The sequence below is a fragment of the Amycolatopsis vancoresmycina genome (genome assembly GCF_000716785.1).
GTDB lineage: Bacteria > Actinomycetota > Actinomycetes > Mycobacteriales > Pseudonocardiaceae > Amycolatopsis > Amycolatopsis vancoresmycina.
Genome location: NZ_JNYY01000008.1, coordinates 396,062 through 511,404 on the forward strand (window position 1 = coordinate 396,062; position 115,343 = coordinate 511,404).

Annotated in this window: 93 protein-coding genes (2 of these 93 running past the window's edge); 43 read left to right on the top strand and 50 right to left on the bottom strand. The window is 70.8% G+C overall.

The window, feature by feature from the left end:
• From OO60_RS21645 to OO60_RS21655, 3 genes are all read right to left on the bottom strand, one after another.
• Positions 1 to 248, bottom strand: partial view of a hypothetical protein gene (locus OO60_RS21645; RefSeq protein ID WP_003054410.1) — the 5' portion only. Its footprint begins 175 nt before the window's first position; 248 of the gene's 423 nt are visible here — the first part of the coding sequence; it begins with the start codon at positions 246 to 248; the stop codon falls past the left edge of the window.
• Between the two features lie 112 nt (positions 249 to 360).
• A complete protein-coding gene (locus tag OO60_RS21650; RefSeq protein WP_003054411.1) occupies positions 361 to 2,112 on the bottom strand; it encodes a cellulase family glycosylhydrolase in 1,752 nt (583 codons plus the stop codon).
• Positions 2,113 to 2,191: 79 nt separating this feature from the next.
• On the bottom strand, positions 2,192 to 3,628 hold the full coding sequence (locus tag OO60_RS21655; RefSeq protein WP_240490553.1) for an RICIN domain-containing protein: 1,437 nt from the start codon (positions 3,626 to 3,628) through the stop codon (positions 2,192 to 2,194).
• 440 nt (positions 3,629 to 4,068) lie between these two features.
• Here OO60_RS21655 and OO60_RS21660 point away from each other — a divergent pair, with 440 nt between their 5' ends.
• Positions 4,069 to 4,788 carry a protein kinase domain-containing protein gene (locus tag OO60_RS21660; protein ID WP_003054416.1) on the top strand — a complete coding sequence of 240 codons (720 nt, stop codon included), beginning with the start codon at positions 4,069 to 4,071 and terminating at the stop codon, positions 4,786 to 4,788.
• Here the strand turns inward: OO60_RS21660 and OO60_RS21665 are convergent.
• Complete coding sequence (locus OO60_RS21665) at positions 4,773 to 6,098, bottom strand: jacalin-like lectin (RefSeq protein WP_003054422.1); 1,326 nt, start codon at positions 6,096 to 6,098, stop codon at positions 4,773 to 4,775. The genes OO60_RS21660 and OO60_RS21665 overlap by 16 nt on opposite strands.
• Complete coding sequence (locus tag OO60_RS21670) at positions 6,095 to 7,933, bottom strand: phosphatase PAP2 family protein (protein ID WP_276204559.1); 1,839 nt, start codon at positions 7,931 to 7,933, stop codon at positions 6,095 to 6,097. The genes OO60_RS21665 and OO60_RS21670 overlap by 4 nt, the downstream gene beginning before the upstream one ends.
• Before the next feature lie 265 nt (positions 7,934 to 8,198).
• Here OO60_RS21670 and OO60_RS21675 point away from each other — a divergent pair, with 265 nt between their 5' ends.
• A complete protein-coding gene (locus tag OO60_RS21675) occupies positions 8,199 to 9,125 on the top strand; it encodes a TAXI family TRAP transporter solute-binding subunit (RefSeq protein ID WP_033261950.1) in 927 nt (308 codons plus the stop codon).
• A gap of 15 nt (positions 9,126 to 9,140) precedes the next feature.
• On the opposite strand, the gene OO60_RS21680 is transcribed toward OO60_RS21675, so the two are convergent.
• From OO60_RS21680 to OO60_RS21700, 5 genes are all read right to left on the bottom strand, one after another.
• Complete coding sequence (locus tag OO60_RS21680) at positions 9,141 to 9,362, bottom strand: hypothetical protein (RefSeq protein ID WP_003054429.1); 222 nt, start codon at positions 9,360 to 9,362, stop codon at positions 9,141 to 9,143.
• 82 nt (positions 9,363 to 9,444) lie between these two features.
• The gene (gene shbA, locus OO60_RS21685) at positions 9,445 to 10,245 is read right to left on the bottom strand and encodes an RNA polymerase sigma factor ShbA (RefSeq protein WP_003054431.1); all 801 of its coding nucleotides are present in this window, start codon (positions 10,243 to 10,245) and stop codon (positions 9,445 to 9,447) included.
• Complete coding sequence (locus OO60_RS21690; RefSeq protein ID WP_003054433.1) at positions 10,238 to 11,128, bottom strand: hypothetical protein; 891 nt, start codon at positions 11,126 to 11,128, stop codon at positions 10,238 to 10,240. The genes shbA and OO60_RS21690 overlap by 8 nt, the downstream gene beginning before the upstream one ends.
• Positions 11,129 to 11,382: 254 nt before the next feature.
• Positions 11,383 to 12,780: a sensor histidine kinase gene (locus tag OO60_RS21695; protein ID WP_003054436.1), complete on the bottom strand. Its 1,398-nt coding sequence runs from the start codon at positions 12,778 to 12,780 to the stop codon at positions 11,383 to 11,385.
• 2 nt (positions 12,781 to 12,782) lie between these two features.
• A complete protein-coding gene (locus OO60_RS21700; RefSeq protein WP_003054439.1) occupies positions 12,783 to 13,454 on the bottom strand; it encodes a response regulator transcription factor in 672 nt (223 codons plus the stop codon).
• A 278-nt stretch (positions 13,455 to 13,732) separates the two neighbouring features.
• Here OO60_RS21700 and OO60_RS21705 point away from each other — a divergent pair, with 278 nt between their 5' ends.
• The 6 genes from OO60_RS21705 to OO60_RS21730 all read left to right on the top strand — a co-directional run bounded on the left by OO60_RS21705 (position 13,733) and on the right by OO60_RS21730 (position 18,308).
• Entirely contained in the window at positions 13,733 to 14,461 is a 729-nt protein-coding gene (locus tag OO60_RS21705; protein WP_003054447.1) for an amino acid ABC transporter ATP-binding protein, read from the top strand.
• A 57-nt stretch (positions 14,462 to 14,518) separates the two neighbouring features.
• Positions 14,519 to 15,445, top strand: coding sequence for a glutamate ABC transporter substrate-binding protein (locus OO60_RS21710; RefSeq protein ID WP_003054450.1), 927 nt, complete (start codon positions 14,519 to 14,521; stop codon positions 15,443 to 15,445).
• 83 nt (positions 15,446 to 15,528) lie between these two features.
• Positions 15,529 to 16,176, top strand: a complete 648-nt coding sequence (locus OO60_RS21715) for an amino acid ABC transporter permease (RefSeq protein ID WP_003054453.1) — start codon at positions 15,529 to 15,531, stop codon at positions 16,174 to 16,176.
• 73 nt (positions 16,177 to 16,249) lie between these two features.
• Entirely contained in the window at positions 16,250 to 17,116 is an 867-nt protein-coding gene (locus tag OO60_RS21720) for an amino acid ABC transporter permease (RefSeq protein WP_003054456.1), read from the top strand.
• A gap of 75 nt (positions 17,117 to 17,191) precedes the next feature.
• Positions 17,192 to 17,929: an SDR family NAD(P)-dependent oxidoreductase gene (locus OO60_RS21725; protein ID WP_003054459.1), complete on the top strand. Its 738-nt coding sequence runs from the start codon at positions 17,192 to 17,194 to the stop codon at positions 17,927 to 17,929.
• A 52-nt stretch (positions 17,930 to 17,981) separates the two neighbouring features.
• Positions 17,982 to 18,308: a DUF6204 family protein gene (locus OO60_RS21730; protein ID WP_003054464.1), complete on the top strand. Its 327-nt coding sequence runs from the start codon at positions 17,982 to 17,984 to the stop codon at positions 18,306 to 18,308.
• On the opposite strand, the gene OO60_RS21735 is transcribed toward OO60_RS21730, so the two are convergent.
• Complete coding sequence (locus OO60_RS21735; RefSeq protein ID WP_003054467.1) at positions 18,295 to 18,960, bottom strand: YoaK family protein; 666 nt, start codon at positions 18,958 to 18,960, stop codon at positions 18,295 to 18,297. The two genes, OO60_RS21730 and OO60_RS21735, sit on opposite strands and share 14 nt — an antisense overlap.
• Positions 18,953 to 19,996 carry a DUF4037 domain-containing protein gene (locus OO60_RS21740; RefSeq protein WP_003054470.1) on the bottom strand — a complete coding sequence of 348 codons (1,044 nt, stop codon included), beginning with the start codon at positions 19,994 to 19,996 and terminating at the stop codon, positions 18,953 to 18,955. The genes OO60_RS21735 and OO60_RS21740 overlap by 8 nt, the downstream gene beginning before the upstream one ends.
• Before the next feature lie 170 nt (positions 19,997 to 20,166).
• Between OO60_RS21740 and OO60_RS21745 the strand changes: the two genes are divergently transcribed.
• Together OO60_RS21745 and OO60_RS21750 are read left to right on the top strand one after the other, a co-directional pair.
• Positions 20,167 to 21,018 (top strand): helix-turn-helix domain-containing protein, encoded by an 852-nt coding sequence (locus tag OO60_RS21745; RefSeq protein WP_003054473.1) that lies wholly within the window; start codon positions 20,167 to 20,169, stop codon positions 21,016 to 21,018.
• Between the two features lie 5 nt (positions 21,019 to 21,023).
• Positions 21,024 to 21,203, top strand: coding sequence for a DUF397 domain-containing protein (locus OO60_RS21750; protein ID WP_205624079.1), 180 nt, complete (start codon positions 21,024 to 21,026; stop codon positions 21,201 to 21,203).
• Between the two features lie 216 nt (positions 21,204 to 21,419).
• On the opposite strand, the gene OO60_RS21755 is transcribed toward OO60_RS21750, so the two are convergent.
• From OO60_RS21755 to OO60_RS21775, 5 genes are all read right to left on the bottom strand, one after another.
• Complete coding sequence (locus tag OO60_RS21755; protein ID WP_003054479.1) at positions 21,420 to 21,944, bottom strand: GNAT family N-acetyltransferase; 525 nt, start codon at positions 21,942 to 21,944, stop codon at positions 21,420 to 21,422.
• Positions 21,945 to 22,022: 78 nt separating this feature from the next.
• The gene (locus OO60_RS21760) at positions 22,023 to 22,775 is read right to left on the bottom strand and encodes a succinate dehydrogenase/fumarate reductase iron-sulfur subunit (RefSeq protein WP_003054483.1); all 753 of its coding nucleotides are present in this window, start codon (positions 22,773 to 22,775) and stop codon (positions 22,023 to 22,025) included.
• Positions 22,772 to 24,688: a fumarate reductase/succinate dehydrogenase flavoprotein subunit gene (locus OO60_RS21765; protein ID WP_003054484.1), complete on the bottom strand. Its 1,917-nt coding sequence runs from the start codon at positions 24,686 to 24,688 to the stop codon at positions 22,772 to 22,774. The genes OO60_RS21760 and OO60_RS21765 overlap by 4 nt, the downstream gene beginning before the upstream one ends.
• A gap of 51 nt (positions 24,689 to 24,739) precedes the next feature.
• A complete protein-coding gene (locus OO60_RS21770) occupies positions 24,740 to 25,564 on the bottom strand; it encodes a hypothetical protein (RefSeq protein WP_003054486.1) in 825 nt (274 codons plus the stop codon).
• A complete protein-coding gene (locus OO60_RS21775) occupies positions 25,561 to 25,848 on the bottom strand; it encodes a hypothetical protein (protein ID WP_003054488.1) in 288 nt (95 codons plus the stop codon). The genes OO60_RS21770 and OO60_RS21775 overlap by 4 nt, the downstream gene beginning before the upstream one ends.
• A gap of 235 nt (positions 25,849 to 26,083) precedes the next feature.
• Here OO60_RS21775 and edd point away from each other — a divergent pair, with 235 nt between their 5' ends.
• The 4 genes from edd (at position 26,084) to OO60_RS21795 (ending at position 32,098) form a co-directional block, all read left to right on the top strand.
• A complete protein-coding gene (gene edd / locus OO60_RS21780; protein WP_003054490.1) occupies positions 26,084 to 28,042 on the top strand; it encodes a phosphogluconate dehydratase in 1,959 nt (652 codons plus the stop codon).
• Positions 28,039 to 28,644, top strand: a complete 606-nt coding sequence (eda, locus tag OO60_RS21785) for a bifunctional 4-hydroxy-2-oxoglutarate aldolase/2-dehydro-3-deoxy-phosphogluconate aldolase (RefSeq protein ID WP_003054491.1) — start codon at positions 28,039 to 28,041, stop codon at positions 28,642 to 28,644. The genes edd and eda overlap by 4 nt, the downstream gene beginning before the upstream one ends.
• Positions 28,645 to 28,848: 204 nt before the next feature.
• Positions 28,849 to 30,816: a PEP/pyruvate-binding domain-containing protein gene (locus OO60_RS21790; protein ID WP_003054493.1), complete on the top strand. Its 1,968-nt coding sequence runs from the start codon at positions 28,849 to 28,851 to the stop codon at positions 30,814 to 30,816.
• A gap of 19 nt (positions 30,817 to 30,835) precedes the next feature.
• Positions 30,836 to 32,098 carry an MFS transporter gene (locus OO60_RS21795; protein ID WP_003054497.1) on the top strand — a complete coding sequence of 421 codons (1,263 nt, stop codon included), beginning with the start codon at positions 30,836 to 30,838 and terminating at the stop codon, positions 32,096 to 32,098.
• A 9-nt stretch (positions 32,099 to 32,107) separates the two neighbouring features.
• On the opposite strand, the gene OO60_RS21800 is transcribed toward OO60_RS21795, so the two are convergent.
• From OO60_RS21800 to OO60_RS21820, 5 genes are all read right to left on the bottom strand, one after another.
• Positions 32,108 to 32,323 carry a hypothetical protein gene (locus OO60_RS21800; RefSeq protein WP_003054501.1) on the bottom strand — a complete coding sequence of 72 codons (216 nt, stop codon included), beginning with the start codon at positions 32,321 to 32,323 and terminating at the stop codon, positions 32,108 to 32,110.
• On the bottom strand, positions 32,323 to 32,850 hold the full coding sequence (locus tag OO60_RS21805) for a regulatory protein RecX (RefSeq protein ID WP_081655672.1): 528 nt from the start codon (positions 32,848 to 32,850) through the stop codon (positions 32,323 to 32,325). The genes OO60_RS21800 and OO60_RS21805 overlap by 1 nt, the downstream gene beginning before the upstream one ends.
• A gap of 233 nt (positions 32,851 to 33,083) precedes the next feature.
• Positions 33,084 to 34,130: a recombinase RecA gene (gene recA, locus OO60_RS21810; RefSeq protein ID WP_003054505.1), complete on the bottom strand. Its 1,047-nt coding sequence runs from the start codon at positions 34,128 to 34,130 to the stop codon at positions 33,084 to 33,086.
• Positions 34,131 to 34,368: 238 nt separating this feature from the next.
• On the bottom strand, positions 34,369 to 34,563 hold the full coding sequence (locus tag OO60_RS21815) for a DUF3046 domain-containing protein (RefSeq protein ID WP_033261952.1): 195 nt from the start codon (positions 34,561 to 34,563) through the stop codon (positions 34,369 to 34,371).
• 45 nt (positions 34,564 to 34,608) lie between these two features.
• The gene (locus OO60_RS21820; protein ID WP_033261953.1) at positions 34,609 to 36,447 is read right to left on the bottom strand and encodes an Hsp70 family protein; all 1,839 of its coding nucleotides are present in this window, start codon (positions 36,445 to 36,447) and stop codon (positions 34,609 to 34,611) included.
• 183 nt (positions 36,448 to 36,630) lie between these two features.
• Here OO60_RS21820 and OO60_RS21825 point away from each other — a divergent pair, with 183 nt between their 5' ends.
• From OO60_RS21825 to def, 6 genes are all read left to right on the top strand, one after another.
• Positions 36,631 to 37,872 carry a four-carbon acid sugar kinase family protein gene (locus OO60_RS21825; RefSeq protein WP_004561343.1) on the top strand — a complete coding sequence of 414 codons (1,242 nt, stop codon included), beginning with the start codon at positions 36,631 to 36,633 and terminating at the stop codon, positions 37,870 to 37,872.
• On the top strand, positions 37,869 to 38,897 hold the full coding sequence (gene pdxA, locus OO60_RS21830; protein ID WP_004561344.1) for a 4-hydroxythreonine-4-phosphate dehydrogenase PdxA: 1,029 nt from the start codon (positions 37,869 to 37,871) through the stop codon (positions 38,895 to 38,897). Before OO60_RS21825 ends, pdxA begins: the two co-directional genes overlap by 4 nt.
• Positions 38,894 to 40,171, top strand: a complete 1,278-nt coding sequence (locus tag OO60_RS21835; protein ID WP_004561345.1) for an MFS transporter — start codon at positions 38,894 to 38,896, stop codon at positions 40,169 to 40,171. Before pdxA ends, OO60_RS21835 begins: the two co-directional genes overlap by 4 nt.
• Positions 40,143 to 40,931, top strand: a complete 789-nt coding sequence (locus OO60_RS21840) for a DeoR/GlpR family DNA-binding transcription regulator (protein WP_033262033.1) — start codon at positions 40,143 to 40,145, stop codon at positions 40,929 to 40,931. Before OO60_RS21835 ends, OO60_RS21840 begins: the two co-directional genes overlap by 29 nt.
• The gene (locus OO60_RS21845; RefSeq protein WP_209441391.1) at positions 40,921 to 45,603 is read left to right on the top strand and encodes a DEAD/DEAH box helicase; all 4,683 of its coding nucleotides are present in this window, start codon (positions 40,921 to 40,923) and stop codon (positions 45,601 to 45,603) included. The genes OO60_RS21840 and OO60_RS21845 overlap by 11 nt, the downstream gene beginning before the upstream one ends.
• A 165-nt stretch (positions 45,604 to 45,768) precedes the next feature.
• Positions 45,769 to 46,269, top strand: coding sequence for a peptide deformylase (gene def, locus OO60_RS21850; protein ID WP_004559908.1), 501 nt, complete (start codon positions 45,769 to 45,771; stop codon positions 46,267 to 46,269).
• A gap of 7 nt (positions 46,270 to 46,276) precedes the next feature.
• Here def and OO60_RS21855 read toward each other — a convergent pair whose 3' ends face one another.
• Genes OO60_RS21855 through OO60_RS48435 form a run of 5 tightly spaced genes read right to left on the bottom strand, consistent with a single transcriptional unit; the run spans position 46,277 to position 50,879 of the window.
• Positions 46,277 to 47,359: a GNAT family N-acetyltransferase gene (locus OO60_RS21855; RefSeq protein WP_420835587.1), complete on the bottom strand. Its 1,083-nt coding sequence runs from the start codon at positions 47,357 to 47,359 to the stop codon at positions 46,277 to 46,279.
• A 56-nt stretch (positions 47,360 to 47,415) separates the two neighbouring features.
• Entirely contained in the window at positions 47,416 to 48,249 is an 834-nt protein-coding gene (locus OO60_RS21860) for an alpha/beta fold hydrolase (protein WP_004559906.1), read from the bottom strand.
• 15 nt (positions 48,250 to 48,264) lie between these two features.
• Positions 48,265 to 48,996 (bottom strand): VOC family protein, encoded by a 732-nt coding sequence (locus OO60_RS21865; protein ID WP_033261955.1) that lies wholly within the window; start codon positions 48,994 to 48,996, stop codon positions 48,265 to 48,267.
• A 58-nt stretch (positions 48,997 to 49,054) separates the two neighbouring features.
• The gene (locus tag OO60_RS21870) at positions 49,055 to 49,822 is read right to left on the bottom strand and encodes a maleylpyruvate isomerase family mycothiol-dependent enzyme (RefSeq protein WP_033261956.1); all 768 of its coding nucleotides are present in this window, start codon (positions 49,820 to 49,822) and stop codon (positions 49,055 to 49,057) included.
• Entirely contained in the window at positions 49,812 to 50,879 is a 1,068-nt protein-coding gene (locus OO60_RS48435) for an SAV_6107 family HEPN domain-containing protein (protein ID WP_033261957.1), read from the bottom strand. Before OO60_RS48435 ends, OO60_RS21870 begins: the two co-directional genes overlap by 11 nt.
• Before the next feature lie 212 nt (positions 50,880 to 51,091).
• Between OO60_RS48435 and OO60_RS21880 the strand changes: the two genes are divergently transcribed.
• Entirely contained in the window at positions 51,092 to 51,604 is a 513-nt protein-coding gene (locus OO60_RS21880; RefSeq protein WP_003064523.1) for a YbaK/EbsC family protein, read from the top strand.
• Positions 51,601 to 52,173, top strand: coding sequence for a GNAT family N-acetyltransferase (locus tag OO60_RS21885; RefSeq protein WP_003064527.1), 573 nt, complete (start codon positions 51,601 to 51,603; stop codon positions 52,171 to 52,173). The genes OO60_RS21880 and OO60_RS21885 overlap by 4 nt, the downstream gene beginning before the upstream one ends.
• Positions 52,174 to 52,192: 19 nt before the next feature.
• Here OO60_RS21885 and OO60_RS21890 read toward each other — a convergent pair whose 3' ends face one another.
• The 3 genes from OO60_RS21890 to OO60_RS21900 form a co-directional block, all read right to left on the bottom strand.
• The gene (locus OO60_RS21890) at positions 52,193 to 53,056 is read right to left on the bottom strand and encodes a DMT family transporter (protein WP_033261958.1); all 864 of its coding nucleotides are present in this window, start codon (positions 53,054 to 53,056) and stop codon (positions 52,193 to 52,195) included.
• A gap of 213 nt (positions 53,057 to 53,269) precedes the next feature.
• Complete coding sequence (locus OO60_RS21895) at positions 53,270 to 54,958, bottom strand: DUF885 domain-containing protein (protein WP_033261959.1); 1,689 nt, start codon at positions 54,956 to 54,958, stop codon at positions 53,270 to 53,272.
• Positions 54,959 to 55,000: 42 nt separating this feature from the next.
• Entirely contained in the window at positions 55,001 to 55,885 is an 885-nt protein-coding gene (locus OO60_RS21900) for a methylenetetrahydrofolate reductase (protein WP_003064535.1), read from the bottom strand.
• Positions 55,886 to 55,991: 106 nt separating this feature from the next.
• Between OO60_RS21900 and merB the strand changes: the two genes are divergently transcribed.
• The 4 genes from merB (at position 55,992) to OO60_RS21920 (ending at position 60,146) form a co-directional block, all read left to right on the top strand.
• Positions 55,992 to 56,681 carry an organomercurial lyase gene (gene merB / locus OO60_RS21905; RefSeq protein WP_003064538.1) on the top strand — a complete coding sequence of 230 codons (690 nt, stop codon included), beginning with the start codon at positions 55,992 to 55,994 and terminating at the stop codon, positions 56,679 to 56,681.
• Between the two features lie 73 nt (positions 56,682 to 56,754).
• Positions 56,755 to 57,846: a polyprenyl synthetase family protein gene (locus tag OO60_RS21910; protein ID WP_003064541.1), complete on the top strand. Its 1,092-nt coding sequence runs from the start codon at positions 56,755 to 56,757 to the stop codon at positions 57,844 to 57,846.
• 1 nt (position 57,847) lies between these two features.
• Positions 57,848 to 59,317: a phytoene desaturase family protein gene (gene crtI, locus OO60_RS21915; RefSeq protein ID WP_003064544.1), complete on the top strand. Its 1,470-nt coding sequence runs from the start codon at positions 57,848 to 57,850 to the stop codon at positions 59,315 to 59,317.
• A gap of 49 nt (positions 59,318 to 59,366) precedes the next feature.
• Positions 59,367 to 60,146 carry an LLM class F420-dependent oxidoreductase gene (locus OO60_RS21920; protein ID WP_003064546.1) on the top strand — a complete coding sequence of 260 codons (780 nt, stop codon included), beginning with the start codon at positions 59,367 to 59,369 and terminating at the stop codon, positions 60,144 to 60,146.
• A gap of 4 nt (positions 60,147 to 60,150) precedes the next feature.
• Here OO60_RS21920 and OO60_RS21925 read toward each other — a convergent pair whose 3' ends face one another.
• From OO60_RS21925 to OO60_RS46940, 3 genes are all read right to left on the bottom strand, one after another.
• Positions 60,151 to 60,672, bottom strand: a complete 522-nt coding sequence (locus OO60_RS21925; RefSeq protein WP_003064549.1) for a CGNR zinc finger domain-containing protein — start codon at positions 60,670 to 60,672, stop codon at positions 60,151 to 60,153.
• Positions 60,673 to 60,912: 240 nt separating this feature from the next.
• Complete coding sequence (locus OO60_RS47495; RefSeq protein ID WP_209441392.1) at positions 60,913 to 61,332, bottom strand: hypothetical protein; 420 nt, start codon at positions 61,330 to 61,332, stop codon at positions 60,913 to 60,915.
• Positions 61,333 to 61,777: 445 nt separating this feature from the next.
• A complete protein-coding gene (locus OO60_RS46940) occupies positions 61,778 to 62,146 on the bottom strand; it encodes an Rv2175c family DNA-binding protein (RefSeq protein WP_039911581.1) in 369 nt (122 codons plus the stop codon).
• A 103-nt stretch (positions 62,147 to 62,249) separates the two neighbouring features.
• Here OO60_RS46940 and pknB point away from each other — a divergent pair, with 103 nt between their 5' ends.
• From pknB to OO60_RS21955, 5 genes are all read left to right on the top strand, one after another.
• Positions 62,250 to 64,250 (top strand): Stk1 family PASTA domain-containing Ser/Thr kinase, encoded by a 2,001-nt coding sequence (gene pknB, locus OO60_RS21935; protein ID WP_003100785.1) that lies wholly within the window; start codon positions 62,250 to 62,252, stop codon positions 64,248 to 64,250.
• The gene (locus tag OO60_RS21940; protein ID WP_003100783.1) at positions 64,247 to 64,456 is read left to right on the top strand and encodes a hypothetical protein; all 210 of its coding nucleotides are present in this window, start codon (positions 64,247 to 64,249) and stop codon (positions 64,454 to 64,456) included. Before pknB ends, OO60_RS21940 begins: the two co-directional genes overlap by 4 nt.
• Before the next feature lie 200 nt (positions 64,457 to 64,656).
• Positions 64,657 to 66,162: an SPFH domain-containing protein gene (locus OO60_RS21945; RefSeq protein ID WP_003100781.1), complete on the top strand. Its 1,506-nt coding sequence runs from the start codon at positions 64,657 to 64,659 to the stop codon at positions 66,160 to 66,162.
• Positions 66,163 to 66,300: 138 nt separating this feature from the next.
• Positions 66,301 to 67,002, top strand: coding sequence for a hypothetical protein (locus tag OO60_RS21950; RefSeq protein WP_003100778.1), 702 nt, complete (start codon positions 66,301 to 66,303; stop codon positions 67,000 to 67,002).
• Between the two features lie 187 nt (positions 67,003 to 67,189).
• Entirely contained in the window at positions 67,190 to 68,503 is a 1,314-nt protein-coding gene (locus tag OO60_RS21955) for a wax ester/triacylglycerol synthase family O-acyltransferase (protein ID WP_081911240.1), read from the top strand.
• Here OO60_RS21955 and OO60_RS21960 read toward each other — a convergent pair.
• Positions 68,416 to 69,093 carry a TetR/AcrR family transcriptional regulator gene (locus OO60_RS21960; protein ID WP_156081315.1) on the bottom strand — a complete coding sequence of 226 codons (678 nt, stop codon included), beginning with the start codon at positions 69,091 to 69,093 and terminating at the stop codon, positions 68,416 to 68,418. The two genes, OO60_RS21955 and OO60_RS21960, sit on opposite strands and share 88 nt — an antisense overlap.
• Positions 69,094 to 69,163: 70 nt before the next feature.
• Between OO60_RS21960 and OO60_RS21965 the strand changes: the two genes are divergently transcribed.
• Positions 69,164 to 69,562 (top strand): nuclear transport factor 2 family protein, encoded by a 399-nt coding sequence (locus OO60_RS21965; protein WP_033261962.1) that lies wholly within the window; start codon positions 69,164 to 69,166, stop codon positions 69,560 to 69,562.
• The gene (locus OO60_RS21970) at positions 69,559 to 70,125 is read left to right on the top strand and encodes a response regulator transcription factor (RefSeq protein WP_033261963.1); all 567 of its coding nucleotides are present in this window, start codon (positions 69,559 to 69,561) and stop codon (positions 70,123 to 70,125) included. The genes OO60_RS21965 and OO60_RS21970 overlap by 4 nt, the downstream gene beginning before the upstream one ends.
• Here OO60_RS21970 and OO60_RS21975 read toward each other — a convergent pair.
• Positions 70,122 to 71,513: a class II 3-deoxy-7-phosphoheptulonate synthase gene (locus OO60_RS21975; RefSeq protein WP_003081049.1), complete on the bottom strand. Its 1,392-nt coding sequence runs from the start codon at positions 71,511 to 71,513 to the stop codon at positions 70,122 to 70,124. The two genes, OO60_RS21970 and OO60_RS21975, sit on opposite strands and share 4 nt — an antisense overlap.
• Before the next feature lie 24 nt (positions 71,514 to 71,537).
• On the opposite strand from OO60_RS21975, the gene OO60_RS21980 reads away from it, so the two are divergent.
• Positions 71,538 to 72,134, top strand: coding sequence for a phosphatase PAP2 family protein (locus OO60_RS21980; protein WP_003081046.1), 597 nt, complete (start codon positions 71,538 to 71,540; stop codon positions 72,132 to 72,134).
• On the opposite strand, the gene OO60_RS21985 is transcribed toward OO60_RS21980, so the two are convergent.
• The 5 genes from OO60_RS21985 to gltB form a co-directional block, all read right to left on the bottom strand.
• The gene (locus tag OO60_RS21985; protein WP_033261964.1) at positions 72,118 to 73,530 is read right to left on the bottom strand and encodes an alpha/beta hydrolase; all 1,413 of its coding nucleotides are present in this window, start codon (positions 73,528 to 73,530) and stop codon (positions 72,118 to 72,120) included. The genes OO60_RS21980 and OO60_RS21985 overlap by 17 nt on opposite strands.
• A gap of 83 nt (positions 73,531 to 73,613) precedes the next feature.
• Positions 73,614 to 74,495: a trypsin-like serine peptidase gene (locus tag OO60_RS21990; protein WP_003081040.1), complete on the bottom strand. Its 882-nt coding sequence runs from the start codon at positions 74,493 to 74,495 to the stop codon at positions 73,614 to 73,616.
• A 113-nt stretch (positions 74,496 to 74,608) separates the two neighbouring features.
• Entirely contained in the window at positions 74,609 to 77,854 is a 3,246-nt protein-coding gene (locus OO60_RS21995) for a hypothetical protein (RefSeq protein ID WP_003081037.1), read from the bottom strand.
• 74 nt (positions 77,855 to 77,928) lie between these two features.
• The gene (locus OO60_RS22000) at positions 77,929 to 79,437 is read right to left on the bottom strand and encodes a glutamate synthase subunit beta (RefSeq protein ID WP_003081033.1); all 1,509 of its coding nucleotides are present in this window, start codon (positions 79,435 to 79,437) and stop codon (positions 77,929 to 77,931) included.
• Complete coding sequence (gltB, locus tag OO60_RS22005; RefSeq protein WP_003081027.1) at positions 79,430 to 83,983, bottom strand: glutamate synthase large subunit; 4,554 nt, start codon at positions 83,981 to 83,983, stop codon at positions 79,430 to 79,432. The genes OO60_RS22000 and gltB overlap by 8 nt, the downstream gene beginning before the upstream one ends.
• A 301-nt stretch (positions 83,984 to 84,284) precedes the next feature.
• On the opposite strand from gltB, the gene OO60_RS22010 reads away from it, so the two are divergent.
• From OO60_RS22010 to OO60_RS22040, 7 genes are all read left to right on the top strand, one after another.
• Positions 84,285 to 85,070: an SDR family oxidoreductase gene (locus tag OO60_RS22010; RefSeq protein ID WP_003081025.1), complete on the top strand. Its 786-nt coding sequence runs from the start codon at positions 84,285 to 84,287 to the stop codon at positions 85,068 to 85,070.
• A 558-nt stretch (positions 85,071 to 85,628) separates the two neighbouring features.
• Complete coding sequence (locus tag OO60_RS22015; RefSeq protein ID WP_003081022.1) at positions 85,629 to 90,836, top strand: DEAD/DEAH box helicase; 5,208 nt, start codon at positions 85,629 to 85,631, stop codon at positions 90,834 to 90,836.
• The gene (locus OO60_RS22020; protein ID WP_003081019.1) at positions 90,833 to 93,661 is read left to right on the top strand and encodes a helicase-related protein; all 2,829 of its coding nucleotides are present in this window, start codon (positions 90,833 to 90,835) and stop codon (positions 93,659 to 93,661) included. The genes OO60_RS22015 and OO60_RS22020 overlap by 4 nt, the downstream gene beginning before the upstream one ends.
• On the top strand, positions 93,658 to 97,701 hold the full coding sequence (locus OO60_RS22025; protein WP_003081016.1) for an Eco57I restriction-modification methylase domain-containing protein: 4,044 nt from the start codon (positions 93,658 to 93,660) through the stop codon (positions 97,699 to 97,701). The genes OO60_RS22020 and OO60_RS22025 overlap by 4 nt, the downstream gene beginning before the upstream one ends.
• The gene (locus OO60_RS22030) at positions 97,694 to 99,811 is read left to right on the top strand and encodes an AAA family ATPase (protein WP_081655830.1); all 2,118 of its coding nucleotides are present in this window, start codon (positions 97,694 to 97,696) and stop codon (positions 99,809 to 99,811) included. Before OO60_RS22025 ends, OO60_RS22030 begins: the two co-directional genes overlap by 8 nt.
• Entirely contained in the window at positions 99,811 to 100,986 is a 1,176-nt protein-coding gene (locus OO60_RS22035) for an McrC family protein (protein WP_003081010.1), read from the top strand. The genes OO60_RS22030 and OO60_RS22035 overlap by 1 nt, the downstream gene beginning before the upstream one ends.
• A 23-nt stretch (positions 100,987 to 101,009) precedes the next feature.
• Positions 101,010 to 103,109 (top strand): UvrD-helicase domain-containing protein, encoded by a 2,100-nt coding sequence (locus OO60_RS22040; RefSeq protein ID WP_003081007.1) that lies wholly within the window; start codon positions 101,010 to 101,012, stop codon positions 103,107 to 103,109.
• Between the two features lie 354 nt (positions 103,110 to 103,463).
• Here OO60_RS22040 and lgt read toward each other — a convergent pair whose 3' ends face one another.
• From lgt to OO60_RS22060, 4 genes are read right to left on the bottom strand one after another with little or no spacing between them, the layout of a single operon-like run.
• A complete protein-coding gene (gene lgt, locus OO60_RS22045; protein ID WP_003081004.1) occupies positions 103,464 to 104,522 on the bottom strand; it encodes a prolipoprotein diacylglyceryl transferase in 1,059 nt (352 codons plus the stop codon).
• Positions 104,523 to 104,540: 18 nt separating this feature from the next.
• On the bottom strand, positions 104,541 to 105,710 hold the full coding sequence (locus OO60_RS22050) for a M20 metallopeptidase family protein (protein ID WP_003081001.1): 1,170 nt from the start codon (positions 105,708 to 105,710) through the stop codon (positions 104,541 to 104,543).
• On the bottom strand, positions 105,707 to 106,831 hold the full coding sequence (locus OO60_RS22055) for an amidohydrolase family protein (RefSeq protein WP_003080997.1): 1,125 nt from the start codon (positions 106,829 to 106,831) through the stop codon (positions 105,707 to 105,709). The genes OO60_RS22050 and OO60_RS22055 overlap by 4 nt, the downstream gene beginning before the upstream one ends.
• Positions 106,828 to 108,255: an APC family permease gene (locus tag OO60_RS22060; protein ID WP_240490685.1), complete on the bottom strand. Its 1,428-nt coding sequence runs from the start codon at positions 108,253 to 108,255 to the stop codon at positions 106,828 to 106,830. Before OO60_RS22060 ends, OO60_RS22055 begins: the two co-directional genes overlap by 4 nt.
• Before the next feature lie 57 nt (positions 108,256 to 108,312).
• On the opposite strand from OO60_RS22060, the gene OO60_RS22065 reads away from it, so the two are divergent.
• Both OO60_RS22065 and OO60_RS22070 read left to right on the top strand, forming a co-directional pair.
• Positions 108,313 to 109,671: a type I glutamate--ammonia ligase gene (locus OO60_RS22065; RefSeq protein WP_033262036.1), complete on the top strand. Its 1,359-nt coding sequence runs from the start codon at positions 108,313 to 108,315 to the stop codon at positions 109,669 to 109,671.
• 128 nt (positions 109,672 to 109,799) lie between these two features.
• Positions 109,800 to 111,086, top strand: a complete 1,287-nt coding sequence (locus OO60_RS22070) for a hypothetical protein (protein ID WP_244885556.1) — start codon at positions 109,800 to 109,802, stop codon at positions 111,084 to 111,086.
• A 4-nt stretch (positions 111,087 to 111,090) separates the two neighbouring features.
• On the opposite strand, the gene OO60_RS22075 is transcribed toward OO60_RS22070, so the two are convergent.
• The 6 genes in view from OO60_RS22075 to OO60_RS22100 are tightly spaced (at most 52 nt apart) and all read right to left on the bottom strand, a layout consistent with a single transcriptional unit that may run on beyond the window.
• Positions 111,091 to 111,750 carry a peptidoglycan recognition protein family protein gene (locus OO60_RS22075; protein ID WP_004561839.1) on the bottom strand — a complete coding sequence of 220 codons (660 nt, stop codon included), beginning with the start codon at positions 111,748 to 111,750 and terminating at the stop codon, positions 111,091 to 111,093.
• A 45-nt stretch (positions 111,751 to 111,795) separates the two neighbouring features.
• A complete protein-coding gene (locus OO60_RS22080; RefSeq protein ID WP_004561840.1) occupies positions 111,796 to 113,004 on the bottom strand; it encodes a cytochrome P450 in 1,209 nt (402 codons plus the stop codon).
• Positions 113,001 to 113,534: a GTP-binding protein gene (locus OO60_RS22085; protein ID WP_004561841.1), complete on the bottom strand. Its 534-nt coding sequence runs from the start codon at positions 113,532 to 113,534 to the stop codon at positions 113,001 to 113,003. The genes OO60_RS22080 and OO60_RS22085 overlap by 4 nt, the downstream gene beginning before the upstream one ends.
• A gap of 52 nt (positions 113,535 to 113,586) precedes the next feature.
• Complete coding sequence (locus OO60_RS22090; RefSeq protein WP_004561842.1) at positions 113,587 to 113,946, bottom strand: DUF742 domain-containing protein; 360 nt, start codon at positions 113,944 to 113,946, stop codon at positions 113,587 to 113,589.
• 1 nt (position 113,947) lies between these two features.
• Entirely contained in the window at positions 113,948 to 114,361 is a 414-nt protein-coding gene (locus OO60_RS22095; RefSeq protein ID WP_004561843.1) for a roadblock/LC7 domain-containing protein, read from the bottom strand.
• Positions 114,358 to 115,343 carry the 3' portion of a sensor histidine kinase gene (locus OO60_RS22100; protein WP_033261967.1) on the bottom strand. 334 nt of this gene lie beyond the right edge of the window, so only the last 986 of its 1,320 coding nucleotides appear in the window; its start codon lies beyond the right edge, outside the window; the stop codon is at positions 114,358 to 114,360. Before OO60_RS22100 ends, OO60_RS22095 begins: the two co-directional genes overlap by 4 nt.

The window sequence follows — 115,343 nt, forward strand, 5'->3', positions numbered from 1 at the left end:
GATTCCACGGCTTCGCCGATGGCCAGCGTGACCCTGGCTTTCGTTCGCGGCCGGAGTTCCATCGTTTCCGCGACCTCGTCACGCATTCGCACGAGGGCACTTTCGCGACCGATCCTGGACCCGACGAGATCCGACAGCTGCTGAAGAGCGGCGTCGACCGCACCATCGGATTCGGCCGCCGAACCGCCGAAGCCGGGGCGCGACTCCCGGATGATCCGGGTCACCAGGAATCCGACCACGACTTCCACGTCAACCACGTCGTCACCGACCTCGGCACCGAAGGAACGGACAACCGGTAGTCGCCGAGGCCGGGTGGTCCGTTACGACGACAGGACATCCGGAATGCCATGTCCGGGAAAGTCACTGCACGGCGGTGGCCGCCCACGCCGCCAGTTCCGCCCGCACCGCCGCCAGCTGGGCCGGCGTCGGCGCCGCGGCCGGTTCCGCGACCAGCGCGAAATGCAACCCCGGTGTCGCCGCCAGCTGCAGCCGGTCCCCCGCCCGCGTCACGGATGCCACGTCCGTCACCACCGTCGGGTTCATCCCCGCCGGGACGTGCAGTTCCGTCGGCGCACCCAGAGCCGTCCCCTGCCACACCAACACTCCGTAGCGTCCCGGGCCGACCAACGCCGAGGTGGCCGGCAAGGTGGACGGCACGGCGTTCCACGTCAGCGTCCGGGTGCCGTCGCGGGAGCGGTCCTCGTACGTGAACGCCAGCGTGTGGCCCGCCACCGCCGCCGGATACAGGCGGTCCAGGAGGCGGGCGTCCTGGCGCAGCTGGACGCTTCCGTCGTCCGCCGTGCGGGCCGACGAGAAGTCTTCGCCGTTCCACGCGTCGCCGTCCGTTTTCACCTTGTCCGGGTTGTCGTTCATCAGCTCGTGGTGGCGGCCGCTGTAGATGTCCCACTGCCACTGCGTCGCCGACAGCACCGGGCCCGACTGCGCCGGGCGGCGCCACCAGTCCGCGCCGGGCACCCGTGAATCCAGGGCCTGGTACATCGCCTTGTCCACGGTCGGGGTCTTGTCCGAGGTGTAGCCCGTCATCGGGTGGCCGAACTCGGTGACGATCGCCGTCGTGCCCAGTGCCGCCGCGCGGTCGCGGACCGTCGCGAAGTCCGCGCTGTACTGGCCGTCGCCCGCCTTGCCCGGCATGAACACGCCGGACTGGGCGAGCTGGTCGTAGAAGTGCGTGTTGAACACGTACCGCGGCCCCATGACGCCGGTGTCCTGGAAACCGCCGGGGTGCAGCTGGAAGGAGATGTTGGCGTTCCAGAACATGTTCGGCTCGACGAAGGCCGGCTTGTCCTGCCAGCCGGCCGCATCCATCGCGTCGCGGAACCGCTCGAAGAACGGCCACAGCACGTTCTGCTCCCACGCCTTGCTGTCCTGACCGGAGTCGTAGCGCCCGGCGAACGGCTCGTTGTACGGGTCCATCCCGGCGATGCCGGCGAACTGGGCGGCACTCAGGTTCGTCCGCAGGTAGGTCATCGTCTGCACGGCCTGGCCGACGAACTCGTCCTGGACGCCGCGGGCGTTGTGCCAGAAGTCCTTCGTGGCGTCCTGGACCGCGCCGTTCTGGGTGATGTTCTGCCCCCAGTGGGCGCAGATGCCGCAGCTCTCCGCCGGATAGCCGCCGAGGTCCACGACCCACTTCGGCGCGCCGTCGCCGGTGTACCAGCTGCCGCGGTTGAACAGGTAGCGGGAGAACAGGTCCTGGTGGAAGTCGGGCAGGACCGTGAAGCCCGCGTCCAGGAACGCCTTCAGCTGTTCGGTCAGCGCGGCCAGGTACGGCGTGTTCACCGGCCCGCGGACCGGCTGCGTCCCGGCCCACGCGATCGGGAACCGCACGGCGTTCGCGCCGGTGAGCGCCCGCATCGACTGCGCGGAGCGGCGTGCGTCAGCCGCGTTCGCGAACGGCAGGAAACCGTTTTCCGCCAGCTTCGTCTCCCCCGACACGTTGAACCCGCGCAACACCACTTCGCGGCCGTACTCGTCGACGAAGGCCGAGCCGCGCACGGTGAGCCGGTGCTGCGGGACATCCTCGGCGGCAGCGGAGGCGACGACGCCGGAGGTCATCGCCACGGCGGTGAGCAAAGCCACGAGCGTGCGCATGATGGCGGCCCCAAACATGAAGGAGTTTCGCAAAAGTTAGCGACCCGGTCCCGGGCCGTCAAGGGCCGGACGGCGCAGATCAGGCCGCCTTCCGCAGCCACTGCTGGTTCGCCACCGCGGTGCACGGGTACTGCTTGACGGCCGCGCCGTCGGCCGTCGACCCGGAAACGACGTCCAGGCACTTGCCGCTGTGCCGGGCCACCCACCGGACGTACCCACCGCCGACGGCCTGCGCCTGCCACTGCTGGTTAGTGCCGCCGTTGCACGCCCACTGTGCCACCGCAGCGCCGTCCGCCGTCGAGGCGTCCGCGACGTCGAGACACTTGCCGCTGTGGCGGGCGATCAGGGTGGCGTAGCCGTTGCCGAGGTCGAGCACGCTCCAGTGCTGGTTCCAGCCGTTGTTGCACGAGTACTGCGTCAGCTGCACGCCGTCGCCGCGCGAAGAACCCGGGATGTCCGCGCACTTGCCGCTGTGCCGCGCCACCAGCGTTTCGTACGCGCTGCCGGTGCCCGAACCGGTCACCACGCCGGTCGCCGGGTCGATGGTCACCTGGGGGTACCAGCTCAGCGAAACCGTGGTGGCGCTGGGGAACGACAGCGGCAGCCACACGTACCGGGACTCGACGACCGGCCGGTTCCACGCGCCCGCCCAGCGATCGCCCATGAACAGGTACGAGGTCGCCGAGCTTCCCTGCAGGGGCAGCACGTACGCCGCCTGGCTGCCGTACCCCGTCGAGTCCCCGAGGTTCGCCAGCCCGCTCCACGTCCCGGCGACACTGGTGGCCGTGGCGTACTTCTGCTGGTTCGGCTGCCAGCCGGTGGCGGCCGAGGTGACCATGAAGTAGACGCCGTTCCGCTTGAACATCGCCGGCGCCTCGCGGTAGGAGCCGGGCCACAGCGTCTGCACCAGCGCCCCGATGCCGGTGTAGTCGGCGGTGAGCCGGTACACGTTGAGATCGGCGTTCTCCCGGGCCGCGGAGGCCATGTACGCAGTGCCGTCGTCGTCCTGGAACAACGTCAGGTCACGCGACATGTGGACGCCGAGTGGGCGGAAGCTGCCGCGGTAGGTGTAGTTCCCGTCCACTGTGGACGAAGTGGCCACGGCCGCGCGCGCTTCGGCGTAGTCGTCGCCGTTCTCCTTGTGCATCCACATCACGTACTGGCCGGTCGAGCTGTTGTAGATCACCTTCGGCCGTTCGATCTTGGCCCGGCCCAGCTCGGCCGCCGACGACTGCGTCAGGACGTCGTTGCGGTGTTCCCACGTCTTCAGGTCGGCCGAGCGGTAGACCGAGACCGCCTTGAAGGTGTCGTCGGCGTTGCGGTTCTCGCCGAACCAGTAGTAGTACGCGCCCACCTTGAGCACCCCGCCACCGTGGGCGTGCACGAGGGCGCCGGAGGTGTCGGTGAACTGGCTCCCGTTGGTCACCGTCACCGGCGCGGCGGACGCCGCGGGCGCCCCGAGCAGACCGGCCGCGAGCACGAGCAGGGACAGCACCACGCCACGTCGTCGTAGCACGATGGCTCCTTCCGCACGCTTGTTAGCGCTAACAGAACCACCGGAAGTCTAGGCGCCGCGGACCACGCACCGTCAAGGGCCGAAGGTCGGGCGGCCCGGGCGGACGGCCGATTGACCGCGACCGGGCGGGCCGATATGTTAGCGCTCACTTCGCGCTCGGCGGCCGCGCTCCGGGGCCGCACCCCGCCTTCCCCGCGCCCGTCGGCACCCCGTTGGAGAGCCGGTATGCCCGTTCGACTCTCGGCGACGACGCCGTCGTCGCACCTCGCCCGGCGGCACCGGCCGCTGACCGCGATCGTCACCGCCCTCGCCAGGGCGAGGGCGCGCCTCGTCAAGTAAACGGCGTTCGGGTGGGTGAATTGAGCCGGTCGGCCGAACCGGATCCCCGTTCCCGCCGTATCCCCGCAGACGAGGAGCCGACGACACGGAGGGACGACGACGTGGCGCGCGAAGGAACACTCATCGGTGAGCGGTACCGCCTGCTCGGGCCCGCGGGACACGGCACGGCGGCCGGCGTCTGGCGGGCCCGGGACGAACGGCTCGACCGGCTGGTCGCGCTCCGGCCGCTGTTCGACGAGCCGGCGATTCCCTCGCCCCGCACCCCGGTCTGCGACGTCGTCGACGAGGACAGCACGACCTACCTGGTGCTCGAATACCCGGCCTCACGCACCCTCGCCGAGCTGCTCGAGGAGTACGGCGTGCTGCCGCCCGAGCTCGTCGCCCGGCTCGGCGCCCGGCTGGCGTCGGTGCTGGCGGCGGCGCACGACGACGGCGTGCTGCACCCCGCCGTCGACCCGGATCGCGTGCTGATCGCCCCCGACGGCCACGCCCAGCTCGCGGCGCACACCCCGACGTCAGGCGGCGAGGCGTACCTCGCCCCCGAAGTGGCCGACGGCGGGTTCCCCGACTTCCCGGCCGAGGTGTTCTCCCTCGGTGCCACCCTGTACGCCGCGCTCGAAGGACATCCCCCGGGCGCTTCGGCGTTCGCCCGCAGCGGGAGCACCGGCAGCCCGGTCACCGAGGCCGTGCTGCGGCTGCTCCACCCCGACCCGGCGGCCCGGCCCACCATGGCCGCGGCCGAACACCTGCTCCGCAGCGTGGCGCCCCGCCGTCCGGTGGCGCGGCCGGACGACGGGGCGGGCGACTACCGCTGCGTGTAGACGAAGCCGAGCTTGTCGACCTCGTCGCCGGCCCGCCCGTGGAAGCCGGCGATCTGCCAGCCGGCCGGGGCCGTCCGGGTCACGCAGTCCGGCGTCGTCGCACCGCCGGCGAGCGCGCGCCCGAGGTTGGTGGCGAACCGGGCCGAGAAGATCCGCGTGGTGTTGTTGTACTTGCCCTGGCACAGGGTCGCCGTCGTGACGTACTCGCCGCTGCCGAGCGTGAGTGACGCCGCCGTTCCGCCGGTGCCGCCGTGGGTCAGCGCGGTGCCGTCCTCCAGGGTCACCCCGACCTGGTCGACGCGGGACCCGCTGCGCAGCGAGAACGTCCGCACCCGGGCGGCGGCGGGCACGGCGGCGACGTCGGTGAAGTAGTCGCCGTGCGGGCCGCCGAACTGCTCGGACAGCTGCAGCGCCGGGTTGCGGGTCCAGCTGAAGCGCACGGTGATCGGGTCGTGGTCGGACAGCATCTTGCCCGCGCTGTCGAGGAACTTGGCGTGCTCGTTGTTGTAGAGCGTCGCGTCGAGCGACACGAGCTTGCTGCCGCGGTAGAGGACCTTGTCGACGACCTCGCAGTCGTTGGTGACCGCCTGCTCGTCGCACACCAGCGCCGGGCTGCCCGGAGCCGGCGCGACGCCGCCGCGCACGAGCTTCACCCACGCGTCGGTCAGGCCGTTGTCCGCGGCGAACCCGGCGATCGTGTCGGCGGCGCGGGTGTAGCGCGTGTTGGTGTCGCCCATGACGACGACGGCGTTGCCCGCCGAGTGCGCTTTGATGAAGGCGGTCAGCTGCGCCAGGTTCGACGCGCGCGAAGCCTCGTCGCCGTCGTTCGTCCCGGCGTTGGTGTGGGCGTTGTAGAAGTCGACGTACACGCCTTCGGCCAGCCGCACCCGCATGAAGGTGAAGCCCTTCGGGGTCAGGCAGTCCCCGGAGTCGAGCTGGCAGGACGTCCAGCGGACGCGCTCGAAGTCGTCGGCGTCGTAGGGCAGCGACGACAGCGTGTTCAGCCCGCTGCCGATCCCGGCGCCGCCGCTGGTCGGCGTGCGGTACGGGTGCTGGTCGGCGGCGTAGAGCTTGGCGTGGTAGTTGAAGTCCTCCTCGACGTGCACGACGTCGTACGGGCCGAGCCGCTGCCCGATCGCCGTCGTCGCGGGGTCACGCGGGGTCGGCGCGCTCGAAATCCCTTCGGGCAGGCCGGCGACGTTGTAGCTCAGCACCGAAAAGCTGCCGCCGTCGGCGGCGTGCGCGGCCGTGGGGCTGACCACTGTGGACACCGCCGCGGCGAGCAGCAGTGCGGCCAGGCGTTTCTTCACGAGAACTCCCGCTGGATTCGGACGGACAGACCGGTGGGCGTGTACCGCGGAACCACCCGGTGGCCCGGGCGGTCGACCTGGATGGCGGCGAACCGGCCGCGCAGCCGCCGCGCGCACAGCACCTCGACCTCGTGGGCCGGGCCGGAGCCGGGCACCCGGACCTCGAGGACGCTGCCGCGCTCGATCGTGGCCTCGCCGCGGACGAGGAGCGGGGAACCGGCGGCGACGGACAGCGTGCCCCCGGTCTGGTGGTAGCCGGTCACGCGGAGGCCGGACACGCGCAGCTCGCCACCGGCCAGTGCGACGTCGCCGCAGCCGAGCGCGTCCGGCGCCGCCGCGACCAGCGTGCCCGCCTCGACGCGGGTGCCTCCGCGGTAGCTGTTCGCGCCGGTGAGCGTCAGGGTCCCGGTGCCCGCCTTGACGAGCCCGCCGTCGCCGCCGATGTCGTTGCGCCAGCTGTCGGCCGCGCTGAACCCGCCGCGCGTCGCGTCCATCACCACCCGCACGCCGGTGTCGAACGCGCCGAAGCCGTCCGCCGCGGCGAAGAGGTTCAGCCGTCCCCACAGCTCCGGGCCGTCGAGCAGCGGGTTCCCGGCCGGGAACGCCGTCGTGCGCAGGACTTCCCGCCGCTGCGCCGCGTCCAGGTACGGCAGGCGCGTCTCGAGCAGCACCTCGGCGCCCTTCGGGACGCGCATCGCGGTGTGCGCGGCCCGGCCCGGCAGGCCGTAGGTGGCCCGGTGGGCGACCAGCGCGGCGTTGGCCCGGCGGTCGCCGTATTCGTCGGCGCCGGTGTGCGCCCGGGCGAACAGCGTGCCGGGGGTCGTGCCGGTCTGCGCGGTGAAGTACTGCAGCGCCTGCTCGCGCGCGCCCGCCTTGAGCGCGGCGTTCTCCGGGTCGGCGAGCGTGGCGGCGGCGAGGGCGGTGGCCATGACGCGGCCGCCGATGACGTCCACCGGCGAGTGCATCCCGGCGACGATCCGCGTGTCGGACAGGTCGTAGGCCCGCGCCACCAGTTCCTGGAACCGCTCCGGGACCGCGTAGGCCAGCGCGAGGCAGGCGAGGTGGAAGGCGTTGGTGTGCCCGCTGGGGAAGCCCGCGTCGTCGACCGGGCTGGTGCTGCGCTGCCGCAGCAGCTGCGGGGCGACGACCACGTCCGATCGGTACACCGGGTAGCCGAGCGCGTCGGTCCGGCCGGTGTCCTCGACCCGGCTGTCGGCGGTCAGCCGCCACGGCCGCGGGTACTGGTAGGCGTACTTGCTCGGGTTGCCCGAGGCGAAGGTGCCCCGGACGGTGTCCACGAGCTGCGCCACCAGGCCGAGCGCGGAGTCGTGCGAACCGGCACCGAGCGCCGCCCCCGCCGGCGCGTCCACCGGGACGGCGTCGTCGACCTTCGCCGGCGGCGTGCCATCGGGGGCGGCGGTGATGCTGGTGACGGCGAGGGCACCGCGGCGGTAGAGGTCGGCGAGCGGGCCCAGGCCCCCGATGGCGGCGTAGGACTGGTGCTGGCGGTCGAAGACGAACGCGCGCTTGGCTTCGGCGGCGGTCCGGGCGCGGGTGACGGCGACGCAGTGCCGGACGTTCGCGCGCAGCACCACGGCGTCGAGCACGACCCCACTGTCCCAAGTGGACCCGGTGCGCCACAGCCGCTGCATCCCGGTCAGGATCCGCACGACCGCGTTGGTTTCCGGGGTCCGGTTGGCCGGGAGGTTGGTGCGGTAGGCGTCGACGAACGCCGGTTCCGCCGCCCAGGCGGGCACGCCCAGCACGGTCGGCACGGCGGCAACGGCGGGGACGAGCGCGGACCAGCGCAGGAAGGTCCGCCGGTCCAAGGGCACAGGGGTCAACTCGGTCTCCTGAGGAGGCGCAACGGCCGGAAAAGCGCGCGGGGGAATTCGCTGCGGGAATGATCAGTGCCCGCCCGGACGGGGTCAAGGAGCGTCCGGAGTAATTCGCCGGGCAGTAACCTGATCTTTCGCGGGGGTATCGTGAATTCGACGAATTCACCCACCGGAAACGGGAAAACCCCGAACCGGGCGACGATCAGGGGTTCCTCGTGACCGCAGCCTGCCCGGACGGCGCGGAGTCTGGCACGATCGGCCCATGACCAGCAGCAGGCGGATGCGCGGACTCGCGGTGGCGGCCGCCCTCCTGCTGGTGCTCACCGCCTGCACCGACGGCTTCAGCGGCCTGACGCTGCGGATCGCCGCCGGCAACCCCGGCGGCGTCTACGACAGCCTGGCCCAGACGCTGGCCACCGCGTGGCAGGGCGACCTGGACATCGACCGGCCGCAGGTGCTGCAGACCCAGGGGTCGCCCGACAACGTCGCGAAGGTGCTCGCCGGCCAGGCCGACGTCGCCTTCGTCGCGGCCGACGTCGCCGCGGACCGGTACCGGGACAACAACGGCCTGGCCGCGCTCGCCCGGATCCACGACGACTACCTGCACCTCGTGGTCCGCCGCGACTCCGACATCCAGTCGGTGGGCCAGCTGACCGGCCGCCGGATCGCCATCGGCTCGCCGGCCTCCGGCGTCGAGTACATCGCCGACCGCCTGCTGGACGTGGCCAACCTGACCGGCTCGGTCACCAAGGTCCGCTACGGCCTCGACGAGTCCGTCACCGCGCTGCTGAACGGCACCGTCGACGCGTTCCTGTGGTCCGGCGGCCTGCCGACGCCGAAGCTGGCGGGCTACAACAGCCGCAGCGCGCTGCGCCTGCTCGACATCGGCGGCCTGATGCCGAAGATGCAGGCGATCAGCCCGGTCTACGGCACGGCGACGATCCCGGCGAGCACGTACAACCAGCTCCTGCCGGTGACCACGCTGGTGGTGCCGAACTTCCTGGTGGTCCGGCCGTCGATGGCCGACGACGTGGCCGAAGCGCTGGTCCGCGGCCTGTTCGACGCCCGCCCCGAGCTGGCGGAGGCCAACCCGGCGGCCCTGTCGATCGACGTCCACCCGGGCATCGAGACCCAGCCGATCCCCCTGCACCCGGGCGCACTGCGGTACTACCGGGCCCAGAAGACGTAGCGCCCGTTCGGCGGTTCACGCGGGGACGCTCCCGCCCGGGGAACGCAGGTGCGGCAGCGGGATGCCGCGGACCAGAGCCAGCAGCGTGATCACCACACCGGCGGCGACCAGCAGGTCGCTGCCGAGCCGTTCGAGCACGATCACGCCGATCAGCGCGGCGGTGAAGGTCAACGCCTCCAGCGCGCCGAGCGCACCGCAAGACCGCTTGGGCCGCCTGGGCGGCACGAGGTAGACCACGACGGGTCCTTCCTTTTCGTTGCTGTGATCGGGGCGGCAGGACGGCACCGCACCCGCCGTTTTCTGTCCGTGCGAGGCAGGATCAGAATTCTTCGTCGCGGATCATGCCGCGCAGCCGGGTCAGGGCCCGGTGCTGCGTCACGCGGACGTTGCCCGCCGAGATCCCGAGCGCTTCGGCGGTTTCGACCGCTGAGAATCCGACAGCGATGCGCAGGGTCAGGATCTCCTGCTGCATCCGCGGCAGCGACGCGAGCAACCGGCCGAGCCGGGCGCCGAGGTCAAGGTGCAGTGCGTGCGTCTCCGGCTCGTTGCCGACGGCCAGCGGGCGCTCCGGGAGCTCGGGGACGGGCTCGGAGCGGTCGCGGGCGACGGCGCGGTAGGCATCGGCGACCTTGTTGGCGGCGATCGCGTGGACGAGGTAGAGGAAGGAGCCGCCGCGGTCCTGGTAGTCCGGCAACGCCTTGAGCACAGCGAGGCAGACCTCCTGGGCGACGTCGTCGGCTGCCAGGTAGGAGAGGTCGCGACCGCCCATGCGCGCGCGGCAGTAGCGGACCACCACCGGCTCGATCATCTGCAGCAGCGAGTGGATCGCGGCCGGGTTGCCCCCGCCCGCCTCCCGCACGAGGGGGTCGAGGTCCTCCTTGGTGAGCCGCCCGCCGGGCCGCGGCAACGACTCCGCCGTGATGTACCGCTCGCTGAATTCCGTTGTCCTGGCCAGGCCGGGGGCCGGTTCGGTCCGGTGCGCGCGGTCCAGCACGGCCGCCACGGCATCGGGTGAGACCGTCGCGGCCAGCCGGCGTGCGCCGCGCGTCCCCACCGAGGACCGGTTCACCAACGCCCGCGCGTGCTCCCGGGACACCACCGCCGCGCTCGATTCAGGCATGCCGGCCTCCTTCGCGCCGCTGTTCCTTGATGTAGGCGCGGTACGCGGTGCGGATGCCGCGCACGGCCTTGAGCGTGTAGGTAGCCGTCTCGCTGTTGATCAGCTCGACGATGGTGGTGGCGTCGTAGCCCAGCACCAGGTAGTTCAGGACCACCCGGGCCACGTCCGGCGGCACCCCCGGCTTGGCCGCCTTCCCGAGCTTGCCGGTGAGGGCGGCCTCGACGTCCATCCTGGCCAGCGCAACTCGTTCGGCCGAGGGCACGCTGGCTTCGTGCCAGTCGAACTCGGCGACGAACACGTCATGTTCGGCCCGGCGGCGCGCGCTCAACTGCTTGCGGCAGGCGTTGGCGAAACACAGCACGCACGAGCCGAGGAAGTAGGTGGACAGCCGGGCGCCGCGATCCGGGCGCCAGCCGTCATCCTGCAAACCCTGTTCCTGGAACAGCCTGATTCCCGCGCCGACGGTTTCGTAGGCGAGCTCGATCTGCTCGTCGCGGCTGAACGGCGGCCGCGGCGGCCGGACGGGCCGGCCCTTCTCGGTGGCCCGGCGGTAGATCTCCCCGGTGCCGACCCAGGCGCCGATGACCCCGACCCCGTAGCCGGCGAGCCGGTTCTCCAGCTCCGACCACACCAGCCCGTCGAAGCCGTCAGCTTCCAGCGCGCACAGCAGTTCCAGGTCGGGGATCGACATCGGCCGGGCGGGGCCGTGCCCCATCCACAGTTCGTCTTCCGGTGCGGGCTTGCCCGGCAGCACCAGGTCGAACAGCTCCTGCAGCTCCGAGCGACGACGAGTCTCCGCAACGGGTGCCACGACCTGCCGCAGCAGGGGCAGGCCTCGCCCCCGGGGCGGCCTGTCGAGCGCGTGGTCCTTCTCGAACGTCATCGAAGTGTTCTCCGGTGGGTGAGCCGTTGCGCGATGGCTGCGGAAGGCGTGAGGGCCTCGGCAACCCGGACGTCAGCCTTATAGGTGCGCCCTGACGGACCACAATCCCGCCCGTTATGCTTTCGTTATATTCTACGTTCCGCGACGAATCAGACGATCCGACGTGGAAGTTTTGGCACCGAAAGCAATTACCGCCACCCGCATGATCCATTCTTCCGATCACGAGGCCCCCGAGCGCAAGCGCCGAAAAGCCGTCAGGCCACCGGGAACACCATCGAGATCCGCAGCCCGCCGCCCTCGGGCAAGTCCAGCTCCAGCTCCCCGTCCGAATGCGCGACGATCTCGCTCACGATCGCCAGCCCCAGTCCCGAACCCGGCACGTTCTGGTGCGCCGGGCTCCGCCAGAACCGGTCGCGGGCGCGGTCCAGCTCGTCGGGCCGCAGCCCCGGCCCGTGGTCTCGGACCGACAGCCGGACCCGGTCCGCCTCGCGGGACACCGCGATCCGGATCTCCGTGCCCGCCGCCGTGAACTTGAGCGCGTTGTCCAGCAGCGCGTCCAAGATCGTCTCGGCGCCGCGCGGGGGCATGCGGACCGTCAGCCCGGCGCCGGACGTCTCCACCACCAGGCGTACGTCGCGGGCCTCGCCGACCACCGACCAGTCCGCCACGCGCTCGGCGACGGCTTCGTCCAGCGTCACCGGGTCCAGCCCGCCGCCGGAAGCCTCCGCGCGGGCCATCGACAGCAGGCCGTCCAGGATCTGGTGCAGCCGGCCCGCGTCGACCCGCGCCGCCTCCAGGTCGGCCGCCGCCGGTTCGTCGTCGACGTGGCCCTCGAGGTTGCCGAGGCGGATCTTCAGCGCCGTCAGCGGGTTGCGCAGCTGGTGGGACGCGTCGGCGACGAACGCGCGTTGCGCCGCCAGGGCGCCCGACACGCTCTCGGCCATCCGGTCGAACGAGCGGCCGAGCTGCCGCAGCTCCGGCGGGCCGCCGCTCTCCCCCACCGGCTCGGCCTCGCGCCCGCTGACCACCGACGCCACCAGCGCCCCGGTCGCGTCGTCGAGCCGGTGCACCGGCCGCAGGATCCACCGGACCACCGGGATCGCCACGGCCAGCGCCAGCGTGAACGCGAGGATCCCGCCCGCGGCCAGCAGCAGCCACCACCACAGGACGTCGGCGCGCTCGGCGCCGGTGCCGGACACGGTGAGCACCGCGCCGTGCACCTCGCCGTCGGCGAGCACCGGCTCGGCGAGCACCAGCGGCGTCGAATCCCACGGCATCAGCACGCCCGCCGGCTGGGACCGGCGGCCGGCGAGCGCTTCGTGCATCGGCCCGCTCATCCGGTCGGCCTTCAGGTCGATCCGGGCGGCCGACGGCCCGAGCGAGCTGGCGAACAGCTTGCCGTCCTGGTCGACGACCAGCACCTGGACGCCGTACACCTCGTTGTAGCGGGTCAGGTCGGGGTCGATCAGCGACGGCTTGTTGTCCAGCAGCGGGCGTTGCGCCAGCGACGCGAACCGGGCGGTGTCGGTCAGCCGGTCGAGGAACAGGTCCTGCTGCGCGCCCGCGGCGATGCTGCGGGCCAGCGGGATGCCGAGGCCGAACACCAGCAACGCGACCAGCGTCAGCACGATGCCCTGCAGCCGGACGCGCACGCTCAGCTCCGGGCGACCTGGCCGCCGAGCCGGTACCCGACCCCGCGGACGGTTTCGATCAGCGCCGGCCGGCCCAGCTTGGTCCGCAGCGTCGCGACGTGGACGTCCAGCGAACGGCTCTCCGCCGGACCGCGGTGCCCCCACACCTCGGTGAGCACCTGCTCGCGCGAGCACACCGCGCCGCGGGCGTTCGCGACCAGCGCCAGCACCTGGAACTCCTTGCGGGACAACGCGACGGCCTTCCCGCCGACCAGCACCTCGTGCCGGGACAGGTCGACGCTGACGTCACCCACGCGGATGACCACCGGTTCAGCGACATGTTCTCCCCGGCGGCGGCGCACGGCCTCCACCCGGGCGAGCAGCTCCTCGACGTCGTAGGGCTTGACGAGGTAGTCGTCGGCGCCCGCGCGCAGGCCCTGGATCCGGTCGTCGACCTCGCCGCGCGCCGACACGACGATGATCGCGACGTCGCTGACCGCGCGGATCTGGCGGCACAGCGTCACGCCGTCGATGTCGGGCAGGCCCAGGTCCAGCAGGATGACGTCGACCTCGTGCACCCGGTCGAGCACGCCGGCGCCGGTGGCGAGCCGGGCGATCGCCAGGCCGCGGCGGGTCAGCGCCGGGATGAGCGCACCCGCGACCCGGTCGTCGTCCTCCACCAGCAGCACCCGCACCCGTCCGCCTCCCATGGTGACCTGCTTCACCGGCCGGTAGGGCGAACTCTAGGACGTCCGGGCGGCACCCGCACCGGCCACCCGGACGGTCACCGCGCGTGACCCCGGGTGGACACCTCCCAAAATGGACATCGATACTCAGTTGAAACCCTAAGTATTGCTCAAGCGGCCTTGCCAGCCGGTAAAGCAACGGTAGGTTCTCGCCATCGCGTGGTGACCCATGCCCGATTTGCACGAACGACCCGGGAGGCCAGATGACCGCGGAGGTGGCGGCGCCGATGATCAAGGCGTCCGCCGTGAACAAGTACTTCGGCGACCTGCACGTGCTCAGGGAGATCACGCTGGAGGTGCCTCGCGGCCAGGTCGTCGTGGTGCTCGGGCCGTCGGGCTCCGGCAAGTCGACCCTGTGCCGGGCGATCAACCGGCTGGAGCCGATCAACTCGGGCGAGATCGCCGTCGACGGCGTCCCGCTGCCCGCCGAGGGCAAGGCACTGGCCGCGCTGCGGGCCGACGTCGGCATGGTGTTCCAGTCGTTCAACCTGTTCGCGCACAAGACCATCGTCGAGAACGTCATGCTCGCGCCGGTGAAGGTCCGCAAGACCTCGCAGGCCGAAGCGCGCAAGACGGCGATGGAGCTGCTGGAGCGCGTCGGCATCGCCAACCAGGCCGACAAGTACCCGGCGCAGCTTTCGGGTGGCCAGCAGCAGCGCGTCGCCATCGCGCGGGCGCTGGCGATGCGGCCCAAGGTCATGCTGTTCGACGAGCCGACCTCGGCGCTGGACCCGGAGATGGTCCAGGAGGTCCTCGACGTGATGACGGGCCTCGCCAAGGACGGCATGACGATGCTCGTCGTCACCCACGAGATGGGGTTCGCCCGGCGGGCAGCCGATCGGGTGATCTTCATGGCCGACGGCGAGATCGTCGAGGACACGACGCCGGAAGAGTTCTTCACCGCGCCGAAGAGCGAGCGCGCGAAGGACTTCCTCGGCAAGATCCTGACCCACTGAGAACAAACGTTCCGCGGCGCGTCGGCGTCCGGGTGACGACACACAGGAGAGATTCACATGAGGATCCGCACCCTCGCGGTGGGACTGCTCGCCGGCGGGCTGGCGCTGACCACGCTGACCGCCTGTGGCAAGGAAGGCACGCCGTCCTCGCCGGGCTCCGGCGACCAGAGCGGCACGAACGCCCCGGCGGCGCTGAGCTACCCGGTCGCGCAGGGCGTCGACCTGGCCGGCTCCCCGGTGTTCGCCAAGATGAAGGCCGCGGGCGCGCTGACCGTCGGCGCCAAGGACGACCAGCCGAACCTCGGCCTGAAGGACCCGACGACCGGCAAGTTCGGCGGCTTCGACATCGAGATCGCCAAGCTCGTCTCGGCCGGCCTGGGCTTCGACCCGGAGAAGATCACCTTCCGCACGGTCGACTCCGGTGCCCGTGAGCAGACGATCGCGAACGGCGACGTGAACTACTACGTCGGCACCTACTCGATCACCGACAAGCGCAAGGCGCTGGTCTCCTTCGCCGGCCCGTACTTCGTCGCCGGCCAGGACCTGCTCGTCCGCAAGGACGACAACTCGATCACCGGCCCGGAGACCCTCAAGGGCAAGAAGGTCTGCTCGGTCACCGGCTCGACCCCGATCCAGAAGGTCCGGCAGCAGAACCTGACCGAGCCGAACAACATCGTCGAGTTCCAGAAGTACTCGCAGTGCGTCGAGAAGCTGCAGTCGAAGGACGTCGACGCGGTCACCACCGACGACGCGATCCTGAAGGGCTACGCCGCCCAGGAGCCGGACACCCTGAAGGTCGTCGGCAAGACGTTCTCGACCGAGAAGTACGGCATCGGCCTGAACAAGGACGACAAGGTGCTGCGCGACAAGGTCAACGAGATCCTGCAGAAGGCGCTGGACGACGGCACCTGGCAGAAGATCTACGACGCCACCCTCGGCAAGTCCGGCTCGACCGCGACCAAGCCGACCCTCGAGAAGTACTGATCTGACACCGGGGCCGGTGGATCGGGAGTTCCCGGTCCACCGGCCCCTTTCATCCACCTGACCACGGACGCGGGGAAGGCTCCATGGACGTCCTGTTCAACAACCTGGACCTGTTCGGTCCGTTCTTCCTCACCACGATCGAGCTGTTCCTGCTCTCGGCCGTCGGCAGCCTGATCTGGGGCACGATCCTGGCGATGCTGCGGGTGAGCCCGGTCCCCGTCTTCCGCGCCGTCGGCACGGCGTACGTGACGATCGCCCGGAACACGCCGCTCACGCTGGTGTTCGCGTTCTTCGTGTTCGCGTACCCGCTGCTGGACATCGTCAAGCTCGACTACTTCCCGGCCGCCGTGACCGCCCTGACCGTGTACACCTCGGCGTTCATCTGCGAGGTCGTGCGCTCGGGCATCAACACGGTGCCGGTCGGGCAGGCCGAGGCGGGCCGGGCGCTGGGGCTGACCTTCGGCCAGATCCTCGGCCAGGTCGTGCTGCCGCAGGCGCTGCGCTCGGTCGTCCCGCCGCTGATCAGCACCCTGATCGCGCTGCTGAAGAACACCACCATCGCCGCCGGTTTCTCCGTCGCGGAGGCCGGCGCGATCCGCTCGTACCTGTCCGAACGCGGCGAGAACCAGCTGATCGGCCTGCTGTGGGTCGCGCTCGGGTTCATCATCCTGGTCACCGTGCTGTCGTTCGTCCAACGCAGCCTGGAGAAGCGCTGGAGCGTGGCCCGATGAGGGAGCTTGCGACCGAATCATTCAACACTGCGCCTTCGGCTCAGGCCGCACCGAGCGTCAGCGAGGTGGGCGCATGAGCAACGTACTGTTCGACGTCCCGGGGCCGAAGGCGCGGCTGCGGTACCGCACGTACGCGGTGGTCGGCACCCTCGTCGTCCTCGCCTTCGTCGGCTACGTCGGGTGGCGCTTCTACGACAGCGGCCAGTTCACCGCCCGCAAGTGGGAGTGGCTGCAGTACGCGCAGGTGCAGCGCGACCTGGGCAACGCGGTGCTGTCGACGGTCGAGGCGTTCGCCGCCGCGGCGGTGCTCGCGCTGGTCTTCGGCGCGATCTTCGCGGCGGGCCGGCTGTCCGACCACGTGTGGATCCGCCGGATCGCCGGGTTCGTCGTCGAGTTCTTCCGCGCCATCCCCGCGCTGATCCTGATGTTCCTGTTCTACTTCGGCCTGCCGACCGTGGGCGTGCCGACGACGCCGTTCCTCGGTGTGGTCCTCGGCCTGACGCTCTACAACGGCTCGGTGCTCGCGGAGGTGTTCCGGGCGGGCATCCAGTCGCTGCCGAAGGGACAGAGCGAAGCCGCGTACGCGCTGGGCATGCGCAAGACGCAGGTGATGTTCCTGGTCCTGCTGCCGCAGGCGATCCGGGCGATGCTGCCGACGATCATCAGCCAGCTCGTCGTGCTGCTGAAGGACACCGCGCTCGGGTTCATCATCACCTACCAGGAGCTGCTGTACTACGCGCGCTACATCGGGTCGCAGGGCACGTTCGGGCGGCCGATCGTGCCGTCGACGATCGTGGCCACCGCGATCTACGTCGTGATGTGCCTGCTGCTCACGGCGCTGGCGACGTACCTGGAGCGGCGCAACCGCCGCAACAAGAAGGTCGTCGGCACGCCCGCACCCCCCGCCACGGGCGAGGCAGCCCTCGTCTCCGCCGCCTGAGTCACCCGTTCGAGGCCCCCGGGACATGTCCCGGGGGCCTTGTCGTGTCCCGGGGTCTCCCCTAGCGTCGGGCGCATGGGTGTCGCACTGGTGACCGGCAGTTCCCGTGGCCTCGGCCGGGTGATCGCGCGCCGGCTGGCCAGAGACGGGTTCGCCGTCGCGGTCAACGGCCTGCACGACGACGCCGACCTCAAGACCGCAGCGGAAGGCATCCTCGGCGAGGGCGGCCGCGCGGCGGCGTTCGCCGCGGACGTGACCGACCGGCGCCAGGTCGGCGAGCTGGTGGACGCGGTCACGGCAGTGCTCGGCCCGATCGGGGTGCTGGTGCTCAACGCGACGGGCCCGCAGCCGGAGGCGCCGCTGGCGGCCGTGGACTGGCCGGAGCACCTGGCCCAGCTGGACTTCTTCGTGCGGTCACCGGTGCTGCTCGGGCACGCGGTCCTGCCGGGGATGCGGGCCCGCGGCCACGGCCGCATCGTGCACGTCGACTCGGAGGTCGCGGACCGGCCGCCGCCCGGGCGGTCGGCGTACGCGACGGCCAAGAGCGCGCAGATCGGCCTGGTGCGGGCGTGGGCGCGCGAGCTGGCGCCGGACGGCATCACGGTCAACACGGTGGCGCCGGGGTTCATCCCGGTGGAGCGGCACGCTTCGGTGCCGGACGGCGAGCGCGAGGAGTACCGGGCGTCGGTCCCGGCGGGCCGCCTGGGCACCCCGGAGGACGTGGCGGCGGCGGTGAGCTTCTTCGCGTCGGAGGAGGCGGGCTTCGTGACGGGCCAGCGGCTGCTGGTCGACGGCGGCCGGGCCCTCGGCTGAGCCGGGGAAAATCGGTTTCCCGGTCGGCGGCGGCCTCGCTAACCTCGCGCTCATGCCGACCTACCGCGTCCTCGTCCGGGGCAAGTTCGACCGGCCCACGGAGGCCGTCCGCGAAAAGCTGCGAGCCGACTCCGGCGGGGAGGGCGGCCTCACCGGCATGTCGTTCAGCGAAGGCGGGACGCTGAGTTACAGCAACCACCTCAGTGGTTTCAGCTTCCGCATCGCCGTCGAGGTCCCGGTAGGCTCCGACGCCACGGCGCGGGCGCACGACCACGCCGAGCTGATGGCGATGGAGCTGCTGGAGCGCGAGGGGTACCCGTACCGCGACCTCACGGTCAGCTCGACCTGCATGGACGACGTCAAGATCAACCGCCGCTGACGGCCGCCCGGTACAGCGCGGCCAGCACGCCCAAGACCAGCACCAGCGCCAGGCCGAGGGCGGCCCACATCGCGACGTGCAGCTGAAGCAGCCCGCCCGCGAGCGCACCCACCAGCATCGCGGCGACGGCGGCGGCCTTCCGCAGCGGATGCGATCCCGGCCCGCCCGCCGCCTTCGAATCCGCCGCGAACCCGGTCAGCGTCATGGTCAGGACGGTCGTCGTCAGATCGGGCGCGCCGATCCGGCGGACCGCCGCGTTCTGCAGGCCCATCGCCAGCCCGAGCGCGACGATCAGCAGCTCGGCGCCCAGCCGTGTGCCGCCACCGAGGGTCACGGACAGCACGACGGCCACCGCGATCAGCGCGGCCTGGGCCGCGGTCGCCTGCCGGAGGGCGTCGCGGTCGTCGTCACGGCGGGCGAGCCGGCCACCGGCGAGCGCCCCGGCCAGGAAGGCCAGCACGGCGGTCAGCGACGCGAGCACCGACAGCGTCGTCTCCCCCGCCGCCGCGAACCCGAGGAAGACGACGTTCCCGGTCATGTTGGCCACGAACACCCGCCCCAGGCCGAGGAAGCTGACGGCGTCGACCGCCCCGGTGACGACGGTCAGCGTCAGCAGCAGGGCGGCCAGGTCCCGCGGTTCCGGTTCAGCCATGCGGGCAGTCAACCACCCCGCGGGTGAACGCGCGGTCCCCGAGCGCGTCGGTGCTGTCGACGAACTGGTCGATCGCCCCGGTCAGCGGTGCCGGCGGCCACCCCGCGAGCAGGGGCGTCACGAAGCGGCCCGCGTGGATCACCTGGAACGGCCGGTCGTGGTAGCCGCTGGTCCGAGGCACTACGGGTTCGGTGAGGCCGAGGTCGTTGTGCAGCCCGGCGACGCATTCGTACGCGGCCACGAGGTGCCGTTCGCGCAGCTGCCAGGTGGTCGCGGCCAGCGCGCCGGTGAGGTGCGGCGCCAACCGCGTGGCGACGGGCAGCCGGGCGAAGGCGCTGCCGAGCCATTTGCTGTACGGCGGGTACCGGCGCGCCATGAGCAGGCACAGCCGCATCAGGTCCCGGACGAGCCGCGCGGCGACGACCGCGGACCCCAGTTCGTCCCCGGCCTCACCGCACCGGCCGACGAACGCCTCCTCCTGGCCGATCCGCTGCCACTGGCACGCCAGGACGTACCGCCAGACGTCGCCCGGGTACCAGGCGAGGTTCCGCCGCAGGGTTTCGAGCCCGAGGTCGTCGTGGAAGACCGCGCCGCCGGTGAACTCGGCGAAGATCTGGGTGGGGGTCGCGAGCCAGTCGGCCCTGACGGGTCGCCGCGGGTCGAACCCGAGCGTTCCGCGAACCCAGTCGCCGAGCCCGGCGACGACGACGCCGTGGTCGGTCCGGCCGGTCGCCTGTGCGAGGTGCCGGGTGCCGTTCTCGCTGGTCACGAAGTGCGTCGAGTACCCGAGGAAGGTGCGCGGGAGGTGGTCGGCGAGCAGGTCGCGGAGCCCGGCGCCGTCGCCGTCGGGGAACAGCAGCAGCCGCGGTCCCCAGTCGTGGTCGGTGGAGCGGGGCGAGTCGAAGCCCAGCACCTCGGAGCCAGGGCCGAGGAGCGCGGCGGTGTAGCGGAGCCGCGGACGGGCGCGGCGCAGGATCGGCCGGACCGCCTCGGCGTGGAAACGCCGGGACAGTTCGATTCCGGGAGTGAATTCCATGGGCGCATTGTGTCGCGCGAAGGCGCGAAGCGCGCTTCATTATGCGAAGCGGCTTCGCAGCGCTTCGCGACCGATTTTTGTTGTCACACAGGCGAAACACCGAACTCCTTGCGGTGAATCCGCGCGCGGCGCACCCCGTTTTGTCGGAGGTCCCCTCTACCGTCCGTGGCATGACCGAAAAGAGCACGGTGCGCACGCGGGAAATGGCCCACGAACTCAAGGGCCAGCGTGAGCTGAAACGGATCACCCTGCGCGAACTGGCCCGCCGCGCGGACTGGTCGGCGTCGAAGGTGTCGGCCTGGGAGAACGGCCGCCGCATCTCCCCGATCGACGCGGCGATCTACCTCGCCCACTGCGGGACGAAGGCCGCCGAACGGGCCCGGCTCCTCGAGCTGGTCAAGCCGCCCGGCGACCTGTACTGGGTGCGGCCCTACTTCGACAAGCTCGTCGACCCGATGAAGTCCCTCATCATCCAGGAGAACCTCGCCGACTCGATGGTCAACTACAGCCCGGCGGCCATCCCCGGGATGCTGCAGACGGAGGAGTACGTCCGCACCTGTTTCGAACTCACCGGGCGCTACACCGCCGACCGGCTCGGCGTGCTGACGCGGGCACGCGTGGACCGGCAGCAGCTGCTGCAAGGCCACACCCCACCCCGCTGCACCTTTTTCGTGCACGAACGCGCGTTGCGCTCGGTGGTGGGAAACCAGGCGCTCATGCACGAACAGGTGCAGAACCTGGTATTGACCACCAACCTGCCGCACTGCGTCATCCGGGTGGTGCCGGAGTCGGATCCCGCGTTCCGTGTGCTGAGCACGACCTTCACGGTCATGGAATTCCCCGAGCACCCACCGGTGGCCTACGAGGAGACTTACACCGCGGGGTTGTTCGTGGATGACCGCATCGCGGTGGAGGCGTTCTACCTCCTCGTCACACGCCTGGAACAGGTGGCCCTTTCCGAGGCACAATCGCGGGAGTGGCTCGTCCGATTCGCGGACGAGTACGAACGCTTGAGGGAGTGATCGAGGTGGCCCGGGAACAGACCTGGTTCAAAAGCAGCTACAGCGAAGGCCAGGAACACCAAACCTGCGTGGAGGTGGCAGTGAGCTCGAAGGTCACCGCGGTCCGCGACTCGAAGGCGCCCACCGCCGGGCACCTGACGGTCCCCCACCGCGCCTGGACCGCGATGCTCAGCACTCTGCGCTGACGACTTCCCCGTCCCGTCGCGCAGCACCAAAGTCGGCGCGCATACCCACTTCGATGCGGCCTCGGTCGTCGTCGAGCCGGAGCAGCCGCGCGGCCTCGGAGGTGGCCGCCTTCAGGGCGGCCGCCTCGCCGAGCACCCGCGGCCGACAGCCGGAGCTCGGTCGTCAAGTCGACATGGGGACGCAAGGCCCGGACGTCCGCGCCCCGGCGAGCACCGTCACCCGAGATCCTTGCGCCAGACGAGGAAATCGCACGGCGTGGCCAGCAACGGCGCAAGGTGCGGGTAGTCCTCGCCGAAGTCGGCCCGGTGCGTCACCCGATACCCGAGCCGCCCGTACCACTCGGCCAGGAACTGCTTCGCCGGATGCGTCCAGTCCCGCGGCATCAGCAGTTCAAGCTGCATAGCCCGGCACCCGGCGTCCCGGCTCGTCGCCTCCGCGAACCGCACGAGTTCCCGCCCGACCCCCAGCCCCCGCCGCGCCGGATCGGCGGCGAGCATGCCGAATTCCCCGGTCACGTCATCGAGCCGCCGGATCCGCACGGCCCCGCCAAGATCACCATCGACAAAGGCAGCGGCGATCTCCCCATTCCGCACGAACCCGCCCACCTCCTCGGAGGACGTCCGGTCGGCGCTCCCCCGCCAAAGCCCCTTCTCGGACTCGGCGTAGACCTGGTTCACCAACCCGGCGACCCGTTCGACCACCGCGACCCCGGTCGACGGCGGCAGCAGTTCGATCTCCATGCCGCCACCTTGCCACGGCCCAAAAAGACGCTCGCGAACCGGCTCGAGGCGCGGTTCGCGAGCGTCGGGGTGAAAACCCTACTTGTCCCGCCGGAACAGCTTGTTCCCCAGCCACACGATCGGATCGTACTTCCGGTCCGCGACCCGCTCCTTCATCGGAATCAACGCGTTGTCCGTGATGTGGATCCCCTCCGGGCACACCTCGGAACAGCACTTCGTGATGTTGCAGTACCCGAGCCCGTGCTCGTCCTGCGCCGCATCACGACGGTCCGCGACGTCCAGCGGGTGCATCTCCAGCTCCGCGATGCGCATCAAATACCGCGGCCCGGCGAAGGCTTCCTTGTTCTCCTCGTGGTCGCGCACCACGTGGCAGGTGTTCTGGCACAGGAAGCACTCGATGCACTTGCGGAACTCCTGCGACCGCTCGACGTCGACCTGCTGCATCCGGTACTCGCCCGGCTTCAGGTCCGCCGGCGGCGTGAACGACGGGATCTCGCGCGCCTTCGTGTAGTTGAACGACACGTCGGTGACGAGGTCGCGGATCACCGGGAACGTCCGCATCGGCGTCACCGTGATCACCTCGTCCTCGGTGAACGTCGACATCCGCGTCATGCACAGCAGGCGCGGGCGGCCGTTGATCTCCGCCGAGCACGAGCCGCACTTGCCCGCCTTGCAGTTCCAGCGGACCGCGAGGTCCGACGCCTGGGTGGCCTGCAGCCGGTGGATGATGTCGAGGACGACCTCGCCCTCGTTCACCTCCACCGTGAAGTCCTGCAGCTCGCCGCCCGTGTCGTCGCCGCGCCAGACCCGGAAACTCGCCTTGTAGCTCATGCTTTGCTCCCGGGGTGCGCCTCGAGCTCGTCGTCGGTGTAGTACTTCCCGAGTTCGCCGAATTCGAACAGCTCCAGCAGGTCCTGCCGCAGCGGCACCTGCTCCTTCACCTCGACGCCGATGTCCGGGACGACCGGGTTTTCCCCGTCCGAAGCCGAGCACACCAGCAGCTTGTGGCGCCATTCGGCGTCCATGCCCGGGAAGTCGTCGCGCGTGTGCCCGCCACGGCTTTCCGTACGTGTCAAAGCGGCCTTCGCGACGCACTCGCTGACCATCAGCATGTTGCGCAGGTCGATCGCGAGGTGCCAGCCGGGGTTGAACTGCCGGTGCCCTTCCACCGTGACGCGCAGGATCCGCTGCCGCAGCTCGGCCAGCTTCACCAGCGCCTGCTCGATCTCGCCGGCCTTGCGGATGATGCCGACCAGGTCGTTCATCGACTGCTGCAGTTCGGTGTGCAGGGTGTAGGGGTTCTCCGCCGACGCGCCCGCGGGCGGGTCGAACGGCGCCAGCGCCATCTTCGCCGCGGCGTCCACATCGGACTCACTGACGGCCGGCCTGCCGTCGAGGCCGAGCACGTACTCGGCCGCGCCGAGACCCGCGCGCCGGCCGAACACCAGCAGGTCCGACAGCGAGTTGCCGCCGAGCCGGTTGGACCCGTGCATGCCGCCCGAGCACTCGCCGGCCGCGAACAGGCCGGGCACGCTCGCCGCCGCCGTGTCCGGGTCGACCTCGATGCCGCCCATCACGTAGTGGCAGGTCGGGCCGACCTCCATCGGCTCCGCGGTGATGTCGACGTCGGCCAGCTCCTTGAACTGGTGGTACATCGACGGCAGCCGCTTCTTGATCTCCTCGGCCGGCAGGCGGCTGGCGATGTCGAGGAAGACGCCGCCGTGCGGGGACCCGCGGCCCTCCTTGACCTCGGAGTTGATCGCGCGGGCCACCTCGTCGCGCGGCAGCAGGTCCGGCGTGCGCCGGTTGTTGTCCGCGTCGGTGTACCAGCGGTCGGCTTCGTCTTCGCTTTCCGCGTATTGCCCCTTGAAGACGTCGGGCACGTACTCGAACATGAACCGCTTGCCGTCGGAGTTCTTCAGCACGCCGCCGTCACCGCGCACGCCCTCGGTGACGAGGATGCCCTTGACGCTCGGCGGCCAGACCATCCCGGTCGGGTGGAACTGGACGAACTCCATGTTGATCAGCTTCGCGCCCGCCCGCAGGGCCAGCGCGTGGCCGTCACCGGTGTACTCCCACGAGTTCGACGTCACCTTGAACGACTTGCCGATGCCGCCGGTGGCGAGCACGACCGCGGGCGCCTCGAAGAGGATGAACCGCCCGCTCTCGCGCCAGTAGCCGAACGCGCCCGCGATGCGGCCGTCGGTGGTGAGCAGCTCGGTGACCGTGCACTCGGCGAAGACCTTGATCTTCGCCTCGTAGTCACCGGTCTCGGCGAAGTCCTCCTGCTGCAGCGAGACGATCTTCTGCTGCATCGTGCGGATGAGCTCGAGCCCGGTGCGGTCGCCGACGTGCGCCAGCCGCGGGTACGTGTGCCCGCCGAAGTTGCGCTGGCTGATCCGCCCGTCGGCGGTGCGGTCGAACAGCGCGCCGTAGGTCTCCAGCTCCCAGACGCGGTCCGGCGCCTCCTTGGCGTGCAGCTCCGCCATCCGCCAGTTGTTGAGGAACTTCCCGCCGCGCATGGTGTCGCGGAAGTGGACCTGCCAGTTGTCGTTCGAGTTCGCGTTGCCCATCGAGGCGGCGCACCCGCCTTCGGCCATCACCGTGTGCGCCTTGCCGAACAGGGACTTGCACACGACGGCGACGCGGAAGCCGCGTTCGCGGGCTTCGATCACGGCGCGCAGACCGGCGCCACCGGCACCGATCACCACCACGTCGTAGCTGTGCCGTTCGACCTCGGTCATGAAGAGATTCCACCTCGGAACTGGGGACGTCTTTGTCGGGGACGGGAAGAACTAGTTCACGAACCTCAGGTCCGCGATCGCGCCACTGGCCACGAGCATGACGTAGAAGTCGGTCAGCACCAGCGTGCCGAGCGTCGTCCAGGCCAGCGTCATGTGGCGGGTGTTGAGCTTCGTGACCTGCGTCCAGATCCAGTAGCGCACCGGGTGCTTGGAGAAGTGCTTCAGCCGGCCGCCGGTCACGTGCCGGCACGAGTGGCAGGACAGCGTGTACGCCCAGAGCAGGACCACGTTGGCGAGCAGGATGACGTTGCCCAGCCCGAAGCCGAACCCGCCGGTCTTCCCGTGGAACGCGGTGATCGCGTCGTAGGTGTTGATCAGCGAGACGACCAGCGCGACGTAGAAGAAGTAGCGGTGGACGTTCTGGATGATCAGCGGCAGCCGCGTCTCGCCGGTGTACTTGGCGTGCGGTTCCGCGACGGCGCACGCCGGCGGGGAGAACCACACCGACCGGTAGTACGCCTTGCGGTAGTAGTAGCAGGTCAGCCGGAAGCCGAGCAGGAACGGCAGCACGACGAACCCGAGCGGGATGAACCCGGGCAGGTCGCCGAACCAGTGGCCGAAGTGGCTCGAGCCCTCGACGCAGGACGTGGACAGGCAGGGCGAGTAGAACGGGGTCAGGTAGTGGTAGTCGGGCACCCAGTACGCGGTGCGCACGAACGACCGGACCGTCGCGTAGATGATGAACGCCGACAGTCCGAGCACGGTCAGCAGCGGCTGCAGCCACCACCGGTCCGTGCGGAGGGTGCGCTCGGCGATCCGGGCCCGCTTCGGGGCCCGGACGCCGGTGCCGACGCCGTTGTCAGCGGGTGCGCTCACCGCTGGTCGCGCTTGTAGCCGCCGACGCCTTCGTCATCGGCGCCGTGCCACAGCGCCGGGTCGTAGGGCGTGTCGGGGACGGGAACGCGTTCGGCGGCCTTCGCCTGCGCGGGCACCGCGAGGGGCACGCCGTCGAGGTCCGCGGTGTCGATGTCGAGGCGCTCGACGTCGTTGGCGAGCCGGCGCACCGCCGACGCGTCGCCGTAGCGAGAGCGCAGTGCGCCGACGCACTGCCGGAGCTGGCCGATGGTTCGCCGCAGCTCGGCGATCTCGGAGGTGGACATCATGCCTCCCGTGGTGGTGGGGCTGGCAGGGAACCGGCTAAGGCTTTGCCACGCGTCGTGCAGTGTGACAACTAGCACACTAACGGTTCCAGAGGTGATCGGGGTCACGCGGGTCGATCTTCTGAATCGATTTTGATTCGGCGTTTTCCCGAGGTAGTGTGGCCAGTGTCACGACCCAGAGGCGCCAGCGTTGCCGTCCCGCGGACCACCCCACACCAGTGATCCGGAGCCGGACATGAGCCCCACCCCCACCCCGAAGCTGCACCGCGTCGTCGCCGACGTCACCGAGCGCATCGCGGCCCGCAGCGCCGCGACCCGCGCCGCCTACCTCGACCGCACGACCGCAGCGTATGCCGAAGGCCCGGTGCGCCGCGGTCTCGCCTGCAGCAACCTCGCCCACGGCTTCGCCGCGATGGACGGCGTCGACAAGGAAGCGCTGCGGGCCGCGCGCGCTCCGGGCGTCGCGATCGTGTCGTCCTACAACGACCTGCTTTCGGCGCACCAGCCGATGCAGGAGTACCCGGCATGGCTGAAGAAGTCCGTGCGCTCGGCCGGGGGTGTCGCGCAGTTCGCCGGCGGCGTGCCCGCGATGTGCGACGGCATCACGCAGGGCCGCGCGGGCATGGAGCTGTCGCTGTTCAGCCGCGAGGTCATCGCGATGTCGACGGCGATCGCGCTGTCGCACGACATGTTCGACGCGGCGCTGCTACTGGGCGTCTGCGACAAGATCGTCCCCGGCCTGCTGATCGGCGCCCTGTCGTTCGGGCACCTGCCCGCCCTGCTCGTCCCGGCTGGCCCGATGAACTCCGGGCTGCCGAACAAGGAGAAGGCGCGCGTCCGGCAGCTGTACGCCGAAGGTCTCGCGACCCGCGAAGACCTCCTGGACGCCGAAGCGGCGTCGTACCACTCGGCCGGCACCTGCACCTTCTACGGCACGGCCAACTCGAACCAGATGGTCGTCGAGGTGATGGGCCTGCACCTGCCGGGCGCCAGCTTCGTGCAGCCGGGTTCTTCGCTGCGGCAGGCGCTGACCGAAGAGGCCGGGCGGCGGGTCGTGGCGATCTCGCGCGGCGAGGAGTACACGCCGGTTTCGCGGATCCTCGACGAGAAGGCGTTCGTCAACGGCGTCATCGCGCTGCTCGCCACCGGCGGCTCGACCAACCACACGATGCACCTCGTCGCGATCGCCGCGGCCGCGGGCATCCAGCTGACCTGGGACGACTTCTCCGACCTCTCGGCCGTCGTGCCGCTGCTCGCGCGGGTCTACCCGAACGGCAGCGCCGACATCAACCACTTCCACGCCGCGGGCGGCATCCAGTTCCTGGTCGGCACGCTGCTCGACGCGGGCCTGCTGCACGAAGACGTGCACACCGTGGCCGGGTTCGGGCTGCACCGCTACCGCGCCGAGCCGATCCTGTCCGACGGCGAGCTGGTCTGGCGGGACGTGCCCACCCGCAGCCTCGACGAAGAGGTGCTGCGCCCGGTGTGGCGCCCCTTCGCCGCGGACGGCGGGCTGCGGATGGTCGAGGGCAACCTCGGCCGTGGGGTGGTCAAGGTGTCCGCGGTGGCGCCGGAGCACCGCGTGGTCCAGGCGCCGGCGCGGGTGTTCACCACGCAGGAGGACTTCAAGGCGGCCTTCGACGCCGGCGAGCTGGACCGGGACGTCGTCGTGGTGCTCCGGCACCAGGGCCCGCGGGCCAACGGCATGCCGGAGCTGCACGGCCTGACACCGGCGCTGGGCGTGCTGATGGACCGCGGGTACGCGGTGGCGTTGCTCACCGACGGTCGCATGTCGGGTGCGTCGGGCAAGATCCCGGCGGCCATCCAGGTGACACCGGAAGCCGCGTCGGGCGGCCCGATCGCACGCATCGCCGACGGCGACGTCATCCGGCTCGACGCCACCTCGGGCTCGCTCGACGTGCTCGTCGGTGACGAAGAACTCGCCCGCCGTGAGCTTGTGGACGCGCCGCCGTCCGAAGCATCCTGGACCGGCACCGGCCGAGAGCTGTTCGCCGCGTTGCGCCGCGCGGTCGGCCCCGCTGACCAGGGCGCTTCCGTCTTCGGCGGCTTGACTCCGGAGCACCTTGGCGTCCTTTCGGGGGTCCAGGGAGGCTTGCCCCCCGGCCGGGGTCTGGGGCTCGGCCCCAGGAAACACGGAACGCCCGCTTTCACAACCCAGGAGGTCGGTCAGTGACCACCGGTCAGGACCTGCTCGAGCTGTCCCCCGTGATGCCCGTGGTGGTGATCGACGACGCCGACGACGCGGTGCCCACGGCCCGGGCCCTGCTCGCCGGCGGGATCGGGGTCATCGAGCTGACCCTGCGCACCCCGGCGGCTCTCTCCGCGATCGAGCGCGTCGCCGCCGAGGTGCCGGACATCGTCATCGGCGCCGGCACCGTGACCTCGCCGGACCAGGCGAAGCAGGCGGCCGACGCGGGCGCGAAGTTCCTCGTGACGCCGGGCTGCACGGACGCCGTCGTCGACGCGTGCTTCGAGACCGGGCTGCCGTTCCTCCCCGGCGCGAGCACGGTGTCGGAGGCGATGCGGCTGGCCGAGCGCGGGCTGACGGCGCTGAAGTTCTTCCCGGCCGAGGCGTCCGGCGGCGTCGCGTACCTGAAGTCGATCGCGGGCCCGTTGCCGTCGTTGCGCTTCTGCCCGACCGGCGGGATCACCGTGGCGTCGGCGCCGTCCTACCTGGCGCTGCCGAACGTCGGCTGCATCGGCGGATCGTGGCTGACGGCCTCGCTCGACCCCGCCACGATCGAGAAGCTGGCCGCGGAAGCCGCCGCGCTGTAGCAGAAATCACTGCGCGTTATCGCCGCACTCGAACGGCGGAATGCGCGTCCGCATCCCGGGAGCACCGTTCCAGCCCGCTGGAACGGTGCTCCGAGCGGGTGTGGCGCCGGTCATGCATCCCACTGAATGGCGCATTCACCGCACTGGTGGGGTATTTACCTGCCTGTTATCGTTTCTTCTCGCTGTTTCCAGCGAGGAGAATCCGTGTCCCTGACCAGCGTGGTCGCGCCCAGTCCTGCCCCCGAGACCGTCGCCGCTCTCGTCGGCGAACGCCTTTCGGTGTCCGCACTTCACCAGCTCGGCGGCACTCTCGGCGGCTATTCCTTCGTCAAGGTCGTGGTCGACCGCGAGCAGGCGAAGATCCACTTCCTGAACAACGCACGCCATTCCTTTCACGCGATCTATATCGGCGAAGAGATCCTCGGCGTCCCCGGAGAACGCGTGCGCGCCGAGATCGACTCGTACAACGAAACCTTCTACCACGCGGCGGACCGCCGGTTCCTGCTCGGCATTCTCGCCCTGCACCCGCAGATGCTTTCGCTGGAGACGGTCGAGGTCGACACCATGCCGGCCGAGCTGATCCGCGAATTCCACGCCTTCGTCGCCCAGTACGTGGACCCGTCCTTGCCGCTGTTGTTCAAGCCGGCCAACCAGCTGCAGGAGCGGATCGTCCGCGAGATCCCGGCGGGTGAGCTGCCGCGCGTCTTCGCGCACGAGCTGTTCTCCACGGCGCCGTTCGTGCCGCTGAACCCGGGCACGGCGGTCGGGCGGCTGCGCGCGTTCCGCACCGAAGCCGAGTACCGCGCGGCGAAGCTGGACTGGACCGACATCATCGTGATGGACCGGGTGCCCGACGACATCCCGCGGCTGGCGGGGATCGTCAACGCCCGGCACACGACACCGTTGTCGCACACCAACGTCCTCGCCACCGGCTGGCAGGTCCCGAACGCCGTCCAGCTCGGCGCGCTGGCCGAGATCGAGCGCCGCGGGCTCGACGGCAAATGGGTCGAGTACACAGTGGACGCCCAGGCGCTGACCCTGCGTGAGGTCGACGAACCGGCCGACGCGGCGCCACCGTCCTGGTACGCCCAGCGCGTCACCCTGGAGCAGCCGGAGGCCGATCACAGCCCGATCGTGAACCTCGCCCGGCTGCGTGCGGCCGACCGCCACCGCTACGGCACGAAGGCGGCCAACCTCGGCGAGCTGCACCACGTGCTGGCCCACGGCTCGCAGCGGCTGCTCGGCTTCTACCAGGTGCCGCGGCCGCCGCGGGACAACCTGCTGCCCTACCTGGCCCGGCTGCTGGACGTTCCCCTCGACGCCGACCTCGGTGCGGCGGCCCGCCGGCTGCTCGACGAGCACGTCCGCGTCCCGCGCGGCATCGCGCTGCCGTTCTCGCTGCAACGGCGGTTCCTGGAGTCGTCGCCGCGGATCCAGCAGGCCATCGGCAAGCTGAAGATGGCCTTGGAGCTGGACGCGCGGGAGATCGAGCCGCTGTGCGTCGAGCTGCAGGGTCTGATCCGGTCGGCGCGCCTGCCGGGCGCGCTCGCCGGCGAGATCGACTCGGCGCTGGTGTCGCAGCTGGCCGGGGTGCGGGCGTTCGTCGTGCGCAGTTCGTCCAACGCCGAGGACCTCGCCGGCTTCTCGGCCGCCGGGATCTACGAGTCGCACAACCACGTCACGACGGCCGAGCGGATCTTCGCGAGCGTCAAGGAGGTCTGGGCGTCGCTGGTGTCGGTGCGCAGCGTCCGGCTGCGGCAGCAGGCCGGGATCTCCCTCGACGAGTGCTACATGGGCGTGGTGATCCAGGAGCAGGTCGCCGCGGACTTCGGCGGGGTGCTGGTGACGACGAACCCGATGAACCGCGCGGACTTCCGCACGGTGTACGTCAACGTGTCACCGCGGGTCACCGACGTCGTCGACGGGTCGGCCTTGCCGATGCAGTACCTGTATTCGACGGTCGAGGGCGGCGGCCGCACGCTGTCCCTGGGCGACGCGCCCGCGGACCTCGACCCGCGGGCCCACGACCAGCTGCAGCGGCTGGCGATCGCCGGCCGTCTGCTGCAGGGCCACTTCTCGCCCGACTACACGTTCGGCTCACCGGTGGACATCGAGTGGCTCGCCGACGGCGACCACCTCCACCTCGTGCAGCTGCGCCCCTATTCGGCCTGACCTTCCGGGAGAAACGACCATGCTGGGCCTTCGCCTGCCCGCGAACCCCGCCGTTCAGCGCGCCGTCCGGCTGAGCTACGGATTCCAGTTCTTCTTCGGCCTGCTGCTGTGGGTGCCGATCTTCTACCAGTATCAGAAGCTCGCGGGGCTGTCCGACGGCGAGATCTTCGGCATCCAGAGCATCTACTACATCGTGTTCTGCCTGCTGGAGATCCCGACCGGGATGATCGCCGACCGCTTCGACTACCGCACCTCGCTGGCGGCGGGCGCGGGCGTGCTCGTGACGGCGAACCTGGTGCCGGTGCTTTCGGGCTCGTACACCGGGTTCCTGGTGCACTTCGTCCTGATCGCCCTGGCCCGCTCGCTGGTGTCGGGTGCGCAGAGCGCGTACCTGTACGAGTACCTGCACGCCTCCGGCGCGGGCGAGCACTACCTGCGTGTGGAAGGCGTCGGCCGCGCGTACAGCCTGGTCGGCAAGATCGTGTTCTGGCCGGTGATCGGCCTGCTGATGTCCTGGAGCCTCCCTTCCCCGTACTGGCTGACGGCGGTCAACGCGGGCATCGCGCTGGTCTTCGCGCTCAAGCTCCCGCCGATCCCCGGCGGCCGCCGCGTGACCGGCAAGACGGCGTCCCTGGTGGCGGGAGTCGGCGGCGCGCTGACGGCGCTGCGGTCGTCCCGCTGGCTGGTGCTGCTGATGGTGCAGGGCATCGCGATGTTCACCCTGGTGCGCATCTGCCAGGTGAACTTGTTCCAGCCGATCCTGGAGTCGAAGACGGTGCCGGTCGGCTGGTACGGCCCGGTCCTGGCCGCGATGACGGTCTTCGAGGCCCTGGGCGCGGCCCGCCCCCACCGCCTCCGCCGCGCGATCGGCCCGGTGGGTTCGGTGTTCACCCTGACGATCGTGATGGCCCTGTGCCTCGGAGCGATGGTGTTCGTGGGCGCGTTCCCGGCGGTGGTGCTGCTGTGCGTGTTCGCGGTGGCGACGGGCATCGCGTTCCCGGTCCAGAAGCAGCTGCTGAACGACTCCATCCCGGACTCCCGCTACCGCGCGACCCTCCTGTCCATGGAGTCCATTGTGGACAGGGCGGTGTGCGCCCTGGTGGCGGTGGCGCTGGGCGCGTACCTGGCCGCCGGGCAGCTGGACGAGTTCCTGCTCCTGACGGCCGCGGTGACGTGCGTGGCGATGGGCCTGCTCGCGGTGCTGCTGCTGGCGGTCCGCAAGCACCGCTCGGACCGGCGCCGGCCGGTCCGCCGCGAGCCGGTGACCGCCACCGCCCCGTGACGGCGTCCGTCACCGCCGTCGCGGTTCGCGGTGGAAGTAGACCGTCACGTGCAGGTCGTCTTCGCCGGCGGTGACGGCGCTGCCGAAGACGACGTCCTGCACCTGGACGTCACCGAGTTCGTCGAGGCTGTCGGCGACGCGGCGCAGCAGAGCCGCCACGTCACCCTGCCCCGGGCCCGCCGGGTTGCTCTGCGAGAAGTGCTCGACGGTCGGGCTGTCCGCCATCAGTCGATGACGGCGTCGTCGAGCAGGGTGGACTCCGCGCCGTACTCGCGGAGTTCGTCCCTGATCACGGTGTACGCCAGGCCCTGCGGGTATCCCTTGCGCGCCAGGAAGCCGAGCAGCCGCCGCAGGGCGGTCTGTTCGTCGACGTTGCCGAGCGAGCCGAGGCGCTTGCGGACCAGTTCCCTGGCCATCTGCTCCTCGGACTCGCGGTCGACCTCTTCCGCGGCCTGCGCGGCGACTTCGCCGTCGACGCCCTTGCGCCGCAGTTCGGCCACCAGCGCGGTCCGGGACAGGCCCTGGTTCGCGTGCCGGGACTTCACCCAGAGCTGGGCGAACTCCTCGTCGTTGACCAGCCCGGCCCGGTCGAGCTTGCCGAGCAGGGTTTCGCAGGTCTGTTCGTCGAACCCCTTGCGCTGCAACGCCTGCCGCAGCTCTTCCTGAGTCCGCGGCCGAGCGGCCAGGAGATCGAAGCAGATCTCCTTGGCCTTCTTGTACCGCTCCTCAGGAGGAAGCTCAGCCGGCACCACCTTCGGCGCCCTGGCCACCTCAATCACTCCTCGTCTTCACAACCGAACCACGCACCCTTGCCGCAGGTCACCACCCGACGCAACCCCGGCGGGGGTCCAGGGGGCTCGCCCCCTGGCGGGGGTCCGGGAGTTCGACCCCCGGAAGACACGGCGAAGGGAGAAAGGCGAGCGCACTCCGCGAGCACACCTCACCCGCTCCCGCAGCACACCTCACCCAATCCCGCAGCCCCCCGTCAGAAGTCGACCGGCGCCGGAACCGCCTCGACGGCGGCCGCGTCGAGCTGCGGGCCGATGCCGAGCTTCTCCTTGATGCGCTTCTCGATCTCGTTGGCGATGTCCGGGTTGTCGCGCAGGAACCGGCGCGCGTTCTCCTTGCCCTGGCCGAGCTGGTCGCCTTCGTAGGTGTACCAGGCTCCCGACTTGCGCAGGATGGCCTGGTCGACGCCCATGTCGATCAGGGAGCCCTCGCGGGAGATGCCCTGGCCGTACAGGATGTCGAACTCGGCCTGCTTGAAGGGCGGGGCCACCTTGTTCTTGACGACCTTGACGCGGGTGCGGTTACCGACCGCCTCGCCGCCGTCCTTCATCGTCTCGATGCGGCGCACGTCGAGGCGGACCGACGCGTAGAACTTCAGCGCCTTACCACCGGTGGTCGTCTCCGGGGAGCCGAACATGACGCCGACCTTCTCGCGGAGCTGGTTGATGAAGATCGCCGTGGTGCCCGAGTTGGACAGCGCACCGGTGATCTTCCGCAGCGCCTGGCTCATCAGGCGGGCCTGGAGGCCGACGTGCGAGTCACCCATCTCGCCCTCGATTTCCGCGCGCGGCACGAGCGCGGCCACGGAGTCGATGACCAGGATGTCGAGCGCGCCGGAGCGGATCAGCATGTCCGCGATCTCGAGGGCCTGCTCACCGGTGTCCGGCTGGGAGACGAGCAGCGCGTCGGTGTCGACGCCGAGGGCCTTGGCGTACTCCGGGTCGAGCGCGTGCTCCGCGTCGATGAACGCCGCGATGCCGCCGGCGCGCTGCGCGTTCGCCACCGCGTGCAGGGCGACCGTCGTCTTACCGGAGGATTCCGGGCCGTAGATCTCGACGACGCGGCCGCGGGGCAGCCCGCCGATGCCGAGGGCGACGTCGAGGGCGATCGAGCCGGTGGGGATCACGGCGATGGGCGGCCGGGTGTCCTCGCCGAGGCGCATGACGGAGCCCTTGCCGTACTGCTTGTCGATCTGCGCGAGCGCGAGCTCGAGCGCCTTGTCCTTGTCGGGTGCTGCAGGCATGGAAGTCCCACCTCGCTGGTCGGAGCCCCGTCGAGGGCTCGCTGTGTCGGTTCTTCAGCTGTCCGGTCCGACGCTAGCGGCGGGGACCGACAATTCCAGGCGCGGCGCCCAATCTGTGGATCGCTGGACCCGATGTGGACAACACCATAGACGAACACCTGTTCGAGGTCGGCAGCGACACACCCTTGCGGTAGGATTTTCGCCCGCCCGGGTCAGCAGCCGTGCGTGTTCGCCCAGGTCAGCGCCGTTCGGCCGGGACGTCGAAGGCGTCGCAGACCTCGCGCCAGATCTCCTTCGCCGGGATTCCCGCGGTCAGCGCCTGGTCGACGGTGCGCCCGCCGAGGCCGCTGAGCACGTGGTCCCTGGCCAGCACCTGGGCCCGCCCGGGACCGAATTCGTCGGCCATCAGCCGCCGGAAAACCGTGATCCGCATCGGACCCACTCTAACCGGCGGGCCGGAAAGCTCCGTTCGCGCCGTCTACTCCCCCGGCTGGACGCTCGCCTCGAAGTAGTCGGCCAGCGTGCCCGGCGTCGTCACCTGCGCCTGGTCGCTCGTGTTCAGCTGGTAGATGAACCCGGCCAGCGGCCGGTCCGCCACGGTGAACACGAGCACCGCCGACGTCTTGCCGGCGGCCGACGAGTAGTGCCCCTTGAGCCCGTTGCCGCCCCAGTCGGCCTCGGTGCGGTCGCCGCCCGCCGAGGCCAGCAGGCCGTCGGTGTACTGCTTGAGCGTGTCGGCGCTGTCGCCGTGGACGTAGGTCACCTGGGTGCCCGCCCGGCCCGGCGCGGAGCAGGTCGACGAGGCCCCGAGGCGCTGCGCCGGCGCCGCCGGGCCGTTGCCCATGCCGGGTTTGCAGTCGCCGGTGTCGGCGATCTTCCCGGCGAGCTGGCGCAGGCACCCGGTGAAGCCCCGGTCGTCGGCCTGCCCGGGCGTCTTGCACTGGTCGGCGGTGTAGGTGGTGACCGAGGAGGACGACGTGAGGAAGACGGTCAGCCCCGCGGCGAGCACCACGACGACCGCGGCCGCGATCCCGATCAGCAGTTTCTTCTTCCCGCGCGGCTCGGCCTTCTCCGGTGCGGGCGGGTAGGCCGGGAAGTTCGACGGCACCGGCTGCGGGCCGCTGGGCGGGAAGTTCGGCGGCGCGTAGGCCGGGTACTGCGGCGGCGGGGGCGGCGCGTACTGCGGCCGGTGCGGCGGCGCGCCCGCGGCCACCGCGCCCTCGACGTTCTGCGTCCGCACGGAGAGCCCGTCGCGGGCCACGTGCTGGGCGCCGAGCGCGACCGCCGTCTCCGGCTGGTCGAGACTGCCCGGCACGACACCGAGCTTCTCCGCGATCATGGTGCCGACCAGCGGCAGCCGGCTCGACCCGCCGACGAGGTAGATGCCGGCCAGCCGGTCCGGGGCCAGCCCGGACGAGCGCAGCGTCCGCGACAGCAGCTCGACGCTGCGCAGCATCGCCGGCCGCACCAGGCCTTCCAGCTCGCCGCGGGTGACGAGGACGTCCTTGAACGGCTCGGGCATCGGCACCTCGGTCTGCGGGTGCCGCGACAGTGCCTCCTTGGCCGCCTTGACGTCCTCCTGCAGCGCGCGCCGGGTGCGCCGGTCGGCGGTGGACTCGGGGCGCAGCAGCCGCTGCCAGCGCTGCGGGTCGGAGTGCGAGACCTCGCGCCCCACGTGCACCATCAGCGCCTGGTCGACGTCGAGGCCGCCGAGGTCGGGCAGGCCGTCCTCGGCGAGCACGGTGAACCCGTTCTGCGTGGCGCCGACGACGGCGACGTCGAACGTGCCGGCACCGAGGTCGTAGACCGCGAGCGCCTGGCCGGGGGCGAGCGCCTTGCCGGGGAACGACGCGAAGTGCGCCGCCGCGGCGACCGGCTCGGGCACCAGCAGGATGTTCGGGCCCATCCCGGCGAGCCGGGCGGCCGACAGCAGGACGTTGCGGCGGGTCTGGCCCCACTGCGCGGGGTGGGTCAGCCGGACCTCGTCGGGCTGGTCTCCGCCGAGCTGGCGGGACGTCTCCTCGAGCACCCGGCGCAGGATGGCGGCGAGCGCCTCGGTCACCGGGACGACGTCGGTGCCGAGCAGCAGGGTCTGCTCGTCGATGCGGCGCTTGGGGTTCGGCTCGAAGCGCGTGGGGTCGAGCCGGGCGCGGCGCTCGGCGTCGCGGCCGACCATGATCGTGCCCTCTTCGGTGGCGAACACCGCCGACGGCATGTTGGCCGAGCCGTCCACCTCGACGACCCTCGGCGGCCTGCCGTGCGCCGAAAGCACGGCGACGGTGTTGGACGTCCCGAGGTCCACCGACAGGATCCGCACAGCACTCCCCTTCGCGAAACGACGCCTCGGCGGCGCCCGCGGTGATGCTGCCATGTGCGCGGTCACCGTGCGTGCGGACCCGCGAAAGTCACTGCTCCTTGACGCGGACGTCGATCAAGGTGCACGATAGTTGCACAGTTCGGTCAATCGAGTTGCACGGATTGCGCAGGAAGGGAGGGTCCGGTGCCGAAGCTGCTCGTCCTCGGGGACGACCTGACCGGGAGCAACGCGACCGGAGCGCTGTACGCCCGCTTCGGGCTGCGTGCGGTTTCCGTCAACGCGCCACTGGCTCCGAACGCGCCCTGCCTGCGCCCGGAAAGCGGAATCGACGCGCTGGTGGTGAACCTGGGTACCCGGCACGCTTCGCCACCACACGCCGCGCAGGCGGTGCGGGAGGTCATCGAGCTCGCCGACCTCACGGTCAAGCGCGTGGACACGACGTTGCGCGGCAACGTCGGCGCGGAAACCGAAGCGGTACTGGCCTCGGCGCCGGAAGCCCGGGCGCTGGTCGTGCCGGCGTTCCCGGACGCCGGCCGGGTCACCCTCGGCGGCCTGCACCTGGTCGACGGCGTGCCGCTGGCCGAGAGCCCCGCGGCCCGCGACCCCCTCGCCCCGGTCAGGTCCTCGCGGGTCCGCACGCTCCTGCAGCCGACGCGCCGCGAGATCGCCGAACTGCCGCTGGACGTCGTCGAGGAGGGCGTGGACGCGGTCGAAGCCGCCCTGCGCCCGCCCGCCGGGATCGTCGTCTGCGACGCCACGACGAACCGGCACCTCACCACCGTCGCCAAGGCCGCCGCCCGGCTCGCGGCCGAGGGCACGCGGTGGATCTCGGTGGACTCCGGCCCGTTCGGCGTCCGGCTGGCCGCGGCGCTGGGCCTGGCACCCGGGCACGGCACCGTCCCGCCGGTGCTCGCGGTGGTCGGCAGCATCACCGGGCAGACCCACGACCAGCTGCTGGAAACCGAGCTGGTGCTGGACGCACGGTACGTCGACGTCGACCCGGAGCGGCCCGACCCCGCCGCGGCCGCCGCGGCGGCGGGCCAACTTCTCGTGGCCGGGCACCGCGTGGTGGGCATGCGAGCACGCGCACCCGCGCCCGGGACACCGATCGATCCGGAGGTCGCAGCCCGGCTCCCGCCCGCCCTCGGGGAAGCAGCCCGGCTGGTGCTCGGCACGCACCGGATCGGTGGGCTCTACGCCACCGGCGGCGACATCGCCGTCGGGGTCACCAGGGCACTGGGGGCCGAAGGTTTCGAGATCGACGCCGAAGTGCTGCCCCTGGCGGTCGCGGGGCGGCTGTCCGGCGGCCCGCACGCCGGGCTGCCCTTCGCCACCAAGGGCGGGCTGATCGGCGGCCGGGATGCCGCCGTCGCCTGCCTGGAACACCTGAACCACGTCCTGGCCACCGGAAGGAAGAACCTGTGAGCGACCTCCCCATCCTCGCCGTCACGCTCGGCGACCCCGTCGGTATCGGCCCCGAGATCACCCTGAAGACCCTGGCCGAGCCGGAGGCGCTGCAACTGGCGCGCGGGGTCGCGGTCGGTGACGCGCCGGTGCTCGACCGCGTCGCCCGGCACCTGGGCCTGTCCGTGGAGATCAACCCGATCGCCACGGTCGCCGACGCGCGGTTCACCACTGGCGTGATCGACGTGCTCAACCTCGGCGTGGTCACCGAAGACCTGCCGTGGGGCGAGGTGAACGCGACCGCGGGCGCCGCGGCGGTCGGGGCGATCGAGGTCGCCACCCGGCTCGCGCTGGCCGGCGAGGTCGACGCGGTCGTGACCGCGCCGATCAACAAGGAAGCCATCTGGGCGGCCGGTTCGCAGCACCTCGGGCACACCGAGATGCTCGGCGAACTGACCGGGTCGACCCGGTTCAACACGATGTTCTGGGTGTCCGGGCTGAAGATCTTCTTCGCCACCCGGCACCTCTCCCTTCGCGAGGCGATCAACCGGATCACCCGCGAGAACATCGAACACGCGATTCGGGAGGCGTACACCGCGCTGGAGGTGTTCGGCACCGAAAAACCGAAACTGGCCGTGGCGGCGCTGAACCCGCACGGCGGCGAAAACGGCAAGTTCGGCGACGAAGAGATCGTCGCGATCGCCCCGGCGGTGGCCGCCGCACGGGCGGCCGGGCTCGACGTGGTCGGCCCGATCCCCGCGGATTCCGTGTTCCACCAAGGGATCCAGGGCCGGTTCGACGGCGTGCTCTCGCTCTACCACGACCAGGGCCACATCGCGTCGAAGACCTACGACTTCGACGGCACGGTGTCGGTGACGGTCGGCCTGCCCATCCTGCGCACGTCGGTCGACCACGGCACCGCGTTCGACATCGCCGGCACCGGCCGGGCGTCGCACGGCACCATGCGGGCGGCGTTCAAGGCCGCGGCCACCCTGGCGCCGTACGCGCGGAAGCTGCCCGCCATCTACCCGCCGAGCCTCCGGTGATCCCCCGCAAGCGCTGGGCGTACGTCATCCCGGTCGCGGTGGTGATGTACATGCTGGCCTACCTCGACCGCACGAACGTCGCGGTGATCCTGCCCTACATCGGCGACGACTTCCCGTTGTCCGCCAGCGCGAAGGGGCTGGCGAGCGGCATCTTCTTCGTCGGCTACCTCGTGCTGCAGATCCCGGCGGCGGTGCTGGCGGCGAAGTGGAGCGCCCGCAAGACCGTGCTGCTGCTGATGATCGCGTGGGCGGTCGCGGCGGTGCTGTGCGGGCTGGTGCGGAACGAAACGCAGCTGTACCTGGCCCGCCTGCTGCTCGGGCTGTTCGAGGGCGGCGTGTGGCCCGCGGTGCTGATCCTGCTGGCGTCCTGGTTCCCGCAGGCGGAGCGGGCGCGGGCGAACGCGCTGTGGATGACGTGCCTGCCGATTTCGGCGATCCTCATGTCGCCGCTGTCCGGGTTCATGCTCGACCACATGTCGTGGCGCTGGGTGTTCGTCCTGCAGGGGCTGCCGCCGCTGCTGTGGGCGGTCGTCTGGTGGTTCGCGGTGGCCGACCGGCCGGCCCGGGCCCGGTGGATCTCCCCGGCCGAGCGCGAGTACCTCGAAAGCACGTTGAAGGCCGAAGAGGACGCGAAGCCGGCGTTCGCGAAGCAGGGCTACCGCCAGGCACTGGCGAACCGCCAGGTGCTGCTGCTGGTCGGCGTCTACTTCTTCTGGATCACCGGCTTCTACGGCTTCAGCTTGTGGTTGCCGAGCGTCGTGAAGACGATGACCGGCGGCTCGGCCACCGCCGTCGGCTTCCTGTCGGCCGTGCCGTACGTGCTGGCGCTGGCCGGGATGGTCGCGTGCGCGCACTGGTCCGACCGCACCGGCAACCGGCGGCTGGCGGTCACCGTGCCGCTGCTCGTCGCCATCGCCGGGCTGCTGCTCGGCACCCTCGTGCACTGGCCGGCGGCCGGGCAGCTGGTGCTGCTCTGCGTCGTGGCGACCGGCGTCTACATGCCGTACGGGCCGTTCTGGGCGATCCCCAGCCGGGTCCTCGGCATCGAGGTGGTCGCCGTGGCGATGGGCCTGATCAACGCACTGGGCAACCTCGGCGGGTTCGCCGGGCCGTACCTGGTCGGCTGGCTCACCGACGTCACCGGCACCGCGACCACCGGGTTCGCCGTCCTGGCCGCGTTCCTCGCCGTGGCCGCCGGGCTGGCGTTCTTCGGGCTGAAACCCGCGACTGTGGAAGAGTCGGCGCATGTCCCAGCCGCGACCAGGCACCCGTGACCGGCGCGCGATGCTCCTGGAGGCCGTCCGCGACGGCTCCGGCGGTATCGCGGAGCTGGCCGAGGAGTTCGGCGTCTCCGAATCGACGATCCGCCGCGACCTCGCCTCGCTCGCCGGGGCGGGGCACGTCGTCCGCACCTACGGCGGCGCGCTCGACACCGAACGCAGTCCCCGCGAAAAGGACCGGGAGCACGCGGCGGCCAAGGACGCCATCGCCCGGGAAGCCGCCGCGCTGGTCCAGGACGGCGAGGTGGTGCTGCTGGACGCCGGCACGACCACCGGCAGGCTCGCCCGCCACCTCGCCCACCGCGAGGGGCTGACCGTGGTCACCAACGGCGTGAACGCGATCCGCGAGCTCGCCGGCTTCTCCGGGATCGACCTGATCGTCCTCGGCGGCCGGCTGCGGCACCCCAACGAAGCGATCCTCGGCGAGAGCGTGCTGGCCCAGCTGCGGCACATCTCACCCGATCGGGTGTTCCTGGGTGCGGACGGCGTGGTCGCCGGCCGGGGGCTGTGCTGCCCGTCACTGGAGCAGTCGGTCGTCAAGCACGCGATGCTCCACGCCGCCGGCGAGGCCTACGTGCTGGCCGACCGCTCCAAGCTGGACCAGGCCCCCTTTTCCTACTGGGCACCCCTGGACCGCGACTACCGACTGATCACCGACGAACCGCGGGTCGACGTCGTGTTCCCGCAGTTCGCCCAGAGCGTGATCCTGGTGAGCGAGCCGGAAACTGTCGGTGGTGCCGCGCATGATGGATGACGTGGCAACCGACGTGCTCGACCTCTTCTCCCCCGCGACCCGTGACTGGTTCGCGGGTGCCTTCGCCGCGCCCACCGCGGCGCAGGAAGGGGCCTGGCGGGCCGCGCACGCGGGTGAGCACGCCCTCGTCGTCGCGCCCACCGGGTCCGGCAAGACGCTGTCGGCGTTCCTCTGGGCGCTGGACCGGCTTTCGGTGGAGCCGCCGCCGGCGGAGACCACCCATCGCTGCCGGATCCTCTACGTCTCGCCGCTGAAGGCGCTGGCGGTCGACGTCCAGCGGAACCTGCGGGCGCCGCTCGCCGGCATCTCGCAGGCCAGCCGCCGGCTCGGGCTGCCGGTGCCCGGGATCGAGGTCGGCATGCGCACCGGCGACACCACCGCGGCCGAGCGGCGCACGTTCGCCAAGACCCCGCCGGACGTGCTGGTGACCACACCGGAGTCGCTGTTCCTGATCCTCACGTCGTCGGCGCGGGAGTCGCTGCGCGGCGTCGAGACGGTGATCGTCGACGAGGTGCACGCGGTCGCCGGCGGCAAGCGCGGTGCGCACCTCGCGCTCTCGCTGGAACGGCTGGACTCACTGCTGCCGAAGCCGGCGCAGCGGATCGGTCTCTCGGCGACGGTCCGCCCGATCGACGAGGTGAGCGCGTTCCTGGCCGGCGGCCGCCCGGTGCGCGTGGTCCAGCCGAAGCTGGCGAAGACCATCGAGGTCCGCGTCGAGGTCCCGGTCGAGGACATGGGCAACCTCGACGCGCCGCGCAGCGGCCCGGCGCCGAGCCCGCTCGACGCGCTGGAATCACTGGAGTCGCTGGACTCCCTGACCGAGGCGTTCCCGCCGGGGGACATCGCGCCGGGCGGCCTGGGCACGATGGAGGAGATGGCCGGCAACCCCGTGCAGCGGCCGTCGATCTGGCCGGCGGTCGAGGAGCGGGTGCTGAGCCTGATCCGCGCGCACCGCTCGACCATCGTCTTCGCCAACTCGCGCCGGCTCACCGAGCGGCTCACCGCCCGGCTGAACGAGCTGGCCGCCGAGCAGACCGAGCTCACGGCCGCCGACGCGTTCCCGGCGGAGGCCGTCGGGCAGTCCGGGGTGACCACCGGCGCGCCACCGGTGATCGCCCGGGCCCACCACGGGTCGATGTCGCGGGAGCAGCGCACGCACGTCGAAGAGGCGCTGAAGTCCGGGCAGCTGCCGTGCGTGGTGGCGACGTCGTCGCTGGAGCTGGGCATCGACATGGGCGCGGTCGACCTGGTGGTGCAGATCGAGGCGCCGCCGACGGTGGCATCCGGCCTGCAGCGGGTCGGCCGGGCCGGGCACCAGGTCGGCGCCGTGTCGTCCGGGGTGATGTTCCCCAAGTTCCGCGGTGACCTCGTCTCCTGCGCGGTCGTCGCGGAGCGGATGGCGAGCGGCGCGATCGAGGCGGTCCGCTACCCGCGCAACCCGCTGGACGTCCTGGCGCAGCACGTCGTCGCCATGGTGGCGCTGGAACCGTGGACGGTGCCGGACCTGGCGTCGCTGGTCCGGCGGGCGGCCCCCTTCGCCGCGTTGCCGGACGACGCCCTGCACGCGGTGCTCGACATGCTCGCGGGCCGCTACCCGAGCGAGGAGTTCGGCGAGCTGCGGGCGCGGATCACCTGGGACCGCATCACCGGCGAGCTGCGCGGCCGGCCGGGTGCGCAGCGGCTGGCGGTGACCTCGGGCGGCACCATCCCGGACCGCGGCCTGTTCACCGTCATGACACCGGGCTCGGACGACAAGGCGGGTTCGCGCGTCGGCGAGTTCGACGAAGAGATGGTCTACGAGTCGCGCGTCGGCGACACCATCCTGCTGGGCACGTCGTCGTGGCGGATCACCGACATCACCCACGACCGGGTCATCGTGGTGCCCGCGCCGGGCGAGCCGGCGCGGATGCCGTTCTGGAAGGGTGACGCGCCGGGCCGCCCGCTGGAACTCGGCCGGGCGCTGGGGAAGTTCGTCCGCGAACTGTCCACTTCGGACGACGTGAAGGCGCGCGAACGGGCCGAGGCGGCGGGGCTGGACGAGCGGGCGTGCGACAACCTGCTCGCCTACCTGGCCGAGCAGAAGGCCGCCACCCGGCACGTCCCGAACGACCGCACGATCCTGCTGGAGCGCTACCGCGACGAACTCGGCGACTGGCGGATCGTCGTGCACTCGCCGTTCGGCGCGCAGGTGAACGCGCCGTGGGCGCTGGCCATCGCCGCGCGGCTGCGGGAAAACCGCGGGGTCGACGCGCAGGTGGCGCACTCCGACGACGGCATCGTCCTGCGGCTGCCGGACGCGCTGGACGCCGAGGGCGGCGAGGTCACCATCGGCGCCGACGACGTGCTGCTCGATCCCGAGGAGGTCGAGCAGCTGATCGTCGCGGAGGTCGGCGGCTCGGCCGTGTTCGCCGCCCGGTTCCGGGAGTGCGCGGCGCGGTCGCTGCTGTTGCCCCGCCGGGACCCGCGGCGCCGCACCCCGCTGTGGCAGCAGCGGCAGCGCGCATCGCAGCTGCTGTCGGTCGCGGCGAAGTACGAGCGGTTCCCGGTCGTGCTGGAGGCGATGCGGGAGGTCCTGCAGGACGTCTACGACGTCAGCGGCCTGCGCGAGCTGATGGCCGACGTCCGGGCCCGCAAGGTCCGGCTGGTGGAGGTGGAGACGCCGGCCGCGTCACCGTTCGCGCGCAGCCTGCTCTTCGGGTACGTCGGGATGTTCCTGTACGAGACCGACGCGCCGCTGGCCGAGCGGCGGGCGGCGGCGCTGTCGCTGGATTCGGCGCTGCTGGCCGAACTGCTGGGCACCGAGGCGATCCGGGAGCTGCTGGATCCCGAGGCCGTCGCCGAGGTCGAACGGTCGCTGCAGCGGCTCGAGCCCGATCGGCACGCCCGCTCGGCGGAGGACGCCGCCGACCTGCTGCGGTTCCTCGGCGACCTGACCGTCGAGGAGGCCGCCGAGCGCGGGATCCAGGAAGCGTGGCTGACCGAGCTGGAGGCCGCGCGGCGGGCGATCCGGGTGCGGATCGGCGGCGAGGAGCGGTTCCTGGCCATCGAGGACGCCGGGCGCGTCCGGGACGCGCTGGGCACGGCGTTGCCGGTGGGCGTGCCCGAGGCGTTCACCGAACCGGTCGCGGACCCGCTCGGGGACCTGCTGTCGCGCTACGCCCGCGGTCGGGGCCCGTTCGCCGCGGCGGAGGCGGCCGCGCGGTTCGGGCTCGGCACGGCCGTGGTCACCGGGGTGCTCGACCGGATGACCGGGGAAGGCCGCCTGGTGCGCGGCGAGCTGAGCCCCGTCGGGCACCCGGAGACGCGCGGTGTCGGCGTCGAGTACTGCGATGCGGCGGTGCTGCGGCGGCTGCGGCGGACGTCGCTGGCGAAGCTGCGGGCCGAGGTGGAGCCGGTCGAGCCGGCGGCGCTGGGCCGGTTCCTGCCCGCGTGGCACGGGTTCGGCGGCCGCGTCCGGGCGGCGCCGACGGCGGACGACGTGCTGTCGGTGGTCGAGCAGCTCGCCGGGGCGCCGCTGCCGGCGAGCGCGGTGGAGTCGCTGATCCTGCCCGGGCGGCTGCCGGGCTACTCCCCCGCGCTGCTGGACGAGCTGACGACGGCGGGCGAGGTCACCTGGGCGGGCTGCGGCGCACTCTCCGGCGGCGACGGCTGGATCGCGCTCGCCCCGACGGACGTGGCCGACCTGCTGCTGCCCGAGGTCGTCGAGGACATCCCGACCGGGCCGCTGCACGACGCGATCGTGTCCACTTTGGAGGGTGGCGCGCTGTTCTTCCGCCAGCTGGTGGACCGGGCGACCGTGCTGGTGGACAAGGCACCGAACGACGCCGAGGTGGTGGCGGCGCTGTGGGACCTGGTCTGGGCCGGCCTGGTCACGGGCGACACGCTGGGCCCGCTGCGGGCGCAGGTCGCCGGGCACGGCGCCCACAAACCCCGGCGGCAGGCACCCCGCGGCCGGTACGCCCGGCTGCGAGCGGGGCGGCCGCAGATGCCGTCGCGGTCCGGGCCGCCGACGGTGGCGGGCCGGTGGGCGCTGACCCCGCCCCGGGAAACCGACGCAACCCGCCGGGCCCACGCCCGCACGGAGGCGTTCCTGGAGCGCCACGGCGTCCTGACCCGCGGCGCACTCGACACCGAACGCGTCACGGGCGGGTTTTCCGGGATCTACAAGGTGCTCCGCGGCATGGAGGACACGGGCCAGGTGATCCGCGGTTACGTGGTGGAGGGCCTCGGCGCGGCCCAGTTCGCGGCCAAGGGCGCGGTGGACAGGCTGCGCGCGCTGTCGGGCCCGGGCCGTCCGGCGCCCGGCCGCCCGGTGGTCCTGGCGGCGGCGGACCCGGCCCAGCCGTACGGCGCGGCCCTCCCCTGGCCGGCGGCCACGGGCGACACGAAACACCGCCCGGCCCGCAAGGCGGGTGCGCTGGCGGTGCTGGTGGACGGGGTCCCGGCCCTGTACGTCGAGCGAGGAGGCCGGTCACTGCTGAGCTTCACGGAGGAAAGGAAACCCTTGTCGGAGGCGGCCCAAGCCCTGTCGGCTGCGGTCCGCGAGGGCTGGCTGGGCCAGCTGTCGGTCCAGCGCGCGGACGGCGAGCAAGCACTGACCTCGGAACTGGCGGAGGTGTTGCAGGAGGCAGGCTTCCGGGCCACGCCGTCGGGACTGCGCCTGCGGGCGTGAGGTTCGCGCGGCGCGGGAGATGGCGCCGACGGCGGGCGGGGGCCGGGGCGACCAGGTCACTCCGGTCCATTCGCCCAGGCCGTGCGGGGTTGGCGATTCCCTGCGCCGGCGACCTCGCCGCTGGCCTAAGCTGCCAGTCCGACACGCACGAAGGATGTTCTGCTCATGGCGATGCGCGAACTGCGCTATTTCGGCGACCCGATCCTCAAGTCCGCCTGCGATCCGGTCACGGTGTTCGACGAAAAGCTCGAGGCGCTCGTGCGGGACCTCGTCGACTCGGTGAAACCCGCCGGGCGGGCCGGGCTGGCCGCGCCGCAGATCGGCGTGGGGCTTCGCGTCTTCAGCTACGACGTCGCCGGCCTCACCGGGTACGTCGTCAACCCCGAGATCGTCGAGCTGTCCGAAGAAACGCACGAGATCGACGAAGGCTGCCTGTCGGTGCCGGAGCTGTGGTTCCCCACCCGGCGCGCGAAGCACGCCAAGGTCCGGGGCGTCGACATCCACAACGAGCCGATCGAGGTCGAAGGCGAGGACGTGCTCGCGCAGTGCCTGCAGCACGAGACCGACCACCTCGACGGCGTTCTCTACCTCGACCGGCTCACCGCCGAGCGCAAGAAGTCCGCCATGCGTGCCGCCCGGGACAAGGATTGGTTCTGGAAGCGCTGAGCAGGGCTCAAGCCGGCAGGAACAGCCTCAGCTTGGCGCTGTCCTCGACGCCGCGTTCCGTGCGCAGGCCGGCGCGGGCCGCCGTGCGGGGCAGGACGTCGTCGCCCGCCAGGCAGTCCGCGGACAGCTCCGTGATGCCCTGGGCCTCCGCCAGCACCGCCAGGCGGGCCAGCAGCGCCGTGCCGATCCCCTGCTGCTGCCAGTCGTCCTCCACCAGCAGGGAAATCTCCGCGCCGCCGGACGTCACCGGGATCAGCTGCGCCAGGCCGATCACCTCGCGGCCGAAGACCGCCAGCACGCTCGTGCCGCGCGGGGGCACCAGCAGCCGGTGCAGCCAGCGGCGCGGCACCGAGCGCACACCCGTGTGGTAGCGGCGGAACAGCGTCGCCATCGAGCAGCGGCGGTGCAGCTCGGACACCGCGTCGGCGTCGCCGGGGACGCCCTTGCGCAGCACGATCGCCGCGCCGTCCGGGCGGTCGAGCACCACCGGGCCGGCGATGTTGCGGGCCGCCGCGGCGAGCAGCGTCACCAGCGCTTCGGCGCGGGTCAGCTCCAGCTGCACGAACGGCGCCCACTGGCGGCGCGCCACCAGCGCACTGCCGTCGGCCAGCGCGAACACCGCCCGGTGCCCGCTCTCCGTGCGCGCCGGGTTCGCTTCGACGGCGGGGACGAGCGTGACGACATCCGCTGCCAGGACGTCCTTCAGCACTTCGGCGAGGCGGGCCGGGTCGTCGACCGCGCGGCGGGCCGCGAGCAGCGTCGACGCCGACGGGTCGACCAGCTCGTGGACGTCGGCGTCGATGATCGCCGTGCATTCGCAGCCTTCGGCGCGGATGGCGTCGACGAGGTGGCGGCGCGGCAGGCCGGTCGCGGGCCGCAGCACGATCTCGTCGAGCACCCCGCCGGGCACCGGCAGCACGGACAGGCCGAGGATGTTGCACTCGAGGTCGGCGAGCCGGATGGCGATGCGGGCGAGGGTGCCCGGGTGGTCGTGCATCCGGATCCGCACCCGCCACGCCGACGGCGTGACCGGCTCCTCGGCGGTGGCGGCCGTCCGGCCCGGCTGGGGCAACGCTCTGGAGGTCTCCATGCCCCCACGGTCCCGCGGGGTTGTTGCCGCTCCAGGACGCCGGTGTTTCGTGCAGGTCAGCGTTCGACGCGCCCCGGCAACCCGGCCGAAACACCGAGCCAGGCCCGCAGCTCGGTCGCCAGCGCGACCGGGGCGTCCAGCTGGACGAGGTGACCCGCGCCGCCGACCGGGGCGAACGTCGCGCCGGGGATGCCGGCGGCCAGCCGCTCGCCGATCGCCGGCGGGATCCAGGTGTCTTCGGCGCCCCACAGGACGCGCACCGGCACGTCGACCGCGCTCAGCCGTTGCTCGTTCTCAGCCAGGTACCGCTCGTCGTAGGCGGCGATCTGCCGGTAGAACGCGGCTTGCCCGTCCTCCCCGAGCCACGGGGCGGCAAGCTCGTCCACGTCGGCCTCGCGCAGCTCGCGGCAGCTCGCATTGCTCACGTAGGCGCGGACCAGCGCCTCGTGGATGTACGGCGGCACCTGGGCGAGCACGTCGGGATGCTCCTTGACCAGCCGGAAGAACGGCGAGCCCGACGGCGGGATGACCACGGCGTCGGCCAGCAGCAGCGACGCGTACGGCACGCCGTGCAAGAGGTGGGCGCGCACCGAAACGCAGCCGCCGTAGTCGTGGGCGACGACGTGCGGCCGGTCGAGACCCCAGTGCGCGAGCAGGGCCCGGAACGCTTCGGTCTGGACCCCGAAATCGACCGGGTGCTCCGCGTCCTTCGACGAACGGCCGTACCCGGGCATGTCCCAGAGGTACACGGTGAACTCGGCGCTCAGCGCTTCGGCGAACGGCCGCCACAGCCACGACGACCAGGGCGTGCCGTGGCAGAACACCACCGCCGGCCCCGATCCGGCGCGCTCCCAGGCGATCCGGCGGCCCTGCCAGTCGAAGATCTCCATGCGCCCCACGCTAAATCAGCGCGGGGTCAGCACGCAGAACTCGTTGCCCTCCGGGTCCATCAGCACACGCCACGGCAGCGCGGGCCCACCCAGGTCCGCCGGCGCCGCACCGGCCGCGACGACCTCCGTCACCGCCGCGGCGTGGTCCTCGCCCGCCGCGGGCGCGACATCCAGGTGCACGCGGTTCTTGACCCGCTTGACGTCGTCGATGCGGAGGAACTCCAGCCACGGCCCCCAGCCGGTTGGCGAGCGCAGGCCCACCACGACGTCCCCCTCGCGGCCTTGGACCGGCCAGCCGGTGATCCGCGCCCAGAAGCCCGCCAGCGGCCCGGGGGCGCGGGCGTCGACCACGATCGACGCCACCGCGCCCGTGTCCGCGTACCGTTCGCGGGGCTCGAGGACGCAGAACTCGTTGCCTTCCGGATCCGCCAGCACGGCCCACGGCACGTCACCCTGCCCGAGGTCGACGCGGCTGCCGCCCAGCTCCAGGGCGCGCGCCACCAGCTCGGCCTGGTGCGCGGGGGTGCGGCTCGCCAGGTCCAGGTGGACGCGGTTCTTCACCTCCTTGGGTTCCGGTACCGGCACGAAGACCAGGTCCAGGTCCCAGCCATCGCTTTCCGGGGCGCGGACGTCGACCTCGCCGTCGTCCTCGATCACGACGTGCCAGCCGAGCAGCGCGGCCCAGAAGTCCGCCAGGACTCCCGGCCGCGCCGCGTCGACCACGACGTTCACCAGGCGTGTGCTCATGCGGCGCAGGCTAACCGCCACCCCCGACAGTTCCGGTTCGGCTTCCCCACCGGCCGGGTCATCGGGTCGCGAGCCGCAGCAGCGCCCAGAGCTGGGCCGCCTGGTCGTGCACGCCCCGCACGGTCACCGAGGTCAGGGACGCCCGGCCCCAGAGCCACAGGTAGAGCTGCGCGGGACTGGCCGTGACGACGTCGTCCGCGGCCCCGGCCTCCTCGGCCGAGCAGCGCCAGGCGTCCGTGGTCACGGGGCCGGCCCGCGCGATCCAGCTGTGCGCGCCGGCCCGGACGCCGACCGTGCCCGTCTTGGTGCCGGTCAGGCCGAGCATCGGCAGCTTGTGCCCGAACCACAGGGTCAGCGCCTCGTCGATGCCGTCGACCGCGACGTCGTCGGGCACGCCGCGGGACTCGGCGCCCGCCGCCTGCTCGACGTCCACCCGGTGGATGACCGTCTCGTGCAGCATCCGCCGCCGCCAGAACCCGTACGTGCGGTCCGCCGGCCACCAGGTGTCGGCGCGGTCCTCCGGGTCGTGCGCGGCCAGCTCGTCGAGCAGCTCGGTCAGGCCCGTCTCCAGGAAGTCACGCAGGCTCTGGCCCGGTTCGGGGTCGCGGGGCCAGTCGTCGGGGCTGCGGCCGTCGGTCAGCCGCCGCCGGACCATCCGGTAGAGGCTCCCGACGTGCCGGGCCACCTCGCCGAGCGACCAGCCGGGGCAGGCGGGCACCGGCGCCTCGACCGGCGCGGCGTGCACCGCCTCGGCCAGCAGCCTGCCTTCGATTCCCAACGCCGTGAGCAACCGCCCCTGGTCGACCGGGCCGTGCTCACGCGACATGGGCTTCCCCGGTGATCGGCAGGCCGTGCACGAGCCGGCGGACGAGTTCGAGGAACGGCGTGGCGGCGCGCACGAGCCCGTCGGCCGACTCGGCGGTGACCTTTCCGGTGATCCCGGCCTGCGCGGCGGCGCGGGTCGCGGAGTTGCCGGCGAAGAAGGCGGACCACTCCCGCAGTTCGGGGGCGACGGAATCGAGCAGCACCCAGGTGCTGGCGGGCCGCGCCCGCCCCCGGTGCGGCCGCCCCCGGGCGGCGAGCACGGCGGCGGCGCCCCGGAGCGCGGCGAGGTAGGCCCCGATGAAGCGCTCGGCGGGGTGGGTTTCCCGCTCGGCCTCGGCGAGCAGCCGCCGCGCCTGGACGAGCAGCCCGGCGGCGGCGGGGTGCGCGGGCGGCCGCAGCGCCATGGGCAACTGCGACTGATCGGCGGTGGGCGGCCGCAGCGAGGCAGGCAACTCGGGATGCGCGGGCGGCCTGGGCTCGTCCGGAGCCGCGGGCGGCCGGGTCGAGGTGGGCAGCTCGGAGTGCGCAGGCGACCGAGGCTCGACCGAAGCCGCCGGCGACCGCAGCGCCATGGGCAACTGCGACTGATCGGCGGCGGGCGGCCGCAGCGAGGCGGGCAACTCGGGGTGCGCGGGCGGCCTGGGCTCATCCGGCGCCGCGGGCGGCCGGAGCGAGGCGGCCAGCTCAGGGTGCGCAGCCGGAGCGGCGGGCCGCTGGGGCGGGATCGGCAGCTCGGGCTGGAGCGCGGAGTCCTCGACGGGCTGCCCCGAAACCCCCGGATGCTGCGGCGGAACCGGCAACTCGGGCTGCACCGCAGCATCCGCAGCCGACCGGGCCCCCAGCGATTCCGCCGGGCGCACCGGCCCCGAATCCGCCGGCTCCGGTGTGCGCAGTATCGGCAGCTCGGGCTGCTGGGACTCCGCCGCCGCCGGGCGCGGGCGGGGCTCGGGCGTCAGGCACTGCCGCGATCGCCTGGTGGCCGGCGTCGCCTGGGGGCGCAGCGACATGGGCAGCTCCGGCTGCCCCGGGTCCGTGGGGGACACGACCTTGACGGACATGGCGACCCTCCTCCTGCGCGGGGTGAGCCCGATCGAGGGCCCGGTGCCGAGACGCTTCCCCCGTCCCGGTGCCGGGCACCCGACCGGTGCGCGCTCACCAGATGTCGAACGCCTGTTCGAACAATTTCCAGAGTAACCCCGGACCCGGTGCCGCTCAACCCCGGGTGGGCGTGGTGCGGGACACCAGGTCGGCGACGTGATCTCATGGGCCCATGAGTTCGCTGGAGCACCCCGCCGTCGCCAAGGTGGCGGCCGCGCTGACCGAGGCCGGGCAGCACGCCGCCGCCGAGGGCATCCGTGTCCTGCCCGCCGAGGTCCGGACCGCCGCGCAGGCGGCCGAAGCGCTCGGCGTGCCCGTCGGGGCCATCGCCAACAGCCTCATCTTCCGCCTGGGGTCCGACAAAAACGCGCTCCTCGCCCTCACCTCCGGCGCCCACCGCGCCGATCCGGCCACGCTCGCGCGGCTGGCCGGCGGCGAAATCGGCAAGGCCGACGCCGATTTCGTGCGGGCGCACACCGGGCAGCCGATCGGCGGCGTCGCCCCGGCCGGCCACCCCGCGCCGCTGCCGACGCTCGTCGACACCGCGCTGCGCGCCCACGACGTCGTCTGGGCCGCCGCCGGGCACCCCAAGACCGTCTACCCGACCACCTTCGCCGAATTGGTCGCCTTGACCGGGGGCACCCCGGGCGCGCTCGGCGGCGCGGAGGAAGATGGACCGCTGTGACCGCGATGCCCGCCGGCTGCTCCCGCTACGTCCAGCTCTCCGCGGACGAGTTCCGCTCCCGCCTGCCCGAAGCGCTGGACATCTACGTCCGGGCGATGCGGTACCCGGCGGGCACCGCCGAGCAGCGCGCGCCGATGTGGCTCACCCACGCGCTGCGTGAGGGCTGGCGCTGCATGGCCGCGTTCGACGCCGACGACGTCCTGCTCGGGCTGGCCTACGGCTACCGCGGCCGGGCCGGGCAGTGGTGGCACGAGCAGGTGCGCCACGGCCTGAGCCGCCGGTCCGGGTCCGCCGAGGCCGACCGCTGGCTGTCGGACTACTTCGAGCTGACCGAGATCCACGTCCGGCCGGAGAACCAGGGCCACCAGATCGGCGAGGACCTGCTCCGCGGCCTGCTCGACGGCGTGCCGAGCGCGAACGTGCTGCTGTCGACGCCCGAGGGCACCAGCCGGGCGTGGAAGCTCTACCGCCGCACCGGCTTCGTCGACGTCCTGCGCGACTACCACTTCGCGGGCGACCCGCGGCCATTCGCGATCCTGGGCCGCGCGCTGCCCCTCGACCCGCGCTGAGCCGAGGGGCAGCGTCCCCTCAGCGCGGTTCCGGCCGCCAGTAGCCGACGGCCAGCGCCGCGACCAGCACGGCGGCGCCGCACCAGGCCGTGCCGCTCAGCCGTTCCCCGAGCAGGGCGGCGGACAGCACCGCCGCCGTCAGCGGCTCGAGCACCGCCGACAGCGCGCCGAGCACCGGGTGCGCGGCGGCCAGGCCGCGCAGGTAGGCGGCGTAGGCGATCGCGGTCGGGACGGCGCCGAGGTAGCACACGAGCGCGAGGACGTCCGCGTGCAGCGGGATCGCCATGTCGGACCAGCTCGCGACCGGGAGGAGCAGCAGGCCGCCGGTGAGGCAGCCGAACGCCGTCGTCGAGAGCGGGTCGAGGCCATCGACCGGCTTCGCGGTGAGCAGGGTGAGGGCCGCAAAGCCGGCCGCCGCGAGCAGCGCGAAGCCGAGGCCGCCGAACGACATCGCTTGACCGGGTGACCACTGCAGCAGCACCAGGCCGGCGAAGGTGCTGATGACGGAGACCAGCGTCCACCGCCGGGGCTTCCGCACACTGGCCAGGGTGACCATGACGGGTGCGGCCCCGATCGTGGTCATGGTCGCGACGCTGACCGAGCTGAGCGCGACGGCGGCGAAGTAGCTCGCCTGGAAGAGCGCGAAGAGGCCACCGACGGCGAGGATGCGCCGGAGGGCCTCCGATGTGCGCGGGACACCGCGGCCCTTCAGGACGAGAGTCGCGACGGCGCCACCGACGAGCAGCCGGTAGTCGGCGACGGCGAGCGGGTGGAGACCGGCTCGCTGACCGAGCAGCGAGCCGGCGAGACCGCCGGTGCCCCAGAGGACACCGGCGAGGACGAGCGCGGCCGAAGAACGGGCGCGCGTGGGCAGAGACACCAAGGAAACGCTCCTGCGTCGAAGGAAAAGGGAGTTCGACGACGCGGGGCGGTGCGCAAGACGAAGCAGCCGCGGGCCGGACGGCCACGCGGCGGAGGACCACCCCGCTCAGGCGCGGGGCGGTGGGGTGACGAAGAGCATTCGGCGCACGGGCTCAACCTATGCAACCGCGAGCCGCGCGGCCACCGGTTTTCCGGTGGCCGCGCGCACCACGGCTCAGTCCAGGTGGGAGAGCTGCTCCCGCAGGGTGTCCAGCCCCATCCCGCCCAGCTTCAGCGCCTCCGTGTGGAACCGCTTGATGTCGAACGCCGCCCCCGCGCGGGAGCGGGCCTCCGCCCGGGCCGCCAGCCACAGGCGCTCGCCGATCTTGTACGCCGGGGCCTGGCCCGGCCAGCCCAGGTAGCGGTCGATCTCGTCGCGGACGTGGGCCGGGTCCGTGATCGTGCGCGTCAGCATGAACTCCGGGCCGAGCTCCGGCGTCCAGCGCGCACCCTCGTGGAAGCCCGTGCCCGCCGGGATTTCGAGCTCCAGGTGCATGCCCAGGTCCACCACGACCCGCGCCGCGCGGAAGAGCTGCTCCGACAGCATCCCCAGCAGGTCTCCGTCGTCCGACAGGTACCCCAGTTCCTCCATCAGGCGCTCCGCGTACAGGGCCCAGCCCTCCGCGTGGCCCGACGTGAACGCCATCAGCCGCTGGTACTTGTTCAGCCCCGCCGACTGGTCCACCGCCGTCGCGATCTGGAGGTGGTGGCCCGGTGCTCCTTCGTGGTACACCGTGCTCGTTTCGCGCCAGGTGACGAACTCCTCGCGGCCCGCCGGGAGGGACCACCACATGCGGCCCGGCCGCGCGAAGTCCTCGCTCGGGGGCGTGTAGTACGCGCCGACGCCGCCACCCGGCGGGGCGATCTTGCACTCCAGGCCCATCACCCGGTCGGAAATGTCGAAGTGCTTGCCGCGCAGGAACTCCAGGGCGCCGTCGGACAGGCGCTGCATCCACGCCTCGAACTCCGCGCGCCCCTGGACGCGGTAGCGCGGGTCGGCGTCCAGCACCGCCGCCGCCTCGGCCGGCGAAGCGCCCGGCTTGATGCGGTTCGCCACCGCGCGCATCTCGGCCTCGATGCGGGCGAACTCCGCCCAGCCCCACTCGTACGCCTCGCGCAGGTCCAGCGCCGCGCCGACGAAGTACCGGGACCACAGGCGGTAGACGTCCTCGCCGACGGCGTCCTTGACCGGGGCCTTCGGCGCCAGCTCGGCGCGCAGGAACCCGGCGAACTCCGCGAACGCCTCCTCCGCGGCTCGCGCGCCGTGCGCGAGGTCCGCCTTCAACGCCGAGCCCTGCGAATCCGCGCCGCCGACGAGCTCGGTGAAGAAGCCCGGCTCCTCCTTCAGGCCCGCCCACGTTTCACACTGCTCCGCCACCCGCGCGACCTGCCGCAGCGCCGAGACGTGGCCCGCGTCGGCCGCCGAAAGCAGGCCGCTGCGCATGTTCGCGAGCGCGCGGGGGACTTCGCCGATCCGGGCCGCGACCACCGACCAGTCCTGCTCGGTTTCCAGGGGCATCAGGTCGAACGCCATCCGCAGCTCCTGCACCGGGCTGGAGATCACGTTGAGGCTCGCCACGTCGAGGCCGGCCTCGTGGATTTCCAGCTCCAGGCCGATGCGCTCGGTGAACACGGCCTTCGCCGCCCGCTCGGCGGCGTCCCGGGGCTCGGTGGCGGCGACGGCGGCGTGCGCCCGCGCGGCGATCCCCGCGCGCTCGGCGAAGCCGTCCGCCGAGTAGTCGGTCAGCTGGTGGTCGTGCCCGTTGACGCCGTGGACGGTCGCCGCGACCGGGTCCGCGGCCACGTACTCGTCGACGTAGCGGTCACAGATGCCGTGCACGCCCTGGGAAGCAGTAGAAGCCATGGGCGGCACGGTACCTGTCCACACGTACCGGACGGTACGTACTTAAGCACGGGCCGGGACGAGGCCCAGCCGGGCGATCACCTCGCGCGTCGCCTTGGATCGGTTGAACGTGTAGAAGTGCAGGTTGGGCACGCCCTCGGCGATCAGCTTCTCGCACAGCTCGGTGATGACGTCGATGCCCGCCGCGCGGAACGCCTTGGGGTCGTCGGCCAGCGGTTCGAGCCGGTCCAGGAGCTTCCGGGGTGCCGGGGCACCCGACAGCTTGATCGTCGTCTGCAGCGTCCGCATGGTCGTCAGCGGCATCACGCCGGGCAGCACCGGGACGTCGCAGCCGGTCGCGGCCACCCGGTCGCGCAGCCGGAGGAAGTCCTCGGCGTCGTGGAACAGCTGCGCGATCGCGAAGTCCGCACCCGCGCGCAGCTTGCGGACCAGGTACTTCGTGTCGGTCTCGAGGTCGGCCGAGCGCGGGTGGCCGTAGGTGGACGCCGACACGCCGACGCAGAAGTCGCCCAGCGACCGGACCAGCTGCACCAGCTCCTCGGCGTAGGTCAGGCCCTCGGGGTGCGGGATCCAGTCGCCGTAGACGTCGCCCGGCGGGTCGCCGCGCAGCGCCAGGATGTTGCGGACGCCGACCGAGGCGTACCAGCCGATCACGTTGCGCAGCTCGGCGACGGAGTGGTTGACCGCGGTCAGGTGCGCCATCGGCACCAGCGTGGTCTCGGTCGCGACGCGCGCGATGCTGCGGATCGTGCCGTCGCGGCTGGAGCCGCCGGCGCCGTAGGTGATCGACATGTACGCCGGGTCGTACGGCTCGAGCTCCCGGATCGCCTTCCAGAGGACGGCCTCGTCCGCCGCGTCCCGGGGCGGGAAGAACTCGATGGAGAACTTCGGCCCGTCTCCGCGCAACCGCTCGATCACCGACGTCATACCGGCATGTTAAAGGCCACCGCCCGGCATCCGGGAGCCCCCGTCCGCGTCGCGAGACAGTCATTCGAGTCACCCTCAAGGACTAAACTGGGCCCGGGAGTGAGCGATGCGGGACGACGACGGCAGCTGGGACGAGGACGTGCGCCTCGCGGTGTACCACGCCTTCGCCCACCACGGCCGCGCCCCGAGCGCGCCGGAACTGGCCGACGCCGCGGGCGGCTCGCTGGCCGTGGCGAAGCAGGCGCTGCACCGCCTCGCCGCGGCCCACCACCTGGTGCTCGACGAGCGCGAGCACGTCGTCCTGGCCCACCCGTTCGCCGCGAAGTCGCTCGGCTTCTCCGTGATGGGCACCCGCACGCTGTGGTGGGGCGGCTGCGCGTGGGACTCCTTCGCCATCCCCCACCTGGTCGAGGCCGAGCCGGAGGTGCTCGTCGCGACCCGCTGCCCCGGCTGCGGGCAGCCGCACGCCCTGGTCGTCGAGCGGGCGAAACCGCCCGAAGGCGCGCAGGTCGCGCACTTCCTCGTGCCCGCCGCGCGGATGTGGGACGACGTGCTGCACACGTGCGCGAACCAGCGCCTCTTCTGCTGTGAGTCCTGTGTGGACGCCTGGCTGGCGGAAACCGGGCGGGCCAGGGGATCCGTGCTGGACCTGGTGACGCTCTGGCAGCTCGCGCGCGGCTGGTACGCGGGACGGCTGGAGCGCGGCTACCGGCGGCGCGAACCGGACGACGCCGTCGCCTACTTCGCCGAGGCGGGCCTGACCGGGCCGTTCTGGGCGCCCCCGGCCGGCGCCTGAGGCCGGAGTCTGATTCGCCACATCCGGGTGCCCCGGCGGCCCGCGCCGCCGCGGGTTCGGCGAGGATGGCGGGATGAACGCGCCCGTCGCCGACACCGATCTGCCCGTCCACGTCGAGCGCGCGCTGGCCGGGTTCCTCGACCGGGCGGGTGCCGAAATCCTCGGCACCGAGCCGACCGTGGCCGCCGGGATCGACGCGCTGCGCGGGTTCGTGCTGGGCGGCGGCAAGCGGCTGCGCCCGACGTTCGCCTGGTGGGGCTGGCGCGGCGCGGGCGGCGATCCGGCGGGCCCGGACGCCGAGGGCGTGCTGCAGGCGGTGGCCAGCCTCGAGCTGATCCAGGCGTGCGCGCTGATCCACGACGACCTCATCGACTCCTCGGACTCCCGCCGCGGCAACCCGACCGTGCACATCGCGGGCGCGAAGCTGCACGCCGACCGCGGCTGGCTCGGCTCCCCCGCGACGTTCGGGCTGGCCACGGCGGTGCTCGTCGGCGACCTGGCCCTGGCCTGGGCGGACGACATGTTCGCCGACGCGCCGCTGCCCGCCGAGACCCTCGCCGCGGCCCGCCCGGCCTGGCGCGCGATGCGCACCGAGGTGCTCGCCGGGCAGTACCTCGACGTCCGCACGCAGGCCACCGGCGACGCCTCGGTCGAGGCCGCGCTCAAGATCGACCGGCTCAAGACCGCCGCGTACACCGTCCAGCGGCCGCTGCACCTGGGCGCCGCGCTCGGCGGCGCGTCCCCCGAACTGATCGCCACGCTGCTGGAGTTCGGCGGCGAGGTCGGCGTCGCGTTCCAGCTGCGCGACGACCTGCTCGGCGTGTTCGGCGACCCGTCGGTCACCGGCAAGCCCGCCGGCGACGACCTGCGCGAGGGCAAGCGCACCCTGCTCGCCGCGCTCGGCCTGCAGCTGGCCGCCGACAAGGGCGAGGAGGCCGCGGCCACGGTGATCGCGGACGCGATCGGCGACGCAGACCTGTCCGACGAGGGCGTCGAGACCGTCCGGATGGCGTTGCAGCAGGTCGGCGCGGTCGACGCGGTCGAGCGCCGGATCGACGAGCTGACGACGGCGGCGATGGCCGCGCTGGACCGCGCGCACCTGGCCGAGCCCGCGCCCGCGGCGCTGACCGGCCTGGTCGTCAAGGCCACCCAGCGGACGTACTGACGTGCGCACGATCGGGCCGGCCGACCACGTCGTCGTCATCGGGGCCGGCCTGGCCGGGCTCTCGGCGACACTGCACCTGCTCGGCGCGGGACGGCGGGTCACGCTGCTGGAACAGGCGGCGACGCCCGGCGGCCGGGCCGGGCAGCAGAGCTTCGACGGCAACGCCGTCGACACCGGCGCCAGCGTGCTGACCATGCCGGAACTGCTGGAAGAGGCGTTCGCCGCGGTCGGCGAGCCCCTCGCCAAGAACCTTCGGCTGACCCGGCTCGACCCGGCGTACCGGGCGCACTTCGCCGACGGCAGCTCCCTGGCGCTGCGCACGGACGGCGACGCCATGGAAGCCGAGATCCGGGCCTTCGCGGGCGGCCGGGAGGCGGCGGGCTACCGGGCGCTGCGGCGCTGGCTGTCCGAGCTGTACGCGGTGCAGAAGGACCGCTTCCTGGCGGCGAACTTCGACTCCCCGCTCGACCTGGCCCGCCCCGAACTGGCTCGGCTGGCCGCGCTGGGCGGCTTCGGGCGGCTCGGCCCGCGCGTCGCGCGCTACCTGCGGGACGAGCGGGTCCGGCGGCTGTTCACGTTCCAGGCGCTGTACGCGGGCCTCGACCCGGCGCGCGCGATCGGCGCGTACGGCGTCATCGCGTACATGGACACCGTCGGCGGCGTCCACTACCCCGAAGGCGGGATGGGCGAAATCGGCCGGGCGATGACCGGCGCGGCCGCGCGGGCGGGCGCCGACGTCCGGTTCGGCACCGAAGCCGCGTGGCTCGAGCGGGTGAATTCGCGGGTGCGTGCGGTCCGGACGCGTTCGGGCGAGCGGATCGCCTGCGACGCCGTCGTCCTGGCCACCGAGCTGGGCACGGCCTACCGGCTGCTCGGCGCGCGGCCCCGGCGTCCGCTGCCGCTGCGCTACTCGCCGTCGGCCGTGGTGCTGCACGGGCGGACGAGCGAAAAGTGGGACCTCGGGCACCACACGATCTTCTTCGGCGGCGCGTGGGAGCGGACGTTCGCCGAGATCATCCGCGAGGGGAAGCTGATGAGCGACCCGTCGTTGCTGGTCACGCGGCCGACGGCGACCGACCCGGGCCTGGCCGGGCGCGGCGGCGAGATCGTCTCGGTGCTCGCGCCCGCCCCGAACCTGCGGCGCGGGCCGATCGACTGGGACCGCGTCCGCGGGCCCTACCGCGCGGAACTGCTCCGGACGCTGGAGGCCCGCGGGCTGACCGGCTTCGGCGACGAGTTCACCGTCGACGAGACGATCACCCCGGCGGACTGGGCGGCGCGCGGGCTCACGGCCGGGACGCCGTTCTCGCTGGCGCACACGTTCGCCCAGACCGGCCCGTTCCGGCCGGCGAACCTGGTCCGCGCGGCGGGCAACGTCGTGCTGGCCGGCTGCGGCACCACGCCCGGCGTCGGCATCCCGCCGGTGCTGATCTCCGGACGGCTGGCGGCGGCGCGGATCACCGGCCGGTAGCCGTCCGCTGAGCGCGCGGGAAGTTCGACGGCGGTCGTAGGCTGCGAACATGACCGAACGACGCATCCGGATCGGCCTGCAGCTCCAGCCGCAGCACGCCGACTACGACGCCATCCGGCGCACTGCGTCGGCCGCCGAAGACCTCGGCGCCGACATCATCTTCAACTGGGACCACTTCTACCCGCTCTACGGCGACCCCGACGGCAAGCACTTCGAGTGCTGGACGATGCTCGGCGCGTGGGCGGAATCGACGTCCCGGGTGGAGATCGGCGCGCTGGTCACCTGCAACAGCTACCGCAACCCCGAACTGCTGGCCGACATGGCCCGCACGGTCGACCACATCTCCGGCGGCCGGCTCATCCTCGGCATCGGCTCCGGCTGGTTCGAGAAGGACTACGACGAGTACGGCTACGAGTTCGGCACCGCCGGCGGCCGCCTCGACGACCTGGCGGAGTCCCTGCCGCGCATCGAGTCCCGCCTGGCGAAGCTGAACCCGGCGCCGACCCGCAAGATCCCGGTCCTGATCGGCGGCGGCGGCGAGAAGAAGACCCTCAAGCTGGTGGCCAAGCACGGCGACATCTGGCACGGCTTCGGCGACCCGGAGGTCGTCGGCCGCAAGGTCAAGATCCTCGACCAGCACTGCGCGGACGTCGGCCGCGACCCGGCCGAGATCGAGCGGTCGTGCGGCGTCCAGGGCGAGCCGGACGAGCTGGGCCCGCAGCTGCTCGAGCTGGGCGTCACGACGTTCACGGTCGGCGTGGGCGGCCCGGACTACGACCTGGGCGCCCTCGAGAAGTGGATCGCCTGGCGCGAGAAGAACCAGAGCTGAGCTGTCACCTGTTCGCCCGGTGCGCGGCGACGCGTTCGCGTGTCGCGCACCGGGGCGAGCAGTACTTCCGCGGGCTGCCACCGCCCGTGTGGGCGAACGGCTTCCCACACGACGGCGACGCGCACAACCCGCCCGGCACCCCCTGGCGCTCCGCCAGCAGCGACGCCAGCCCCAACGCCGACGACGTCACCAGCCACGCGCCCCACGGCCCGTCGTCCGCCGCGTCGATGTGCAGGTGCCAGCCGTAGCCGTCCTCGTGATCCGTCAGGCGCGGCGGCCCCGCGTACTCCGCGAACAGCGCGTTGAGCACCGAAGCCGCCGTAGCCGCGTCCGGCGCCGCGAACACTTCGCGCAACGAAACAGCCGCCGCCCGGAGCTCTGCCAGGTCCGACGGCGACAGCTGTACCTCGGGCTCACCGTGCTCGCGCAGGACCCGGGCCACCGAAACCGGGTCCGGGGCCGGCACCAGCAACACGTCCAGCAGGTCGACCGCGCGCTGCACGGAATCCCGGTGCGGAAAAGCCATACCTCATTGTAACGTCTTGCCAGTGATAAGACGTTACCTCGTCGGCGCCACGCTCGCCCGGACCGGGGACGAGCTGTCCGGCCCCGCGCTCCTGCTGCTCGGGATGACCGCGGGGCCGCACGCCGGCGCGGCGCTGCTCGCCGGGCTGACCGCCGCGGCCGCCGCCGGGGGGCCGGTGTTCGGCGCCCTGCTGGACCGCAGTCCCGCGCCGGGACGGCTGCTCGCCGCCGCCCTGGGTGGCTACGCTGCCGGGATCGCGCTGGTCAGCGCCCTCTTCGGGCACCTGCCGCTCGCCGCCGTCGTCGCGGTGGCGGTCGTGGCCGGGCTGCTGAACCCGGCCGTCGCCGGGGGCTGGAGCGCACAGCTGCCCGCGGTTGCCAGGCCCGGGCAGTTGCCGAAGGCCGGCCGCTTCGACGCCATGACGTTCACCGCCGCCGCGCTCGCCGGGCCCGGGCTCGCCGGGCTCCTCGGCGGTCCGGCCGGGCTCGCGGTCGCGGTCGCCGCGGTCGCCGCGGCGGTCCCGGTGGCGTGGTTCCTGCCGAAGCGGAACCCCCGCAAGACGAGCCTCAAGGACGGCTTCGGCGTCTTGGTCCGCAACGTGCCGCTGCGGCGGGCGACCGTCGCTTCGACGATCTCCTGCGCGGGCATCGGCATGGTCACCGTGTGTTACCCGCTGCTGGGCGCGGCCCACCTGCGTGGCCCAGCGGACGGCGCCCTGCTGCTGGCCGTCCTGGCCGTGGCCTCGCTGGCGGCCAACGCGGTCCTCGCGCGGAAACCGCTGCCGTGGGCACCCGACCGGATCGTCGGGCTGAGCACGCTCCTGCTGGCCGCGAGCTGCCTGCTGGCCGCGAGCGGGCACGGCGTCGTCGTCGCGGCCGTGCTGGCCGGGTTCGCCGAAGGTCCGCAGCTCACGGCGTTGTTCGCGATCCGCCACCGCGAAGCGCCCGAGCACGTCCGCGCGCAGGTGTTCACGACGGCGGCGAGCGTGAAGATCACCGGGCTGGCCGCGGGCGCGGCTGTGGCCGGCCCGCTGGCCGCGTGGTCGCTCCCGGCGTGCCTGCTGACCGCGGCGGGCGTTCAGCTCGCCGCAGCCTGGTTCAGCAGGTCAGAACGCCATCGCCTGGGCGCGCCGCTTGACCTCGGTGCCGTGGCTGGTCCGCAGGGCGTTGATGGGCGTGCTCCCGGGCAGGGTGTCGTCCGCGGTGAACAGCCACCGCAGCATCTCGGTCCGGGAGAAGCCGGAGTCGGCGAGCACGGTTATCGTGCCGGTCAGGCCCTTGACCACGCCGTCTCTGACGAAGAAATCGCTGGGCACGCACAGTTCGCCGCCGCGCTTCAGCGCGATCAGCTGCCCGTCGCGCAGCATCTGCCGCACCTTGTTGGCCGAAGTCCCGAGGACGGTCGCCACCTCCGCCAACGGGAGGACCGCGATGGCGGTGTCGAGGATGTCTTCGGCGACAGGAATCCCACTCACAGGTGACACTGTGCCACATTCCGTCCCCTCACCCGCTAGTGCGCACGGGTGACCCGCGAGGTCTCCTCCACGGGGCGTGCGCGATTCCGTACGATCCATACTCGTGACACGCACCCAACCCAGCCTGGTCGGCACGCTCCTGGAGCGGCGCTACCGGGTGGACCGGCTGCTCGCCCACGGCGGAATGTCTTCCGTCTACCGGGGGACGGACACCCGGCTGGACCGTCCGGTCGCGATCAAGATCATGGACCCGCGCTTCGCGGACGACCGGTCGTTCGTGGACCGGTTCGTGCGGGAGGCGCAGTCCGCGGCGCAGCTGCACCACCCGCACGTCGTGGCGGTGCACGACCAGGGCTTCGACCTGCCGCAGGGTGCGGAGTCGGGGCTGGCGTTCCTGGTGATGGAGCTGGTCGACGGCGGCACCCTGCGTGACCTGCTGGACGACCGCGGCCCGCTGGACGTCGCGCTGGCCCTGAGCGTGGCCGAACCCGTGCTGTCGGCGCTGGCCGCCGCGCACCGGTCCGGGCTGGTGCACCGGGACGTCAAGCCGGAGAACGTGCTGATCGGCCGGGTGGGGCAGCAGACCGGCGGGGCGGTGAAGGTCGCGGACTTCGGCCTGGTGCGGGCCGTGGCGAGCGCGGGCACGACCTCCTCGAGCGTCATCCTCGGCACGGTCGCCTACCTCTCCCCCGAGCAGGTCGCCACCGGCGCGGCGTCCGCGCGCGGCGACGTCTACTCGGCCGGGATCCTGCTGTACGAAATGCTGACCGGCCAGGTGCCCTACACCGGCGACACGGCGATCTCGGTGGCGTACCGGCACGTGAACGACGACGTGCCGCGCCCGAGCGAGCTGCGCCCGGACCTGCCGCCGGCCCTCGACGACCTGATCGTGCGCGCGACCCGGCGTGACCCGCAGCTGCGCCCGGCCGACGCCGGCGAGTTCCTGACCGAGCTGACCGCCGTGCGCGCCCAGCTGGGCCTGCTGCCGGTGACCGTGCCGATCCCGGTGTCCCACGGCCAGGGCGACCTCGCCGACACCGAGCGCACGCTGCCGCGGATCCCGCAGGTGCCGGACACCCAGCAGACCATGCCGGTGCACCGCCCGAACGCGACGCGGGCGCTGAGCCAGGTCGCGCCGCCGACGCTCACCCCGCCGCCACCCCGGCGGCGCAGCCGGCCGGAGCCGGAAAAGAATCCCGCGGGCAACCGGAAGCTGCTCCTGGGGATCGCCGCCGGGGTGCTGCTGCTCGGCGCGCTGATCGGGGCGTTCGCGTTCATCCTCACCGACACCGGCGGGGACAAGAGCGCGCGGGTGCCGCACCTGGTCGGCCTGAACCAGGCCGCGGCCGGCGACGCGCTGCGCGCGGTGAAGCTGAACCCGCAGTTCAGCCAGGAGTACGACAACACGGTCCCGTCGAACACCGTGCTGCGCGCCGACCCGGCGGAGGGCACGACGCTGTCGCCGAACGCGACGGTGTCGGTGGTGCTGTCGAAGGGCCGCCCGGCGGTGCCGGACGTCCGCCCCGGCACCGCGCTGCCCGACGCCGAGCAGGCGATCAAGGCGGCCCAGCTGACCCCGGTCCGCGGGACCGACGACTTCGACGCCGACGTCCCGCAGGGCGCCGTCATCCGCACGTCGCCGTCGGCGGGCAGCCAGCTGACCATCGGCGGCCAGGTCACGATCATCGTGTCGAAGGGCCCGATCCCGCTGCCGCCGGTCCCGGACGTCACCGGCCGGTCCAAGGACGAGGCGTTCGGCCTGCTGCAGCAGGCCGGGTTCGAGCCGTTCCAGGCGGGCGAGGAGTTCCGGCAGGACGTCCCGGGCGGCGCGGTCACCCGCACCGACCCGCCGGCCAACGCGCAGCCGAAGGCCAAGCGGATCGGCGTGTTCGTCAACAACGCCGTCCAGGTGCCGGACGTCCGGTTCCGCTCGTTCGACGACGCCCAGAAGATCCTGGAGCAGGCTGGCCTGAAGGCCGACCGCGACGGCGGCCGCGGTCACGGCAACGGCGGCGGGTTCGACTTCGTCTTCCAGCAGGACCCGCAGCCGGGCACGTTCGTGCAGAAGGGCAGCAAGGTCAAGCTGAAGGGCTTCGGGGGATGATCGGCAGCCGAGGCCGCGTGACGGGCACGATCGGCCCCGGCCTCATCGGCGAGGTACTGCTCAACGTCCGCGGCGGCACGGAGGCGTTCTACGCGTACCCGGCGGACCCGGAGGAGACGTTCACCTCGGGGACGCAGGTGCTGGTGGTGGACTTCGAACCGCCGCGGACGGTTTACGTGGAACGGTGGCAACCCCTGAGCCGCTGAGCGCGCCTCCCGCCCAGTGCCGCGAATGACTCATTCGGGACCTCGGACGTCCCGAATGAGTCATTCGCGACACTCCGCCGCGCCGCTGCACACTTCCCGGTGGCCGCGAATTCTGGTCCACCGACGGCAACCACTGAGCCGCTGACGGCGTCGAAGAGGCACCAACACACCCACAACAGAAAAGCGAGGGGGTCGGTGCCATGAGTCTCGTCGAAATCCTGCTGGTCTCGGCCGGTGGCGTCATCGCCGTCTTGATCGTCGTCTTCGGGATCCTGCGGCTGCTGTACAAGGTCGCCGAACCGAACGAGGCGCTGATCATCTCCGGGCTCGGCGTGCGCGTCGACCGGGCGGAGACCGCGGACAGCCTGGGCTTCAAGATCATCACCGGGCGCGGGGTGAACGTCATTCCCGGGTTCCAGACCGCGCGGCGGCTGTCGCTCGACACCCGCGGCGTCAACCTGCAGGTTTCCTGCGTCACCAAGCAGGGGCTGCCGGTCACCGTGCGGGCCGTCGTCATCTACAAGGTCGGGGACGACTACGCCTCCATCGCCAACGCCGCCCGCCGGTTCCTCGACCAGCAGAAGGGCATGAACGACACGATCCACGAGCTCTTCTCCGGCCACCTGCGCTCGATCGTCGGCGGGCTGACCATCGAGGAGATGATCCACAACCGGGACGCGCTCACCGGCGAGGTGCGCCAGTCCTCGGCCACCGAGATGATCAAGCTCGGCCTGATCGTCGACTCGCTGCAGATCCAGGAGATCGACGACGAGTCCGGCTACATCAACAACCTGGGCAAGCCGCACGCCGCCGCGATCGCCGCCTCCGCCCGGATCGCCGAGGCGCAGCGGGACCAGGAGGCCGCCGAAGTCGAGCAGGTCTCCGCCGCGAAGAAGGCCGCCGCCGTGCGCGAGAGCCAGATCCAGCAGGCCGGTTACCAGGCCGAAGTCGACCAGGCGCGGGCGAAGGCGTCGCAGTCCGGGCCGCTGGCCGAGGCCACCGCGCGCCAGGAGGTCGTCGTCCAGGAGACCCGGGCCGCCGAGCTCGAAGCCGCGCTGGCCGAGCAGCGGCTGCAGTCGCAGGTCCGCAAGCCGGCCGATGCGAAGGCGTACGACACGCGGACCACGGCCGACGCCGCCCGTGACGCCTCGATCGCCAAGGCCCAGGCCGAGGCGAAGGAGACCGAGCTGCGGGCCGCGGCGGACGCCACCCGCGTCAAGACGGCCGCCGAGGCCGAGGCCCAGGCGACGAAGGCGCGTGCCGAGGCGATGGCCGGCGCGACCCGGGCGACCGGTGAGGCCGAGGCCGCCGCGGCCAAGGCCCGTGGTCTCGCGGAAGCCGAAGCCGCGAAGGCGCGTGGTCTCGCCGAAGCCGAGGCGGCCCGCGCGAAGGGTCTCGCCGAGGCGGACGCGATCAAGGCGCGCGCCGCGGCGCTGGCGGAGAACCAGGAAGCCGTCGTCGCGCAGCAGCTGGCCGAGCGCTGGCCGGAGATCGTCGAGGCGGGCGCGAGCGCGTTCGGCAACGTCGACCACATGGTCGTGCTCAACGGCGCCGACGGCATGTCGGACATGTTCGCCAAGGCGCTGTCGCTCGGCGGGACCGGCCTCGGCCTGGCCCGGCAGCTGATGGACGCCATGGGCAAGCCGCCCGAGCCGGAGCTCGACGAGCCCGCCCGGCGCAACGGCGAGCTGAAGCTCAGCGACTGATCCGTCACCCTGCGTGTACGGCCTCTGTGTCCCGGATCACGGGCCGCGGGGGCCGTACCCCCGTTCGGGGGCGGAAATTCCCGCTCTCTTGTCCTACCGTGGGCCCATGGTGCCGGACCGTGCGTCGCGGGCCGTCCGATGAGCTTCTTCACCGGCGGTCCCCGTGAGCGTCCCCTGTTCCCCGTTCCGGAGCAGGAGCTCTACGCGTTCAACGGACGGCACTGGACCGATCCCCCGCGCGAGCACATCGTCCCGGCGGTGCTGCCGTGGGCGCAGCCGCTGGGCCGCTCCGAGCGCACGGTGGTCGCGCTGCGGGCCATCGAGGTGTGGCCGGAGGCGCTGACACTGCGCGTCACGGTGTACTCCCGGGACAGCCTGGTCGACGACCCCGCCGAGGGGCTGATCGACCACCGGCGCAAGCCCGACTACAACGGGCTGCTCATCGGCGTGCTCTTCGCCGACGGCAGCCGGGCGAGCTCCGAGACGATCTCGGTGCCGTCCGCGTCCGAACCGGAGGCCCCGGTGCTGCGCGCCCAGCCGGTGGGCGGCACGCGGTTCGCCGTCGAACACGAGATCTTCCTGTGGCCGCTGCCCCCGGCCGGCCCGCTGAAGCTGGTCGTGCAGTGGACCGACCGGGACATCCCGGAGAGCCGGACCACCCTGGACGGCGGCGCGATCCGGGCCGCGGCGAAGGACGCCGCGGAAATCTGGCCGGGGCTCGGCAAGCGGCAGGTGAACGGCCTGCCGGTGCGCCGCGTCGGCAAGCAGGTCGCGCTCACCCCCGATTGGGGGCCGTCGGTGGCCCAGGCGGAAGCACCCGCGCCTGCTCCGGGCGAATGAATCTTTTTCTTGATCTGTGAGCCCGGGCACCGCGGCCCGGGGTCTCTCGAATGGATGAACGGGGTGGGTAGTTAGCGTCGTGGAAACACTTCGACCACCCGGCCGTCATGTCGGGCTGGTGCAGTGGGTCCAACCCCTTCCGACGCACGTGGCCGTGCGCCCCCCGCGAACCCGGAAAGGTCGCCCCATGGCAGGCTCGCTCAGCGCACTCGACGTCGCTTTCCTTTGCCTGGAAAGCGAAACCTCCCCGATGCACATGGGGGCGGTCGTCACCTTCACGGCCCGCGGACCGGTCGACCCGGCCGCGTTGACGGCGCTGCTCGCGCAGCGGGCCGCGCGCCTGCCGAAGCTGCGCCAGCGGGCGCGCGCGGAGCTGTTCCCGCCGGGCTCGGCCCGCTGGGCCGACGATCCGCAGTTCGCCGCGGCCGAGCACGTCGAGCACGTGGCGCTCAGTTCGCTGTACGACCCGGATCCCCTGGCCGCATACGCGTCACAGTGGATCGCCGAGCCGCTCGACACCTCCCGGCCGCTGTGGCACCTGACCCTGGTCACCGGGCTGCCGGACGGGAAGTTCGCGCTGCTGCTGAAACTGCACCACGCGCTGACCGACGGCGCCGGGGCGTACGCGGTCGCGGCCGGGCTGCTCGACGGCGTCGAGCTGCCGGAGCGGGCCGCCGCGCCGGACCGCCCGATCCCGGCCCCGCGCTCCACTTTGGACACGGTGAAGGACGCGCTGGGCACGGTGTGGGACCAGGCGAACGAGACCGCCGGGATCGCGTCGTCGGTGGTGCGGGCCGCGCGCCCGCCGCTGTCGCCGGTGTCGGCCCCGCAGTCCGCCCAGCGGCGGCTCGGGTTCGTGCGGCTGCCCCTGACCGAGTTGCGCCGGGTGCGCCGCGCGCACGGCGGCACCACCAACGACGTCGTGCTGGCGGTGCTTTCGGGCGCGCTGCGCGAGTGGCTGGTGAACCGCGGCCAGCGCGCGGACGGCCGCACGCTGCGCGCGCTGATCCCGGTGAGCGTGCGCGGGCGCGCGGCCGAGCAGCTCGGCGGCAACAAGCTTTCGGGGTACCTGTGCGACCTGCCGGTCGGCGAGGACGACCCGGTCGAGCGGCTGCGCGTGGTCCGCCGGGCGATGGCCCGCAACAAGGCGGCAGGGCCGAGCCGGGGCGCCGGTGCGCTGCCGCTGCTCGCCGGCCGCGTCCCGCCGCTGCTGCACCGGCTCGGCACGCGCACCGCGGGCCTGGCCGCGCCGATGCTGTTCGACCTGGTGATCACGACGGTGCCGCTGCCGCCCGCGCGGCTGTCCCTCGACGGCGCCCGGCTGGCGGAGGTCTACCCGTTCGTGCCGCTGGCCCCGCGCCACGCGGTCGGCATCGCGGTCGCGGCCTACCGCGACTCCGTCCACATCGGTCTTCAGGTCAACGGCGAGGCGGTGCCGGACGTCGGCTCGCTGCGGGACGCGGTGCTCAAGTCGGCGGCCCGGCTGCTCGACGCTTCCTGACTTCCGGTGGCCGCGCGGATCAGCGCCTGCGCGGCCCAGCTCATCACCTCGGCGGCCTCGTCCGGCTCGAGGTGGCAGGCGTCCCGGGTGACGATCAGCGCCTCGACGCCGTAGACGAGCATCAGCGCGTTCGTCAGCCGGCGGTGCTCCTCGGGCGGCAGCTTGCCTTCGAGCGGCTCGAGGACCTGCCGCGTCATGCGGATCCGCTGCTCGCCGCGGACCGGCGCCTCCACCGACGTGCCGCCCTGGGAGAACCACCGGTCGAGGTTCGCGCGGACCAGGGCGCGCCAGTACGCCTCGTCGCCGAACTGCATGTCCGCGGCGTACCGGATCACCACGTCGATCCGCTGCGCCGGGTCGTCCCCGGCGCCTTCGATCAGCTCGCCGAGGTGGACCTCGTCGGCCGAGCGCGTGGCCAGGCCGGCCCACAGCGACTGCGGGTTCGGGAAGTACCGGTAGGCCGTCGCGGTGGACACCATCGCGGCTTCGGCCACGTTGGCCACCGTCATCGGCCGCCCCTCCCGGACCAGCGCCGCCGCGGCGTCGAGCAGCGCCGTCCGGGTGCGCTGTTTCTGGTTGTCGCGGCTCATCGTGGGAAAATCTCCTTGACATGAGAACAGTTTCTCATGACGATAGCATCATCACAGGAGGGGGAGGCACATGACACCGGAAGAGATGGACAAAGTCCTCGGAGCACATTTCGCGGCGGAAGCGGCGCACGACCTCGACGCGATCCTCGAGACGCTCGGCGAAGGCGCCGTGCACGACGCGGTCGGATTCCCCGTGGAGCAGCTGCGGGATCCCGACGCGATCCGCGACCGCTACCGGTTCCTGTTCGGGGCGATGCTGGACGAGCGGATCGAGCCGGTTTCGCGGTTGTACGGCGACAGCTTCCTCGTCGACGAAGCCCAGGTCACCTGCCTGACCGGCGAGGGGTTCCCGGGTGCGCCGGCCGGGCAGCGGGTGACGTTCCGGCTGCTGCACGTCTGCGAGTTCCGCGACGGCCGGATCAGCCGCGAGAACGTCTGGCAGGGCCCGCCGCTCCCGGTCGGCCCATGACCACCGTCGTCCTGGCCGGAGCCTGCCCCCTGGCCACCGCCGGCATCACGGTGGTGGCCACGGCGGGCACCGGGGCCGGAGCGATCGAGGCCGTGCGCCGCCACCGGCCGGACGTCCTGGTGCTGGACCTCGCGCTGGGCGCGGACGTGGCGGCCCGGGCCGGGGTGCCGGTCCTGGCGCTCACCGCGCCGGACGACGCCGCGATCGCGGGCGCCCTGCGCGCCGGGGTGCGCGGGTTCCTGCCCACCGGCGCCGGCCCGGCCGACGTCGTGCGGGCGGTGCGCAACGTCGCCGCCGGCGCCGCCGTGTTCGGTGACGGCGTCGCGGACCAGATCACCCGGCTGCTGCTGTCGCCCTCGCCGCTGCCCGACCTCAGCCCACGAGACCGCGAGATCCTGGCCCTGGCCGCGGACGGCATCACCGACGCGGTGATCGCGCGCCGCCTCGGGATCGCGCCCAAGACGGTGCGCAACCGCGTGTCGGTGATCAGCGTGAAGCTGGGGACCAGGGGCCGCGCGGAGGCGATCACCCTGGCCCGCCGGGCCGGGTTGGCGCCGGTCTAGCCGCGGAGCATCTCCGCGACCAGGAACGCCAGCTCCAGCGACTGCTGGGTGTTCAGCCGCGGGTCGCAGGCCGTCTCGTAGCGGCCGGACAGGTCGACGTCCGAAATCTCCTGGGCGCCGCCCAGGCACTCGGTGACGTCCTCGCCGGTCAGCTCGACGTGGATGCCGCCCGGGTAGGTGCCCAGCTTGTTGTGCACCTCGAAGAAGCCCTGGACCTCGTCGACGATCCGGTCGAAGTGGCGGGTCTTGTAACCGGTGGACGACTCGTGGGTGTTGCCGTGCATCGGGTCGCACTGCCAGATGACCTTGTGCCCGGACGCCTCGACCTTCTCCACGATCGACGGCAGCACCTCGCGGACCTTGCCGTTGCCCATCCGCGCGATGAGCGTCAGCCGGCCCGGTTCGTTGCGCGGGTCGAGCCGCTCGACGTACTCCAGCGCCTGCTCCGGCGTGGTCGTCGGGCCGATCTTCAACCCGATCGGGTTGGCCAGCAGCTCGGCGAACGCGATGTGCGCGCCGTCCAGCTGGCGGGTCCGCTCGCCGATCCAGAGGAAGTGCGACGAGAGGTTGTAGAGCTTCGGGTTGGCCGCGTCGGCGTTGTCCAGGCGCAGCATCGAACGCTCGTAGTCGAGCAGCAGTGCCTCGTGGCTGGCGAAGATCTCGGTCGACTGCAGGGACGTGTCGGTGACGCCGCAGGCCGACATGAACCGCAGGCCGCGGTCGATTTCGTTGGCCAGCGACTCGAAGCGCTGCGCGGCCGGCGAAGCCGACACGAAGTCCTTGTTCCAGTCGTGCACCTGGTGCAGGTCGGCCATGCCGGCGGCGGTGAGGGCGCGGACCAGGTTCATCGCCGCGCCCGCGTTCGCGTAGGCGCGGATCATCCGGCCGGGGTCCGGCACGCGCAGCTCGGGCTTGGCGACCAGGGAGTTGATGATGTCGCCGCGGTACACCGGCAGGCCGAGCGCGTCCGTCGCGGCCGAGCGCGGCTTCGCGTACTGGCCCGCGATGCGGCCGACCTTGACCACCGGCAGGCTGGCGCCGTAGGTGAGGACGACGGCCATCTGCAGCAGCGTGCGCAGGTTGGCCCGGATGTGCGGCTCGGTGTTGGACTCGAACGTCTCGGCGCAGTCGCCGCCCTGCAGGAGGAATGCCTCGCCGCGGGCGACCATGGCCAGCCGGCCCTTCAGCCGGTCGATCTCGGCCGGGACGGTGATCGGCGGCACGCTCTCGAGCACGCCGCGGACCCGCCGGGTCGCCTCGGGGTCGGGCCACTCCGGCTGCTGCGCGGCCGGGAGCGCCAGCGCCTTGTCGAGCCGCTCACGCAGTTCGGGCGGCAGCGGCGGCAGCTCGGGCAGTGTGTCGACGGGGACGTCCACAGTCCAGTTCACAAAGACCAGGATAGGGTTTGCCGCGTGCTGCGCTTCGCCCGGTTGGCCACCGAGGTCCTGGCCCCCTGGGTGTGGGTCCTCACGCTGCCCCTCGCCGTCGCCTGGGCCGCCACCGGGCACCGGCCGCTCCCCGCGCTGGGCTGGGGACTGCTCATCTCGGTCACCGGCTCGCTGATCCCGATGGCGGTGATCGTCCGCGGCGCGAAACGCGGCAAGTGGGACGGCCACCACGTGACGAACCGGGCCGGTCGCCGGGTCCCGCTGCTGGTCGCCGGGCTGTCTCTGGGCCTCGGGTTCGCCGTACTGCTCGCCGGCGGCGCGCCCGCCCAGCTGATCGCCCTCGCCGCGTCGATGCTGGCGAGCCTGGTGGTCGCGGTGGCGATCACGTTCGGCGCGAAGTTCAAGATCTCCCTGCACGCCGCGGTCGCTTCGGCCGCCGTCGTGGTGCTCACGTTGACGTACGGCCCGTGGGCCCTGCTGCTGGCCCTGCCGGTCGCCTGGGTGGCGTGGTCCCGCGTCGCGCTGCGCGACCACACCACCCCGGAGGTGCTGGCCGGCCTGCTGATGGGGGTCGTGGTCGGCGGTGGCGGCTACTGGGCGCTGCTCACCGCGTTGACGTGACCCCGGTCGGAGAGGGACAGGAACCGTCCGCCGCGGGGAAGACCCCGTCACGCAGGTAGCCCAGCACCGCGGCGTTTCCGCAGGCGTTTTCCCGGGTGAAGACGCCGTGCCCGCCGGCGTCGACGGTCACCATCCGCGCCCGGGCGCCGAACGCCGCCCGCGTCTCGCGCGCGCCCGACAGCGGGGTCGCCGGGTCGCGCCGGTTCTGCACCAGCAGGACGTTCGCCGGGCCGGGGCCGCCGACGCGCACCGGCGGCTCGGCGCGCTCGACGGGCCAGAACGCGCACGGGTTCACGTTCGCCGCGGCCGGGCCGAACATCGGGTGCGCCGTCCGTGCACGCTCGACCGCGCGCTGGTAGTAGCCGACCGCCTCGGGCCAGTCGGCGTCGTTGCAGATGACCTGGAGCTGGAGTGCGGCGCGGTTGTCGCCGTCGAGCGGGCCGGCCGCGGCGCGCGCGGTGCCGGCCCATTCCCGGGCCAGTGCCGGGAAGAACGCGTCGTCGTAGAGCCCGTTCCAGGTGTCCGACCGGAACTCCGGCCCGCGGACGGCGGCGAGCTCGGAGAACTTCACCGTCACCGCCGCCGGCGTCCGCCCCAGGTGGTAGCGGTCGTCGCGCTGGGCGGCCCAGGCGGCGAAGTCCGGGAAGCGGTCGTCGAACCCTTCGGCGAACCGCTGGTTGGCGCGCACGTCGAGGCCGCGCGGCCCGAGGACGCTGTCGAGCACGACCCGGTCGGTGCGGCCGGGGAACATCGACGCGTAGGCGGCGCCGAGGTAGCTGCCGTAGGAGACGCCGTAGTAGGAGATCTTCCACTCCCCCAGCGCTTCCCGGATCCGGTCGAGATCGCGGGCGGTGTTCGCGGTCGTCATGTGCGGCAGCAGGTCCCTTGTGGACGCACGACCGCACTTCTCCGCCACGGCACGCGCTTTCGCGGCGGTGGCGGCGACGTCCCGCGGCCCGTCCGCGTACGGGCCGAGGACCGCGCCGCGCTCCTCCGGCGTCGTCATGCCGCACGTCACCGGCGTGCTGTAACCGGTGCCGCGGGGGTCGAAGCCGATGACGTCGTAGGCGTCCGGCAGGCCGGAGCCGCCTACCCGCTGCAGCAGCTGGGCGGGCATGGCGAGCCCGGGACTGCCCGGCCCCCCGGGGTTCATCAGCAGCACCCCTCGCTTCTTGCCGGGGACGGCCGCGTGGCGGGAGATCGTCAGCTCGATGCTGCGTTCCGGGTGCGCGTAGTCGAGCGGAACGCGCAGGGTGGCGCATTCGAGCCCCGCCGTCGGCGACGGCGACATGCCGTAGTCCGGGCAGGGGGTCGTCCAGTGCAGGTTCGGCGCCGCCGCGGCCGGAGGTGCCGCGAGCAGGGGCAGAAAGGCCAGCGCGATCAGGGTTTTCCGCATGCCCCGAGCGTGGTCCGTTCACTCGCCGCCGACGTCAGCCCAGGGACCGGGGTTGCGCCTCCGCCCCCGGGCTGACGCGGGGGTCACGCGGCTTGCGCGCGGTTGTACAGGTTCTGCGCGTCGGCGCCGAAGTACGGGCCGAACATGTAGCCGGGCAGGAAGTTGTAGCCGAAGCTGTTCACCGAAGCCTGCACGCCGGTGCCGGTGGCCTCGTTGAAGGACAGGAACCACGGGCCGCCGCTGGAGCCGCCGGTCATGTTGCAGTTCATGCCGTGGTCCTTGGTGAGCAGGAAGTCGGTGAAGGTGCTGCCGCTGCAGTAGATCAGCTTCGTACCGTCGTAGGGCGAGGCGGCGGGGTAGCCGAAGGTGTACATGTTCTGGTTCTTGGGCTGGTTGAAGGCGATCCCCTGGGCACCGACGACATCGGTCAGCCGCTGCGAGTTGAGCGGGCTGACGACGGCCATGCCGACGTCGTAGTTGATGTCCTCACCGGCTTCCCACTGCGGCGTGGTGAGGGTGGTCTTCGCGGCCCACTGGCCGTAGGGGGCGTTGCCGTTGTTGTAGCCGGGGACGAAGACCCACTGGGTGTGCCAGGTGCCCTGGTACTTCACGCAGTGCCCGGCGGTGACGACGACGCTGCCGTTGGCGCTGGTGACGGCGTCCCCGGAGCAGGACGCTTTCTGGCCGTTGAAGAGGAAGAAGACGCGCCCGGCGGTCTGGGTGACCTTGCCGCCGCCGGTCCAGGCGCCCCCGCCGTTCGGGATGCTCCGGATGACGGCGCTCGGCCCCTTGGCCACGTCTTTCGGCGTGATCTTCGGAGCTGCGACGAGGGAGTCCATGGGGACGGCCGCCCGCATGGCGTCGGGCGTCCAGAAGGGTTTCGTCGCGGCCTGGGCGGGTGCGCCGACCAGGGCGAGCGCGAGGGAGAGGATGGCGGTGACCACCGCGGCTTTCGTGTGCTTCAAGACGCCCCACCTTCCGGAGAAGTGAATCGTCGCAAAGGCGACACAACGACTCGAAAGTAGTTGGCCGTGTACACAGAGCACAGCCGCCGTCCGGCCTAACGCTCTCGGTCCGGTCAGCCGTTCTCGAGTTCGAGACCCACTCGGGCCTCCTGCAGGCGGATGAACTGGTCGACGACCTCGGCCACGCCGGGATGTTCGCCCGGTCGGAGAGCGGGCAGGACCGACGGCCAATCGTTCGACTGCGCCACTTCCGCGAGGAGGCGTGATCGAGCGGGCTCCCCCACGCGACCGGCCATCGCCACCAAAGCCGAACTCCTCCAGAACGGCTGGAGGGAAGTACCGGCAAGGTGCAGTGCCCGTTCGAGGTCGTGCTCGGCCAATCGTTCCAGGAAAATCACAGCCTCCCTCGGGCGCTGCTGCACGCCGAGACCAGCAAGCACCTCGAGGCCATCGACGTACCCGGCGGCACCCATTCCCTCGGCGAGTGATTCCGTCAGCCGGGACGCGGCTGCTTCATCGCCGGCTTGGCTGCACACAATCTCGACTGCCGCCTGAATCCGGCCTGCTTTGCACAATTCTTTGACAACGGACTCGCAAGCACGCTTGCGTGCATGAGGTTCTTCGATGTTTCGGGCGATCTCGAGTGCTTGGCCCGGAAGACCGGCGGCACAGTAGACCTCGACCACTCGTGGCATCTCAGATTCGCGAGGAGGAGTTTCAGCCACGCGGCCACCGAATTCTTGGACGACGCGGCACACTTCTTCCTCCGCTCCGGCAACACGGTGCCGACGAAGCAGAGCAACCATGACCTTGGCCATCAAAAAAGTGCTATCCAGTCGCAGACCCATGTGTTCGGCCAATTCCATATCACCCGACTCGGCCAGCAACTCAGCGATCCCCGAAAAAATGTGCCGCTCCACCCCGGAGGCTAGGGTGATCCGGGCGAACCGTTCGGCAGCAGGCACATCGTTTGCCGCTACGACGAAGTCCGCGACGCGCCGGAAGGATTGTTTGTAGCCGTGTTCGTTGCCCAGGCTGCGGGCGACTGATTCGGCATCCGATGCCAGATTCTCCGCCGTCGAGGCGTCGCCGGCCTTCAGCAGGCCTTCGGCGATCACCGTCATGGCAGCTGCGCGGATTTCCGTACGGGCGTATGGCCGCCACTCTTCGGATTTGTTCGCGAGCAGTTCCATCGCTCGCTCGGCTTCGTTGTGCGCAGCGAGTGACTCGAGAACAAGGAACAATCCACGCCTGCCGTTGACGGGTGACACGAACTCGAGGAGCGACTCCGCGAAGTCGACGCTGTCCTGGCTGATGGCCAGCTCGATGAGGTCGCCCACGTTCCGCTCACGTCGAGTCGGGTCAGTGAGGCCGAACACTTTCTCCTTGGCGCGTCCGAGGTCGGCGTGGGCCAGGTCTTCCAGCTCCAGCGAGAACTCGATCTCCGGCGCGGCCGTGCCTGCCAACGCAACGAGGTCAGCTGCCTCTTCCGGTTTACTGTCGTCCCGGAGCCGGCGCGCAGCTCGCTTGATCACGCCGGCGCGAAGAGGAGGATCGAAGTTTTCGGCGACGGCGACCGCCCGCGCTGCTTCTCCTTGCTCGATCAGCCTGCGAGCCACGAAGTAGCGCGTATTGGTCCTCGCTTTGGTGTCCGATATCTCGTCGGCGGCGGCCAGCATCGAGGCCACGTCGGTCAACGGACGCGGAGCCGACAACGCGAGCACTGCCCGCCTGCGCCAGCCCGGATTCGGGATGGCTTCGGCCAACGCCATGGCCCGCGGGAGATCACCGGTGGCAGCAAGCTCGGTGACAAGGCACTGGGTGACGGTCGGAAACCCTGCTTCGTCGACGACCTCGGCCACGATCCGCTCGGCCCGGTCGGCTTGCCCGGCCGGCACCAGCACTTCGACCAGCGCGAAGACCGCGTCGGCCCGCCGGCCCGGTTCCGAGATCGAACGGGCGAGCGCCTCCGCACGGTCGAATTCGCCCAGCCGCGCCCAAAGCGCCGGCAAGCGCGCCGGGGTCCGGGCGTTCCGGGCTTCCAAGTCATCGCGGTGCATCGACAGCTTGAGCAGACCTAGCACGTCGGGCTGGGCCGACGTGGAGACCTCCGCGTGGGCGGCCGCGATCTCCGCCTGAGCCGCAGCTTCACCACCGGAGACCGCCAGGAGCCGCTCCTGCCGCGCCAGGTCCGTGACGCACTCGACGAGCCGCTGGAGCTGCCCGGTCTCCTGCAGGAGCCGCGGATAACCCAGCAGGAGGAACTGCGGCGTCGACACGGGCCAGCCTCGGTCCCGATACTCGTCAGCCCAGGCCATCAGGCGATCTCGGTAGGTCTGCAAACCATCTCGGCCGAACCGGCCCGCCGCCCGGGCCTGCAGGCCCTCGTGCGCCAGCACGTAGACCTCCGGGCCGGGATGCCACCGGGCACGCCGTCGGCTGAACGCCCGCCCCTCGACGCTGTCCAGAATCCGGTTCGCCGCATCCGCCCGCTGTCCGGCCAGCTCGACGAGGTCGTCCCGGCTCAGGCCGCCGCGGGCGGTGACCAGGAACCCGAGCACGTCCCTGGCCTCGTCCGCCTCCGCGCCGAGGAGGCGGTCGAGGTCTCCTTTCAGCGCCAGCTCGGCCGCGGAAGCCGCGGACGAGGAAACGAGTTCTCGCACGATCGCCGGATCACGCAGGGGGTGGTCCGGGTGCAGGGCCGGCGGGATGCCGGGGTTCGGCCGTCCCGTGACGATGATCCGCATGCCGTGAGCGGGCCGGCGAGGCAGCAGGGCGGCGATGCTCCCGGCTCCGTCGTTGTCCCCCGCTCCGCGGTCCTCGTCCAGCCCGTCCACGATCAGGATCAGCCGCTGACCGCGGCGTGCGCAGGCTTCCGCGGCCGCGTCGAGCAAGCCCGGGAATCCCGACGCGCCGGTGTTTTCCGGGAGCGGGATACCCAGTACTTCGGCCAGCTGCAGGTTGACCTCGGTCAGGAAGCCCGCTCGGCTGTCGGCTTCGGTGTCCGCCGCCCGGACGAAGAAGGCGACCAGCCGGACTTCCTCGGGCGGATCGAGCACGAACGACGCCATGAGCGCGGTCTTGCCGCTCCAGGCGTCGGCCCGCCACCACGCGCAGGACCGCGAGTCGTCAGCCAGGCAGAACCGTTTCAGCTCGGCCAGCTCGGTCTCCCGGCCGACGAGCTCGTCCGGAGCGAGCTCGCGCACTTTTCCCAGGTACCACGACTTCGCCGCGCCACTTCCGCCGTAGTGGAAGTCGCCCGCCACGTACCCGACCTGGACGATGTCGCCGGTGCTGCCGTCACCGGCGGAAACCGAGTTCGCGAACCTGGTCGGCTCGGTTTCCGCCGGCTGGGTCATCGACGATCCTCCCGGTCACGTCCACTGGCTCTCCCCGGCGTCGCTGCGGGAACGCCCGGTGTTACGCCAGAGGATCAGACGACCGCGAGCGGCAGCGCCGTCGGGTGGACCGGGGCCGGCAGGTCCGACGCGCCCGTCAGGTACGTGTCCACCGCGTTGGCCACCGAACGGCCCTCCGCGATCGCCCACACCACCAGCGATGCTCCCCGGTGCGCGTCACCACACACGAACACCCCCGGCGTCTCCGTCTGCCAGTCCGCGCCGCACGAGAGCGTGCCGCGGCGGGTCAACGACAGTCCCAGGCCGTCGAGCAGGGGCATCTGCTCCACGCCCTCGAAGCCGATTGCCAGCAGGACCAGGTCCGCCGGGAGCGTCTCGACCTCATCGTTGATCGGGATCACCTCGCGGCGGCCGGTGGCCGGGTCCTTCTGCACCCGGACCTGCTGCAGCTCGACCGCCGTCACGCGGCCCTCGTCGGACCCCACGAACCGGCGCACCGCCACCGCGAACTTGCGCTCGCCCGACTCCTCGTGCGCCGGGTACGTGCGCAGGATGTACGGCCACGTCGGCCACGGTGACCGGTCGTCGTCGCGGGCGGAGGGCGGCATCGGGTACTGGTCGAGCTGCGTCACCGACAGCGCGCCCTGGCGGGTGGCCGTTCCGTACGAATCCGCGCCCGTGTCGCCGCCGCCGATGATCAGCACGTGCTTGCCGTGGGCGTCGATTGCGGGCGGGCCGTCGCCCTCGACGAACTTGTTCGCCGGGACCAGGTGCTCCATCGCCAGGTGGATGCCCGCCAGCTCGCGGCCCGGGGTCGTCGTGTCGTCGCGGCCGCGCAGGGCACCCACCGCCAGGACCACCGCGTCGTACTGCGCGCGCAGGTCCTCCACCGACAGGTCGACGCCGACCTCGCAGCCCGTCACGAACCGGGTGCCCTCCTTGCGCAGCTGCGCCAGGCGCCGGTCGAGGACCTTCTTCTCCATCTTGAACTCGGGAATGCCGTAGCGCAGCAGCCCGCCGAGGCGGTCGTCGCGCTCGAACACCGTCACCTCGTGGCCGGCGCGGGTCAGCTGCTGCGCCGCCGCGAGGCCGGCCGGACCGGAGCCGACGATCGCCACGCGGCGGCCACTGGACACTTCGGACACCTGCGGCTGGACGTAGCCCGCTTCCCAGGACTGGTCGGCGATCGTCTGCTCGACGCGCTTGATCGCCACCGGGCCGCCCGACAGCGGCGAAATCGACAGCACGCAGCCCGCCTCGCACGGCGCCGGGCACAGCTTCCCGGTGAACTCGGGGAAGTTGTTGGTCGCGTGCAGCCGGTCGCTCGCCGCGGCCCAGTCGCCGCGGCGGACCAGGTCGTTCCACTCCGGGATCAGGTTGCCCAGCGGGCAACCGGAGCCGCCGGAGTGGCAGAACGGGATGCCGCAGTCCATGCACCGCGACGCCTGCTTGCGCACCTTTTCGTTGCGCTCGCCCGGGTCGACGTCCGCGTAGACCTCGCCCCACGAGGAAAGCCTTTCCTCGTAGGACTTCTTCTTCGGCTCTTCGCGCTCGAACTTCAGGAAACCGGTCGGGTCAGCCACGAGCGGCCTCCATGATCGCTTCGTCGACGTCGCGGCCGGCGGCACGGGCCGCCTTCGCCGCGTCCAGGACCCGCTGGTAGTCGCGCGGCATCACCTTGGTGAACGCCACGGAGCGGCGCGGCCAGTCGCCGAGCAGCGAGGCCGCCACCGCGGAGCGGGTGAGATCGTAGTGCTGCTGCACGGTTTTCTTCAGCCACGCCAGGTCGTCCGCGGTCGGCCGCAGCAGGTCCACCATGTCCTGGTTGACCTTCTTCGCGTCGACGTCGAGGACGAAGGCGATGCCGCCGGACATGCCGGCCGCCAGGTTGCGCCCGGTCGGGCCGAGGACCACCGCGCGGCCGCCGGTCATGTACTCGAAGGCGTGGTCGCCGACGCCTTCGGCGACGACCGTGGCGCCGGAGTTGCGGACGCAGAAGCGTTCGCCGACCTGGCCGCGCAGGAAGATCTCGCCGCCGGTGGCGCCGTAGGCGATCGTGTTGCCCGCGATCGTCTGCGCCTCGGCCGCGAACGCCGCCTCCGGGTCGGGGCGGACGACGATCCGGCCGCCGGAAAGACCCTTGCCGACGTAGTCGTTCGCGTCGCCGACCATGTCGAGGGTGATGCCGCGCGGCAGGAACGCGCCGAGCGACTGGCCCGCCGACCCGGTGAGCGTGACGTTGATCGTGTCCTCGGGCAGGCCTTCCCCGCCGTAGCGGCGGGTGATCTCCGAGCCGAGCAGCGTGCCGACGGTCCGGTTGACGTTGCGCACCGGCAGCTCGATGTTCACGTGGTGCGCGTCTTCCAGCGCCGCCTCGGCGAGCTGGATGAGCGTGCGGTCCAGAGCGTGCTCGAGGCCGTGGTCCTGGCCCCGGGTGCGCCGCTTCGCGCCGCCGTACGGGGTCTCCTGCGGCATCTCGAAGATCGGCGCCAGGTCCAACCCGGACGCTTTCCAGTGGTCGACGGCCTCGTCGGTGTTCAGCAGCTCGGCGTGGCCGATGGCCTCGTCGAGAGTGCGGAAGCCCAGCGCCGCCAGGGTTTCCCGGACTTCTTCGGCGACGAACTTGAAGAAGTTCACCACGTGCTCGACCTGACCGGTGTAGCGCTTGCGGAGCTCCGGGCTCTGCGTGGCGACGCCGACCGGGCAGGTGTCGAGGTGGCAGACGCGCATCATGATGCAGCCCGCGACGACGAGCGGCGCCGTCGCGAAGCCGTACTCCTCGGCGCCGAGCAGCGCCGCGATCACGACGTCCCGCCCGGTCTTCATGGCGCCGTCCACCTGCACGGTGATCCGGTCGCGCAACCCGTTGAGCAGCAACGTCTGCTGGGTCTCGGCGAGGCCGATCTCCCACGGCGTGCCCGCGTGCTTGAGCGAGTTCATCGGGGACGCGCCGGTGCCGCCGTCGTGCCCGGAGATGAGCACGACGTCCGCGTGCGCCTTGGACACGCCCGCCGCGACCGTGCCGACGCCCAGCGAGGACACCAGCTTCACGTGGATGCGGGCGTGCTCGTTGGCGTTCTTGAGGTCGTGGATCAGCTGGGCCAGGTCCTCGATGGAGTAGATGTCGTGGTGCGGCGGCGGGGAAATGAGGCCGACACCCGGCGTCGAGTGCCGGGTCCGCGCGATCCACGGGTACACCTTGTTCGGCGGCAGCTGGCCGCCCTCGCCGGGCTTCGCGCCCTGCGCCATCTTGATCTGGATGTCGTCGGCGTTCACCAGGTATTCGCTGGTGACGCCGAAGCGGCCCGACGCGACCTGCTTGATCGCGCTGCGGCGCTCGGGGTCGTAGAGCCGCTCGGGGTCTTCGCCGCCCTCGCCGGTGTTGGACCGGCCGCCGATCCGGTTCATCGCGATGGCCAGGGTTTCGTGCGCCTCGGCCGAAATCGAGCCGTACGACATCGCGCCGGTGTTGAAGCGCTTGAAGATCGCTTCGGCGGGCTCGACCTCGTCCAGCGGCACCGGCTCACGGACGCCGTCCTTGAACGAGAAGAGGCCGCGCAGCGTGCCACCTTCGCGGTAGAGGCGGTGCACCTCGTCGGTGTACTTGCGGTACACCTCGTCGCGGCCGGTCTTGGACGCGTGCTGCAGCAGGAACACCGTCTCCGGCGTGAACAGGTGCAGCTCGCCCTCGCGGCGGTAGGCGTACTCGCCGCCGGTCTCGAGTCCACGGTGGACCCGATCGGTGGGGTTGTCCGGGTACGCGCGGCGGTGGCGCGTCGCGACCTCTTCGGCGAGCACCTCGAGGCCGACGCCGCCGAGCTTCGACGACGTCCCGGTGAAGTACTCGTCGAGCAGGTCCTGGCTCAGGCCGAGGGATTCGAAGACCTGGGCGGCGGTGTAGGCGCCGACCGTGGAGATGCCCATCTTGGACATGATCTTCAGGACGCCCTTGACCAGCGCCTGCACGTAGTTGCGGATCGCCTTGGCCGGCTCGATGCCGGTGACCGCGCCCTGCCCGATCATGTCTTCGATGGTTTCGAAGGCCAGGTACGGGTTGACCGCGGCGGCGCCGTAGCCGAGCAGCAGCGCGATGTGGTGCACCTCGCGCGCGTCGCCGGATTCGACGACCAGCGCGACGCGCAGGCGTTCCTTGGTGCGGACCAGGTGGTGGTGGACCGCCGACACGAGCAGCAGCGACGGGATCGGCGCCATCCGGTGGTCGGAGTCGCGGTCGGACAGCACCAGCGTGCGCGCGCCGGCCGCGATGGCCTCGGACGCTTCACGCCGGACGCGCTCGATCGCACCAGCCAGCGCCTCCGCGCCACCATCCACTTCGTACAGTCCGGAAAGGACACTGCACGCGAAGCCCGGCAGGTCGCCGTCGTCGTTGATGTGGATGAGTTTCGCGAGCTCGTCGTTGTCGATGACCGGGTACGGCAGCTTGAGATGGCGGCAGGACGCCGGCCCCGGGGCCAGCAGGTTGCGCTCCGGGCCCATGATCCGCGCCATGCAGGTGACGAGCTCTTCGCGGATCGCGTCCAGCGGCGGGTTGGTGACCTGGGCGAAGTTCTGCTTGAAGTAGTCGTAGAGCAGGCGAGATCGTTGCGACAGCACCGCGGGCGGGGTGTCCGACCCCATCGAGCCGATCGGCTCCGCGCCCTTCTCGGCCATCGGCGCGAGCAGGATCTTGAGCTCTTCTTCGGTGTAGCCGAAGGAAAGCTGGCGGCGCAGCACGGAGTCGTGGCTCTGCACGACGTGGTCGCGGTCGGGCAGCTCGGCGATCTTCAACAGGCCCGCGTGCAGCCAGGAGTCGTAGGGCAGCTCGGCGGCCAGCGCGGACTTGACTTCTTCGTCGTCCACGATCCGGCCGGCCTCGGTGTCGACCAGGAACATCTTGCCGGGCTTGAGCCGTCCCTTGGCGACGACGTCCTTCGCGGCGACGTCCAGGACACCGGCCTCGCTGGCCAGGACCACGCGGTCGTCGGCCGTGCGCCACCAGCGCGCCGGGCGCAGGCCGTTGCGGTCCAGCACCGCCCCGACCAGGCTGCCGTCGGTGAAGGTGACGCACGCCGGGCCGTCCCACGGTTCCATCAGGCTCGCGTGGAACTGGTAGAACGCGCGGCGCTCGGGCTTCATGGTGGCGTGGTTCTCCCACGCCTCCGGGATCATCATCAGCACCGCGTGCGGCAGCGACCGGCCGCCCAGGTGCAGCAGCTCCAGGACCTCGTCGAACGACGCCGAGTCCGACGCGTCCGGCGAGCAGATCGGGAACAGCCGGGACAGGTCGCCGGTGAGGACGTCCGATTCGAGCAGCGCCTCGCGGGCCCGCATGCGGTTGCGGTTGCCGCGGATGGTGTTGATTTCACCGTTGTGGGCGACGAACCGGAACGGGTGGGCGAGCGGCCACGACGGGAAGGTGTTGGTGGAGAAGCGGGAGTGGACCAGCGCGATGGCGCTTTCCAGCCGTTCGTCGCGCAGGTCGGCGAAGAACGCGGGCAGCTGCTCCGGCGTCACCATGCCCTTGTAGACGAGCGTCCGGGAGGACAGGGACGGGAAGTACGTGCCGCAGCCGGCGGTGACGCTCTCGTGCTCGACGCGCTTGCGCAGGCAGAACGCGAGCCTGTCCAGCTCCAGGCCGGATTTTCCGTCGGCGGTGACGAAAAGCATGGCGAAGTGCGGCATGACCGAGCGGGCGGTCGGGCCGATGTCGGCCCGGTCGGCGTCGACCGGGACCTCGCGCCAGCCGAGGACCTCCAGGCCCTCTTCGACGGCGATGCGTTCGGCCAGCCCGATCGCCTTGCGGCGCTCCTCGGCGTCCTGGGGCAGGAAAGCGATGCCGGCGGCGTAGGTGTGGTGGCCTTGTTCACCGGGTTCGGGCAGCGTGAAGCCGGCTTCGGCGCGCAGCAGCGTGTCGGGCAGCTGCAGCAGGATGCCGGCGCCGTCGCCGCTGGTGGGTTCGGCGCCCGCGGCGCCGCGGTGGTCGAGGTTGGTCAGCGCGGCCAGGCCGTCGGTGACGATGCCGTGGGAACGGCGCCCGCGGATGTCGGCCACCATGGCCACACCGCAGGAGTCCTGTTCGGTCTCCGGATCGTAGAGACCCTGCTTGCCGGGAATGGCGGAGAAGATCATGAAGGGACCTCCTTCGTCGTCTTGTCGTGCGGGGCCGGGCTACCGGCCGGGGAGCGCACGGGACGACGATGGCCCGCTTGTTAGCGCGACTTTAACACCTGGGAAACACGCCAGCAGCACTTCAGAGCGCCCCGGACGGCGGCGGACGGTAACGATCTGGCTGCGCGGAACGACATAGTTCCTGATGGGTTCCCGGTAGTTCGGTCCGCTAAGTATACGGCCCGGAAACTCCGGTCAAGTCTAACGTGACCTGATCGGCGCGCTGTGTCGGCGGTCACTAGAACGTGTTACATTTCGCCGCATGATCCTCGATCGGTTCAAGCTCACCGGCCAGGTCGCGGTGGTCACCGGCGCCGGACGCGGAATCGGCGCGGCCACCGCCGTCGCCCTCGCCGAAGCGGGCGCTGACGTCGTGATCGCGTCCCGCACCGAGTCCCAGCTCAAGGACGTCGCCGCGCTCGTGGCCGACGCCGGCCGCCGGGCCGTCCCGGTGCCGGTGGACCTGTCTTCCCCGGACGCGGCGGCAGCGCTGGCGGCGACGGCGGTGTCGGAGTTCGGCCGGCTCGACCTGGTGGTCAACAACGTCGGCGGCACGTACCCGCGCCCGTTGCTGGAGAGCACGGTGGAGTTCATGGAGGAGGCGTTCCGCTTCAACGTGGCGACGGCCCACGCCCTGACGGTGGCGGCGGCACCGTCCCTGGTGGAGACGGGCGGCTCGGTGGTCAACATCTCGTCGGTGATGGGCCGGGTCGCGGGCCGCGGCTTCGCGGCGTACGGCACGGCGAAAGCGGCTCTGGCGCACTACACGCGCCTGGCCGCGGCGGACCTGGCCCCTCGCGTACGCGTCAACGCCATCTCGGTGGGCTCGGTGGCGACGTCGGCGCTGGAGATCGTGGTGGGCAACCCGGAGCTGAAGGAGAAGATGGAGTCCGCGACGCCGCTGCGGAAGATCGGCGAAGCCGAGGACATCGCGGCCACCGTGGTCTTCCTGGCGTCCCGCGCCGGCGGGTACATCACCGGCAAGATCCTCGAGGTCGACGGCGGGCTGCAGACGCCGAACCTGGAGCTGGGCCTGCCGGATCTCTGAGCAGGCCACCTGGTCAGAGCTCACAACGACAAACGCCATTCTCAGTATTCTTGGCCGGCCACCAATGCACTCGACCCACCCGTTCGGCGCATCCATGCCGATCGCGATGCCTCAGCCGGTTACGTAATCGTTACTAAAAGTCACGCGACCATCGGCGCGGCAGGTAGCCCGAGCAGTGAGGGAAGGAGGCGGGAAAGACCCACTCCGAGCTCGGTCCGAGCAGATGAAGCGGCCGTTGACCTCGGGTGGAGCACTGGATCGACTGAAAGTCTTCTGTCGATCTGTCGACGACAGCCGTCGGCCGCCACAGCGCCTCTTCGGGATACCGAGACAGCCCGTCCTGCTGCCACAGCCGACGCACAAGCTCATCGAACCCAAACGCGGCGCCGTCCACCCGGCAGAGCGCCATCTCCTACTCCCCCCGCGGCAGGTTCGTCAACGAAGTTGACTGTATCGATCCAGTCTTGGCAAACGCACATCCGAGGCAACGTGTTGCCGACCGGACCCGAGCTAGCTACAGCTAGCCTGTCAGCAGCCGATCTACCGGGGGCTGCAAGCATGGATGTTTTTGAAGTACACGAGCACCTCATTGACGACTACCGCGAGTTCACCTCCGGCTTCAGCGAGATCTACGACCCTCGAATCCGTCAGCACGTCGACGCGCGGCTGCGCGATGGTGACCAGTGGCCTGATCCCTACCTGTCACTGAACCCGAACTTCGCCTCGGGCGGCACAGTGGCGGAACTGGTTGCGCAAGGGCGCCTGCACCCGGATTGCGATCGGATCTTCCGAGTCGGCAAAGACGCTCCCGGAGCGACCGGGTATCCACTCAGTCTTCACGAGCACCAGCGTCAGGCCATCGAGATTGCCCGCAGCGGAGCCAGTTACGTGCTCACCACCGGAACTGGCTCCGGTAAGAGCCTGAGTTACATTGTACCCATCGTGGACAGCGTGCTTCGTCAACGCGCAGCCGGAACCTACCGGCCCGGGGTGAAGGCGATCATCGTTTACCCCATGAACGCGCTCGCCAACAGCCAACGGAACGAGCTGGAGAAATTTCTCCGCAACGGCATGGATCCGGAGGAGCAATTAGTCACTTTCCGGCGCTACACCGGACAGGACCCAGAGTCAGACCGAGCAGAAATCCTTGCACGTCCACCAGACATCATCCTCACCAACTATGTCATGCTCGAGCTGGTTCTGACCCGCCCCGAGGAGCGGGAAAGACTCATCACCGCGGCCGCCGACTTGCGCTTCCTGGTGTTGGACGAGCTGCACACATACCGGGGCCGTTCCGGCGCAGATGTAGGCATGCTGGTACGGCGACTCCAGGATGCGTGCTCGGCGACCAAGCTCCAATGCGTCGGGACGTCGGCCACCATGACCACAGAAGGCACCGAAGAGGACCGAAAGGCCACTGTGGCTTCCGTCGCCGGCGACCTCTTCGGCATTCCGGTAGCGGCACCGAATGTCATCGGCGAGACGCTCGACCGCGCCACCATTGGCAATCCGGACGACATTGCCGAACTCCGGACGAGCACACAGCGCGCCACCAGCACTTATGACGACTACACGAGCTTCGTGAGCGATCCTCTGGCAGCTTGGGTGGAAAGACGATTCGGCATCGTCGAAGCCCACGGCAGACTGATCCGTCCACCGAAACCGTCCACTGTTCACGACGCAGCAGCCGCACTCGCAGCCGAAACCGGACTACCCGACGAAACCTGCGCGGCCGCAGTCGCACGGACACTGCAACACGGCGCGCGTATCGTCGACCCTCGTACCCAACGTCCGGTGTTTGCCTTCAGACTGCATCAGTTCCTGTCCAAAGGCGACAACGTCTATCTCAGCCTGCAGCCACCCTCAAAACGGTATGTGACCAGCCGATACCAAGCAACGGTGCCACAGCCCGACCGAGCCGATGCCATCCTCTTGCCCGCCGCATTCTGTCGAGAGTGCGGCCAGGAATACCTCGTCGTGCAGCGGATCGACGACGGTGGCTATGACCGCTTTGTGTCCCGGGCCGACGGCGAAGCCCACGGCGGCGTACCCGGATACCTGTTCACCAGCGAGGACATCCCGTGGCCGGCCGATTTCCACGTTGCGATCAGTGAGCAGCGACTGCCGGAGTCGTGGTTGGTCACAGACGATAGCGGCAATGTTTCCCTCGCACCGCGTCGCCGCGACCGGCTCCCCGAACAGCTGCACCTTGACGTAACAGGCCGGGTAACCGACCGCGCGATCGGTGTCGAATTCGCGTTCATCGAGGGCGCCTTTGCCTTCTGCCTACGCTGTCGGGTCTCCTACGAGCAGTTGCGCAGCAGCGATTTCGGCAAACTGGCTTCCCTCTCCGCAGAGGGACGTAGTTCGGCCACGTCGGTGGTAAGCGCAAGCATCGTCCGAAGCCTCCGAACACAGTCCGACCTTCCGAAGGCTGCGCGCAAGCTGCTCGCCTTCGCGGACAATCGGCAGGACGCCAGCCTGCAAGCCGGTCACTTCAACGACTTCATCCAGGTCAGTCAGCTGCGCGGGGCGTTGTTCCACGCAGTATCCGAGGCCCCGGACGGTTTGACTCACGAAGTCATCGAGCAAAAGGTGACCGATGCGCTCGGACTGTCGATTCCAGACTTCGCGCAGAACAAGACCGCCCGGTTCAGCGTCGAGCGGCGAGCCTGGGAAGCCCTGCGCCGAGTCGTGGGCTACCGGATATACCAGGACTTGGAACGAGGCTGGCGAATTACCATGCCGAACCTCGAGCAGACTGGTCTCCTTCGCATCGATTACACGGATCTACCGGACATCGCGGCCGACCAGTCATTGTGGGAGAACCGTCACCACACCTTGCGTGACGACGACGCCGAGCATCGCCGGGAATTGATGCGCATCCTCTTGGACGAGTTGCGGAGGGTGCTGGCGGTCGATGTCGACTGCTTCGACCCCATCGGTTTCGAGCAGCTCCGCAAACTCAGCAGCCAGCACCTCGACGAACCATGGGCACTGCCTGAACGTGAGAGCGAACCGCGGACGGGTAAGGCGTTCGCCCGCCCCGGTGGCAAGGGAACCCGCCGCGACCACCTTTACCTCAGTGGATACGGGGCGTACGGCCGCTACCTCCTCCGATCAACCACCTTTCCGGCCCTGCCCGGGAAACTTGGGCGCGAAGACGCCCAAAAGATCATCACCGATCTGCTCCATGTCCTCGAGGAGTGCGGCCTCCTGGCCGTCAGCCGCACCAACGAGGCGGACGGCGCTCCGGGATACCAGCTCAAAGCCTCCGCGATCATTTGGCGAGCCGGCGATGGCAAGGCCGGCGCCGACGACCCGGTACGCAAAGAGGTCGCCTCTGCGCTAGGGCCACGGGTCAACCCGTTCTTCCGCCGCCTCTATTCGAGTGTGGCGGAGACTCTTGCGGGTATGCACGCTCGAGAGCACACTGCGCAGGTATCCAATGAGAATCGGATCGAGCGCGAAGACGAGTTTCGCCGGGGCGATCTGCCGGTACTGTTTTGCTCCCCCACGATGGAGCTCGGCATCGACATCGCGAGTTTGAACGCCGTGGGATTGCGCAACGTGCCGCCGACGCCGGCCAACTACGCACAGCGCGCAGGTCGGGCCGGCCGTTCCGGCCAACCGGCGCTGGTCGTCACGTACTGCGCCACCGGCAACGCCCACGACCAGTACTACTTCCGCAAGCGTGACCAGATGGTCGGCGGTTCCGTGGCACCTCCTCGCCTGGACCTCACCAACGAGGACCTGCTGCGCTCCCATGTACACGCGATCTGGCTGGCCGAGACGGGAGTTCGCCTGGACCGGTCGCTGGCGAAGGTGATCGACACGAGCTCGCCACAGTTGCCGATCGCAACGTCTGTGCGCCAAGAGATCAGCTCCGTAGCTGCGAGGGAGCAAGCCATCCAGCACGCCGGCTTGGTCCTCGCCGGGCTCGCCGGTCAATTGGAGCGCACATCCTGGTGGCATCCCGATTGGATTGAGCGGGCTGTCACAGACGCCGAGTTGGAATTCGATCGTGCGCTGGAACGCTGGCGTGAGCTGTTCCGGTCCGCCGTGCGCGAGCAAGAGAAGCAGAACAAGGTCATTCTCGATCACTCGAGCAGCCCGAAGTCCAGGGAAGAAGCGACGCGTCGGCGCCGTGAGGCTGAGAACCAGCTACGACTGCTGCGGCTGGATGACAGCGACGAGTACCAGACGGATTTCTACTCCTATCGTTACTTGGCGGCCGAAGGTTTCCTGCCAGGTTACTCCTTCCCTCGTTTGCCGCTCCGAGCCTATGTGCCGGGACGGCGCGGGATCGGCGGGGACGCCGAGTTTATCCAGCGGCCGCGGTTTATCGCGATCAGCGAATTCGGCCCGAGTGCGCTCGTTTACCACGAGGGAGTGCGCTACCAGGTCAACCAGGTGCAATTGACGCCGGGGGAGGACGGGGGGCCAGGTTTGGACACGACAGCGGCCCGGCGCTGTTCCGCCTGCGGCTATCAGCACGACACCGAGGTCGGGTCGGACGTGTGCGACTCATGCGGGCATCAGCTGGGCGCGACGATGTACCGGCTGCTGCGGTTGCAGACGGTACGGGCGAACCGGAGAGACCGGATCTCCTCCGATGAGGAAGAACGGCGTCGCACCGGGTACGAGCTGATCACCTCTTACCGGTTCAACGATCACGGTGCCCGCCCTGGACGGCTTGATGCGGTCGCGAGTACGGATGGTAACCCGGTGCTGACTCTGCAGTACGGCGACACGGCGACGGTGCGCGTCACCAATCTCGGCCTGCGGCGACGGCGCGACCCGCACAGCAATATCGGGTACTGGATCGACGTGCAGACCGGCCGCTGGTTGTCGGAACAGCAAGCGTTGGCGAACGACGGTCAAGGCGATGACGATCTGGAGGCGGCGGACGACGTGCCGAAGAAGCAGAAGGTCGTGCCGTACGTGGAGGATAGCCGCAACATTTTGATCACCAGAGTCGCAGGCCACGAGGTCAGCGAAGCGGCAGCGCGTTCGTTCATGTACGCCCTGGAGCGTGGGATTGAGGCTGAATTCCAGCTCGAGGACAGCGAACTGGCAAGTGAGCTGCTACCGGATCACGAAAACCGAGGCAGGGTGCTATTCGTCGAGAGCGCGGAGGGAGGCGCCGGCGTGTTGCGGCGCCTGGTCGAGGAGCGGTCCGCGCTGCAACGTGCGGCCCGTCGCGCCCTGGAGATCTGTCACTTCGATCCCGAGACCGGTGCCGACACCGGTGGTGACATGGATGGCACAGGCGAACGGTGCGCCCGCGCGTGCTACGACTGTCTGCTTTCGTACAGCAACCAGGGCAGCCACCTTCTGATCGACCGCCACCTCACGAAGGAACTCCTGCTTTCCTGTGTCCACTCCACCACCGATAGGTCCGCCACCCGAGATCCGATCGACGCATGGGAAACGGCACAGGACAAGGCCTTCGGGCACCCGGCGCGGCTGGACTTCGTGTCGTGGCTGCGGGACATGGAGTACCGCTACCCCGACGACGTCGGCGTCAAGCTCCCGGACTTCGACGTGGCTGCTGACCTGGTTTATCGACCCTCCACCGGGCCCGTCGCCGTGTTCGTCGACGAGTCCGACGACTCCGCAGCCATCAGACGTGACGACTTCGCTGAGGAAGCGCTGCGAGATGCTGGCTGGTTCGTAATACGAGTGCCGTTCGGAGCGACATACTCGGAGATCGTTAAGCGATACCCCAGTGTGTTCGGGACAAGCCGAAGGAGGAACGGGTGAGCGACTTCGCCGCCGGGTCGTTGGTGCGGGCGCGGGGACGGGACTGGGTGGTGCTCCCTGACTCCGCGGACGACCTGCTGGTGGTTCGACCTCTCGGAGGTCGAGATGACGAGGTCGCCGGCATCCTGACCGCGATCGAGCAGGTCAGCCATGCTACTTTCGCCGCCCCCGATCCGGCGGACGCGGGCAACGCGGTGAGCGCGGGGCTACTCCGTACCGCTCTGCAGGTCGGGTTCAGGTCGACCGCGGGCCCGTTCCGGTCAATGGCGGGCCTCGCTGTCGAACCACGGCCGTATCAGCTGGTGCCGTTGCTCATGGCGCTGCGCCAGGATACCGTCCGCATGCTCATCGCCGACGATGTCGGGATCGGCAAGACGGTCGAGGCCGGCCTGATCGCCGCGGAACTGCTGGCACAAGGCAGTGCGCTGGGTCTCACCGTTCTGTGCGCGCCCGCGCTGGCCGAACAATGGCAGGCCGAGCTGGCGAGCAAGTTCCGGATCGACGCGGAGTTGGTACTGCCCGGCACGGTGAAACGGCTCGAGCGCAACCGACTGGACGACGAATCGATCTTCGAGCTCTATCCGCACACGATCGTGTCCACCGACTTCATCAAGTCGCCCCGGCACCGCGACGACTTCGTCCGCGCTTGCCCTGACCTGGTGATCGTCGACGAAGCGCACACATGCGTTGCCGACGGGTCATCGTCAGGAGAGCGCACCCTGCGCTACGACCTCGTCCGCCGCTTGGCCGAGAATCGTAGCCGACACCTGCTTCTGGTCACCGCCACTCCGCACAGCGGTAAGGACGAGGGCTTCCGCAACCTGATCGCCTTGCTCGACCCCGAGCTGCGTGGCCTTGACCTTGGTTCGGCGAAAGGTCGCGAGCGACTGGCCCGGCACATGGTGCAACGCCGGCGTGCACACATCCGGAAGTTCGTCGAGGACACCCCGTTCCCTGAGGACAGGAAGGTCCAGGAGCGGAAGTACTACCTCACCAACGACTACGCCAAGCTGTTCGGTGCCGTGCTGTCCTACGCAAGGGAGACGGTACGGGACCAGACTGGCGGTCCGCTCCGCCAGCGGGTTCGCTACTGGTCGGCGCTCGCGCTGTTGCGTGCGCTCGCTTCGTCGCCCAAGGCAGCTGCCGCAACCCTGCGCACCAGGGCACAAGCGGCAGGTGCCACGTCGACCGAGGAAGCAGACCGTATCGGCCGGGCCACCGTGCTCGACCTGGCCGAGGACGAGGCTGCTGAATCGGTCGACATCACGCCTGGTGCTGACGATGTCGCTGAGGGCGGCAACACCGAGCGACGCAGGTTGCTGGAGTTCGCTCGCCGCGCCGAGCAGCTCGAGGGCCCCGGCGACGCCAAGCTGGCATGCCTGGACGAGACCGTGCAGTCCTTGCTCGGCGACGGTTACGACCCGGTGATCTTCTGCCGCTTCATCGACACCGCCGAGTACGTTGCCGAGCATCTGCGCGGTTCGCTCGACCGCGCGGCGACCGTCGCAGCAGTCACCGGCGCACTGAGTCCTTCGGTGCGAGAAAGCACGATCGGAGAGTTGACCAGCCAGCCCGGGCGGCATGTGCTGGTCGCGACGGACTGTCTGTCGGAGGGCGTCAACCTGCAGGAATACTTCCAGGCAGTGGTGCACTACGACCTCGCGTGGAACCCGACTCGCCATGAGCAGCGCGAGGGCCGTGTCGATCGGTTCGGCCAGCCGCGCAAGGAGGTCCGAGCGGTCACTGTGATCGGGGCCGACAACCAGATCGACGAGATCGTGATGCGAGTCCTGCTGCGCAAGCACAACGAGATCCGCAAACAGCTCGGCATCAGTGTGCCCGTGCCGGACTCCGCGAATGCCGTCGTCGAGGCAGTGCTCGAAGAGCTGTTCGTGACTGCTCCGGTCGCTGAACAGCCGATGCTCGAGGGCTTCGAAGACGCATTGGCGGCGCATCGCAAGTCGCTGCATGAGGAGTGGGACAGCTATGCGGACAAGGAAAATGCAGCTCTGACCAAGTTCGCGCAGACCGGTATCAAGCCGGACGAGGTCGCTGCCGAACTCGCCGAGGTCCGCGCCAGCCTTGGTGCGAACACCGAGATCACCGGTTTCGTCCGGGAGTCTCTGGACGCGCTCGGCTCGTCCATCACCTTGAAACCCGACGGCTTCGACGCGGTGACCACGACCCTGCCGTGGGGGCTCCAGGATGCGCTGCCGCCGGGTCACGCTGAACCCCTGCCGTTCCGCTCTGAGCTGCCGGTGCGGCCGAAGCATGCCCACCTCGATCGCACCGATCTCTCGGTCGCCGCGATCGCCCGCTATGTCCTCGACAGCGCTCTTGACCCGCGAACACCAGGCCCTCGCCCGGCCCGTCGCTGTGGCGCCATGCGCACCGACGCGGTAACCCGGCGCACGACGCAGCTACTGCTGCGATTCCGGATGCACGTGCGGTTGCCGGGTCGGGATGGCGTTCGCACGATGGTCGCTGAAGAGGCGCGGACAGTGGCTTTCCGGGGCAGGCCGGATGAGCCGGAATGGCTGTCCACAGCAGAAGTGGAGGCGCTGCTCGCGACCCAGCCGAGCGGCAACCTGGCGTTGGAGCAAGCTCAGGACGACTTGCAACGAGCGGTAGGCCAACTGGACAAGTTGAGGGATGCGTTGGACGAACAGGCCGCCGAGGTCGCCGATCGACTGCGTGAATCGCACACTCGGGTACGCACAGCGTCGCGCCAGGCGGGTGTCAGCAAGATCGAAGTGCAGGCTCACACCCCGGTCGATGTGCTCGGTGTGTACGTCTACCTGCCCGTGCCGGCAGGTGTGCGATGAGCCGCGTCCCTTTTCCCTCACTTCGAGTCGCCGGCGGGCTGCTGCCGGCTGACCTGTTCGCGCGGACGATGGACGACGCGAGTCTCGCCGGGAGAAGCCCGGCCGACTACGGCTTGGGAGCCCGGCGAACGGTTCGCGAGGCGGCCTCGCGCGCGTTCGAGGACTTGACCAAGGAATGGCGCGCGCTGTCCCGCGACAAGAATCGCGGTACACGAGACTGGTTGCGGGCAGTTTTCGGCAACGACGGCCTCGGATACGGCCCGTTGGAGGAGCTGCGGGGTGGCCTGACCGTCGGCGACAAGCAGTTCAAGGTCAGCCACCGCTGGCAGCACGTCCCCGTGCACTGGCTGCCATGGGGCACCGACCTCGACCACCGCACCAAGGGCGTCGCCGGTGCCGCAGACGCCGCCCCGCAGTCGATGCTGCAGGAGCTCCTGAACCGCACCGACGACCACTTGTACGCGATGGTCTCCAACGGCCAGCGGTTGCGGTTGCTGCGCGACTCCCGATCGCTGGCCGGCTCGGCCTACGTCGAGTTCGATCTCGAGCTGATCTTCGACGAGGGCATGTTCCCGGATTTCCTCCTGCTGTATCGCCTCCTGCACGCAACGCGGTTCGCCGTTCGCGCCGGTGAGTCGCCCTCGTCGTGCTGGCTGGAGACGTGGCGGACCACGGCCATCCAGCAAGGCGAACGGGCGTTGGAACGACTTCGCGGTGGGGTGGAGCAGGCGATCAACACGCTCGGCACCGGGTTCGCCCGGCACCCCGCGAATGGCGCGCTGAACCGTCGCCTGGCCAGCGGTGAACTACTCGCCGAAGATTACAAGCGCTCTGTGTTGCGGCTGGTGTACCGGCTGCTGTTCTGGTTTGTCGCCGAAGACCGCAACGTGCTGCTGGATCCAGCCGCACCGCAGGAGGTCCGGAAACGCTACGACACCTACTTCTCGGCACGACGGCTGCGCGACCGTGCCCGCAGGGGCAGCACCGACCAACACGAGGACTTGTGGGAGTCCGTGCATCTGGTGTTCGTCGGGCTCGGGCTTGAGCAGGGCCGCCCGGAGCTGGGCGTGCCGGGCATCGGCGGCATCTTCGCTCGGATCACCCGCGACGGAGACACCGCGATCGAGCCGAGCCGACCGGATGAGCTCGACGAGCCCTTGGAGGGCATGCGGCTGACCAACGAGGCGCTGATCACGGCCGTGCGCCACCTGGCGATTGTCGACAGCGCAGGTCAGCGCAGGCAGGTGGACTTTCTGAACCTGGACTCCGAGGAGCTGGGCAGCGTCTACGAGTCTCTGCTGGAGCTGCACCCGGCGTACGACCCCGACGAGCAGGTCTTCGGGCTGACCGCGGCAGCCGGGAACGAGCGCAAGACGACAGGCTCCTACTACACCCCTTCGTCGCTGACCGAAGCGCTGCTGGATAGCGCGCTCGACCCGGTTCTCGACGATGCAGTGCAGGGAATCGACGCCGCCGACGCCCAAGTCGAGGCTCTGCTGAACGTCACCGTGTGCGACCCAGCGTGTGGTTCTGGCCACTTCCTCGTGGCCGCCGCTCGCCGGATCGCGCGACGGGTGGCTCAGCTGCGCAGCGGCGAGAACGAGCCGTCGCCGAAGTTGGTGCGCCACGCGATGCGCGAGGTGGTGAGCCGCTGCGTCTACGGTGTCGACATCAACGAGACTGCCGCCGAGCTGGCCAAGGTGTCGCTCTGGCTGGAAGCAGTCGAACCGGGTTTCCCGCTGCCGTTCCTGGACGCCAACATCCGTGTCGGCAACTCCCTTCTGGGCACTACTCCGGCGCTGATCGACAAGGGCATTCCCAAGGAAGCGTTCAAGGCGCTGATCGGCGATGATAAGGACGCAGTCCGGGCGATCGTCAAGCGCAACGCCGAACAAGCCGAAGGCATCTTTGATCTCTTCGCCTCCGACGGCCCGCTCATCGTGAACACGGAAATCGCCGAGCACACCAGGGAACTGGTGCGCACCGATGCGCGCAGCCTCACGGATGTCTACGTCCAGCGCGCCCGGCTGCGCGACATCGATGGTGAGCGGTTGAGCGCCAAGCGGGTCGCCGACGCCTGGTGCTCCGCATTCGTGCAGCCAAAGACCAAGGAGACTGCACTGCAGGCTGTCGTGCAGTCGACCTTGGACTGGATCAAGGGCGACCCGGACACCCTGGAGCGCGCCCACACCGCCAGCATGGTCGAGAAGTTGGCGAGAGACTATCGTTTCTTCCACTGGCACGTGGAATTTCCGCACATCTTCGCCGTGCTTGAGACCGGGTCCAATGTGAATGGGTCGACGGGCTGGCAGGGCGGCTTTTCATGCGTGCTCGGAAACCCGCCCTGGGAGCGAATCAAACTGCAGGAGCAGGAGTTCTTCGCCTCCCGCCGACCGGAAATCGCGACCGCCAAGAACGCGGCAGCCCGCAAGAAGATGATTGCCGCTTTGGCCACCAGCGACGAGGTGTATAATCAGAGATTGCACGAAGAGTTCGCGGCGGAGCTGCGCTTGTCTGACGGCTGGAGTCATCTGCTGCGCGAAAGTGGCCGGTATCCACTGACAGGCCGCGGCGACATCAACACCTATGCCGTGTTCGCCGAAACCGGCCGCACCATCCTAGCTCCACGCGCTCGCGTCGGCATGGTACTACCTACCGGTATCGCCACGGACGCTACCACACAGTACTTCTTCAAGGACCTCATCAAAACTCGCACCCTCGCCTCCATCTATGATTTTGAGAACGAAGAGAAAATATTTCAAACAGTCACAAACAAGTTCCGTTTCTGCTTGTGGACTGGCTCGGGTCAGAGCACGCCGCTCAGCGAGATCAACCTCGCATTCCGGGTTCGACAGGCGAGCCAAATCCTCGACCGTCGATTCGTTTTCACTCAGGAAGACATTGACCTACTCAATCCAAACACGGGTACGTGCCCGGTTTTTGACTACAGGCGCAATGCCGAGATCACGCTGGCAATGTATCGGCACATCAACTCGGTTCTCTGGCGAGAAGAACCCGAGGACAACCCCTGGCGGCTCTCGTTCCAGGCGATGTTTCATATGGCGAACGACGCGAACCTGTTCCACGATCGTGAGACCTTAGAGCACGAAGGCTGGAAGCTCGCCGGAAACCTGTTCGAACGCGACGGCCAGCGAATGCTTCCGCTCCACGAAGCGAAGATGGTCCACCACTTCGACCACCGATTCAGTACCTACGAGGGCGCTTCTCAAGCGCAGCTCAACAAGGGCACTCTTCCTCGAACGACCGCAGAGCAGAAGGACGACCCGAATTTTGCCGTCCTGGCTCGCTACTGGGTTGCCGAATCGGAGGTCGACGCCCGGCTCGCACGTAAGGACTGGAACAAAGACTGGCTACTCGGTTGGCGCGATATAACGACTACAGCAAACGAGCGCACTCTCATCTGCTCCGCAATTCCGAGAGCTGCAATCGCGCATACAAATCCTATTGTTATATCGAAAGAACCTCGTGTCACGCCTCTTTACGCAAACCTGTGCTCGTTTTCGCTCGACTACATCACGAGACAGAAGATGGGCGGAACACATCTTACTTATGGCTACCTAAACCAACTTGCAGTCCTTCCACCTCGAACCTACGACGAAGTGTGCGATTGGGCCAGTTCGCAGGCCACAGGCGGGTGGATAACCGATCGTGTCATCGAGCTCGCCTACACGACCTACGACATGACCGGGTTCGCTCGCGACCACGGCGACGAAGGCCCCCCGTTCCGCTGGGACGAAGAGCGCCGCTTCTGGCTGCGCGCCGAACTCGACGCGGCCTACTTCCACCTCTACGGCGTCCCGCACGACGACGTGGACTACATCATGGACACGTTCCGCGCGTTCAGAAACAACGATCCCGAGCGGTTCGCCCGGACCAAGCAGGCAATCCTCGACATCTACGACGACATGGCCAAGGCGATCGAAACCCGCGAACCGTACCAGACCAGGCTCGACCCACCACCCGGCCAGGGGCCACGCCATCCGGAGCGCACTGACTCAGGGACGGTAGACCATGGCTGATCACGCTGTTCGCGCTGCTCCGCTGCTTCGGACCTGCATGGAAGTGATGCGCGATCTGGGCGCACCCACCCCTGGCCGAGAAGTCCTTGCCCAGGTCGCCGAGCGCGTGGAGTTCACGGACTACGAGCTCGAGCCCATCGACAAGAACGGTCAGACGCGGTGGGAGAACCACCTGCGATGGCACACCGGTGACGCCGCGACCATCGGTTGGCTCACCAAAGTGGGCGGCTGGTCGCTGACCGAGGCCGGTGGCCTGGCGCTGGACACCTTCCCCGGTGACGCGTTGCACGCCGAGTTGCGCCGTCGCCTTGCTGAGACGCTTCGGCAGCGCAAGCAGGCTCTGCAACGACTCAGCGGCGAGGAGCAGACCATTTCCCGAGCGCTGAGCCTGGTCGGCCCAGGGTTCTGGACCGCGCCGGACGATCTCGGAGAGCTGACCGGCGCCGATCCGGCCACGGTCGCGCACTTCCTAGCACAGGTAGGTCATGCCAACGCCTACCGAGTGCTCAACGGGGACGGTTCGGAGCTGCCGCAAGGCATGCTAAACGTGAACTTCCGAGGCGCAGACATCCTGCAGCGGTTGGCGAACGAAGGCGTCGACGTCGGCGCCGACCGCCTGGCCTCTCAACAGCAACGGATGACCGCCGCCGACCTGCGAGAACGACTGGCCGAGGTCGAACCCTTGGACTCGATCTCGACGAAGCGGGCCTGGCTGGTGCGAGGCTCCTCGGTAGAGGGTCGGGATCTTGTGCCGGTGTGGCTTCACAAGCGTTCGATGTCACTGGCTGCATCCGGGCTCCGTGCCGTCAGCATGCCGGTATCGCGAGCGGACCTCAAATCCTTCGTGGACGAGGACTACCAGCACAAGCCCTACTCCGCGCGCGAGGCGAAGGTCACCGAGTTCGACGCCTTCTGCAACCGGATGCGAGTCGGCGACCTGGTGCTCACCACCAGTGGTGGCAAGACCTACCTGGGCCGGGTGGCCGGCGACGCCGAGTACACGAACTCAAGCGATCAGCGCTCCAACCTGCGGCGCTCCGTCGAGTGGCTCAACGACACCCGCCCGGTGCCGTTCGCGAAGCTGCCAGACCCGCTGCCCGCCAAGCTGCACAACCAATCCGACGTCGTCGATCTCACCGAAAACCTCGCTACGGTCGAAAAACTGTTGCATGAGCTCGACATTGAAGTCGAAAAACCAGCACCGGCGCCCCACAAGCCTTTGGAGTTCAGGCCCGTCAGCGCTGAGCTGGCCGACGAGCTGATGATCGACCAGGCCTGGCTTCAGCGCCAGGCCGACCTGCTGTGGCACCGCCGTCAGTTGATCCTTTACGGCCCGCCGGGCACCGGAAAGACGTTCCTCGCTCGGAAGATCGCGCAGCACCTCGCCGAGCCGAGTGCGATCAAGCTCGTGCAGTTCCACCCCTCCTACACCTACGAGGACTTCTTCGAAGGCTTCCGGCCGGTGCAGCGCGATGACGGCCAGCTGGCCTTCGAGCTGCGGCCCGGCCCGTTCCGGGCGCTGGTGGACGACGCTCGCCAGCACCCGGCCGACCCGTACATCCTCATCATCGATGAGATCAACCGGGCGAATCTCGCGAAAGTCTTCGGCGAGCTGTACTTCCTGCTCGAGTACCGGGACGACTCGATCAGTCTCCTGTACTCCACCGAAGCCGACTTCACGCTGCCGAAAAACGTGTTCGTGATCGGCACCATGAACACCACCGACCGCTCTATCGCCCTCGTTGACGCGGCGATGCGCCGGCGATTTGCGTTCGTCGAGCTTCATCCTTCACAACCACCCACCTCAGGTTTACTGCGCGAATGGTTGCGACGGCGAGTAGATGCCGGCGAGGTTACGCATCACGCTGACGCGGCAGACTTGCTCGACGCGCTCAACCGCGCGATCGACGACCGTGACCTGGCGATCGGCCCGTCGTACCTGATGCACTCCGACATCTACCGCCGACCGGATGCGCTGGCCGAAGTGTGGGAGACCTCGATCCTGCCGTTGCTCGAGGAGCACCATTACGGCAGCCCACGCGCAGTCCTGGACCCTTACCGACTCGCTTCCCTTCGCAAGAACACCAACACGCCGCCTGCTGAGCTCTGATGCCGACCGTCACACTGGACGAGCTGGGGAGCTCCACGTACCTGCTCACCGCCGAACAGGGCCAGCGCCTGGCTCGGTCCGGAGTTGTGTTGGCTGTCCCCTCGGCGCTGGTACCCGGCCGCTGGAATATCTCGGCACGTGGCAAGGTGGGCGTCGCTCGGATCGGCGAGATTGACCTGTGGATTCGTCCCAAGCTGGACATCGCGCGGCTGCTGTTCCTCGTCGGCTACGCGATCGATCCGACAGGCTGGCGGGATGATGAGGTCGGCTTGACGACGGGGGACGGGCTGGTACCCGCGGTCGCCAACGCCCTGTGGCGGCAAACCGAGCGCGCCCTCCGCCAGGGGTTGCTCCAGGGCTATCGCGAGATCGAGGAGACCTCCTACGTCCTGCGTGGCCGACTCCGTGAGGCAGACCAGCTTCGTCGGCACTACGGGCAGGTGATCCCGATGGAATTGCGCCACGACGACTTCACTGTTGACATCGCGGAGAACCAGATCCTGCTCGCCGCGATCACCCGGATGCTCCGGGTTCCCCGCGTGAACGGGCAGTCCCGCCAGCGGCTTACCGCACTGCGCTCGCGACTCGCCGACGTGACGTCGCTCGTCCGCGGAGCGCAGTTGCCGGCCTGGCGGCCCAGCAGGCTCAACGCTCGTTACCACACCGCTCTGCGGCTGGCCGAGATCGTCTGGCAGGCCACGTCGCCGGAACACGCGCCGGGCGCCGCGCACGCGACCGGATTCCTGTTCGACCTTGCCAAGGTATTCGAGGACTTCCTGACGGTCGCGCTCGCCGAATCGCTGCTCGCCCACGCGCACGGCAGAGCCCATCTTCAGTACTCGTGTTTCCTCGACGAAGGAGCCACCGTCGGCATGAAACCCGATCTGGTGTGGCGGGTCGGCGGAGCAGCCGCGGCGGTGGTGGACGCCAAGTACAAGCAAGAGAAGCCAGGAGGCTACCCGAACGCGGACATTTACCAGATGCTGGCCTACTGCACCGCACTCGGGCTTCGTCGCGGCTACCTTGTCTACGCTCAAGGAAACGGCGAGCCCGCGCGGCACGTGGTGCGTCATGCCGGCGTGGAGATCGTCTCACACGCCCTCGATTTGACCCTCCAGCCGGACGACCTCCTGGGCCGGATCGACCGGCTGGCAGTCGAGATCGCCGGAAACTGAGCCGGAGCAGAAACGGAGGACAAGTGCCGACGTTGGGGATCGCGCGGGAGTTCCTGCGAGAGTTCGGAAAGCTTCAACGGTCCGTACAGGACCGGGTGTACGAGACGTTCGCGAAGTTCGAAGAGGCTACTTTCGCCGGCATCCACCTCGAGTTGATCCGCAATGTCCGCGACTCGCGACTGAAGTCCATCCGCATCGACCAATTCTGGCGAGGCGTCGTCCTGGCACCGACCTCCGGCGACTCCTACTTGTTGCTTCGCGTGCTCCCACACGACGAGGCATACCGGTGGGCACAGCGGAAGTCCGCGTCCGTCAACCGAGCCACCGGCAGCATCGAGATCCGTGATGTGGCGTCAATCGAGGACCGGATGCCGCGCCTCGAAGAACGCGCTGCGGCAACGTCGGAACGGCTATTGGGCGCGGTTAGCGACGCCGACTTACGCCGGCTCGGCATCGACGATCAGGTACTTGCGTTCGCTCGCACACTCACCGACCTCGAGCAGCTCGAAACGGCCCGCACGATGCTGCCTGAGCCTCAGTACGACGCCCTTTTGGGGCTTGCCCTCGGCATGAGTCCCGAAGACGTGTGGACCGAGGTGGCCGACACGGTCGAACCCGGTGAATTCGACCCGGACGACGTGACCGCCGCACTCGCACGATCGACCAAGCAAGTTGTTCTGGTCAGTGGCCCCGGCGATCTGATGGAAATCTTCAGCTATCCGTTCGATCTATGGCGCGTCTACTTGCATCCCGTGCAGCACCGAGTTGCCTACGGGAGCTTTTCCGGCCCGGTGCGAGTGACAGGTGGTCCGGGTACCGGCAAGACCGTTGCGGTCCTGCATCGCGCAAAGTATCTTGCCGAACGGTCAACGTCAGATCGATCCGTCCTTGTGACGACGTTCACCAAGACGTTGACCAGTTCGCTGGAGAACCAACTTCACACACTCGTCGAGGATGACGACGTGTTGCGCCGAATTGACGTACGACACGTCGACCAGGTCGCCAATCAAGTGGTCGCGACGGAGTATGGCCGAATCAGCATCTTGTCCGCCGACGAGCAGCGCCAGACGTGGCGCAAGGTGATCGGCTCGACGGGTGTCAAGTTCTCGGATGCGTTTCTTGCGCAGGAGTGGCGCGAAGTTGTGCTCGCCAATGAGGTCGTCGACTTCGACGGTTATCTGGCCGCGCCACGCCGTGGACGGGGCCGCCAGCTCGGCCAACGTCAGAAGGAACAAATCTGGACAGCGATCGCGGCGTTCCTCGACGAACTACGGCGGCTGGACCGCTGGACATACGAGACGGTGTGTGTCGAGGCGGCCCGCCTGTTGGCCGACCGGACAGCCAAGCCGTACCAGCACGTCGTCGTCGACGAAGGACAAGACCTCGGCCCGTGGGGGTGGCGGCTCCTCCGGGCTGCTGTGGCGGAATCGGACAACGACCTGTTCATCACGGCCGATGCGCACCAGAGGATCTACAACCATCGGGTTTCCCTCAAACAGCTCGGGATCAAGATCGCAGGCAGGTCCGCACGCTTGACTCTGAACTACCGAACCACAGCCGAAATCCTCGGCTGGAGCATCGGCCTACTGCGAGGCGAGGAAATTGACGCGCTGAACGACGACCTCGATACCCTCGCAGGCTGCCGATCGGATGTGCATGGCGATCGCCCGCTGTTGCGGCCGTCGATGAGTGCACGGGAAGAAATGCAGGCCCTGGTAAAAGATGTCCGAGGGTGGCTTGCCGACGGCATCGAGCCGGACCAGGTCGGCATAGCCGCACGAACATGGAGCCAAGCAGAAGCGGCATCGTCGGCACTGACCAACGCGGGCCTGCCTGCGACATCGATCGCTAGATCGAAGCCGACCGCTGGGCGCATCTCAGTCGCGACGATGCACGCGATGAAAGGACTCGAGTTTCGGGCGGTGGCGGTGATCGGGCTCTCCAAGGACTCAATGCCGTTCCCGAAGGCGGTCACCCCGGCGAGTGAAGATCCGATTGCCCATAACCTCGACCTCCAGCAGGAACGCTGTTTGCTCTTCGTCGCCTGCACTCGAGCGCGCGAAAAATTGCGGCTGTCGTGGCAAGGTACGCGCTCTTCGTTCCTGCCACGAACCGACGGGTGAACAGGGCCGGGGAGACCGCGGAAGCAGAACTCCGACGGAGGATTCAGCCGAAGCCCAAACTTGGGCTAGGTCCCGGGAACGCAGTTGCTGACTGCCTCGGCGAGTGGAGGCTGAGCAAGAGCTGAGCACCAGGGCGCCCACGGGGGTCCGCGGATCACCGCCAGACTGCGCTGCCACGGCCGGGCTGGCCCACCCTGACATCCAGGCAAACTGACGGCAGGCATTCAGGACGCTCGCCACCGCCGCGACCTGGTGTCACCTTGCGACTACGCCAGGTCAACAACCTTCCAGTGCCGATGCGGCATCCGGCGCATCCAGCACTCACCGCACGCTGGGGTGCGTCGGGCTGGTGCCTCAGCTCTCGTCAGTCTTCTTCGGCTCCTCGGCCGGGGTGTCCTCGGTCACCTTTTCCGGCGCCGGAGCCTCGGCCGCCACCTTGGCGTGCTCTGGCTCGTCCGTGCGCTCGGGCTCCGCATCCCCAGCCGGGGCCTCCCCCGCGGCCACCGGGACCTCGTCCGGCCCCGGGGCATCCACCGCAGCGTCCTTGCTCACCAGGGTCTCCGGCGCCTCCCGCGGCCCCCGCCGACCGGCGACGACGAAGTACGCCACCGCCCCGAGGAACAGCAGGATCGACGTCCACACGTTCACCCGCAGCCCGAGGATGTGGTTGGCGGTGTCGGTCCGCATCATCTCGATCCAGCCGCGGCCGACCGTGTACCCGGCCACGTACAGCGCGAACACCCGCCCGTGCCCCAGCTTGAAGCGCCGGTCCGCCCACACCACCACCAGCGCGACCAGCAGGTTCCAGATCAGTTCGTACAGGAACGTCGGGTGCACCGGGCTCTCCGGCAGCGGGATGTGCCCCGTCGCGACGCCGTTGAGCAGGTTGTCCGGGTCCTCCGGGTTGAAGCGCTGGTAGACCTCCAGGCCCCACGGCAGGTCCGTGTGCGCGCCGTAGAGCTCCTGGTTGAAGTAGTTGCCGATGCGGCCGATGGCCTGCGCGACGACGATGCCCGGGGCGACCGCGTCCGCCATCGCCGGCAGCGGGATGCCCTTGCGGCGGCAGGCGATGAGCGCACCCACCGCGCCGAGCGCGATCGCGCCCCAGATGCCGAGGCCGCCGTCCCAGATCGCGAACGCGTTCCACGGGTTGCGGCCCTCGGTGAAGTACAGCTCCGGGTCGGTGATCACGTGGTACAACCGGCCGCCGACCAGGCCGAACGGCACCGCGAACACCGCGATGTCGATCACCGTGCCCTTGGTGCCGCCGCGGGCCACCCAGCGCCGCTCGCCCCACCAGATCGCCACGATGATGCCGGCGATGATGCACAGGGCGTACGCGCGGAGCGGGATCGGTCCCAGGTGCCAGACGCCGCGGTCGGGGCTGGGGATCGTCGCGAGGAAGGCGCTCATCACGCGGCCACCGTAGCGCTAAGGCACGGGAGCATCCAAGGCGGCCAGGTACCCCGCCACCAGCGCGTGCGCGACCTGGGTGACAGCTTGGTCGCGCGGCAGGAACCGCTCGTCGTGCAGGCTCGGCACGCCCGCCGTGTCGCCGAGGCCGACGAACATCATCAGCCCGCGGGTGCCGCCGCCGCAGTAGTGGGCGAAGTCGTCGGCCCCGAAGGACCGGAACTGGTCGTCGACGGTGAAGCCCGCGTGCCGCAGCCACCGCTGCGCGCCCGCAGCCAGCGCCGGGTCGTTGTCCAGGACCGGCTCGCACGGGCTGATCTCCAGCTCCGCGGTGCAGCCGTGGGCCCGCGCGGTGCCGTGCACGATGTCGGCGAGCGTCTCCAGGGCGCGCTCGCGGTCCTTCGCGCGCATCAGGCGCAGCGAGCCGAACGCGCTCGCGCTGTTCGGAACGACGTTGGCCGCGGCGCCGCCCTGGATCCGGCCGATCGAGCAGACCGCGCCGAACACCGGGTCGATCCGGCGGGACGCGAGCTGCTGCAGGCTCACCACCAGCTGCGACAGCGCCAGGATCGGGTCGCGCAGCAGGTGCGGGTAGCCGGCGTGGCCGCCCTGGCCGTGCATGGTGACCTCGAACTCGTCGGTGGAGGCGTTCACCGGGCCCGGCACCGACGAGACGACGCCGTGCGCGATCCGCGGCTGGACGTGCGCGCCGATCACCGTGTCCACCCCGTGCGCGGCCAGCACCCCGGACTCGACGACGTCGAGCGCGCCGGGCGGGGACGTCTCCTCCCGCGGCTGCAGCAGCGCCAGGATCGGCCGGGGCACGCCCACCCGGACCGCCGCGCGGCCGACCGCGACCAGCGCGGCGAGGTGGACGTCGTGGCCGCACGCGTGCATCAGGTCGTTCCCGGACGCCCACGGCACGCCGGTGCCCTCCAGCACCGGCAGGGCGTCGAGTTCGGCCCGCAGCGCCACGGCCGGGCCCGCGCCCCCGGGCAGCAGGACGGCCCGGCCCGTCTTGGCGACGCGGGTGCCGTCGCCCGCGCCGAGCGCGTCGCTCACCAGCCGCGCGGTGTCCTCCTCGTCGCCGGATCCGCGGGGGTCGGCGTGCACGGCGTGCCGGAGCTCGACGGCGGCGGGCAGTTCCTCGGCGATCGCCTGCGTCCACCGGGTCCACAGATCACTCACACGGGCTCCAAGCGGTAGATCCTCTTCGCGTTCTCGTGTCCCACCAAAGCACACAGCCGGACGGCGTCCTTTTCGGACATCGCGTCGGCGTCGAGCGCGGCGCGCACGAAGTCCGACAGGCCCTGCCGGAACAGGGCCGTGCCCAGGTGGTACAGCTCGGCCAGGCCGAAGGCGTCGGTGGAGAAGAGCACCTTCCCGAACGGCGCGAGCTCCAGGAGCTCGGCCAGCACGGCCGGCGCCCGGAAGCCCGCGTTGTGCGTGATGAGCCCGGCATCGACGAACACGTGCTCGAAGACCTGCGCCAGATACGCGGCCTGCCGGTGGTACGGGTAGTTGTGCAGCAGCAGGATCGGCACCCCACCGCCGCGGGTCGCCCGCAGCAGCCCGGTGAGCAGCAGCGGGTCGCACCGGTGCAGGTCGACGTCGGAGTCGCCGTAGCCGACGTGGAACTGCACCGGCAGGCCCAGGTCGAGGCCGGTGAAGACGAGGTGGCGGTGCAGCACCTCGTCGGCGAGCCGGGCGGTCCCGGAGCGCAGCCACCGGCCCGCCGCGGCTTCGACCTCCGACGCCGACGGCGGCGAACCCGCCAGGCCGAGCCCGACCCGGTAGGCCGCGATCGACTTGAGCCCGACGGCCGTCGAGGCGCGTTTCCCCAGCTCGTCGGCGAAGGCGGCGGCGAACCCGGCCGCCGTCGTCCCCGGGAGCACCGCCTCGGCGACCTGCTCCAGCCGGACGACGTCGTGCGCGCGGGTGCCCGCGAGCGCGGCGAACTCCGGGGTCGTGGTCAGCGTGTCCGGGAGGAACCCGCCGTCCAGCAGGAAATCGGTGGTGCCGGTGGCCCGCAGGAACCGCCGGGCCACCTCGGCCGCGCCCAGCTCGGCGCGGCGCTCGAGGTACGCCTCGGCCGGGACGTGCTTCGGCAGGCCGAGCACGGGCGCGCAGCGCTCGCGCACGGCCAGCCCGATCAGCGAGTCGAACAGGGTCGTGCCGAGCGGTGACGCCGTGTCCGCTTCGGTCAGCATCGCCTCGAAGCCCGCACGGGAGACGTCCCGGGTGACGACGCCGTGGCAGTGGTGGTCCACCAGCGGCAGGTCCGCGACGAACGGGAGCAGTCCGGTCATGCGCCTCCGTCCACGCTCGTCAGCCTCTCCCCCACCCTACGAGCGTAGGCGGGTGCGGACAGCACGAAGATCACCGCGAGCACCAGCACCGCCGCGGCCACCACCGGGAACCACCGCGCCGGGCCTTCGGTGGGGTACGGCACCACGTTGACGTACACCGTGTACCCGAGCACGGCCAGCGCACCGATCGGGAAGACGAGGTGCCACCCCGGCACGCGCATCCGGCGCTTCACGAACAGCAGCAGGATCGCGCCGATCGTCGTGAGCAGGTAGATGACCAGCAGGATGAGCGTCCCGATCGAACCGGACCAGGCGAACGTGTCCGACGCCGTCGCGCCGAAGAAGACCGCGCACACCAGGATGATCAGCGCGGCGGCCACCGTCACCGCGCTGACCGCCGCCACCGGGGTGCCGCGCGAGGACGTCCGGCCGAGGCTGCCGCCCGCGTCGCGGCCCAGTGCGTAGAGCAGCCGCGAGCCGCCGACCACGCAGGCCAGGCAGCAGCCGAACGCGCTGATCGCCGCGCCGACGCTGATCACGTCGCCGACCCAGGCGCCCGCGTACCGGCTGCCGAGGTCGCCCAGCAGGGACGGCGAGTCGTGGAACGCGCCCGCGTCGCCGCCGAACGCCATCATCTCGACCGCCGTCACCACCACGAAGTAGAGGCCGCCGAAGATCGCCGTGCCGAGGATCGCGCGCGGGATGTTCCGCTTCGGGTCGTGGGTCTCCTCGCCGAGCGTCGCGGCGGCTTCGAACCCGGCGAAGGACAGGAAGCCGAACACCGCGCCGAGGAACACCCCGGACAGGCCGGTCTCCGGGACGAACACGGCCATCGAGAACCGGGCGCCGCCGGGGGCGCTTCCGGCGAGCAGGCGGACCAGGATCACCACCGTGACCAGCAGGATCACCGCGATCGTCGCGCCCTCGACGGCGAGCAGGGTGCTCGTCCCGCGGCGCGCGGGTGCCACGGACAGCAGCCACGCCCCGGCCAGCGCGACGGCCGTCAGCACGAACGGGCCCCAGGACGGCGGGTCCGGCCAGATCCCCGCCTGGGTCAGGAACGCGGTGCCCAGCGTGCCCGCGGCCGAGCTCGTGACGACGGCGTAGAACGTGTACGTCCCGAGGAGACCGATGCCGGAGACGACACCCGCGCGCGGGCCGAGCGTCGCGCCGACGAAGGCGTACACCGATCCGGCGTGCTGGTAGTGCTGGCAGAGCTTCACGAAACCGTAGGCGACCAGCAGGACGCCGACCGCCGAGAGCAGGAAGGCGAGCGGGACGGCACGGCCGGCGGCGGCCGCGGTCTGCTGGGGGTTGATGTTGGCGGCCATGCTCGGGGCCATCAGCGCCACGGACAGGCCGACGGCCTGCCAGACGGAGAGGGAACGGCGCAGACCTGGACGGGTTTCGACGGTGTCTGACACGATCTTCACCTCTTTCTCAGAGCGAGAAGCACTCAAGTGAACATCGACGGGGGCAGGATGAGCCAGCTCGATCGGGCAGAACTCGCGCAGCAGGGCGCCATCCGGGCCGACGGCCTGCGCGCCGCCGGCGTGGAGCTCGTCGCGCTGACCTTCGTGGACAACAGCGGCATCGCGCGGGTGAAGGCCGTCCCGGTGGACCGGCTGTGGTCGGCGGCGGCGTGGGGTGTCGGCGCGTCGAACTCGTTCGACTTCTTCCTGGCCACCGACGACATCGTGGGCGGGACGCATTCGCGCGGCCCGGTCGGCGACCTGCGGCTGCACCCGGACCTCGACGCGCTCGTGCCGCTGGCCGCGCAGCCGGGCTGGGCGTGGGCGCCGGTGTGGAAGTACGACCAGGACGGTGCGCCGCACCCGCAGGACGCGCGGGCGCTCGCCGCGGCCGCGACGGCCCGGCTCGCGGAACTGGGCTACCGCGCGCGGACGGCGGTCGAACTCGAATGGGTGATCACGGCCGCGGACGCCCCGGACGACCCGCGCTCGGCCACCGCGGGCCCGGCTTACGGTTACGCGCGGCTTTCCTCGCAGGCGGCCTACCTGCGCACGCTGGTGTCCACCTTGACCGCGCAGGGGGTCGCGGTGGAACAGGTCCACCCCGAGTACGCGGCCGGCCAGTTCGAGGTGTCGGTGGCGGCCGGCGACCCGGTGCGCGCGGCCGACATCGCGGTGCTGACGCGCGAGACCATCCGGACGGTCAGCGAGCAGCACGGGCTGCGGGCGTCGTTCACGCCGAAGTTCGCGCCCGGCGGCGTCGGCAACGGCGGCCACGTCCACCTGAGCCTGTGGGACGGCGACCGCAACCTGTGCGCCGGCGGCGACCGGCGGTTCGGGCTCACGGACACCGCGGAGGCGTTCGGCGCCGGCATCCTCTCGCGGCTGCCGGCCCTGCTGGCGATCGGCGCGCCTTCGGTGGTCAGCTACCTGCGGCTCGAGCCGCACCACTGGGCCGGGGTGTTCCGCGCGTGGGGCCTGGAAAACCGCGAGGCACCGCTGCGGCTGGTCCAGGGCCCGGCCGGGCAGCGCGACCGGGCGGCGAACTTCGAGGTCAAGTGCTTCGACCTGACGGCGAACCCGTACCTGGTGGTGGCCGCGCTGATCTTCGCCGGCCTGGCCGGGGTGGCCGAGGAGGCGCGCCTGCCGGAGCCGGTCGACGTCGACCCGGGCACACTCCCCTCGGCCGAGCGGCTGCCGGCGTCGCTGGCCGAAGCGGTGGCGGCGTTCGAAGCGGACTCCGCGCTGACCACGGCGTTCGGGCCGGAACTGGCGACGACGCTGATGGACGTCCGCCGCGGGGAAATCGACCGGCTCGGCGCGCTGCCGCCGGAGGAGCTGTGCGCCGTGATGCGCTACCTCCATTGATCTTTCCGTCCGGCACCGTTCGCCGTGAATGCCGGAATTGTGCCCGGAAATCGTTCTGTGATCGGGCCGTTATCTGTGCTAGCGTCCTGCGCCGGGTGAGGTGAGGAGGCCGAAAGAAGGCACAGTCCATGCCAGCAGCTCGTCCCCGCCACCGGCAACGGCCCTGGAAGCTCAAGGTGACCGTCGCGGTGGCCGCGGCGTCGCTCGGCGCGGTCGGGATCGCGGTGGCCGCACCGCGCACCACCCCGCCACCGCCGCCCGCGACCCCCGATTCCGCCTGCACACTGAAGGTGCCCGAAGATCCGTTGTCGGCACGCGGTCTCGCCACGCCGTACCAGCTGTCCGCCACCGATCCGCGGCAAGGCCCGTGCCACGAATCGGTGGACGCGCAGGGCGCGTTCGCCGAAGCGACGATCCTCGACCCCGCGACCGGCAAGCTGTCGGTGTACCACCCGCTCGTCGTCGACGCGGGCGCCGCGCCCGCCGTCCCGCCGGTCGTCCCGGCGCTGCCGCGGGGCGCGGTCGTCGGCCTGTGGTTCGGGTTCAACGGCGACACGCTGACCCTCGGCGGCAGCCCGGCCGCGCTGAAGGCGGGCCGCTGCGTCAACGGCCTCGGCGGTTCGCCGTTCGGCCAGGTCGCCTTCTGCGGCGCCCAGACGTTCTTCGACGCGGCCAACAAGGCCGTTCAGGCCGGGAAGCTGCGCATCCCGCCGCTGGGCCGGGCGAAGGACGGCAGGCCGTGCCCGTCAGTACGCGACTTCTCGCTGGTCGACCAGGACCAGAGCGACAACGTGACGACGACGTACCTGGCCACGCGCGACGGCCGGACGGCCCAGGCCACGGCGGCGAACGCGCGCACGCTCCGGAAACCGGCCACGCTCGCGAACGGCAGCGACAACCGCCTGCTCGACGCGTTCGTGGACCCGGCGCTCGGCTGCACCCCGTTCACCGCCCCGGACGCGACGGACGGCGGCCGGCCCACGACGTCGCTCGCCCTCAACGAACTGCAGGCGGCGGCCGGCCAGCGGGCCCCGGTGGCGCTGGTGCCGCCGGGCGACCCGATGACGCTGGTCGACGGGAAACCCAGCCCGGCCAAGACGAACCTGTACCGGGCGGGCGTCGACCAGCCCCCGCTCGACCGCCGGACGGCGAGCACCCGGGCCTACTGCCGCTCGTTGCGGACGGCCGGGCTCGACCGCCTCACGACCGATCGTCGGCTGCTGCGGGCGGCGCCGTCCCCCGACGACGGCGTCGCCCTGCTGAAGTTCCTGACGGATCGGCTGCGGGGCTCCCTGCAGCAGCTGGGCTGCACGCACCCGGCGGCTTCGCGGCACCCGGCCGCGGCGGCCGAGCCGGACCCGGCCGACCAGGCCGCGGCTTCGGACACCGTCCGGACGCTGGAGACGCTGGGCTGAGCGACTACGCCGCCAGTGCCCTGGCGACCTCCGTGCGCAGCTGCGGCAGCTTGGCGTACAGGCGGTCGCCGGGGCACTCGGTGTTGTAGAAGTCCCGGTGGCCCTTGATCTCCTCGACCGGGATGCCGTACTGGCGGCAGATGTGGGCGCAGAACACGACGAGCGACGCCCACTGCGCCTGCGGCGGCTCCACGCTCGTGTAGGTGCCTTCGTTTTCGATGCCGATGGCGTTGGTGTTCTGGCCGGGGCAGTGCGCGCCCTGGATCATCGTGGTCCGGCCGCGCAGCGCGTCGAGGCTGCCGTGCCGCCCTTCCAGCCGGTACCCGCCGCGGCTGACGGTGAAGTGCTGGCCGGTGTCGGACCAGCCGTTGTTGTCGATGTGGTCGTGCTGGTCGTCGCGCGCGACCTGGAAGGCGTGGGCGAGCGAGTAGTCGGTGCTGTTGGCGCTGGCGATGTGGTGGATCAGGATCCGGTCGGCGGGGTGGTCGAGCGTGGTGAGCGCGTCGGCGGGCGGCCGGGCACCCCACTCGGCGCAGCTGTAGATCCGCGGCTCGGTCCCCGCGGCTCGAGCGGCTCCGGGGAGGACCAGGCCGGCGGCCCCGGCGACGGCGAGGCCGGCGGCACCGCGCAGGAAGCTGCGCCGCGGGAGGTGTGCGATGTCCATGGCGCGGACTCTCCCGCGGCCGCGTACAGCTTTCGTACAAAAGTGTCACCAGGCCAGGGAAAACCGCACCGGCAGCGCCGCCAGGCCGCGGAACAGCGGCGACGGCCGCCACTCGAGCTCCTCGGCCGGCACCGCCAGCACGACGTCCGGGAGCCGGTCGAGCAGCACTTCGATCGCGGCCTCGGCGATCACCTTGGCGATCTCCTGGGCCGCGTACGGGCACCGGTGGTCGCCGTGGCTGAACGACAGGTACGCCTGGTTGCCGGTCGAGGCCTGCGGGACCGGCCGGACGAGCGGGTCCCGGTTGGCCGCGGCGAGCCCGAGGATGAGCAGGTCGCCCTGGCGGATCTGCCTGCCGCCCAGCCGGAGGTCGTGGGCGGCGAACCGGCCCGGGAAGTTCTGGGTGGGCGTGTCCTCCCAGAGCACCTCGTTCAGCGCCTGGCCGACGCTCCGCCGCCCGCCGGACAGCGTCATCGCGAAGCGGTCGTCGGTGAGCATCAGCCGCAGGGTGTTGCCGATCCAGTACGCGGTCGGCAGCTGGCCGGCGTTCATCAGGTGCAGCAGGTCTTCGGTGATCTCCTCGTCGGCGAGCGCGGCCGGGTGGGCCAGCAGCCGCGAGGTGACGTCGGGCCCGGGGTCGCGGCGTCTGGTCTCGACCAGCAGCCGCACCCGCTCCCGGACGCGCGCGTAAGCCTCGTTCGCGCCCTCGCCGGCGGCGTGCGTCCGGTAGACGTCGTTGACCAGTTCGGCCGTCTCCGCCTCCGGCACGCCGATCATCCGGGCGACGACGGGCAGCGGTACCCCGTCGGCGTACTGGGTGATCAGGTCGGCCTCGCCGCTCCCGGCGAAGGCGTCGATGAGCTCGTCGGCCACCTGCTGGGCCCGCGCGCCCAGGTCGAACTGGTCGACGGCGCCGAGTGCTTCGTCGAGCGCCTCGGCCCGCCGCCGGTGCTCGGCGCCCTCGGCGAACATCATCGTGGGCTGGTAGCCGAGCAGCGGGAGCAGCGGCCAGTCGGGCGGGACGCGGTCCCAGGCGTTCCAGCGCCGCGAGTCGCGCCCGAACGCCTCCGGGTTGGTCACGACGTGCTGCACCTCGCGGTAGCCCAGCACCAGCCACGCCGGCACGTCCCCGTCGAGCAGGACCGGGGCCACCGGCCCGTGCGCGCGCCGCATCTCCGCGTAGAGGTCCGCGGACTTCTGCTGGAACTGCGGCCCGGACAAGCGCGTGGCGACGACGGGCTGAGGAGTGGTCATGACGCGGTCTCCCGGGCGGAGGACAGGGCGAAGAGGTGGTCGACGAGGGTGAGCAGGACGGTCTTGCTCGAGTCGCGGCGGCGGGCGTCGCAGTCGATCAGCGGCACGTCGGCGGCCAGGTCGAGCGCCCGGCGCACCTGGTCGAGGGAGTGCTTCGGCGTGCCGAAGTTGTTGCGCGCGACGATGAACGGCGTCCCGTGGTGTTCGAGGCGGTCGATGGAGTACCAGGAATCGGCCAGCCGGTTCGTGTCCACCAGCACGACCGCACCCAGCGTCCCGGCGAACAGGCGGTCCCAGAGGAACCAGAACCGCTCCTGGCCCGGGGCGCCGAACAGGTACAGCACCATGTGCTCGTTCAGGCTGATCCGCCCGAAGTCGAACGCGACCGTGGTGGTGGTCTTGCCGGACGAAGCGCCCTCGTCGATCCCGACGCCCGCCTGCGTCATGGTTTCCTCCGTGCTCAGCGGGCGGATTTCGCTGACCGAACGCACCATGGTCGTCTTGCCGACCCCGAACCCGCCGACGATCACGATCTTCAGCCCGTCCCGGGCGGTGCTCGGCAGCGGAGTCCGGACGTCCTGGTCAGAGCTTCTTGAGTCCAACGAGTACCTGCTTCAGGGTTTCGAGGTCGGGCAGATCGGTGTCGACGGGGGCCGAAGACGGGTGGCGGGCGGACACCCGGCCGGTGTCGAGCAGGTCGCACAGCAGGATCTTCACGACGCTCACCGGCAGGCCCAGCTCCGAAGCGACCTCCACCATCGCCGTCGGGTGCCGGCACAGGTGCAGGATCCTGACGTGCTCGGACTGCATGCCCGGGACCGGATCGCCTTCGCTCACGATCAGCGTCACCAGGTCCAGCGCGCTTTCGTTCGCTCGGCTGCGCCCGCCGGTGACCGTGTACAACCGGTCCGGGTCCTCGCGGTGGAGGTCTTCCCGGCTCATCTCACCCGGCCGCGGTGTGCTGGGGGCGCGGCGGCGCGGTCAGGTACTCGCCGAGCTGCTCGACCAGCTCGTTCATGGTGTGGCCGACGAGGCCCACGTCCGCGTCGTCGGCGGCGATCACGGCGAGGTGCGCGCCGGCGCCGGCCTCCACGATGAACAGCATCCCGCCGTGGAACTCCGTCATCGACTGGCGCACGCCGCCGGTGCCGTCGCCGAATTCGATCGACGTGCCGTACGCCAGGCTCTGGATGCCCGAGGCGATGGCGGCCAGCTGGTCGGCCTGGTCGATCGTGAGCCCGCGGGTGTGGCAGAGCTTGAGGCCGTCCTTGGACAGCACCAGGGCGTGCCGCGTGCCCGGCGTCTTGCCCAGCAGGTTCTCCAGCAGCCAGTCGAGATCGTGGTCCGTGGTGTTCATCGGCTGTCCTCCGGGGCAGCAGAAGGGCGGGTGGCCCGGCCGGCCGCGTGGAACGCGCTGAACCGCGCTCCGGCGTCGGCCCGAGCCGGTGCGGGACTCGCGGCGGGCGGCGGCACGGGCCTGGGCGCGGCCGCCAGCGTCTGCCCGCGACGCCGCTGCGGCAGCCCGGACAGCTCACTGTCCACTGTGGACTCCGCGGCGGGCACCTCGGCGGGTGGGGTGCGCACCTCCGCCGGGCTCGGCGCGACCGGCACGGCCTCCGGTCCGGGCTGGGTGATCAGGGTCCGCGGGATCACGACCACCACGCCGGTGCCGCCCCGCGCGGACGGCCGGAAGTGCACGGTCAGCCCGTGCTTGCGGGCCAGGCACCCCACCACCGCCAGCCCCAGCCGGGTGCCGGACAGCGTGGTCAGGTCCAGTGGCTCGGCGGACACCGCCCGCACGGCACGCTCCAGCGCGGCGGCGCTCATCACGAGGCCGCTGTCCTCGATCGTGACCACGACGCCCGCGTGCACCTCCTCCACGTACACGTGCACGTCTTCCGACGGCGGGGAGAAGCTGGTGGCGTTGTCCATCAGTTCGGCCAGCGCGTGCATGACGCCTTCGGCGGCGTACCCGGCGACCGCGGCGGTGCTGGTCGAGTGCGTCCGCACCCGCTGGTAGGCGCTGATGCGCCCCATCGCCCCGCGCAGAATGCTTTCCACCACGATCGGCTTGGTCCAGCGCCGTCCGGACCGGGCGCCGGTCAGCACCGCGATGCTGTCCGCCAGGCGGCCGGCCTGCGCGGTGCTGTGGTCCAGTTCGAGCAGGTCGCCGAGGACGTTTTCGTCGTACCGGCCTTCCATTTCGCGCAGATCGGCCAGCATGCTGGTGGCCAGCGCCTGGACGCGGCCGGCGGCATTGGCGCAGGCCGCCATCGTGGCCGCGCGCATGCGCTCGCTCCGGCCGATTTCCTGCGCGACCGTTTCCAGGAGCCGCCGGT

Bases quoted from the DNA above. Each gene is read 5' to 3' on its own strand.
- OO60_RS22025 (WP_003081016.1), top strand. From the start codon at position 93,658: ATGAGCCGCGTCCCTTTTCCCTCACTTCGAGTCGCCGGCGGGCTGCTG.
- OO60_RS22090 (WP_004561842.1), bottom strand. From the start codon at position 113,946: ATGAGCCGGGAAGACCTCCACCGCGAGGACCCGGACCGGTTGTACACG.
- OO60_RS21900 (WP_003064535.1), bottom strand. From the start codon at position 55,885: ATGACGTCGGTGATCGAGCGGTTGCGCGGAGACGGGCCGAAGTTCTCC.
- OO60_RS21765 (WP_003054484.1), bottom strand. From the start codon at position 24,688: ATGACCGAGGTCGAACGGCACAGCTACGACGTGGTGGTGATCGGTGCC.
- OO60_RS22015 (WP_003081022.1), top strand. From the start codon at position 85,629: ATGGATGTTTTTGAAGTACACGAGCACCTCATTGACGACTACCGCGAG.
- OO60_RS21865 (WP_033261955.1), bottom strand. From the start codon at position 48,996: ATGAGCACACGCCTGGTGAACGTCGTGGTCGACGCGGCGCGGCCGGGA.
- recA (WP_003054505.1), bottom strand. From the start codon at position 34,130: ATGCCTGCAGCACCCGACAAGGACAAGGCGCTCGAGCTCGCGCTCGCG.
- OO60_RS21690 (WP_003054433.1), bottom strand. From the start codon at position 11,128: ATGACGTTCGAGAAGGACCACGCGCTCGACAGGCCGCCCCGGGGGCGA.
- OO60_RS21950 (WP_003100778.1), top strand. From the start codon at position 66,301: ATGAGCTTCTTCACCGGCGGTCCCCGTGAGCGTCCCCTGTTCCCCGTT.
- lgt (WP_003081004.1), bottom strand. From the start codon at position 104,522: ATGAGCGCCTTCCTCGCGACGATCCCCAGCCCCGACCGCGGCGTCTGG.
- OO60_RS22080 (WP_004561840.1), bottom strand. From the start codon at position 113,004: ATGACCACTCCTCAGCCCGTCGTCGCCACGCGCTTGTCCGGGCCGCAG.
- OO60_RS21985 (WP_033261964.1), bottom strand. From the start codon at position 73,530: ATGCGGAAAACCCTGATCGCGCTGGCCTTTCTGCCCCTGCTCGCGGCA.
- OO60_RS21735 (WP_003054467.1), bottom strand. From the start codon at position 18,960: ATGGCTGAACCGGAACCGCGGGACCTGGCCGCCCTGCTGCTGACGCTG.
- OO60_RS21650 (WP_003054411.1), bottom strand. From the start codon at position 2,112: ATGCGCACGCTCGTGGCTTTGCTCACCGCCGTGGCGATGACCTCCGGC.
- OO60_RS21995 (WP_003081037.1), bottom strand. From the start codon at position 77,854: ATGACCCAGCCGGCGGAAACCGAGCCGACCAGGTTCGCGAACTCGGTT.
- OO60_RS21845 (WP_209441391.1), top strand. From the start codon at position 40,921: ATGATGGATGACGTGGCAACCGACGTGCTCGACCTCTTCTCCCCCGCG.
- OO60_RS21840 (WP_033262033.1), top strand. From the start codon at position 40,143: ATGTCCCAGCCGCGACCAGGCACCCGTGACCGGCGCGCGATGCTCCTG.
- OO60_RS21775 (WP_003054488.1), bottom strand. From the start codon at position 25,848: ATGTCCACCTCCGAGATCGCCGAGCTGCGGCGAACCATCGGCCAGCTC.
- OO60_RS21800 (WP_003054501.1), bottom strand. From the start codon at position 32,323: ATGGCGGACAGCCCGACCGTCGAGCACTTCTCGCAGAGCAACCCGGCG.
- merB (WP_003064538.1), top strand. From the start codon at position 55,992: ATGCGGGACGACGACGGCAGCTGGGACGAGGACGTGCGCCTCGCGGTG.
- OO60_RS22070 (WP_244885556.1), top strand. From the start codon at position 109,800: ATGCCAGCAGCTCGTCCCCGCCACCGGCAACGGCCCTGGAAGCTCAAG.
- OO60_RS21740 (WP_003054470.1), bottom strand. From the start codon at position 19,996: ATGGAATTCACTCCCGGAATCGAACTGTCCCGGCGTTTCCACGCCGAG.
- OO60_RS21940 (WP_003100783.1), top strand. From the start codon at position 64,247: ATGATCGGCAGCCGAGGCCGCGTGACGGGCACGATCGGCCCCGGCCTC.
- OO60_RS21815 (WP_033261952.1), bottom strand. From the start codon at position 34,563: ATGCGGATCACGGTTTTCCGGCGGCTGATGGCCGACGAATTCGGTCCC.
- OO60_RS48435 (WP_033261957.1), bottom strand. From the start codon at position 50,879: ATGTCCGTCAAGGTCGTGTCCCCCACGGACCCGGGGCAGCCGGAGCTG.
- def (WP_004559908.1), top strand. From the start codon at position 45,769: ATGGCGATGCGCGAACTGCGCTATTTCGGCGACCCGATCCTCAAGTCC.
- OO60_RS21955 (WP_081911240.1), top strand. From the start codon at position 67,190: ATGGCAGGCTCGCTCAGCGCACTCGACGTCGCTTTCCTTTGCCTGGAA.
- OO60_RS21895 (WP_033261959.1), bottom strand. From the start codon at position 54,958: ATGGCTTCTACTGCTTCCCAGGGCGTGCACGGCATCTGTGACCGCTAC.
- OO60_RS21705 (WP_003054447.1), top strand. From the start codon at position 13,733: ATGATCAAGGCGTCCGCCGTGAACAAGTACTTCGGCGACCTGCACGTG.
- OO60_RS21925 (WP_003064549.1), bottom strand. From the start codon at position 60,672: ATGGCTTTTCCGCACCGGGATTCCGTGCAGCGCGCGGTCGACCTGCTG.
- OO60_RS22010 (WP_003081025.1), top strand. From the start codon at position 84,285: ATGATCCTCGATCGGTTCAAGCTCACCGGCCAGGTCGCGGTGGTCACC.
- OO60_RS21945 (WP_003100781.1), top strand. From the start codon at position 64,657: ATGAGTCTCGTCGAAATCCTGCTGGTCTCGGCCGGTGGCGTCATCGCC.
- OO60_RS21880 (WP_003064523.1), top strand. From the start codon at position 51,092: ATGAGTTCGCTGGAGCACCCCGCCGTCGCCAAGGTGGCGGCCGCGCTG.
- OO60_RS22055 (WP_003080997.1), bottom strand. From the start codon at position 106,831: ATGACCGGACTGCTCCCGTTCGTCGCGGACCTGCCGCTGGTGGACCAC.
- OO60_RS21920 (WP_003064546.1), top strand. From the start codon at position 59,367: ATGACCGAACGACGCATCCGGATCGGCCTGCAGCTCCAGCCGCAGCAC.
- OO60_RS21795 (WP_003054497.1), top strand. From the start codon at position 30,836: ATGCTGGGCCTTCGCCTGCCCGCGAACCCCGCCGTTCAGCGCGCCGTC.
- OO60_RS21760 (WP_003054483.1), bottom strand. From the start codon at position 22,775: ATGAGCTACAAGGCGAGTTTCCGGGTCTGGCGCGGCGACGACACGGGC.
- gltB (WP_003081027.1), bottom strand. From the start codon at position 83,983: ATGATCTTCTCCGCCATTCCCGGCAAGCAGGGTCTCTACGATCCGGAG.
- OO60_RS21710 (WP_003054450.1), top strand. From the start codon at position 14,519: ATGAGGATCCGCACCCTCGCGGTGGGACTGCTCGCCGGCGGGCTGGCG.
- OO60_RS21960 (WP_156081315.1), bottom strand. From the start codon at position 69,093: ATGAGCCGCGACAACCAGAAACAGCGCACCCGGACGGCGCTGCTCGAC.
- OO60_RS22095 (WP_004561843.1), bottom strand. From the start codon at position 114,361: ATGAACACCACGGACCACGATCTCGACTGGCTGCTGGAGAACCTGCTG.
- OO60_RS21870 (WP_033261956.1), bottom strand. From the start codon at position 49,822: ATGTCGCGTGAGCACGGCCCGGTCGACCAGGGGCGGTTGCTCACGGCG.
- OO60_RS21910 (WP_003064541.1), top strand. From the start codon at position 56,755: ATGAACGCGCCCGTCGCCGACACCGATCTGCCCGTCCACGTCGAGCGC.
- OO60_RS21720 (WP_003054456.1), top strand. From the start codon at position 16,250: ATGAGCAACGTACTGTTCGACGTCCCGGGGCCGAAGGCGCGGCTGCGG.
- shbA (WP_003054431.1), bottom strand. From the start codon at position 10,245: ATGCCTGAATCGAGCGCGGCGGTGGTGTCCCGGGAGCACGCGCGGGCG.
- OO60_RS21675 (WP_033261950.1), top strand. From the start codon at position 8,199: ATGACCAGCAGCAGGCGGATGCGCGGACTCGCGGTGGCGGCCGCCCTC.
- OO60_RS22035 (WP_003081010.1), top strand. From the start codon at position 99,811: ATGCCGACCGTCACACTGGACGAGCTGGGGAGCTCCACGTACCTGCTC.
- OO60_RS21730 (WP_003054464.1), top strand. From the start codon at position 17,982: ATGCCGACCTACCGCGTCCTCGTCCGGGGCAAGTTCGACCGGCCCACG.
- OO60_RS21745 (WP_003054473.1), top strand. From the start codon at position 20,167: ATGACCGAAAAGAGCACGGTGCGCACGCGGGAAATGGCCCACGAACTC.
- OO60_RS21855 (WP_420835587.1), bottom strand. From the start codon at position 47,359: ATGGAGACCTCCAGAGCGTTGCCCCAGCCGGGCCGGACGGCCGCCACC.
- OO60_RS21970 (WP_033261963.1), top strand. From the start codon at position 69,559: ATGACCACCGTCGTCCTGGCCGGAGCCTGCCCCCTGGCCACCGCCGGC.
- OO60_RS22030 (WP_081655830.1), top strand. From the start codon at position 97,694: ATGGCTGATCACGCTGTTCGCGCTGCTCCGCTGCTTCGGACCTGCATG.
- OO60_RS22075 (WP_004561839.1), bottom strand. From the start codon at position 111,750: ATGGACATCGCACACCTCCCGCGGCGCAGCTTCCTGCGCGGTGCCGCC.
- OO60_RS21715 (WP_003054453.1), top strand. From the start codon at position 15,529: ATGGACGTCCTGTTCAACAACCTGGACCTGTTCGGTCCGTTCTTCCTC.
- OO60_RS21860 (WP_004559906.1), bottom strand. From the start codon at position 48,249: ATGGAGATCTTCGACTGGCAGGGCCGCCGGATCGCCTGGGAGCGCGCC.
- OO60_RS21725 (WP_003054459.1), top strand. From the start codon at position 17,192: ATGGGTGTCGCACTGGTGACCGGCAGTTCCCGTGGCCTCGGCCGGGTG.
- edd (WP_003054490.1), top strand. From the start codon at position 26,084: ATGAGCCCCACCCCCACCCCGAAGCTGCACCGCGTCGTCGCCGACGTC.
- OO60_RS21755 (WP_003054479.1), bottom strand. From the start codon at position 21,944: ATGGAGATCGAACTGCTGCCGCCGTCGACCGGGGTCGCGGTGGTCGAA.
- OO60_RS22065 (WP_033262036.1), top strand. From the start codon at position 108,313: ATGAGCCAGCTCGATCGGGCAGAACTCGCGCAGCAGGGCGCCATCCGG.
- OO60_RS21965 (WP_033261962.1), top strand. From the start codon at position 69,164: ATGACACCGGAAGAGATGGACAAAGTCCTCGGAGCACATTTCGCGGCG.